This window comes from Streptomyces sp. HUAS TT11, assembly GCF_051553595.1.
Classification (GTDB): Bacteria; Actinomycetota; Actinomycetes; order Streptomycetales; family Streptomycetaceae; genus Streptomyces.
On record NZ_CP196184.1, the window covers coordinates 1,308,463 to 1,422,616 of the forward strand.

Genomic DNA, 114,154 nt, shown 5'->3' on the forward strand with positions numbered 1-114,154 from the left:
GTGAGCGCACCCATGCCTCCGACCGGGACGTCCCAGTCGCCGGTACCGCCGCCGATGACGTGGTAGAGGAAGCAGCGGTTCTGCCGCAGCGAGGCGTCGTGGGCGTCGGCGAAGGTGCCGATGAGCGCATCGGTGAGCACGACACCGCGCACCAGGTCGTCGGCGAAGTTCTCCTCGACGGCCGCGCCGATCGGCTCCTCGAACAGCGCCCGCCACGCCTCCTCGTCGTCGATGCGGCGGCGCAGGTCGTCCCGGGTGGGCAGGGGCTCGGTGAGCGTGGGGAACACCCGTTCGGCGACCTGCCCGGTCATGGCGTAGAAGCGCTGCCAGGACTCGTACTCGCGCTCGGACCCGGTCAGCCGGGCGAACGCCTCCCGGGTCCGCCGTTCACCGCCGCCGACCAGGAGTCCGGTGGCCCGGCCGTCGCGCTCGACGGGCGTGTACGAGGACACGGTCCGCGCCCGCACCCGGAAGTCGAGCTCCAGGTCCCGCACGATCTTCCGGGGCAGCAGGCTGACCAGGTACGAGTAGCGCGACAGCCGTGCGTCCACTCCGGCGAACGGCCGCGTGGAGACCGCGGCTCCCCCGGTGCGGTCCAGCCGCTCCAGGACCAGCACGGACCGCCCGGCCCGCGCCAGATAGGCGGCTGCCACCAGTCCGTTGTGGCCCCCGCCGACGATCACGGCGTCGTATTGCTCGTGTGCAGGCATGCCCCTTCGTAACACGCCATGATCCGGATCGGCCAGAGGCGGGCCGACCGCGCCGCCTCAGTGTCCGGCCGCCGCCCTCTGCTGTCGTGACACCGCCACTCTCCGGTACAGCTCCACCGCTTCCTCACCCCGGCCCAACTGCTCCAGGCAGTGGGCCTCGTCGTTGCGGCTGGCGAGGGTGTCGGCGTGGTCCGGGCCGAGCACCCGCTCGCGGGCTGCCGCCACCCGGCGGTACTCGCTCAGGGCGTCGGCCCAGCGGCCGAGCCAGCCGAGTCCTACGGCCACCTCGCGCCGGCTCACCAGGGCGTCCGGGTGGTCGGGGCCCAGCGCGTGCTCGCGCAGTACGGCCACGTCGCGGGCCTCGGCGAGGGCCTCCTCCCAGCGGCCGAGGCGGCCCAGGTTGACACCCAGGCCGTGCCGCGCGCGGAGGGTCTCCGGGTGGGACGGGCCCTGGACACGGGTGCGGTCGTCGACCAGCTCGCGGTAGAGCGCGAGGGCCTGCACGCTGCGTCCGAGCCGGCCGAGGCTGATGCCGATCTCGTGGCGGGCGGCAAGGGTGTCCGGATGGTCGGGGCCGAGCGCCGCGGCGCGTTCCTCGGCCACGTCCCGGTACGTCTGCAGGGCCTCGCCCCAGCGGCCCAACTGGCCCAGCACATAGGCGACCTCGTACCGCGTGACGAGCGTGTCGGGGTGTGCGGCGCCGAGCACCCGGGCCCGGGCCTCCGCCACCTCGTACGCCGTCCGGTACGAGTCCTCCAGACGCCCCAGCCGGCTGAGGTTGAAGGCGATGTTGTGGCGGCAGCGCAGGGTGTCGGGGTGGTCAGGGCCCATGATGCGCTCCCGGGCGGCCAGCACCGACGTGTACACCTGGTGCGCCTCGAAGGGCCGGCCCAACTGGCCGAGGACGTAGGCCATCTCCTGACGTGCCGCCAGGGTGTCCGGGTGGTCGGGGCCGAGCACCCGCTCCCTGGCCCCGGCGACGTGGGTGTACTCCCGCAGGGCGTCGGCGGGGCGGCCGGTGCGGCCGAGTGTGAAGCCGACCTCGTAGCGGCTCGCCAGGGTGTCGGGATGGTCCGGGCCGAGAAGATGCTCGCGCTCGGCGGCGACCGCGCGGTGCACCTGGCCGGCCTCGGTAAAGCGGCCGAGCCTGCCGAGGCTCAGCCCCGCGTTGTGCCGGCCGGCCAGCGCGCCCACCGTCTCCGGTGGCGGTGTGGGCCGTTCGGTAGGTACCGGCTCGGTTGGGCGGCCCGTGCCGGAACGGGCGACCCACTCGTCGGTGAGACCGGCCGGACCGTCGGGCGGGGTGGCGCGCGGCCCGGTGCCCGCGGCCTTGTGACCGGTGGTCATGCCCCGGGTCCAGGACGGCAGCCGGGGCTCCCGGGAGGAGGACCGGACGACGGGTGCGGGCGAGACGACCGTGGGCACGTAGGCGGACCGGGTACGGCCCGCGCCGATCCGCCGCGCCAGCTCGTGCGCGTCCCGCGGACGCTCGTCCGGGCTCTTGGCGAGCAGGTCGAGGACGATGCGCTCCAAGTACTCCGGGAGATCGGCGCGGTGGCTGCGCGGCGGCTCCGGCACGGTGTCGCGGTGCCCGACGAGAACGGCCCACGCGTCGTCGCGGTCGAACGGCGGTACGCCGGTGGCGATCTCGTACAGCACGCACCCCAGCGAGTACAGGTCGCTGCGCTGGTCCACCGGTTCCCCGCCGATCTGCTCGGGCGACATGTAGTGCGGGGTGCCCATCGCGATGCCCGTACCCGTGAGTCGCGCGGTGAAGCCGATGTCGTGGCCGAGCCGGGCGATGCCGAAATCGCAGATCTTCACCGTGCCGTCGCCCGTCCGCACGATGTTGGCGGGCTTCAGATCACGGTGCACGATGCCCTGGCGATGGGTGTAGGCGAGCGCCGACGCGACCTGTTCGGCGATGTCGACGATGTCGGCCAGCGGCAGCGGACGGTGCTTGTTGTCCACCAGAAGCTGGCTGAGATTGCGCCCCTGAAGCAGTTCCATGACCAGGTACAGCACATCGTCGGACTCGCCGAAGTCGTGCACCACGGTCACCCCGGGATGCTGGAGTCCGGCGGCCACACGCGCCTCGCGCCGGAACCGCTCCCGCAGGACCCCCGTGAAGGAATGGTCGTGGTCCGGGCCGATCGGCTTGAGACACTTCACCGCGACCCTTCTGCCGAGGGACTCGTCCCTCGCACGCCACACCTCGCCCATGCCGCCTCGCCCGATCAACTCGAGCAGCCGATACCGGCCCTGGATCAGCCTGGTCTCCGCCATCGCCTGAGATCGCCCCCGTCCCGGCCCCGCCCCTCCCCTGGCCCGTCCAGTATGGCGAGTTATCCGCCGACTTTGTACGGCGCAGGACGTGCGCCCGGGCCGAGTCTGGCCATCGCGCGCAGGATGTGTTTGGGAGGCAGTTGCCAGCGCAGACGTGCGGGAATGCAGCGGAGCAGGGTGCCGGTGAGGCGCAGGCGCCGGGTCACCGTCGTGGGTCCGGGGGCCGGCCTGCCGTACAACTCGTGGGCGTACGGGGGCAGGGAGGCGTACGCCAGGTCGGCCACACGCCGCCACAGCAGGGCGCGCGCCGGTCGGAGCACGGGGTGGACGGGCGGGCGGCGCAGGAAGTCGTCCACCTCGTGCGCCTCGGGTCCGGCGGCGAGCTCGGGCAGCACCTTCTCGAAGTACGCGGCCAGCTCTCCCTGGTCGGCCGGGGCTTCCGCCGGGTCCAGTCCCACAAGACCGGCGGCGACCCGGTTCTCGCGGATGTAGCGGTCGGCCTGCGCGTCGGTGAGCCGGAAGCCGGAGCGGCGCAGGACGTGCAGATAGGAGTCGATCTCCGCGCAGTGCACCCACAGCAGCAATTCGGGTTCGCCGACCCCGTAGCGCTCGCCCGTGTCCGGATCCGTCGCCCTCAGCATGGTGTGGATCTTCCGCACCCGCGTGGCCGCCCGCTCCGCGGCCTGAGTGGTGCCGTAGGTCGTCGTCCCCACGAAGTCGGCGGTGCGCATCAACCTGCCCCAGGCGTCGCGCCGGAAGTCGGAGTTCTGCATGACGCCGCGCACGGTCGGCGGGTGCAGGGCCTGGAGGTAGAGCGCTCGGACACCCGCCACCCACATCATGGGGTCGCCGTGCATCTGCCAGGTCACCGAGGAGGGCCCGAAGAACCCCGGATCCGCGTCCACGTCGTCAGTGTGAATGCGCCCGGCCGCCTCCTCAACCCTCCGCGACCGCTTCGGGCGGCAGGTTGAACGGGGTGACCACCTGGATGGGCGACGGCAGGTGCGGGCCCTCCTCCGGCAGCGCTCCGTGCGCCCGCATCACCGTCTGGCAGGCGCGGCGCATGTCCTGGCGCAGGTCGTGGTGGAGCACGGCGGAGATACGGCGCTCGCCCAGCAGCCGGGTGTTGTCGCGGTCGAGGTCGTGCGCGATGAAGACGGCCACCTCGCGGCCGAGCGCGTCGAAGGCCTCCACGGTCGCGGCGTTCCCGCCGCCGATGGAGTAGACGGCGTTGATCGCGCGATCCCGCTTCAGCGCGCTCAGCACGAGGTCACGCTGGGTGGCGTCCAGTCCGTCGCTGTCGGTGACCTCGACCAGCGCGCACCCGGGCCGCGACATCCGCAGTGCGCCGCGGAACCCCATCTCGCGCTCCTCCTCGCCGCGGAAGAAGCCCCGGCTGATGGTGACGAGCACATGTCCGGCCCGCTCGCCGAGCCACTGGTCGAGAAGATAGGCGGCGGTGGCACCCGCGGCCCGGTTGTCGATGCCGACATAGGCGTGGCGCGCACTGCCGGGAAGGTCCGTGACCAGGGTGACCACCGGTATCCCGGCCGCGACCAGCCTGCCCACGGCCGCGGTGATCTCCGGCAGGTCCGGGGCCTTCAGGATCACGCCCTGGGTGCCTCGCCGGGCGATGCGCTCCAGGATGCCGACCAGCTCCGCGGGCGGACAGGTCTCCCGGAAGTGGAAGCGGGAGCGGACGAGGGCGGGCTGGAGGGAGGGCAGTTCGGCCTCCAGCGCGTCGCGGATCGCCGACGAGAACCGCGCCGGGGTCTGCATCACGATGTCGATCATGAAGGCACGTCCACCGATGCGGACCTGTGTCCGCTGCCGGTCCAGGTCCTCGATCGCCTGATGCACCTCGCGCACCGTGCTCTCCCGGACCCCGCCCCGGTGGTTGAGGACACGGTCGACGGTGGCCTGGCTCAGTCCGGCCTGACGTGCGATCTCACGGATGGTGTACGGGTGTCCCATGGCTGTGTCCCGGGGGTCGGCGACGGCTGGTGCCGGCGGCTGCCGATGATGGTTTTTTGATGGGTTTCTGCTCATTGAATGACGGGCTCGGGTTCACAAGACTGGCGGAGACGACGGCACGGCGAAAGGACCTTGCGATGTCTCTCACCGCCACGGGGCCGGGAATCTGGTTCGGGGAGCAGGACTGCGACCTCGACGCCTTCCGCGCCCTGGTCGACCAGCGCACCGATCCGGGTGACTATCCGCTTGCCGAGGGGGTCGAGCAGGACGTCCTCCGGTACGACAGCGACCGGCTGAGGGCCGCCGACCCGAGGGGCGTGCAGAGCGAATGGGTGCGTGCCCTCATGGACGGGCCCGGCATCGTGGTGCTCAAGCGGGCGTTCCCCGATCTCACCGTGGTGGACCGGGCGAGTGCCGCGTTCACCGCGGTCATCGAGGAGGAACGGGCGGCGGGCGGCGCCCGCGGCGACCACTTCGCCCGGCCCGGCGCCAACGACCGGGTGTGGAACGCGCTCGACAAGATGGCGGTCCGGGACCCCGAGACGTTCGCCGACTACTACGCCAACGACATGCTGGCGCTGGTCGCCGAGGCCTGGCTGGGTCCCGGCTACCAGATCACGTCGCAGATCAACCAGGTCAACCCGGGCGGCGCCGCACAGAGCGTGCACCGCGACTACCATCTCGGGTTCCTCACCCAGGACCGGGCCGCCCACTACCCGGCCCATGTCCATCGCCTCTCGCCCGTGCTGACCCTCCAGGGCGCGGTGGCGCACTGCGACATGCCCGTGGAGTCCGGCCCGACGCTGTACCTGCCGCACTCCCAGAAATACGGACCGGGCTATCTGGCCTGGCGCAGGCCCGAGTTCGTCGCGTACTTCGCCGAGCACCATGTCCAGCTGCCCCTGGAGAAGGGTGACGCGGCGTTCTTCAACCCCGCCCTGTTCCACGCCGCAGGACACAACCGGTCCACGGACATCAGGCGCATGGCGAACCTGCTGCAGATCTCCTCCGCCTTCGGTCGCGCCATGGAGACGGTCGACCGCGAGACGGTGTCGAACTCGGTGTACCCGGTGCTGCTGCGGCGCAAGGGCGAGGGGGCCGCCGAGGACTGGCTGCGCCGAGTGGTCGCCGCCTGCGCCGAGGGCTACCCCTTCCCCACGAATCTCGACCTCGACCCGCCGGTCGACGGGCTGGCGCCGCCGTCCCAGGCGGACAGCGTGTCGCGGGCCCTGTCGGAGGGCTGGAGCCCCGAACGGCTCGCCGAGGAACTGCGGGCCGGCGCCGAACGCCGCCGGATCTGAAAGGACACAGCGACCATGGGACTTCTGGACGAGAAGGTCGTCCTCGTCAACGGCGGGAGCCAGGGGGTCGGCGCCGGCATCGTCCGGGCCGCCGCACGCGAGGGCGCGAGCGTCGTCCTCAGCGGGCGGCGGGCCGAGGTGGGCGAGAAACTCGCCGCCGAGTCGGGCGCCACCTTCGTGCAGGCGGATCTCGCCGACCCGGTCCAGGCCGGCCGCAGCGTGGCGGAGGCCGTGGCACGTCACGGCCGGATCGACTGCCTCGTGAACGCGGCGGGACTGACCTCGCGCGGCTCTCTGCTGGACACCACGCCGGAGCTGTTCGACGCGCACATCGCGATCAACCTTCGGGCGCCGTTCTTCGCGATGCAGGCGGCCGTGCGGGACATGGTGGCGCGCGAGGCACCCGGCACCGTCGTCAACATCATCACCTCCTCGGCCCACGGCGGGCAGTCCTTCCTCGCCCCCTACGTCGCCGCCAAGGCCGGACTCGCCGGTCTGACCCGCAACGCCGCCCACGCGCACCGCTGGGACCGGATCCGGATCAACGGGCTCAACATCGGCTGGACGGACACCGAGGGCGAGGACGCCGTCCAGCGCGCCTTCCACGGCGCCGGCGACGACTGGCGCCGCAAGGCGGCAAAGTCGCAGCCGATGGGCAAACTGGGCCAGGTCGACGAGATCGCCGACTTCGTCGTCTTCCTGCTGTCCGACCGCAGCGGTGTGGTGACCGGTTCGGTGATCGACTGGGACCAGATCGTCCTCGGCGGACTCGACTGACAGCGCCACCCGCACGAACCGCTTCACGCACCGCTTTCCACGAACGATCGGAGCAACCTCTCATGCGTATCGGCATCCTGGGCCTCGGCCGTATCGGCGCCTTCCACGCGGCCACCCTCGCCGGACTGGACGCGGTGGAGTCGCTGGTCGTCACCGACCCCGCGCCCGCGGCCACCGCCTCGGCGGTGGAGCGTTTCGGGGCGACGGTGGCCGACTCGCCCCAGGCGCTGCTGGCCGCCGGGGTCGACGGTGTCGTGATCGCCGCCGCCACGGACGCGCACCCCTCCCTGATCCTCGCCGCGGTCGAGGCGGGCGTCCCCGTCTTCTGCGAGAAGCCGGTGGCGAAGACCGTCGAGGAGTCCCTGACCGTGCTGCGCGCGGTCAGGGACAGCGGTGTGGAGGTGCACATCGGCTACAACCGGCGCTTCGACGCGGGCTGTGTCGCGGCGCGCAAGGCGGTCCTCGCCGACGAACTCGGCAGACTGCACACCGTGCGCTCCACCACGTTGGACCCGGCGCCGCCGCCGGAGGCGTACGTCGCCGTCTCCGGCGGCATCTTCCGCGACTGCTCCGTGCACGACTTCGACATCGTGCGCTGGGTGACCGGGCGGGAGGTCGCCGAGGTGTACGCGGCCGGCGGCAACCGCGGTGCCGCGTACATCGCGGCCGCCGGCGATGTCGACACCGCCTCGGCGATCCTGACCCTGGACGACGGCACACTGGCCGTCGTCTCCAACTCCCGGCACAACGCGCGCGGTTACGACGTCCGCCTGGAACTGCACGGTATGAAGGACAGCATCGCCGTGGGCCTGGAGGACAAGCTGCCGTTGCGGTCCGTGGAACCCGGCGCGACCTTCCCGGCCGGTACCCCGCACCACTTCTTCATGGACCGCTTCGCGGACGCCTACCGTGCCGAACTCACCGCCTTCACGGAGGTCGTGGCGGGGCGCACCCCCTCGCCGTGTACCGTTGCCGACGCCATCGAGGCGAGCTGGATCGCCGAGGCCTGTGCGCTCTCGCTGGCGGAGCACCGCCCGGTGCGGATGGACGAGGTTCGGCACGGCATGGATGAGGTGGACAAGGGATGAGCGAGCCGCTGCGGATCGGGATCCTGGGCGCGGCCCGGATCAGTGAACGGGCACTCGTCTCCCCGGCCCGCGAGGGCGGCCACCGTCTGGTGGCGGTCGCCGCCCGCGACCGGGACCGGGCGCGGGCCTTCGCCGACGCCCACGGCGTGGAGCGGGTCGTGGGCTCCTACGCCGATCTCGTCTCCGACCCGGAGGTCGAGGTCGTCTACAACCCGCTCCCCAACGGGCTGCACGGCCCGTGGAACCTCGCGGCGCTGCGCGCGGGCAAGCATGTGCTGAGCGAGAAGCCGTCCGCGAGCAACGCCGAGGAGGCGGCCGAGGTACGGGACGCGGCCGCGAAGGCGGGCACCGTCTTCATGGAGGCCTTCCATTACCTCTTCCATCCGGTCAACCAGCGGTTGCACACGCTGCTGGCCTCCGGTGAACTCGGTGAGCTGCGGCATGTGGAGACCGTCGTGGCCATGACCCCTCCGCCGGACGACGACGTGCGCTGGTCGCTGCCCCTGGCGGGCGGCGCCATGATGGACCTGGGGTGTTACGGACTGCACGCGCAGCGGATGTTCGCCCCGTGGGCGGGCGGGGCTCCCCGGCTCGTCTCGGCGCGCGGCGGGGACCGCACCGGCGCTCCCGGGGTCGACGCATGGCTGGACGCGGACCTCGAGTTCCCCGGCGGCGTCACCGGTTCCGCACGCTGTTCCATGGTGGAGGACGCCTGGCGGGCGACCTGCCGGGTGGTCGGCACCCGGGGCGAGGCCGTCGCCGTCGACTTCGTGCTGCCGCACCAGGACGACCGGGTCGTGGTGCGCACGGAGGCCGGCGAGCGCACGGAGGAACTGGGCCGCAGGTCCTCGTACGCCTACGAGATCGACGCCTTCGCCGCCCGCGTCCGGCGCGGGGAGCCGCTGCGGCTCGACGCGGAGGATGCGCTGGCGACGATGCGGCTCATCGACGAGTGCTACGAGAAGGCGGGATTCGCGCCCCGGCCGCGCAGCTGACCGGCGTCACCTGCGCACCCTCGGCATCCCCAGACCGATCCAGGAGATGATCTCGCGCTGGATCTCGTTGTTGCCGCCGCCGAAGGTGAAGATCACGGCCGAACGGTAGCCGCGCTCCAGCTCGCCGTGGAGCACGGCGCCCGCCGAGCCCTCCTTCAGCCCTCCCGCGACCGCCACGATCTCCATGAGCCAGGCGTAGGCGTCGCGGCGCGCCTCGGAGCCGTAGACCTTGACGGCCGAGGCGTCCTGGGGGGTGAGTGTGCCCTCCTGGACGGAGTTCACCATCCGCCAGTTGAGGAGCTTCAGCGCATCCAGCTTCGTGTGCGTCCGGGCGAGGTGGCGCCTGACCCAGGACAGATCGATCACGCGGCGGCCGTCGGCGAGCTTGGTCTCCATGGCCCAGCGCTGCACGTCGTGCAGGGCGCGGATCGCCATGGTGCCGTGCGCGGCGAGGGTGACGCGCTCGTGGTTGAGCTGGTTGGTGATCAGCCGCCAGCCCTCGTTCTCCGCGCCGACGCGGTGGGAGAGCGGGACCCGGACGTTCTCGTAGTAGCTCGCGGTGGTGTCGTGCGAGGCGAGCGTGCGGATGAGCGTGCAGGAGTAGCCGGGGTCCGAGGTCGGCACCAGGAGCATGGTGATGCCCTTGTGCGGAGGTGCCACGGGATCCGTGCGCACGGCGAGCCACACCCAGTCGGCGGTGTCGCCGTTGGTGGTCCAGATCTTCTGCCCGTCGACGACGTAGTGCCCCTCGCCGTCGCGCACCGCGCGCGTCTTCAGGGACGCCAGGTCGGTGCCCGCCTCCGGCTCGCTGTAGCCGATCGCGAAGTCGATCTCACCGGAGAGGATCTTCGGCAGGAAGTACGCCTTCTGCTCGTCCGTACCGAACCGCATGATCGTCGGACCGACGGTGTTCAGGGCCATCAGCGGCAGCGGGACGCCCGCCTGGGCCGCCTCGTCGAAGAAGACGAACTGCTCCATCGGCGTCAGCCCGCGCCCGCCGTACTCCTTGGGCCAGCCCACGCCGAGCCAGCCGTCGGCGCCCAGGCGGCGGACGGTGTCGCGGTAGAAGCGCTTCTGGGTCGCGGGATCGGCGTAGCGGGCGTAGGCGTTGTCCGGCACCAGCCGGGCGAAGTAGCCGCACAGTTCGGTGCGCAAGCGCTGCTGCTCGGGCGTGTAGTCGAGATGCACGGCGCCTCCAGGTTCCGCAAGCCGGTCCTGACGGCGCACACCGTAGAACGTGTTTCAGAAATTGGGAATGGCGGTGAACGGGGAAGACCCCGCCCGTGCGCCGGACGGCCGGGGCAGGGGCCGTCGCCGGGATCCGTCAGCTCAACGTCCGGAGGAAATCGCTGCAGGCCCGGGCGCAGGCGCGGCAGGCCCGGGCGGCCTCCGCGCCGCCGGAGTCCGTATCGAACACGTGCGCGCACTCCAGGCAGGCGAGTCGGCACCACTCCACCTGACCGCGGACCGCGTTCTCGTCCTGCCGTTCCTGCTCGGAGAGCACCCGGCAGGTGGCGTCGCACACCTCCGCGCACATGATGCCCTTGCGCCGCAGAAGTTCCTGGTCGTGGGTCCCGTCCGGTTCCGCGAGGCTCGCTCGCAGGGCGCACACCCGCGCGCACTGGGTACACGACTGCGCGCATGCGAAGCGGTCCTCCAGGAAGCGGTAGACCTCCTGTTGGGATGTCGTCGTCACGGGGTGCGGGTAGCCGGGGCGGAGCATGCCAAACCCGGTGCGGCCGGGGAACGGCCGGACCCGCACCGGACCGCCCGGCACACGAGGCGGCCCACCCGCGGTCCGGGTGATCCGGTTCGTCACCGGCCTCGGGGGTACCCACGCCGGATGACTACTGCATCGCTCGAGATCGCCGCGGACAGCGACCCCCTGCTCCGGATGGGACCGTTCGTGGCGGGCGTGATCGTGGTGGCACTGCTGATCGGCGCCTTCTGGCTGGGTGCACGCATCCGCGGCCGTGAGCCCGCCCCGCCCCGTCCGGAGGAACAGCCGCGGTTGCCCGAGGGCGGCCCGGTCGGCACGGTCCTGGAGAACCGCGAACCCGAGGAGATCCCCAGGAACGGTCGCCGGCTCACCCCCCACCGGCTGAAGGCGCACGGCAACCTCGGCTCGCGTCCGAGCCCCTCGGCACGGCGCCGTCGCTGGGACGGCCCGGTCGGCGGAAGCGGGACGGGCGGCGGCCCACCGATGTGAGGCTCCCGCCCGGGCGCCGCACGGCTGCCACCGTGTCCGGGACGCCGGGAGCCGCATCCCCCGCGGCTCCGTCAGCGCTTCTCCGCGGCGCCCGTCAGCGCTTCCCCGTGTTCATCGTGTGCGAGGCGATCAGATCGGGCGTGAGGTAGGCGTCGGTCCGCTCGAAGTCCTTGAGTGTGGCGGGACGCTCCGCCTGGAAGCCGGTCCGGACGAAGTCGTAGCCCGCCAGTGCGTTGAGGGTCCAGTTGGTCAGGGTGCGCAGGCGGGCCGGGACCGTGCGCAGTGCCGCGAGGTGGTAGCCCCGCGCGACGGCCTGTGCGGGGACGCCGGTGAGATCGACACCGAGGGGCTTGGACACCGCGTCCGCGCTCCCGAGGTCCACGACCAGCCCCAGATCGCGGTGCCGGTAGGGACTCAGCGGCATCCCGTGCAGCGCCGCCGCGACGTTCTTCGCGGCGTTCCACCCCTGACGCATCGCGTGCTGGGCCGTCGGCGGGCAGAGCGCGCCGTGGTCCTTGGCGAGATCGGGCACGGCGGCGGCGTCCCCCAGCGCGAACACGCCGTCGAGGCCGGGCACCCGCAGATCGGGCCGGACCACCAGCCGCCCCCGGTCGGTCTCCGCGTCGAGCGTGGCGATCAGCGGGCTGGGGGCGACCCCGGCCGTCCAGATGAGGGTGTGGCAGGGCAGCTCGCGGCCGTCGGTGAAGGTCACGGTGTGCTCCGTGGCTTTCGCGACCGAGACCCCGAGGGAGATGTTCAGGCCCCGCCGCCGCAGCACGGTGAGGGCCTTGGCGCCGAGCCGGTCGCCCAGTTCGGGCATGAGCTTGGGCGCGATGTCGATCAGGTGCCATTTGATGAGCGCGGGGTCGAGGCCCGGGTAGCGCTTGACGGCGGCCGCGGTGAGGTGGTGCAGATAGGCGGCGGTCTCGGTACCGGCGTAACCACCGCCGACCACCACGAACTGCAGTCGCGTCTCGCGCTCGGCACGGTCGGAACTGGCCGCCGCGAGGTCCAGCTGGGAGATGACGTGGTCGCGCACCCAGGCCGCTTCGGCCAGCGTCTTCATGCCCACCGCGTGCCGGTCCACCCCCGGGATGTCGAACTGGCGGGTCACACTGCCCGGGGTCAGCACCAGATAGTCGTAGCGCTCGACGGTCATCTCGCCGTTGATCTTCCTGACCACCACGGCCTTGGCGCCGGGATCGACGCCTACGGCTCCGCCGGGCACGATGACCGTGCGGCGCAGCAGCCGACGCAGCGAGACCGCGACCGACTGCGGGGTGAGGATCCCGGCGGCGACGTGCGGCAGCAGGGGCAGATAGAGCTGGTGGTCGTAGGGGGTGACGAGCCGCAGCGAAGCCTCCGCGGGCTTGAGGATGTGCTCCAGCTTGCGCGCGGTCTCCATCCCGGCGAATCCACCACCGACGATCAGGATCCGGGGCACGGCCATGGCAGGTCCCTCCAGACGGAGACGTCGACGCCTGCCACGCTAGGGAACACGGCCCACGCCCGCATCCGCACCGGTGGGGCGCCGCGACCGGTGCGGTCCGCCCGCCCCGGTCCGGCCCGGCGGCGGCGCGCGTCCCTGACGGGACCGGACCGTGGTCGGCGGTGCGGGCCCGGTGCCCCGCAGGACGACGTCGTCCGGGTCGCGGCGGTGCTGCGCGACCGCGGCGCCCTGCGGCAGGGGTCGTGCCCATGGTGGCCGCCGGTGGTTCAGCGGTTGGGCTCGTACGCATCCGGAATTGCGAACCCCGCCCGGACCGGCGTCAGTTGTTCCGGCGTGATGCCGAGGAAGCGGGTACCGGGGGCCTCGGCGGGGTCCTCACGACCTTGTCGGGCCGGCCGTGGCGGCCCGGGCAGACAGCCCGGTGGGCCGACGGCACCACGGCCGGTGGGACGTCCTGCACGGTGGTCCTTCTCGACGCGCGTGGGCACGAACGGCCGGAAGCGGGTGCGGTCGGTCGGACCGGTGACGGCGAGGGACCCGTCCCCGCGAGAAGCCTGCGGACGCCCCCGCAGGGCGAAGGGGAGGGTCCGCCCGATCGTCGCGGGGTCCAGCGGCTTGTGGCAGTGGAGCCGGACCCTGCACCGGCGGCAAACCGCCTCGGAGGATTCCGCATCGGAAGATCCCTCCACGAACGGCGCGCCACGGAAGAGGGCGGGCCCGCAGCGTGAAGACGCGTGCGACCAAGAACGTCCACCCACGTGACCATCGCGCCGCGAGCGCCGATACTTCCAACAGTGCACTGTCGACACCGCCCATTCGTATGAAACGCCTGCCAGGCGGCCGGTCGGTGACGTCGGCCGCCGGACCGGCGCCGAACCACCGCGGGCCGCTGCCCGCCGTCAAGGACCACCGCGAACGAAACCGCACCCACCATCGACTCCGGCCGAGGAACCAGCAGGTCGGGGGCCACTGCCAGGCTCACCAGGAGGTACCCGTGAAGATGTTGATCAACGTCCCGGAAACGGTGGTCGCGGACGCGCTACGGGGCATGGCGGCCGCGCATCCCGAGCTGATCGTCGACGTGGAGAACCGGGTGATCGTGCGCCGTGACGCACCCGTCCCCGGTCAGGTGGCCATCGTGTCGGGCGGCGGTTCCGGGCACGAGCCGCTGCACGGTGGCTTCGTCGGCCCGGGAATGCTGTCGGCGGCCTGTCCCGGCGAGGTGTTCACCTCCCCGGTGCCCGACCAGATGGTGCGCGCGGCGGCGGCCGTGGACAGTGGCGCGGGCGTGCTGCTGATCGTCAAGAACTACACCGGTGACGTGCTGAACTTCGACATGGCGGCGGAGCTCGCGGAGGACGAGGGCATCCGGGTGGCGAAAGTCCTGGTGAACGAGGACGTCGCCGTCACCGACAGCCTCTACACGGCGGGACGGCGCGGCACCGGGGGCACTGTCTTCGTCGAGAAGATCGCGGGTGCGGCGGCGGACGAGGGACAGCCCCTGGAGCGTGTGGAGGCCGTCGCTCGGCAGGTCAACGAGAACTCCCGCAGCTTCGGTGTCGCCCTCAGCGCGGGCACCACACCGGCGAAGGGCACCCCCACCTTCGATCTCCCGCCAGGCGAGCTGGAGTTGGGCATCGGCATCCACGGCGAGCCGGGGCGCGAGCGGCGGCCCATGATGACGTCCCGGGAGATCGCCGACTTCTCGGTGCACGCCGTCCTGGACGACCTCCAGCCGCGCAACCCCGTACTGGTGATGGTCAACGGGATGGGCGGAACACCGCTTCTCGAGCTGTACGGGTACAACGCGGAGGTCCAGCGGGTCCTCGCCGAGCGGGGCGTCCCCGTGGCCCGCACACTGGTCGGCAACTACGTCACCTCCCTGGACATGGCCGGCGCGTCGGTCAGCCTGTGCCAGGTCGACGAGGAACTGCTGCGGCTGTGGGACGCTCCGGTCAGCACCGCGGCGCTGCGCTGGGGCAGGTGAGTGAGGTCAACGTCCCTACCACGCAAGGAGATCCAGTGCTCGACGCCGACTTCTTCCGCCGCTGGATGGCGGCGGCCGCCGCATCCGTCGACCGCGAGGCGGAGCGGCTCACCGAGCTCGACTCACCGATCGGCGACGCCGACCACGGCAGCAACCTGCAACGCGGGTTCCGCGTGGTCGCGGCCACCTTGGAGAAGGAGTCGCCGGACACCCCCGGCGAGATCCTCCAACTCGCGGGCCGGCAGCTGATCTCGACGGTCGGAGGCGCGTCCGGTCCGCTCTACGGCACCCTGCTGCGCCGCACCGGCAAGACCCTCGGGGACGCTGCCGAGGTCAGCCGGGAGCAGTTGGCACAGGCGCTGCGAGCGGGTGTGGAGGCGCTCATGGCTCTGGGGGGTGCGGCACCCGGCGACAAGACCATGGTCGACACGCTGGTGCCGGCGGTGGAGGCCCTCGGTACCTCGTTCGAGGCGGCGCGTGCCGCCGCCGAGGAGGGTGCGGTCGCAACGACGCCGCTGCAGGCCCGCAAGGGCCGCGCCAGCTATCTGGGCGAGCGCAGCATCGGGCACCAGGACCCGGGTGCCACCTCGTCGGCCCTGCTGATCGCCGCACTCGTGGAGGCCGCAGGTGAGTGAGGCCCCCACGAAGCTGGTCGGCATCGTGCTCGTCTCGCACAGCGCGGCCGTCGCCGAGTCGGTCGCCGACCTGGCCAGAGGGCTGACCGGCGGCGGCCCGACGGCGCCGGTCGCCCCGGCGGGCGGTACGGCCGACGGCGGGCTCGGGACGAGTGCCGAGCTGGTCTGCGCCGCGGCGGCCGCGGTGGACCGGGGCGCGGGCGTCGCCGTGCTCATGGACCTGGGCAGCGCCGTCCTGACCGTGAAGGCGCTGCTCGCGGAGGGCGACGAACTCCCGGAGAACACCCGGCTGATCGACGCGCCCTTCGTCGAGGGCGCCGTCGCCGCCGTGGTCACGGCGTCTGCGGGCGCGGACCTGGCCGCGGTGGAGGCGGCGGCCACGGAGGCGTACACCTACCGCAAGGAGTGACGGCGCTCCGGTGAACCTCGGCCGTCCAGGACCGCCCGCTCGCCGGGCGGCCGAGCGGCCGGTGCGCCCATCGGGCCCGGTCGCTCGGCCGCATTCGCCGGCACGGGATCAGCGACGACAGCGGTCCGCGCCGTCGGCCCGAACTGCCCTGACAAGAAAGCGAGTTCATGCCGAGTCCGGCACCAGCATACGTAGCCGGCGAGCATCCCGGTGACCATCACCCTCCCTCTTGATGCGACCACGTCATCCATGGCATACAGGTACAGACCAATCCTGTCGAGGGGAGGCAGCCCGTGCGACGCGCTCCCGTGCCGGTGATCTAAGGTTCGGTTCTGCTGCTGGCGTCCTGCGCCTGGGGCGGCGGCCATGAGGACGGCGGAGGTGTTCCCCCGGCTCCCATGGGCGTGACCGCGGTGGCGGGCAGCGCGACCAGCGTGCACGTGATGTGGAACCGGGTGGAGGGCGGTCCGGACATCGCCGCCTACGCGGTGTACCGCGGCGGCGCCAAGGTGCAGGAGGTCCGGGCCGGCGAGCACATGGTGGACGTCGTCCGGCTCGCGCCCTCGACGTCGTACGCCTTCACGGTACGGGCCCGGAGCACCGACGGCGCACTCGGTCCGGCGAGCCGGGAGGTCCGCGCCACCACCCCCGCCGCCGTCGCCGCCGACGAACGGGCGCCGTCCCGCCCGGGGCACCCGACGGGAAGGACCGTGGGGAACCGGGCGGTCCAACTGGCCTGGGCACGCTCGACGGACGACCGGGGCGTGGCGTCGTACGACATCTACCAGGGCGACTCGAAGATCCACAGTGTGAGCGGCGGCCAGACGGCGGCCGTGGTCACCGGTCTGCGGCCCGGAACCCGTTACTCGTTCACCGTCCGGGCCCGGGACGCCGCCGACAACCTCTCGGCGGCGAGCCCTGCGGTGGCGCTGACCACTCCGCGCGGTTCCGGCGACGCGCAGGGGACGGCGCCGGCCCGGTTCCGAGCCACCACCCACCGGGCCGACGGGGCGTACTACCTGGATCTCGCATGGGTGGCGCCGGACGTGGACGGTGTTGTCACCGAGTACCGGATACACCTCGACGGCCAACCCGCCACCTCGCTCGTCTGGGGCGGCACGGTCCCGCGTTCGACCGCCACCTACAGCTTCTATGTGGGCCGGGACGCCGGGGTCACCCACCGGGTGCGGATCCAGGCGAAGCTGCCGGACGGCACCTGGGGCGGTCTCTCCGCGGAACGGACGGTGACGACGGGCCGTTGAGTCCCCGCGCCGGGCTCAGCCGCTCCCCGGCGGTCCCTTCTGGGCGGGCAGCGTGCCGAACTCCTCCAGCGCATGGGTCAGCCAGTGGATCCAGAACGTCTCCAGGTCGATGCCCGCGCGCAGCACAAGGTGCTGAAGACGGTCCTGCACCGAGTCCCTGCCGGTCCCGAAGTCCCGCTCCTCGATCTCCCGGTACTCGGCCAACTGCGCCTGGTGCAAGGTGAGATGGCGGCGCAGGTCCGCCTCGATCCCCTCGGTGCCGACGACGGCAGCGGCCCGCAGCCGCAGCAGCAGCACGTCGCGCTGCGGCTTGGGATCCTGCGACGCCGCGGTCCAGCGGGCGAGCTCGGCGCGGCCCGCGGGCAGGACCTCGTAGGACTTCTTCTGCCCGCGGGCCGGCTGCTCGGCGGGCAGCGCGCGGATGAGGCCCTCGCCCTCCAGCCGTCCCAGCTCACGGTAGATCTGCTGGTGGGTGGCCGACCAGAAGTAGCCGATCGACCGATCGAAGCGCCGGGTCAGGTCAAGTCCCGACGACGGCTTCTCCAGCAGTGCGGTCAGGATCGCGTGCGGGAGTGACATGGACCCATCCTAAGGACGGCGTGCGGCACCTAGAGCGCCGCGGCCAGCTCGGTGCCCTGCTTGATCGCGCGCTTGGCGTCCAGCTCGGCCGCCACGTCGGCCCCGCCGATCAGGTGCGGTGTGCGGCCCGCGGCCACCAGCTCCTCGTACAGGTCCCGGCGCGGCTCCTGTCCGGTGCACAGGACGATCGTGTCGACCTCCAGAAGCCGGCTCTCGCCGTCCACCGTGAGATGCAGCCCGGCGTCGTCGATCCGGTCGTAGGTCACGCCCGGCGTCATGGTCACACCCCGGTGCTTCAGCTCGGTGCGGTGGATCCAGCCGGTGGTCCTGCCGAGTCCCGCGCCGACCTTCGAGGTCTTGCGCTGCAGGAGGTGGACGGTGCGCGGCGGGGAGGGACGCTCTGGTGCGGTCAGGCCGCCGGGGGCGCGGTAGTCCATGTCGACGCCCCAGTGCCGGAAGTACGTCGCCGGGTCCTCGCTCGCCTTCTCACCGCCGTCGGTGAGGTATTCGGCCACGTCGAAGCCGATGCCGCCGGCCCCGAGGACGGCGACCCGATCACCGACGCGGGCGCCGTCGCGCAGCACGTCGAGGTAGCCGAGCACCTTGGGATGGTCGATGCCCGGGATCTCGGGGGTGCGCGGGGTGACGCCGGTCGCGACGACGACCTCGTCGTGGTGGGCGAGGTCGCCCGCAGCGACTCGGGTGCTCAGCCGGACGTCCACGCCGTGCTGTCGTAGCCGGGTGCGGAAGTAGCGGATCGTCTCGTCGAACTCCTGCTTGCCCGGGACCCTGCGGGCGATGTTCAGCTGACCGCCGATGTCGTCCGCCGCGTCGTAGAGCGTGACGTCGTGCCCTCGCTCGGCGGCGGAGACGGCACAGGCGAGCCCGGCGGGACCCGCACCGACCACGGCGACCTTCTTGCGCAGCCGCGTCGGGGAGAGGACCAGTTCGGTCTCGTGGCACGCCCGCGGGTTGACCAGGCAGGACGTGATCTGCCCGCTGAAGGTGTGGTCGAGACAGGCCTGGTTGCAGCCGATGCAGGTGTTGATGGTCTCGGGACGCCCGGCCTCGGCCTTGGCGACGAACTCCGGGTCGGCCAGCATCGGGCGGGCCAGGGACACCATGTCGGCATGGCCCTCGGCGAGCAACTGTTCTGCCAGTTCTGGGGTGTTGATGCGGTTGGTCGTCACGAGCGGTACGGAGACGGCGCCCATGACCTTCCTGGTCACCCAGGTGTACGCGCCGCGCGGCACCGAGGTGGCGATGGTCGGGATGCGCGCCTCGTGCCAGCCGATGCCGGTGTTGATGATGGTCGCTCCCGCGGCCTCCACCGCCTTGGCGAGCGTGACGACCTCGTCGAGCGTCGACCCGCCGGGCACGAGGTCCAGCATGGACAGCCGGTAGACGATGATGAACTCCTCACCGACCGCCGCCCGGACCCGCCGGACGATCTCGACCGGGAAGCGCATCCGGTTCTCGTACGAGCCGCCCCAGCCGTCCTCGCGCCGGTTGGTGTGGGCCGCGATGAACTCGTTGACGAGGTAGCCCTCGGAGCCCATGATCTCGACGCCGTCGTACCCGGCCCGACAGGCCAGGCAGGCGGCCCGCACATAGTCCTCGATCGTCTGCTCCACCTCGGCCCCGGTCAGCGCGTGCGGCACGAACGGGCTGATCGGGGCCTGGAGCGCGCTGGGCGCCACGAGGTCCCGGTGGTAGGCGTACCGGCCGAAGTGCAGGAGCTGCATCGCGATCCGGCCGCCCTCGCGGTGGACGGCCTCGGTGACGACGGTGTGCTGCTCGGCCTCCGCGTCGGTGGTGAGCTTGGCGCCGCCCTCATAGGGACGTCCGGCCTCGTTGGGAGCGATGCCTCCGGTGACGATGAGCCCCACCCCTCCGCGGGCCCTGGCCGCGTAGAACGCGGCCATGCGCTCGAAGCCGCGCTCGGCCTCCTCCAGGCCCACGTGCATCGAGCCCATGAGCACGCGGTTGGGCAGCGTGGTGAAGCCCAGGTCGAGCGGGGTCAGCAGATGCGGGTAGCGGCTCATCGGGGCCCTCCGTACGGCGTGTCGTGAATCCGTTGTAAACGACCGCGCCTCGATTGTGCAACTAGTTGCACAACCTTGGGGGTGTGAGCTTCACCGGTCCGGCCGGGCGCCCGCGCTACCGGCGGGCGCCGATCAGCACGTTGGCGCCCAGCTCCGCCGAGACGGCCACCCGGACGTCGAGCCCGCCGCGCGTGAACGCCTCGCGGGCACCGGGCACTTGGCGTTCGCTCGTCTCCACCAGGACAAGCCCGCCGGGGGCCAGCCACCGCCACGCCCCGGCGGTGACCCGCCGCAGGACGTCCAGACCGTCGAGGCCGCCGTCGAGGGCGGCCAGGGGCTCGTGGTCGCGGGCCTCGGACGGCAGCAGGGCGACCTCGTCCGTCGGCACATACGGGACGTTGGCCGCCAGGATGTCGACACGGCCGCGCAGTTCCTCGGGGAGGGCGGCGAACAGATCGCCCTGGTGCACCCGGCCGCCGTATGCGGCGAGATTGCGGCGGGCGCAGCGCACGGCGGCCGCATCGATGTCGGCGGCGTGCAGTTCGGGTCCGTCGAGCGCCGCGGCGAGGGCGGCGCCCACCGCGCCCGAGCCGCAGCACAGATCCACGACCACGCGGGCGTGCCGCCCGAGGGCCACCGCCTGGGAGACGAGGAACTCGGTGCGCCGGCGGGGCACGAAGACCCCGGGTTCCAGGGTGACGCGCAGACCGTGGAAGTCCGCCCAGCCCAGGACCTGTTCGAGGGGCAGGCCCGCGACGCGCCGCTCGACCATGGCGGCGGCCTCGTCGGGCGTACGGGCGGTGGAGAGGATCAGCTGCGCCTCGTCCTCGGCGAAGACACAGCCGGCGGTACGCAGCGCGGAGACGAGGTCGGAGAGTGAAAGGGGTGGCATGGAGCCGAGAAGCCTTCCGGTTGACCGAAGGGCGCCCTCGTGTGATCTACCGGCGCCGATCCACGCCGTTGTGAGGGGAGAGCACCCGGGCTGACACAGCGGTAATGGGTCTCGCCTCCCTCGGTACGAATGGCCGGGGCGATCCACGGCCGGAGCGCTCACCCTAGCAGGAGGTCCGCACGCCGAAGACCTCGCCGGACGGGCCGGCGCCGACGGCTCCCCCGTCAAGTTGTACAGTGCAACCATACGTGCGAGGAGGTCCAAGTGCCGTGACGACAGCCGAGAGATCCGCCGGGGCCGCGGCGGAACGCGCCCCCGCGGCCCGGGCGGCGGTCGAGACCATCAACCGCGAGTTGACCGCGTTCGCCCGCCGCGCCCGCGCCACGGCCGGGCGCATGCATCCGCAGCTGTCGCTCGTCTCGTACACCCTGCTCGGACATCTGGAGCAGAGCGGCGGCTGCAGCTCGACCGACCTGGCCGCCCACTACGGGCTGGACAAGTCCACGGTGAGCCGGCAGGTGGCGGCCCTGGAGCGGGCCGGGCTGATCGGGCGGCGGCTCGATGCGGACGATCACCGGGTGCAGGTGCTGTATCCGACCGAGGCGGGGAGCGAGATCCTCGCCACGGTCGACGAGAGCCGCCGCAAGGCGTTCCAGGAGCGGCTGGCGGGCTGGTCGGAGGCCGACCTGGAACGCTTCGCGGCGTATCTGCTGCGGTACAACGCGGCTGCGGCCGCGACGCCGGTCACCGACTGACGACCGGCCGGCGCACCATCAGATCCCGACGGTCTGCTCGTCCCCCGCACGCTGCGGAACCCGCGCCGCGAGGAACCTCGTGGTGCGGCGCAGCCGGAAGCCGAGGGACTCGTAGAGCCGGATGGCATCGGTGTTCTCCGCCGCGGTGTGCAGGAACGGGGTCTCGCCCCGTTCGCGGACACCGTGCGCGACCGCCAGGATCAGCCGGGTGGCGAGGCCCTGACCGCGGAAGGCGGGATCGGTGCACACGGCGCTGATCTCGGTCCAGCCCGGCGGGTGCAGCCGCTCGCCCGCCATGGCGATCAGCGCGCCGTCCCGGCGGATGCCCAGATAGGTCCCCAGCTCGATGGTGCGCGGCAGGAACGGTCCGGGCCGGGTGCGCTCGACCAGGTCCAGCATCTCCGGCACGTCGGCGCGGGTGAGCCGTACGGCCTCGGCGTCGGGCGCGGCGGCAAGGCCGTCGTCGACGAGTTGCACCCCGTCGAGGGCGAAGGTGATCTCCCAGCCCTCGGGGACCTGACCGCCGAAGCCGGGGATCGGGGCCTCGGCCCCCGGACCGGCGAGCGCCGCGAGGTCGGCCCAGTCGTCGGCGCCGGGCTCGTCGGGCAGTCCCACCCACGGTGACACGTCCAGGGGGTAGCGCAGGACGCGACCCCGGCGCTCGGCGAAGCGGGCGTGCGGTCCCGTCAGCGAGGTGAGTGCGGGGTTGTCGAGGACGTGCCGACCGGTGCTCATGCGCCCACCTCGATCACGATCTTGCCCCGGGCGTGGCCGCCCTCGACCGCGCGAAGGGCGTCCCCGGCCCGTTCGAGCGGGAAGGTCTCGGTCACCCGGGGATCGAGATCTCCGCGTCCCACCAGGCGGGCGACCTCGTCGAGCACGGCGGCCGTACGGGCGCGGACCACGCGTGAACCGCCGAGCCGCTCGACGTCCTGGGGCGACGCTCCGGCGGTGACCAACTTCGAGCGGTCGGCGAGCAGGGTCGCCGCCTCGGTCAGAACATCGCCGCCGACGAGGTCGTAGACGCCGTCGATGCCGCCCCGCACGGCCGCCCGCACCCGGGCCGCCAGATCCGGTCCCGACGGGACGTGCACGGCGCCGAGGCCTTCGACGAAGTCCTTCTTGCCCTCACCGGCCGTGCCGATGACGCGCAGGCCGAAGTGGCGGGCGAGCTGGACCGCGGCGACGCCGACTCCCCCGCCCGCGCCGGTGATCAGTACGGTCGCGCCCGCGGGCAGGTCCAGACCGCGGATCCCGTCGTAGGCCGTGGCGGCCGCGACGGGCAGCACCGCCGCGTCCGTGAAGGACAGGCCGTCCGGCACATGCGCGGTCACGGCCGCGGGCAGCACGGCGTACTCGGCGTATCCGCCGGCCACGGTGTTGCCGAAGACGGCGTCCCCGACGGCGAAGCCGGTCACGCCCTCGCCGACCTCCTCTACCACGCCCGCGGCCTCACTGCCGAACACGACGGGGAACTCGGGCGTGCCCGTGTCGCCGGGGCGCCGGAAGCCCGAGCGCAGCTTCCAGTCGATCGGGTTGACACCCGCCGCACGCACGGCGACGAGAAGCTCCCCGCGTCCCGGGGCCGGTCGGTCCACGTCGATGAACGCCTCGGTCCCGGGTCCGCCGTACCGCGTGTACGCGTACGCCTTGGGCATGTCCAGCCTCACTCTCCCTCGCTGCTCGCCGGACCCACCGCCGCTGGCGCCACCGGTTCCGGCCACTACACCGCAAGGAAGATCACCCGGCGGCTATTCCCGGGCCGGCGCGGAGTTCATGCACTCGCAATGATCGCGTCCGGTGGGGTGGCGGGGGCGTGCGGGCGAACGCGTACCGTTGCATGCGTACGCATCGATCACGCACGAACCGGCCGTGCCGTACCGGCGGCCTGGAGGCAACACCCCCCATGAACGTCACCCGAGGCTTCACCGGGCGCCCGCGCGTCCCCGATCCCGGGCTGCCACCCGGCCAGTACGACGCGCGCGACGACTGGCCCGTCCTGTCCGCCGAGGTGACGCCGGACCTGGACGCCGCCGAATGGACCCTCCGCATCGACGGTCTGGTGGCCGAGCCCCGCACCTGGAACTGGGAGGAGGCGCACACGCTGCCCGCGTCCGCCTACGAGGGTGACATCCACTGCGTGACCGGCTGGTCGAAGTTCGGGACCCGGTTCCGGGGGGTCTCCCTGGACGTGTTCCTGGACCTCGTCGGGCCCGGGCCCACCGCCACACACGCCGTCGCGTACTCCCGCACCGGCTACACCAGCAGCCTGCCGCTGGCCGATCTGAGCGGCGGGCGCGCCTGGATCGCCTTCGAGTACGAGGGCCGCCCGCTGCCCGCCGCGCACGGTGGTCCCGCCCGGCTGCTCGTACCCCACCTGTACTTCTGGAAGAGCGCCAAATGGATCGCCGGCCTCAGGATCCTCGACCACGACGAGCCGGGTTTCTGGGAGCAGAACGGCTACCACGCACGGGGCAACCCCTGGCAGGAGCAGCGGTACTCCGGTGACTGAGACGACCCCGAACCCCGGGCCGTTCGTGCCGCCCACGCGTTTCGCCGTACCCGGCCGGATCGCCGTGGGCGGCGGCACGGCGTCCGCGTGGCGGACGGCGACGCTGACGGCGATCCGCCGGGAGACACCGCACGCGGCCACCTTCCGCTTCGCGGTGCCCGGGTGGGCGGGGCATCTGCCGGGACAGCATCTGCTGCTGCGACTGACCGCCCGGGACGGCTATGTGGCGCAGCGCCACTATTCGATCGCGTCACCGCCGGACGACGCCGGGCACATCGAGCTGACCCTGGACCGTGTCGAGGGCGGTGAGGTCTCCGGCTGGTTCCACACGGTGGCGAGGCCGGGAGACACCGTCGAGGTGCGGGGCCCGCTGAGCGGCTTCTTCGCCTGGCCGGGCGACCGGCCTGCGCTGCTGGTCGGCGCGGGCTCCGGTGTCGTCCCGCTGATGTCGATGGTGCGCCACCACCGGTCGCACGGTCTTCGGGTGCCCCTGCGGCTTCTCGTCTCGGCGCGCGGACCGCGGGAGTTGATCTACGCGGCCGAGTACGGGGCCGAGACCACGCCCGTCTTCACCCGCGACGCCCCCGCGGGGGTGCCCGTGGGCCGGATGTCGGCCGCCCATGTGGCGCCGCTGGTCGCCGAGGCGCCGCCCGGCGGGTGGGAGGCCTATGTATGCGGCTCGAACGGCTTCGCGGAGCACGCATCCCGGCTGCTCGTCGAGGCGGGGCAGCCGGTGGACCGCATCCGTGTCGAACGCTTCGGCTGACCCCCGGTCCGGGGTTTCGGGGCCGGATGGCCGGGAACCTCGCCCGAGAGGAGAATCGGGGTAAAAGGCCGTTTCATGTCGGAAGCGTCGCGCGCCCCGCGGGCACACGGCCGTGAGCGCTCGCTCCACGGTCGCGGGTGGCGCGGAGGGGTGGTGCGGTGCTTGGCCGAGGGGGTCCCTCTCGTGGCCGGGAAGGCGCGCGGGTTCCATGCTTGTCCCGCGCGGCGGAGGTCCCGGCCCGTACGCGAGCGGGACGTGGCGGCAAGGAGGTCGAGATGCGAACCCGGGTGCGCGGCTGGCGCTGGCGGCGCAATCCGCTGCGCCGCAGGTCGGATGTCGTCGAGGCGTGGACTGCCGCGCTCCTCACCGTTCTGCTGTGCTTCGGCGCCCCGCTCGCCGGCGCGGCCGCGGGTCTGTGGGCCTACGGCACCGCGCACACGACTCAGCTGACCCAGCGCGCCGAGCGCCATCAGGTGTCCGCGGTGCTCCTCGAGGACGCGCCGGCCCAGGTGCCTTCGGCGCAGAGCGGCAAGCAGCCCCAGTACCGGGTGAAGGTGCGCTGGACCGAGCCGGACAAGGGCACACGGACCGCCGTCGCGCGGGTCCCGGCGGGCTCGCTGCGCGGCGACCGGGCGGATGTGTGGCTGGACGCGAGGGACCGGAGCGTCGCCGCGCCACCGAGCGACACCGCGGTGTGGCAGCACGCCCTGACCACGGGAGTGTGGGCCGCGGCCGGAGCGGCCGGGACGGTCCTGCTGGGACGTGCCGTGATCCGCCGGGTCGCCGAGCGCCACCGCATGGCGGAATGGGAGGCCGAGTGGGCCCGCACGGGTCCGGAGTGGGGGCGGCGGACGGCGTGACGGGCGTGCCCTCGTGCGGCGGGGGCGGGCGCCAGGGGGCTGGCGGGTCCGGAACGGCCCCCGTACGGTGTGATCATTCGCATGCCCGATGCCAGAGGGGTCCTTCATGGCCTTGTTCGACCTGCCGATCGACGAACTCCGCACGTACCGCAGCGCCTCCGTCGAGCCCTCGGACTTCGACGCGTTCTGGGCGAAGACGCTGCAGGAGGCCCGTGAGCACGACCTCGACGCACGCTTCGAACCGGTCGACACGGGTCTGCGGACGGTCCAGGTCCACGATGTGACGTTCGCCGGGTTCGGCGGTCATCCCGTCAAGGGCTGGCTGACCGTGCCGTCGTCCGTGGACGGCCCGCTGCCCACGGTCGTGGAGTTCATCGGCTACGGCGGCGGACGCGCCCTTCCGCACACACACCTGCTGTGGGCGTCGGCGGGCTTCGCACACTTCGTCATGGACACCCGGGGCCAGGGCAGCGCATGGGGCGGCGGCGACACCCCGGACCCGGTGGGCAGTGCTCCCGCGTTCCCCGGGTTCATGACGCGTGGGGTCGACGACCCCGAGACGTACTACTACCGGCGGCTGTTCACGGACGGGGTCCGGGCCGTCGAGGCGGCCCGCTCGCACCCCCTGACCGACGCCTCCCGCACGGCGGTCCTCGGTACCAGCCAGGGCGGCGGCATCACGATCGCGGTCGGCGGCCTCGTACCGGATCTGGTGGCGGTGGCACCGGACGTGCCGTTCCTGTGCGACTTCCCGCGCGCCACGAAGCTCACGGACCGCAACCCGTACCGGGAGATCGGCAACTACCTCAAGACGCATCGCGGCCGTACCGAGCGGGTCATGCGCACGCTGTCGTACTTCGACGGCGTGCACTTCGCCGCGCGCGGCCGGGCCCCCGCGCTGTTCTCGGCCGCGCTGGAGGACGAGACGTGTCCCCCGTCCACGGTGTTCGCCGCGTTCAACGCCTGGGCGCACGAGGACAAGAAGATCGAGGTGTACGACTTCAACGACCACGAGGGCGGCGGTCCCTACCAGGAAGCGGTCAAGCTCCGCTGGCTGCCGGCCCGTCTCTGACGAGCCGGGGGGACGGCGGGCACCGGGCAGGCGCCCGCTTCCTGCGTCCGCCGGCCGAGCCGTGCCGTTGACGCGCGCTCCGGTCCGAAGGACTGATCGGGGCGGGCACCTCCCACCCGGCACGCGTCGGGCAGGCGCTCCGGGCCGCGGGCCGGGGTCCTTGCCCGGCCGGGTCGCACCACCGTGCGGGCACCCGCTCGGCTGCCGGGCGGCGCCGGCAGCCTCCGGATGCAGAGCGCACCCGGCTGCCCTAGCGTCTTTGCCATGCCCGAGTCCGAGGCGCACGACACCGGTGGCCACGGAGCCCACGGGCGGCCTCCGACACGGGCCGAGCGCTGGGAGGCGGCCAGGCGCTCCCCGTTCCTGCCCGCGACGGTCCTCGTGTTCATCATCGCGATGGTGGCAGGTCTCTTCGCGTGGTCGTACACCTACGCCTTCTCCGACCCCGTGCCGCACCGGGTGCCGGTCGCGGTCGTGGACCCGCACGGCACGGCGCACGGCGCGGCCTTCCTCGCGGGCATGGAGAAGGCGCTGAACGCCTCGCTCGACGTGCACAGATACCCCGACTACGCGCAGGCCAGGAACGCGGTCGAGGAGCAGACGGTGTTCGCGATCTTCGACGTGCGGCAGGAGCGGAGGGTGACGATGGACGTCTCGTCCGCGTCGGGGGCGTCGGTGGCGCAGGTCCTGGAGCAGGCGGCCCCCGCCGTCGGGGAGAAGGCGGGCACGCACGTCACGGTGCGGGACATCAAACCGAACCAGAGAGGCGATCCGCGCGGTCTGGCGATCTTCTACATCGCGCTGGCGGCGGTGGTGCTCGGCTTCGTGGGCGCGATCCAGATGAACGTGCACGCGAAGGAACTGACCCCCGGCCAGCGCATCGGGTTCACCGTCGCCTACTCCCTGCTCGGGGCGTTCGCGATCGCCGCGGTCGTCGACTGGCTGCTCCACGCGGTCGTTCTGCCCTTCGTGCCGGCCTGGCTGACACTGGCGCTGACGATGTTCGCCGCAGGCATGGTCTTCCTGATGTTCGCGGTCCTGATCGGGCGGTGGGCCATCATCCCCACCTGGGGCCTGATGGTCCTGATCGGCAACCCCTCGTCCGGCGGTGCGGTCTCCTGGCCGCTCCTTCCCCCGCTCCTGGGCGCCGTGGGCCGTTGGCTGCCCACGGGCGCCGCCATCAGCGCCATCCACACGGAGGTCTACTTCACCGGCCGGCTCCACGCCTTCCCCTTCCTGGTCCTCGCCGGCTGGGCCCTGGTCGCATCGACCGTCTTCTGGCTCTTCAAGCACCGTCATCCCGGTTACCGGAGCGCGGTGGAGCGCTCGGAGTGACGGTGCCACGCCCGCCATGACCGTGGTGACGCCGCCGGCGGGACCCGTGCCGGGGCGAGAGGGACCGGCGGCGGCCGCGCTGCGGCGTGCTGTCCCCCGGGCCCGTCCGACGGCTTCCACTCAGTCCGACCAGTCGGTATGTTCAACACGCCCCGCCCGCCCGGCCGGGCGGGCCTGCGACGGATCGGAGGGCCCATGTCCCCGTACGAGCCAGAGATCGACGGACGGTGCGATCCGCGTTTCGCGGCGGTCCGCGAGGCGTTCGAGGAGAACTTCAGCGGGCGGCAGGAGCTCGGTGCGGCCGTCGCCGTGACGCTGAACGGCGAGACAGTGGTCGACCTGTGGGGCGGGTGGGCGGACGCGGGGCGCACCCGCCCCTGGGAACGCGACACGGTGGTCGACGTCTGGTCCACGACCAAGGGCCCGGCCGCCCTGTGTCTGCACATCCTGGCCGACCGCGGTCTGCTGGATCTGGACGCTCCGGTGGCCGAGTACTGGCCCGAGTTCGCGACCGCGGGAAAGGAGTCCGTGCGGGTGCGGCATCTGCTGTCCCACCGCGCCGGCCTCGCGGGGCTGCGGGAACCGCACTCGGTGGACGACCTGTACGACTGGGAACTGACCGTCGCCCGGCTCGCGGCGACCGAACCCTGGTGGGAGCCGGGCACGAGAAGCGGATATCACGCACTGACCTACGGGTTCCTGGTGGGTGAGGTGGTACGGCGGGTCTCGGGGCTGCTGCCGGGTGCGTTCCTGGAGCGCGAGGTGACCGGACCGCTCGGCATCGACTTCACCATCGGGCTGCCCGAGAAGGAGTCCGGCAGGGCGGCGGAGCTGGTCCAGCCACCGGTTGCGGACAGCAGTGAACAGGCCGCGGCCTTCTCCCAGTTGACACCCGTGGCCCTGGCGGCCCTGGCCAATCCGCTGGTCGGTGCCGCAGAGGCCAACAGCCCCGGGTGGCGGGCCGCGGAGCTGCCCGCTCTCAACGGCCACGGCACGGCCCGGGCGGTCGCCGCGCTGTACGGGATCTTCGCCGGGCGGGGGTCATGGGACGGACGGCAGGTGCTGTCGCCCGGGGCCGCCGAACGGGTGCGTGAGGGGCAGGGCAGCTGCCGGGATCTGGTGCTGGGCGCCGGGCTGGGGAGGGACACGGAGATCGCGCTGGGGGTCTGGCTGAGCGGTGCGGAAGGTTCCTACGGACCGAACCCGAGGGCTTTTGGACACGACGGCTTCGGCGGTTCCTGCGGTCTCGCCGACCCCGAGGCGGCCGTCTCCCTCGGCTACGTCATGAACCGGATGGGGCCGCACATCGCCGACGACCCGCGGAAGATGGCACTCCTGGACGCCCTGTACCGCTCGCTCCAGGCGTAGGCGGTGCGGACCGGATCCGGCGGAACTCCCGGGCCGCCCTTCCCTGGTGGTTCGGACCGACGCCGGATCTGGTCGCGCACTGGTCCCGCACGGCGACGTCTGGTCACCAGGAGGCGCGGACATGGCCCGCACCACCCGACCGGAACATCCCCACGCACCCGAGGAGCCGCTCTACCGGCGGATTCGCCGCCGAACTGCTGGGCGAGTTGCGTCAGGGAACCGTCCCGCCCGGCGAACGGCTCCCCGGCGAGCGGCAGTTGGCGCACACTTCGGCGGCAGCCGGGAGACCGTGCGCCAGGCGCTGGAGATGCTGCGCCGCGGAGGTCTTGTCGCCGTCGACCGGCGCGGGAGTCACGCCGTGCTGCCCGGCGCCACTCCCGGCCGTTTCCCCTCGCCGGCCTTCCCCGTCGGGGCGGCGCACGACACGGAGCCCGGCCGGCCACCGTCACCTGGGAGGTGCCCACTCCCGGGCAGGCCCGGGCACTCGGCCTCGCACCCCGGCGGCCGACCCTTGTCCACCGCTGCACATCGGCCGCGGTGGACGGGTCCGGGACGAGGACGGCCGTCACCTCCTTCTCCGCGGTCGCCGTGGCCGAGGTGCCGGAGCCGGCCCGCTACCGCGACCGTGCGGACGCTCGCGCCTCGGCGGAACCCTGGCGCGCAGACGACTGGATGCGCACGGCGGGACTGACCCTGCACCTCCGCGACACGATCAGCCCGCTGCCGACGTCGGTACGGGTGACACGGCGGGTGCACGAGCAGTGGGAGCGGCCGCTGGAGGTCACCGATCTGACGGTGGAGGCCCGACAGGCGGCACTGGTCCACGAGTTCACCCTGCCCGCAGCCGAATGACACCGCGGATGACGTCCGTCACGCGCTCACGGGCGGCCGGTCGCCCCCGGTCGTTCACCGCGCCGGGCCGGCGAGAGGAGGATCCCGGCGCGCGCCGCACCATCCGGTCAGGCCCGCGACGTGCCGCTCCCCTTTGTGGCCACGATCAGCCGGCAGCGCGGGCTGCCGTCGGGCCGGCGCCCGAAGGCGGGCAGCGCCCGGTGCTCGACCGTGAAACCGGCCCGTGACAGCTCACGCCGTACGTCACCGAAGCGGAAGGTCCGGTAGTACATGACGAAGGGCGGCCGCCGGACGGCATTGCGCACGCGCATCGCGGCGTCGAAGCCGAGCGACGCCCAGTACCAGGCGGAGTCCGGGCGCGGCGGGGCCCCGATCGGAAAGACGAACCGTCCGCCCGGCCGCAGCACGCGGTGGGCCCCGGCGAACAGCCCGGGCAGTTCCTCCGGCAGAAAGTGACCGAACGCACCGAAGCTCACGACCAGGTCGAAGGCGGGGCCGAAGGGCAGGGCGCGGGCGTCCGCGCGCACCCAGGCGACGCCGGGCGGACCGCCGGAGCGCACCTGCTCCCGTCCGACGGCCAGCATCCCCGCACTGAAGTCGACGCCGGTCACGCCCCCGCGGCAGACCCTGCGCAGCACATCCACGCCCGCGCCCGTACCGCAGCAGAGGTCCAGCCCGTGTTCGAAGGGCCCCAAGGCCTCGAGTTCCTCCTCGACCGCGTCGAGCACGGAGTCGGGCGTGCGGAACGGGGTGCGGTCGAACTTGGGCGCGAGCAGGTCGTAGCCGCGCTCGACCGAGGACAGCGCCTGAACGGCCAGCTCGCGGAGGGTGGGACCGTGCGGGGAGAACATCATGGTCAGCTTAGGGGCTGCGGAGGACGGACGGGATCCCTTACCCGCGAGGAGCCGGGACCGGGGCGGGCCCTTCCCGGCCATGCACGCCGGAACGTCCTCGATCAAGGGGGACGCGCTCCTCCGGATCCGCGCACGCTGCCGTAGGGTCCCGCCCATGACTTCGTTCCGTCCCGCCCCCGCCTGGCTGGCCGACGCCGTCTTCTACCAGATCTATCCGCAGTCGTTCGCCGACTCCGACGGCGACGGCATCGGCGATTTCAACGGGATCGCCGAGCGTCTGGACCACCTCGAGTGGCTGGGCGTCAACACCGTGTGGCTCAACCCCTGCTTCGTCTCGCCCTTCCGCGACGCGGGGTACGACGTCGCCGACTACCTGACCGTCGCGCCGCGCTACGGCTCCGCCGAAGACCTGGCCGCACTCGTCGGCGAGGCGCGCCGCCGCGGGATCCGCATCCTGCTCGACCTGGTGGCCGGGCACACCTCCGATCGGCATCCCTGGTTCCGGGCCTCGGCCGACGACCCGGACGACCACCGCTACATCTGGGCCCCCGAGGGCCGTCCCGACGGCTTCGTCCCCTCGCCCGGAACCCGTCCCGGTTCGTACCTGCCGAACTTCTTCGACGTCCAGCCCGCGCTCAACTTCGGCTATGCGCGGGAGGATCCGGCCGAACCCTGGCGGCAGCCCGTGGACGCCGAGGGCCCGCGCGCCAATCGCGCCGCGCTCCGCGAGATCATGGACCACTGGCTCCGGCTCGGCCTCGCCGGGTTCCGTGTGGACATGGCCGCCTCACTCGTCAAGGACGACCCGGACCGTTCGGAGACGGCCGGAGTCTGGACCGAACTCCGGCAGTGGCTGGACCGGGCCCATCCGGAGACCGTGCTGCTGTCGGAGTGGGGCGACCCGGAGGTGTCGGTCCCGGCAGGCTTCCACACGGACTTCTTCCTCCACTTCGGCGGCCCCAGCAACGGCCTCCCCCTGCGCTCGCTGTGGAACAACGGCGAGGGCACTCTGGATGCGGCCTGGGACCCGATGGACTGCTTCTTCGACCCCGAGGGCAAAGGCTCCCCACGCCCGTTCGTGGAGGCGTACGACAAGGCGGCGACGGCCGTGCGGGGCTCCGGCTTCATCTCCCTGCCGACCGCCAACCACGACTTCTCCCGCCTGAACTGCGGCCCGCGTACGCCCGAACAACTGCCCGCGGCCTTCGCGTTCCAGCTGACGTGGCCGACGCTGCCGGCGATCTACTACGGCGACGAGATCGGCATGCGCTACGTCCCCGGACTGCCCGACAAGGAGGGCAGCGTCCTCGGTCCGCGCTACAACCGCGCCGGTTCCCGCACCCCGATGCAGTGGGACGACGGTCCGAACGCAGGTTTCTCCACCTCCCCCGGGCACCGGCTCTACCTCCCCCTCGACCCCTCCCCCGATCGCCCCACGGTCGCGGCACAGCGCACCGACGAGACCTCGCTGCTGCACCTCGTCCGCCGGCTGATCGCCCTGCGCTCGATCACGCCGGAACTCGGCCCGCGGGGCTCGCTCGAGGTGCTGCACACGGGATATCCGTTCGTGTACGTACGGGGCGGCCGCTACCTGGTGGTCGTCAACCCCCGCCGGGACGAGTCCGCCCATCCCTTCCCCGGCGCCGCCCGCGCCCTGGAATCCTCCGGCGTGGAGGTCTCCGGCGGGACGATCACGGCCCGCGGGTTCGGCTACGGCGTCTTCGAACTGGACGCATAGAGCGGTCGGGTGCCCGGGACCGCTCCCCGGCACTCGGCCGCTGCACCACACCCGGGCCGATCCCCCATCGGATACGGCCCGGGCGCGGCCGGTTCCACCCGTCTTCCGCGCCCCCCGAGGCGGCCTTCGACTTCTGGGAAGTTGGCCGGGACGACAACGTTGCGACGCTTCACCTCTTGACGCGATTGGTTCAGACCTTTAGGTTCCGGGCCGTCACATCACTTGCGTACGAACGAAGTTCAGGCGCAACGACCACCTGTCGAGCACGGCCACGACGGGCGCCCACGCAGGAGCGGGGCGTCCCCGGCGCCGCTCACATCGTCGTCACCCGGAACGTCCAGAACCGACAAGGAGTGAACTCCGTGATGGCCACCCCCCGCCTCCGACGCTTCTTCCCCAGACGCGTCTCCCTGGGCCGACTCACGGTCGGCGCCGTTCTCGCCGCCGTCCTCATGGCCCTCTCGACCGTGCTGCCCGCTCACGCCGCCGACGGCCGGATCACCGGACTCGCCGGCAAGTGCGTCGACGTGGCCGGAGCGAACAGCGCCAACGGCACCGCCGTACAGCTCTACGACTGCAACGGCACCGGAGCGCAGCTCTGGTCCAACCCGGGTGACGGCACCCTGCGGGCGCTCGGCAAGTGTCTCGACGTCGTCGACCGCAGCACCGCCGACGGCGCGGCGGTCCAGCTGTGGGACTGCTCCGGCAGCGCCAACCAGCAGTGGGTGGTCACGGCGGCCCACGACATCGTCAACCCGGCCGCCAACAAGTGCCTGGACGTGCGGGACAACAACTCCGCCAACGGCACCCGCCTGCAGATCTGGAGCTGCACCGGCGCGGCCAACCAGAAGTGGACCGCCCCCGCGGGCGGCGGCGGCAACCAGAACCCGTCAGGGTTCGTGGTCACCGAGGCCCAGTTCAACCAGATGTTCCCGAACCGGAACTCCTTCTACACCTACAACGGTCTCGTCCAGGCGCTCAGCTCCTACCCCGGGTTCGCCAAGACGGGCAGCGACACCGTGAAGAGGCAGGAGGCCGCGGCCTTCCTCGCCAACGTCAACCACGAGACCGGCGGGCTGGTCTACGTGGTCGAGCAGAACACGGCCAACTACCCCACCTACTGCGACTGGAGCCGGCCCTACGGCTGCCCGGCCGGTCAGGCGGCCTACTACGGACGAGGTCCCATACAGCTCAGCTGGAACTTCAACTACAAGGCCGCGGGGGACGCGCTCGGTATCGACCTCCTCAACAACCCGTGGCTGGTGCAGAACGACTCCGCGGTGGCCTGGCGCACGGGCCTGTGGTACTGGAACACACAGTCCGGCCCCGGCACGATGACCCCGCACAACGCGATGGTCAACCAGGCCGGATTCGGCCAGACGATCCGCAGCATCAACGGCTCCCTGGAGTGCGACGGACGCAACCCCGCACAGGTCCAGAGCCGCGTGGACGCCTACCAGCGCTTCAGTTCCATCCTCGGAGTCAGCCCCGGCTCCAACCTGTACTGCTGAGCACGCCCGAGGGCCGGGGTCCCGTACCCCGGCCCTTCTCCTCGCCCCCTGCCGGCCCGGGAAGGCACCGGGCATCGGCCTCCTGCCCGACCGATGCGAGCGCGGGATCACAGGCGCACGGGCAGGGTGAGCACGCTGTTGCCCACGAAACTCGCGTGCCGGGGCGGCTCGCCCTCGGACTGGACGAGGTCGAGGTCCGGGAAGCGGGTGAACAGGCCCTCCAGCGCGATCCCTGCCTCCAGGCGGGCCAGCGGCGCGCCCAGGCAGTAATGGGCGCCGTGTCCGAGCGAGAGGCTCCGCACGGCCCCCACGCGGCGGGGCCGGGTGACGTCGAACCGGTCGGCGTCGGGCCCGTGGACTGCCGGGTCGCGCCCGGCGGCGGAGTATCCGGCCAGCACGGGCGTGCCCTTGGGCAGGACCGTGCCGCTCACGGTCAGATCCCGCACGGGGTAGCGGAAGGGGAAGTAGCTGACGGGAGCGTCCCAGCGCAGGGTCTCCTCGACGACGTCCTCCCAGGCCGCGTGTCCCGACCGGACGAGTGCAAGCTGGTCGCGGTGGCCGCACAGCGCCCGTACGGCGTTGGTGATCAGATTCAGCGTGGTCTCGTGCCCGGCGATGATCATCAGTACCAGGGTGCCGATCAGCTCCTGATGGCTGAGCCGGTCGCCTTCCTCGTCGCGGGCGGCGATGAGCGCACTGGTGAGGTCGCCTCCCGGGCGCTCGGCCTTGGCCTGCGCGATCTCGCCGAGGACGGCGACGAGTTCGCGGTTCGCGGCGATCACCTGCTGCGGGCCGATGTCGGTGGCCACGACATGCCCGGACAGCTGGTGCAGCCGGTCCCGGTAACGGTCCTCGACACCGAGCAGCTCGCAGATGACGCCCAGTGGCAGAGGCAGCGCGAAGTGCCGCCGCAGATCGGCCACCCCGCCGTCCGACGCGGCCGCGCGGGCGAGGTCGTCGAGCAGCGAGACGGTCAGCTCCTCGATGCGGGGCCGCAGCTCCTCGACGCGCCGCGCCGTGAACGCCCGGCTCACGAGCGAGCGCAGCCGCCGGTGGTCCTCACCGTCCGCGGTCGTCATGCCCTGCACGGTGGCGAAGGTCAGCAGGGGCCAGCCCTCGCTGATCCGGCCCTCGCGCAGAGCGGTGAAGTGCCGCGCGTTCTTCGCGACGTCGGGGTGCGCGAGGAACTCCCTGAGCGCCTCGTGCCCCACTACCGCCATCCCCTCGATCTCCCCCGGCAGCACGACCGGTACGACGGCACCCCGGGCGAGCAACCGCGCGTTGCCGGCGTGGGGGCAGCCGCCCGAAGGGGCCATGCGGTGCGGTGAGGCGGAAGGGTCCACCGGCAACTCCTCGTCGAAGGGGTAGGACCGACGCCGTACGACGGACGATTCTGCCCGCTCCCGGCGTCACGCGCAGCACCTGTGCGCGTGGGTGGTGGCCCGTACTCCCGGAGCCCGGAGCCCGGAATGAACAAGACGGTCGACACGTTGGAAGCTTCGGGTGCCGTGGCGCACCCGTCCGGCCCACTGAGTGCTACAGTGCGATCAGCACCTGTGGACGCCCCTTCTCGGGCGCCGGTGCTTTCACCCCAGTTCGCCGAACCGTCCGTCCTTCTGCGACCGACGTATCGGCTTTCCCGGATCACCTCGTGAGTGGCACGCATCGCCGTGCCCGAGGTACCGATCTCCGCCGCGACGAGGCGTGATCATGCCGCCTCCCGGCCCTTCCCCCTCTTGTCCCGTGCAGTCCGTCCTCGAAAGGACCACGCATGACCATCACTCTGGAACAACCCCCCGCACAGCAGCAGGTCCCGCCTCAGACCGTCACCGGCGTGCTCGACATCGACCAGCACGGCAAGGGGCATCTGCGCGCCGGAAGCTGCCTGTCCTCGCCCGCCGACCTCCAGGTCGGGCCGGCTCTCGTCCGCCGATACGGGCTGCGCAGGGGCGACACCGTCGTCGGCACCCGCGGCGGACGCTCCCTCACCGAGGTCGAGAGCGTCAACGGCCGCTCCCCGCAGGAGCTGCGCCACCGCCCGCACTTCCGCGACCTCACCCCGCTGCACCCGAGCGAGCGGCTGCGGCTCGAACACCCGGCGGCCGGCCTGTCCGGACGCGTGCTCGACCTCGTCTCCCCCGTCGGCAAGGGGCAGCGCGGGCTCATCGTCGCGCCGCCCAAAACGGGCAAGACCGTGCTGCTCCAGCAGATCGCCGCGGCCCTCGCGGGCAACCACCCCGAGTGCCACCTGCTGGTGGTGCTGCTCGACGAGCGGCCGGAAGAAGTCACCGACATGCGGCGCTCGGTGCACGGCGAGGTCCATGCCTCGACGTTCGACCGGACGCCGAAGCAGCACATCGCGCTCGCCGAACTGGTCGTCGAACGCGCCAAGCGACTCGTCGAGCAGGGTGAGGACGTCGTCATCCTGCTCGATTCGCTGACCCGGCTGTGCCGGGCGCACAACAACGTGGCCGCCGCCGGCGGCCGCACCCTGAGCGGAGGCGTGGACGCCGCGGCCCTGCACGGCCCCAAGCGGCTGTTCGGCGCCGCACGCCTCGCCGAGGAAGGCGGTTCGCTCACCATCCTGGCCACCGCTCTGGTGGAGACGGGGTCCCGCGCGGACGCCTACTTCTTCGAAGAGCTCAAGAGCACCGGCAACATGGAGCTCCGCCTGGACGGCGCCCTCGCCTCCCGCCGGGTCTATCCGGCCGTGGACATCACCTCCTCGGGCACCCGCCGCGAAGAGCTCCTCCTTCCGGCACATGAGTTGACGGCCGTACGAGGCCTGCGCCGCGCTCTGCAGTCCCGTGAGGGACAGGCGAACCTGGAGACCCTGCTGGAGCGGATGCGGGCCACCCCCGACAACGCGGCCTTCCTGCGGCTCGTCCAGCCCACGCTGCCCGTCGGCTGAGCCTTCGGCTCCGATCCCCCCGGATGTGCGACATCCGAGTGCACCTCCCCCCACTCGGCCCATCTCCTCGGGGCATACGGACCCTCACCGTTCCTACGGTGTGCGTTATGACCATCCGATTCTCGTTCCGCGCGGCCTCCTCCTGGTGCGCTCTCAGTGCGATCTGGGCGCTGGCCCTGCCGGTGCACCCGGCGGCCGCCGCCACGGGAAGCGGCCCCGGCGCCCCCCGCCCGGCCGCCTCGCTCCTGTACACGTCCGGGACGCAGGTGCAGCCGCGTTCAGGGGCTCCCGCGCTGCCGGATGTGTCGGCACTGTCATGGGTGGTCGGCGACGCCACGACGGGCGAGGTGCTCGCCGCGCACGACGCGCACCGCGCTCTGCCACCCGCGAGCACGCTCAAGACGCTGTTCGCCCTGACGGTCCTGCCGGTGCTGCCCGCCGACGCCCGGCACACCGTCACCGGGCAGGAACTGCAGGGCATCGGGGCGGGCAGCAGCCTCGTCGGCGTCCAGGAGGGCCATACCTACCAGGTGAGCGATCTGTGGCGGGGCGTCTTCCTGAACTCCGGCAACGACGCCGTGCACGTCCTGGCCGCGATCAACGGCGGTGTGCCCTCGACGGTCCGCCAGATGCAGGCCAAGGCGCACGAGCTGGGCGCCCTGGACACGCACGTGGTCTCGCCCGACGGGTACGACGCCGATGGACAGGTGTCGTCGGCCTACGACCTCGCGGTGTTCGGGCGGGCCGGACTCCAGAACGCGGACTTCCGGCGCTACTGCGGCACCGTCGAGTCGCGGTTCCCCGGCAACGGCGGGGCCTCGTTCGAGATCGCGAACACCAACAGACTGCTGACCGGCCGCGACGGGGTGGCCGCCTACCCCGGTCTGATCGGCATCAAGAACGGCTACACCACCAACGCGGGCAACACGCTCGTGGCCGCCGCGCGCCACGGCGGGCGCACCCTCGTCGTGACGGTGATGAACCCTCAGCGGCACCGCGGCCACGACGTCTACGAAGAGGCCCGCTCGCTGCTCGACTGGGGTTTCACCGCCGCGGGACGCGTCACACCGGTCGGCTCCCTCCTGCCCGCGCGGCCGGCCGTGTCACGGTCCGGGCCGACCGCGGTGCCGACCGCGGCTGCGGCGGCCCCCGACTGGCCGGCGAGGGCCGTGCTCGCGGGAACCGTCGGCTTGGCCGTGGGAGCGCTGGTCGCGCTGGCACTCCGGCTCAGAGGCAGGCGGTCGGCACGTGGGTGACCGACCGGCAGCCACAGCAGCAGCCCGAGGGTGATCCACACATAGGTGTTGCTGCCGAGGAAGCCGTCGATCCCCGACGCGTCGTCGAACCACAGCCACACCACGCTGCTGCACAGCACGACGTAGAGGACGGCCGCGAGCCGCAGCCGGCGCGCGTGCACCAGGACGGCGAACGACGGCAGCAGCCAGACGAGATGGTGCACCCAGGTGATCGGGCTGATCAGGCAGGCCGTGAGGCCGGTGAGCGCGAAGGCGGCCCGCCAGTCCCCCGTCCGCAGCGCCCGGTGCGTGCGCCACATCCACACGGCGAGGACGGCGAGGACGGCCAGGGCCCAGGCGACGTGGCTCGGATCGTCCGGCGCCGCGAGCCGGGCGAGGACGCCCTGCAGCGACTGGTTGGACACGTAGTCGAGGCGCCCGACGCGGTTCGTGTCCCACAGGGCGTGCGCCCAGTAGAAGCGGGAGGCGCCCGGTGCCGCCCAGGCCGCGAGCAGGGTGGCCGCCACGGCGACGGCCGTCGCGACGGCGGCGGCCCGCCATCTCCGGGCGAGCAGCAGCAGGCCGATGAAGACCGCGGGTGTGAGCTTCACGGCCGCCGCGAGCCCGATGCCGATGCCGGCGAAACGCCCGCGTCCGCTGGACAGCAGCCAGGCGTCGGTGAGCACGAGGCCCAGCAGCAGCAGGTTGACCTGCCCGAAACTGAAGGTGTCGCGCACGGGTTCGAGCATCGCCAGGGCACATGCGGCCAGGGCCCAGCCGAACCAGCCGTAGCGGCGCAGTTCCGGACCGATCAGGATCCACAGCACGAAGGAGACGGCGGCGAGGTTGAGCAGCAGCGCGCAGACGATGGCCGCGTCCAGGCCGACGAACGCCATCGGCAGCATGCTCAGGGCGGCGAACGGCGGATAGGTGAAGCCGTACGTCGTCCCGGGCACCCGATAGTCGTAGATGTGGCCGCCGTGGTGCATCCAGGCGTCCACCGTCCCGTAGTAGACGCGCAGGTCGAACCAGCCGCGCAGCAGTGGCACCGTCGCGGTGAAGAGGGTCACGGCGGCGGCGAGACAAAGGACCAGGACGAGCCGTCCGCGCTCGGTGTGCGGCGCTCTCACGCGGTCCGTTCCAACATCGGGGTCTGGGCAGCCTGGTGCGCCTGCCACAGCACGACCACGGCGAGCACGCCGCCGGAGACGGCGAGGACCACCTGGGGCAGGTCGGGCGGTCCGCCGCTCGGCAGCACGGCGAGGGCGAGGACGGCGGTGGCGGCGGCCACCCGGTGGCGTACGGAGGCGCTGGGCGCCGCGGCGGCGATGAGGAACAGCCCCCACAGGGCGTACCAGGGCCGGATCGCCGGGCCGAGGACGGCCACGACGGCGAGGCTCAGACCGAGTGCGTAGATCGGTCCGGGCCGCAGCTTGAGCCATATGAAGAGCACCGCGAGCATGGTGGCGAGAAGTCCGGCCGCATGCCACACCGGGATCGCGAGGGGCGCGAAGCCGCTGCCGAAGCCGTCCAGCAGACGACCGGTGATCCGGCCCAGAACACTCGTGGGCGACCAGTTGTGCGGCGAGATGGGCGTCTTGAGCGCCGCGACCCAGCCGTATCCCGTGCCGGCGAGCAGGGTGACCCCCACCGTGGTGAGGACCGCCGCGACCGTGGTCGTCGCCACCGCTCTCGCGAGGCCCACATGCCGGCGCAGTGCGATGACGGCCAGCAGGCCGAGCGCGGCCGGTGCCTTGACCAGCGCGGCAAGTGTCACGAGGACGACTCCGAGGAGGTGCAGGCGGCCGCGGGCGGCCAGCAGGCCCACGCCCAGCAGCCCCAGCATCATGGCGTCGTTGTGGGCACCGGCGACCAGGTGCAGCAGCACCAGCGGGTTGAGCGCGCCCAGCCACAGCGCGGCGGCCGGGTCGGCACCGCACTGCCGGGCGAGGCGCGGCAGCGCCGCCGCCATCAGGGCCACGCCGACGAGGGCGACCAGCCGCATGCCGATCAGACCGGCGGGCAGTTCACCGCGGGTCAGCCCGGAGAGCGCCGAGGCCACACCGAGGAAGACGGGACCGTAGGGGGCCGCGGTGTCCCGCCACACCGGCGCGACCTCGTCCGCCAGCGGGCCGCCGAGTTGTGCGGGCCCGTGCGCGTACACGTCGATGTGCGCATCGACCATGGCACCCTGGGCGAGGTAGCTGTACACGTCACGGCTGAACAGCGGCGGTGCGAGCAGCAGCGGTGCCGCCCAGACCGCGAGAACGAGCAACAGCGCGCGCGGCGTGGGCGGCTCGGGACCGCGGATCACCCTGCCGAGCAGCGCCCAGGCGGCGATCAGCAGGACGACCCCGAAGTAGACACCCACGAGTCCGAGGGCGGCGCGCCCGGACTCGGGGGAGACCAGATCCGCGACCGGCAGTGCTCCGGCGGTCTCACCGCCCAACGCGAGAAAGGCGGTACCGGCCAGACCGAGCGCCTGGCAGCGGCGGAGATCGACAGGGAATGCCATGGCCAACACTCGGAAAGCGTGTCAACGACGGGTGGCGAGAAAGCGACGTCCGCCCCTCGTCGGGGCGGCCTCCACATGACCTCCGCGTGGTCGGTGGTTCACCTGGGCTTCGCAGAGCCCGGTCAGAGCCTCGCACTCAGAAGACGGACAACCCCGTGAGGGTCGTGAAGCGGTCGAGTGCCGCAACACCCGCGACCGAGTTGCCGCGTTCGTCGAGCCCCGGGCTCCACACGCACAGGGTGCACCGGCCGGGGACGACCGCGACGATGCCGCCGCCCACGCCGCTCTTGCCGGGGAGGCCGACCCGGTAGGCGAAGTCGCCCGCCGCGTCGTACGTGCCGCAGGTCAGCATCACCGCGTTCACCTGCTTGGCCTGGCTGCGCGTCAGAAGCCGGGTACCGTCGGCACGGAGACCGTGCCGGGCCAGGAATCCGGTGGCCAGGGCCAGGTCCGCGCAGGACGCCTCGATGGAGCACTGCCGGAAGTACTCCTCGAGGAGGACCGGCACCGGGTTGTCGATATTGCCGTAGGACGCCATGAGATGGGCCAGGGCGGCGTTGCGGTCACCGTGCACGGTCTCGGAGGCGGCCACGTCCAGGTCGAAGGCGAGCGCCGGGTTGCCGCTCTCCGCTCTGAGGAAGTCGAGCAGGGTCTCCGCCGCGTGGCCCGTACGGGTGTGCAGCCGGTCGGTGACGACAAGGGCGCCCGCGTTGATGAACGGATTGCGCGGGATGCCGTTCTCGTACTCCAGCTGGACCAGCGAGTTGAAAGGGTTGCCGGACGGCTCCCGGCCCACGTGCTCCCACAGTGCGTCGCCCTCACCCGCCAGATCGAGGGCGAGCGTGAAGACCTTGGTGACGGACTGGGCGGAGAACGGCTGCCGCCATTCCCCCACGCCGTACACGGTTCCGTCCGGTTCACCCACCGCCATGCCGAAGCGGCGCGGGTCGAGGGCGGCGAGCGCGGGGATGTAGTCCGCGGCGCGGCCGCGCCCGGGCGTCCTCTCGATCTCTTCGGCGATGCGTTCCAGTACGTGCTGGAACGCCGGCGACGACGGCATGGACTCCATCGTGCCGCCTCGCGGGCCGGATCGCTCGCCTGCTCCGCCCCCGGCTCAGGGGCCGGGCGTGAAGCCGCTCACCGGCCCCACGCCCCGTGTCCGGTGCACGGCCGCCCGGCGGCCCGCGGGCGGCCGGAGATCAGTTGAGCGTGCCGGTCGCCAGCAACCCCAGGAGACCCACACCGACGACGATCCGGTAGATCACGAAGGCGTTGAAGGAGTGCTTGGCGACGAACTTCAGCAGCCAGGCGATCGAGGCGTACGCGACCACGAAGGAGACGATCGTGCCGACGGCCAGCGGCGCGACACCCACCCCCGCGCCGAGCGCGTCCTTCAACTCGTAGATACCGGCGCCCGTGAGGGCGGGGATGCCGAGGAAGAACGACAGACGCGTGGCGGCGACCCGGTCGAGGTCGAGGATGAGCGCGGTCGACATCGTGGCGCCGGAGCGGGAGAAGCCCGGGAAGAGCAGCGCGAGGATCTGCGAGCCGCCCACCAGCATCGCGTCCTTGAACGAGGTGTCGTCCTCACCGCGCTTGTGCCGGCCCATCTGGTCCGCGCACCACATCACCCCACTGCCGACGATCAGCGAGCCCGCCACCACCCACAGCGAGGCGAGCGGACCGTCGATGAGCGGCTTGGCGGCCAGGCCGACCAGGACGATCGGAACGGTCGCGGCGATGACCCACCAGGCGAACTTGTAGTCGTGGTGATACCGCTCCTCCCGGTGCACCAGACCCCTGAACCAGGCCGAGACGATCCGCACGATGTCCTTGAAGAAGTACAGGAGCACGGCGGCGATCGCGCCCACCTGGATGACGGCCGAGAAGCCGACGACGGCCTGGTTGTCGACGGGGATGTCCATCAGGCCTTCAGTGATCTTGAGATGGCCGGTCGAGGACACGGGAAGGAATTCGGTCACCCCCTCGACGACTCCGAGGACTACGGCCTGACCGACGTTGATGACGCTCATGGGATCCAGTTCTGAGAAGTTGGTCGACAGTGCTGTAGACGGTAGTGCAAGAAGGTTTTACTACGCGCGGGCCGCGTCCGCCGAGCGGGGCCACCGCGCCCCGGCGGCCGGAGCGGCGGCGGCGACGCCCCCGGACCCGCAGCCGCGCCCGCCAAGACGTCGGCGGCAGCGTAGGACCCGGCCCCGCCCCGGTCGGCCGCAGGGCCCCCCACAGGAACGCCGGGCGGCGGGCCGGCGCCTCGCACAGCCGCCTGCCGACCGGAAAGCGCAGGTGGGACAAGCAGGGGACGGCCGTGACCGCGGCGGCCGGCAGGCCCCGCACCGCACAGCCCGTGGCATGGTTCACGGAGGCGCCCCCGCCGAGGACCGCGAGGCGGCCCGGAGCCCGTCCGGTTCGACCCGGCGACCACCCGCAGCCGATTCACAACGAGTTCTCACCTTCCCCGTCCGGGAATCGGGACGCTCCGCCAGGCTTCTCATGGGGAGACTTCTCCTACTCGCCGGGGCCCTGTCGAACGGGCACGCTCGATCGCAAGCAGGAACCCTCGGCGGTACCGCCGCGAGCCGGGCAGGGCGGCCCCCACCGTCGCGCCCCGATACATGATCGCGGCCGGGTAACAGGGTAACGGCTCCCGGGCACGCGGGGATGCCGCCAGGGGTTCGCCCGCAGCCTGCGCGGCTGCCGCCGCCCGTTCCCCGCGGACGCGCGCCCGCGTACCGGGACCTGGACTACCACCCCTTCTCGAACATGCGCGCTATCTCGGCGATGCGTACCTCGTCACGGCGGTAGTACGTACGCAGCCGGATCCTTCTGGTGCGCAGCAGACCGACGGCGGCGAGGAGGCGCAGATCGGCCTCGGCGACGGAGCGGGGGACGGCGAGCTTCTCGGCCACGGCCGCCGCCGTCACCCCGTCCTCGGCCCGATCGCCGTGCCGTTGCGGCGGGAAGTGGGTCACCGGATCCCGCAGCCACTCGAGAATGCGCATCCGCCGCCCGCTCACGGGTCTCCTCGGCATCCCGCCCCCTCGTACCGCCCTCCCACCCACTCTCGCGTGCGGTGCGGGACGGAGCCGAGGCCCGAATGCGCCGAAGTGACGGGGTGCGCCGTCCCCGCCGCGGGTCGGGCGCGGCTGCGGACGAGGGTCCGCGGACGACCGCGCAACCGGTCAGTTTCGGAGAAGCCTGCGGGCGGTCCGCGGCCCTAGCGTGACATCGACGACGGGCCGCATCGGCCCGCCCCTCACGGAGGAGCACCCATGACCACCGGCCTGACGACCATCATCTATCCCGTGAAGGACCTAGAGGCGGCGAAGGCCGTCTTCCGCGCGCTCCTGGATGTGGAGCCCTACGCGGACCAGCCGTACTACGTCGGTTTCAGGGCCGCCGGGCAGGAACTGGGACTCGACCCGAACGGCCATGCCAAGGGCATGACGGGTCCTGTGCCCTACTGGCAGGTGCCCGACCTCAGGGCGCGTCTCGCGGCGCTGCTGGACGCCGGGGCCGAGCTGCTCCAGGACGTCCAGGACGTCGGCGGGGGCAAGCTGATCGCCTCGGTCAGGGACGCGGACGGCAACCTGGTCGGGCTGCTCCAGGAGCCGGTCGCCTAGACGGCAGGCCGGGCACCGCCGCGCCGCCCCGGCACCGGCCGGTTTTGCTTGCAGACACACTAGTTGCACGGTAAACAAAGGGCCCCGTTTCTGTTACCGTGCGGGTATGGCAGCGAACACGGCCGGTGCCCGGCTCGAGGAGCAGTGGCGGGACATCCTGTCGGTCCACGCCCGCACCATGTGCGAGATCGACCGCGTGCTGCATCCGCACGGCCTCGGCGCGAGCGACTTCGAGGTGCTCGACATACTCGCCGCCGAGACTCCCGAGCACGGCTCCCAGTGCCGGGTGCAGAACATCGCCGGACGCGTCCACCTGAGCCAGAGCGCCCTGTCGCGGCTGATCGCGCGGCTGGAGAAGGACGGTCTTGTGCTGCGCTCGGTGTGCGAGGAGGACCGGCGCGGAGTGTGGGTCGCGCTGACCGAGCGGGGCCGCGAACTGCACGCCCGGGTGCTGCCGTTGCAGCGCGAGGTCCTGACCCGCACGCTGACCGGGGTGTGACCGCTCAGACGCTGAACTCCGCGCCGTCCGGGAGGACTTCGGCCCCGGTCTCGATCACCGGACGGCGGGGCGCCGAGACCCTGGCAGGCAACGGGTCCGTACCGCCGCGGGGGCTGTGGATCCGGCCCGGACGCCGGACCAGGGCGACCAGGCTGCCGTACTCGCCCGTGCCGGCCGGCTGCCCCGTGGCCGCCGGCCCGTACTCGTCCGGTACCGCGGTACCCATCTCCTCCGCGGCGTAGAACGTGCCGTCCAGCAGTGCGCAGTCGGCCGTCGGCAGCAGTTCGTCCAGGGGCTGGGACCGGGCGCCCACGCGCGGCGCGTACCCGAGGACACCGCCCGTGGCCAGATCCTCGATGCGATAGGCGATCACCCAGGGGGCGGACCCGCGGGCGTCGCGTGGATATCCGGGCGCCCTGTCGCCGACCGGGTGAGCCGTGACGACCAGCCCACCGGACAGGACGAATCCGCCCTCGGTCAGGGCGTCCGCCCACTGCCACACGGCGTAGCGGTCGAGGGCCGCACGCAGCGGGGCCAGTGCGTGCAGGACCGGTGGCGCCGCGTACACCTTGAGCTCCGCAGCCCCGCGCAGCACGCCCAGGCCCGTGACGTGGTCGGCCTCCGCGTCCGTCAGGAGCACGCCCCTGACCGGGGTGTCCCGCGGGCCGGGCCCCGGACGCAGCGGGGCGGCCGCCGTCAGCTGGGTACGGATGTCGGGTGAGGCGTGGAGCAGCCACCAGTCCCGCGAGTTGCCCGAGACGGCCACGCATTCCTGGCTGCGGCTGGGCAGTTCGCCGTCGCGCGCCGCATGGCACAGCGGGCATGCGCAGTTCCACTGCGGGAAGCCGCCACCGGTCGCCGTGCCCAGCAGTACGACCCTCACGACCATCCCCCCAGCGCGTCGGCCGCCTCCCGTGGGATCTTCCCTCCGTACGGGCCCGGCTACCCTGCCGCGGGGGGCAGTTCCGGCCGATCTCCGGCCGGCTGCCGGTCGACGGGGCGCCGGGGCGGGATCGGGGTGAAGGCGAAGTCGCGCGGACCGCTCCAAAGCCCCGGGACGGCGTCGAAGCGGCGGCACAGTTCGTACGCGATCGCCTCGTAGTTGACCCGCCAGCCGTGGAAGTGGGGCCAGGCCTGCTCGGCCGACCGCTCGGCCGGGAACCCCGCCGTCGACACCGTCGCAACGGCCGCCTCGAACTCCGCGAAAGTGAGCTGGATCGGTGCGTCCGGGTCCGGGTCGGCGTCGAACGGGATACGCAGGGCACGCGCGATGTCACGCAGGGCGGAGAAGCCGGCCCGCAGCACCAGACGGGCCTCCGGAGGGGCGCTGCCGGGGGTCAGCGAGAGCTGCATCGCCGCCGCGTCCATGACGGAGAGCAGGCCGACCAGCCAGTGGCGGTGGGCCCGCGGCGAGCGGAACGAGAGCAGTACCGGATACGTGGAGTGGCTCTCGCCGATGTCCGACGCCTGTCGCTCCCAGGCCCGGTAGAGCTCGGGCAGCGCGGTCTCGGTGTCGACGAGCCACTGCCGGGCCAGGATCTCGGGCCCCCAGGCCGGTTCGCCGGCCCTGGACTGGAGCAGCGTCACCTCGAGTTCGCGGCGGTTGTAGGCGGCGTACAGGGTGGGCAGGTAGGCGATCTGCAGGGCGATGAGCACCGGCCCGGTGGCCGCCGCGAGGAAGTCGAGCGCCGACAGGTGCAGCCGTCGGCCGCTGGCGAAGCCGAGCGTGAACAGGCTGGAGCCCGCCTCGCGGAGTGAGTCGGCCCAGCCCAGCGCGGACAGCGAGTACAGCAGCAGGCCGAATGCGATGAGCGCCCCGCCGAGCCAGGTCGCGAGCATGCCCATCAGGATCAGCGATCCGAGCCAGGTCTGTGCGCGGTCGATGGCCGGGTAGCCACCGCGCAGGGCGCCGAGCCGCAGCACGCCGCGCAGAACCCACCACAGTCGGTACATGAGCGCCGAGTACAGGCCGCGCGGAACCACCAGCGTACGCAGGATGCTGGCGATGACGGCCACGAGCAGCAGCGCGCCGACCGCACCGGAGATCCATCTCATGCGGTCATTGTGACCTCGGTCGGACGCGTCCCGGCACGGTGGTTCCCGCGCACGGCCGCGGGCCCCGACGCGCCCGCGGCCGAGCGGGCGCGTGGCGCGGACGCACCGGGCGGGTGGAACGCCTCCGGGTCCTGATCCGAACGGCAGGACCTAATGGCGGGCCAGCAGGGTGCGCACCCCGTCGGAGTTCAGGGTCAGCCCGTGCGGCGAGGCGGCGTCTATGGAGAGCGTGAGCTCGTCCGTGGGCCACTGGGAGGCGAGCGCCCCGAGCGGCACGAGCCGGTATCGGGAGACGAACGGCAGCAGACCGGCCATTTCCGTCTCCGAGGTGAACACCGGGACCGTCTGCTCGCCGTCGGGCTGCTCCAGGACCGGCAGGGCCACGGCGTAGGGGTCGACGGCTTCCTCCTCGGCGACGTCGTCCGGCACGGGGACGAGCACGTCGCTCCCGGCCAGCGTGTCCAGCGCGTCCGAGTCCTCGGCGTGCACCGCGAGAGTGTCGAGTGCGGCCTGAGCTGCGGTCGGTCGGTGGTTCTTGTCGGGCGTGTTCATGGCGGATCCCCAGATAGTGGCGGGCGGGCACAGCCCGGAACCGCCGGCTCCGGGCGGGTCCCGGTCGCGTACCCATCCGGCGTCGGGCCATGCGTCATCCGTGCCTGCGATCGGCAGGTGCCTCACCGGCCGCCGAGGTCCCTGCCGACCGCGGGCACGGTGACACGCGACGGAGAGCGGGCGGTGGCCCCGGGATTTCCCGGGGCCACCGCCCGCTCAGGTCCGCGCGGCGTCAGGCGGCCGCGCGATCCCTGCGGCGCATGGTGAGGTACGTGCCGGTCGCACCGACCGCCACGAGGGCGCCCACCGCGACGCCCAGCGGGAGCGCGGGGAACGACGACGCGTCCGTGGTCGCCGCCGTGTTCTGCATGGCGGGACCGGGGGTGATGCTGGTGGCGACGGCCTTCACCGGGTGGATCGGGCCGACCGACTTCACCGAGCCGTCGGTGTTCAGGAGCACCTGCTTGTTGTTCGGGTGCCGGAAGTCGAACATGCTCCCGAGGGAGCCGGCAGCGGCGTCGAAGGAGTGGTCACCGATCCGGCCCGTGTGCCAGTTGTCCTCGATGAAGCGGATGATCGACGACTGGTCGGTCCGGGTGTGGTCGACCTTGTTGACCTTGCTGTACGGGGAGACCACGAGCAGCGGCTGGCGCGTGCCCGGCCCGCAGCGGTCCGCGTAGCCGCCCGTCGCCGCCGGTCCGGCCTGGCAGGCCGGGCTGTCGGTGGTCTTGCCGTTGGAGCCGACCGAGGTGTCCTTGGAGCCGTTGCCCGGCTTGGCGTAGGCGTGGTCGTACCAGCCGTCGGAGTCGTCGTAGGCGATGACCACGGCGGTCGACTTCCACTGCGGCGACTTCTGGATCGCGTTGATCTCGTCGACCAGGAAGTGCTGCTCGTCGATCGGGTCGGAGTAGGCCGCGTGGCCGTCCTGGTACTCGGCGGCCTTGAGGAAGCTGACCGCCGGGAGCTTGCCCGCCTTGAGGGCGGCGCTGAAGTCCGTCAGGTCGTAGTTGTGGTTCGCCTGTCCCTGGTGGCCGATCTCGTCGACGTTGCGGGGCGGCAGGTGGTGCGGGTTGGACGTCGACTTGTAGTACTCGAACGGCGAGTGGTGCGGGCTGTAGTCGATGGCCGCGGCACCGCCGACATTGGTGTGAGTGGTGTCGCACTTGGCGTAGTGGCCCTGCTGGCCGTCCCACGGGGTGGACGGCCGGAAGCCGCCCTGGAACCAACCCCAGCTGACGTTCTTGGAGTTGAGCACGTCACCGATGTTGCGGCCCTGCATCGCGGCGAGCGCGTTCGTGCTGGTGTGGTCCTTGCCGGAGCAGTCGTCGTACGCCGGGTCGGGGTCGTTGACGACCGTGCCGACACCCTTGGCGTCGGGCGACTGGACCGTGTAGGAGTCCGGCGTCGTGGTCTGCTTGGGGTGCTCGGTGCCGGACGCGGGGTCCATGGAGACGACACCGTGGGTCTGGCCGGAGACCAGGTTGAGCGCGCCGGGCGTGGACGGGCCGTAGACGGAGCTGTAGGAGCGGTCGCCCAGAGAGTAGTTCTGGGCGTAGTTCCACAGCGCGGTGACGGTGTTGCCGTCGTAGTAGTCCATCACCAGGCCCGGCTCGCCGAACAGGTTGCCGGAGCACTTGCCCGAGTCCGTGTTCTGGACGAACTGGTCGTTCTTTCCACCGTTGTTGGCGTACTGCTCGGGCCCGTAACCGTGGTTCTGGTCGCAGGTCACCGCCTGGGACGGGGTGAGCCGCTTGGGCGCGTACTGGTTGGGGTTCTTCGTCAGCAGCCCGGCGGTGCGCAGGTTGTCGACGTCCTTGGGAGTCTTCTTGGACGCCGTGAACTTGGTGCCGTCGCTGTTGGCGGCCTGCGGGTAGGTCGCGAAGTAGTGGTCGAAGGAGACGTTCTCGTCGAAGAGCACGACCACATGCTGAATGGGCGTGGCCGTCGAGGAGTGGCTCTGCCCGTGGCCGTGCCCGGCCGGCGGGGCGGCCCACGCCGGCACATTCGCGCCGAGGGCCGTGAGCGCGGCCGCGCCCAGGAGCGCGCCAAGGCCCCTCATCGTTGCTCTTCTTCCCCTGCTGGCCATGCTGATTCACCTTCCGGACACGAACGTCGTTGCGCCGTACGGTCAGGGATGCTCCGCCGGACGGGCGGCACGGCGCTGGAGCGGCGATGTCGCACACATGAACAGCGGGTCAGGGAAGCAGGGGAAAACCTTGACCGTGTATTGACCAACAAACCCGGAAGTTGTCTGAACAGGTTCAGGCCATCAAGGCGCGCCCGTACCAGTCCGCATCGTCCCGCACACCCGGCAGCGCGAAGAAGTAGCCGCCGCCGAACGGCTTGATGTAGTCGGTGAGCGGCTCACCCGCGAGGCGCTTCTGGATGGTCTCGAACTGACGGGTGAGGTCCTGCTGGTAGCAGCAGAACAGCAGTCCCATGTCGAGATTGCCGTTGCTGTCCACGCCCCGGTCGTAGTTGTACGCACGGCGCAGGATCCGCTGGCCGGTGGTCCCCGGTGTGCGCGGATTGGCGAGGCGTATGTGGCTGTCGAGCGGGATGACATCACCCTTGGGGTCGCTCGGGTAGTCGGGGGTGTCGTGCTCGGCGTTCCCGTCGAGCGGCGCACCCGATTCCCGGGCCCTGCCGAACATCCGCTCCTGTTCGCTCAGGGAGACCCGGTCCCAGAACTCCACGAGCATGCGGATCAGCCGTACGACCTGGTAGCTGCCGCCCTCCGCCCAGTCCGGCTCGCCCATGCCGCGGTCCACCCAGATCAGGCGGTCCATCTCGCGTGCGTCGGAGGGGTCCGGGTTGGCGGTGCCGTCCTTGAAACCCATCAGGTTGCGCGGGGTTCCGCTGGGCCGGGGCGGGCTGGAGAACCCGTCGAGGCGCCAACGGACCTGCATGCCGCCGCGGGTGTGCCGCGCGATGTCCCGCAGGGCGTGCAGCACGGTGTCGGTGTCGTCCGCGTGCAGTTGGAGGCTGAGGTCGCCGTGGCACCATTCGGCGCGGAGGTCGTCGTCGGGGAAGGCGGGCATCGTCGCGAGTCTGCGCGGGCGGCGCGGGGCCAGACCGAAGCGGTCGTCGAAGAGCGAGGCGCCGACGCCGACGGTCACCGCGAGCGCGCCGGACGGCAGACGGTCGCCGAGTACACCGGAGTCGGCGGGCGGCCCGGTGATACCGAGGGCCGGGGGCGTTCCGCCCGCGGTCAGGAAGCGCGCACGGTCGGTCAGGGTGCGCAGCAGCTCACCGAGTTCCGCGCGGTTCTCGGCGGTGACGTCGAGTGCGGTGAACGCGGTGACCCGGCGGGGGGCCGCGATCACCGACTGCTGGTGGGTGCCGTGAAACGGCACGACGGGCGGTGCGCCCGTGGCGTCGGCGGTGGGCGGGGCCGCCGCACCCCCGGCGGCGAGGCCCGCACCGGCGAGGGCGGCCCCACGCAGAAAGCCGCGCCGTCCGAAACCACCCGTTGCGGGCCCGCCGTTCACACGGTCCTCCGGGGGTCGCAGAGCGTCGCCACCGAGGCCAGCCGCTCGACCAGGTCGTCGAGAACGGCGTCGACCTGCTCCCGCTGGGTGCGGTCGAGCCCGGCGAGCGGGGTCCACCGGTCGCCGTGGTGGAAGCCGTCCAGGGTGCGTTGCGCGCGGTCCAGGTCCCCCTCGAGAACGGGCAGGTCCGCATAGCGCGAGGCGAGCAGGGGGTGCAGCCGGGACAGTACGGCCCGGGTGCCGTCGACGCTGGCGCGGGCGGTGGCGAGGCTGGTGCCGCTGCCGTAGTCCGTCCGCCCGGTCAGCTCGAACTGCACGGTGTTCTCCAGGATCTCGTGCGCCCGCAGACCCAGTTGCGCCGGGTCCATACGGGCCTGCGCCCACTCGTCGCGCAGATCGCGGACGGCCTTGGTGAGGGCGGCCGCCGGGGCGCGGAGCTGCTGCGCGGACCCGCCGTGCCACAGCCCGTACTCGACGCGGTGGAAGCCCACGAAGGACGGGTCCTTCACACCGCCGGGCAGCCCCGCGTCCGTTCCGTTGATCTGTGCGTCGGCGTCGCCGAAGGCGTCGTACGCGGCACCGAGCCGCTCGTACTCGAGGTGCGCCGGCAGCCAGGCCTTGCGGGCCGCGCCGAGGTCGCCGCGGTCGATGGCGTCCTGCAGCCGCCCGGTCAGCCGCACCACGTCGTCCAGGCCCCCGCCGACCCACTTCTGGTAGTCGATGGCCAGGGGGATCAGATCGTGCTCGGTGACGGGGACAGCGGCGGGGCCGGGCCTGCCGCCGGTGGTGACGCGGACCGTGGGGCCGGTGACCGCGTCGGCGTCGTCGGGCAGGCAGGTGAAGGCGTACGAGCCCTTGCCGAGCCGGACGGTCAGCGAACGGGTCGTGCCCGCGGCGAGGCCCTCCAGCTCTCCGTACACGGCCCGGCTGCGGGGATCCTCGAGGTACACCTCCGCCGGACCGCTCGAGGTGTTGTGCAGATCGAAGACCTGCAGCCCGGGAACCGGACTCGTCCAGCCGCGGCCGCAGCCGCTCGGCGACACCTCTACGGCCGTGTGCCGGAGCCCGTCGCCGGCGGCCCGCGCGTGCCGGGCTCCGCCGAGCGTGGTGATCAGCAACGCCGCCACCAGGACGAGGGTGAGCAGGAGCCCGCCCCCGGCCCAGACGCGGCCCCTCCGTGAGGTGAGGCCGGGCACCGGCATTCCTCCGCGCCTCCCCGAACGACGTGCGAACGTACCCGCGCGCCTTCGTACGGCGCGACCACCTCATGCTAGGCAGCGCTTCCCGTCCGGAAAGCCCCCGGCAGGGACTGACACCAAGAGTTCCCTCGCGGTTCACCGGAGGCTCGCCCGCCGAAGGGTCCGGCACAGCGACCCGGACCCGTGCCGATGACCCCGTGCCGCGGTCATCCCCGCGGACCACTCCGCCGTGCCGTGCACCCGAGCGCTTCGTAGGCTGGTGGCCCGGCGGCACGTCATGGAGGTCTGCGATGCCCCGCAGCATCTGGTCGGGAGCGATCAGCTTCGGCCTGGTCACCATCCCGGTCGACGTGGTGCCCGCGACCGAGGACCACAGCGTCCGCTTCCACCAGTACCACCTGCAGGACATGGGCCGGGTGCGGGTCCGGAAGTACTGCGAGATCGAGGACCGCGAGGTCCCGCAGCAGGAGATCGGCAAGGGCTACGCGCTCACCAAGGACCAGGTCGTCCCGGTGCTCGACGAGGAGTTGCGGGAGCTGCCCCTGCCGACGGCGAGGGCCATCGAGATCGTGGCGTTCGTGCCCGCCGGGTCCATCGACCCGCTCCGCATCGGCGAGGGCTACTACCTCCAGGCCTCCGGCACGGTGGCCGCGAAGCCGTACGCCCTGCTGCGCAAGGCGCTGGCGAGGACGGCGAAGGTCGCCGTGGCGAAGTTCGCCTGGCACGGCAGGGAGAGGCTGGGTCTGCTGCGGGTGCGGGACGAGGCGCTGGTGCTGCACTCGATGCGCTGGCCGGACGAGATCCGGGACCCGGCCGAGTTGGCACCGCCGGACATCCGGCTCTCCGACGGCGAGATCACCGAGGCACAGCATCTGATCGACCGGATGACCCGCGACGACCTCGAAGGGCCCGACTTCGCCGACCACTACACCGAGGCGCTCGAGCAGGTGATCGAGGCCAAGCGTGAGGGGCACGCACCGCCCGAGGCTCCCGAGTCCGCGGGCGAACCCGGCAGGGTGCTCGACCTGATGGCCGCACTGCAGGCGTCGGTGGCCCGGGCGAAGGCGTCCCGCGGTGAGGCTCCCGAGGCCGAGGTGCACGAACTCCCGAAGGAGACCACCGCCGGCGCCAAGGCGAAGAAGGCACCTGCCAAGAAGACAGCCGCGAAGAAGAGCACCGCCAAGAAGACAGCCGCGAAGACCACGGCGACGAAGGAGACGGCGAAGAAGACAGCCGCGAAACAGCCGGCCCGCCGACGGCGCAGCGCATAGCCCTACCGGGACGGGCCGGTGCGTACCACCGCCCGGCTCCCTCACCGCCCCCCGGCCTTGCGGCCACGGGCGGCGGGGTGAGGACCGTGACGGCCGTACGGACTGCCGCCTGCCAAACCGCCCGTCAGGGGCGGTGGGCCGCAGTGGCGGAGCGGGTGTCCGCCGCGGTCGCCGTCCGCCCCGACGCGCCGTGATCGGACAGGACCAGGTCCTTCGCCCTGCGGAACTCCTCGTCCGTGATGTCGCCGCGGGTGCGCATCTCGGACAGCCGGACGAGTTCGTCGGTGCTGCCGAGGCGCCCGCCTTCCGCCACGGTCCGACGGATATAGGAGTCGAAGGCCTGCTGCTGGGCGCGCGCCTGCGCCACCTCCCGGCGGCCCATGTCCTTCCCACGCGCGATGAGGTAGACGAGAACGCCCAGGAAGGGGAGCACGACCACGAACACGAGCCAGCCGGCCTTGCCCCAACCGCTCATGGAGTCGTCGCGGAAAACGTCGAGGACGACCCTGAACAGCAGGACGAACCACATGACCAGCAGGAAGAACCACAGCATCGTCCAGAAGGCGCTCAGCAGTGGATAGTCGTAGGCGAGGTATGTCTGCGCGACCATGTCTCTCCTCCGTTCCGGGCTTTCGCCCGCCTGTGCCGTCTTCAGGGTGCGCGCGGCGGAGACGGCGCGGCCTCACCCGGCAGGGGTGAGCGTGGGCGCCGCGAGCGCTCTTCGCGGCCGGCCCGCAGCGGTTGCGCTCATCGGCCGCGCCCAGCGCAGACGGTGTCCCGGCCCTCGGCCGGCACCAGGGGCCGGACGCGACCGTCTCGCCGGGGCTGCACCGGCCGCGGTGTGAACGCGGCCGCCACATCAGCAGCGGGAGCGCGGTGCGGAAGGCCCCGGCTGCCGACCGGACGGAGCCCGCCAGGATCTCGGGCGCCATCGGGCGGGACAGCAGCCGGGCGGCCGTGCGCTTCGGCGTCCGCTCGCGTGCCTGCGGTCCCCGATCCGGTTCCGCGGTCATGGCTCAGGGAGCCACCGTCGGCGGCGGGCCGCGACCCCGGCGCCCGCCCGCACGTCCCACGCGCGGGCGGACGCGGGCGGCCGAGGTCGGCGGACGTCGTGGGGGCCCTGAAGCGGATCACACCGCCGTCGCGCCACCGGACCGCCGGCCGGAGCCCGCCCTGCGCAGTGCCGCCGACCACGCGAAGGCGACCACCAGCTCCGCCACCCCGAGCAGTACCAGCCACAGGCCGAGCAGCCGCGCCAGGACGACCGCGGACCCGATCGGCAGGGCGAGCACCACGATCCCGGCGACGATGCCGAGTGCCGCCGTGCCGAGGACGAACCCCCGGTGCGGCAGGTTCCGGTCGCTGAAGGCCGTGCAGGCGCTCAGCATGCCGGTCACGAGCCAGGCGACCCCGACGATGAGGGACAGCGCCGCGACGGTCTGCAACGGGTGCCGCAGACACAGCACCCCGGCAAGGACGAGCAGCACCGCGACCAGCAGGCGCGGCACCCGTTCGTCGCGCTCCTCCAGCGGGAAGGCCGCGACGAACCGCAGCGCCCCGGCCACGAGAAGGGACAGCCCGACGAGGACCGCCAGCACGTGCAGGGTCCCCCTCGGCCAGGCCAGCACCATGATGCCCGGTATCAGTGCCGCGAGCGCCGAGCCCAGGACCAGGGTCCACGAGGCGGCGAGACCCACCCGCAGGACCCCGCGGTCGTCGTCCGCGCGGTGCGCGGTGCCGTCGGACACGTGCTCCGGCCCGGTGCGCGACGCGGGACCACGGGGTACGGTCATGGCTCCTCCTGGCGCGATCGATACGGGTCAGGGCCGGTTCGCCGGGGGCGGTGTGCGGACCCGTGCGGACCAGGGTCACGCTCGTCCGGCGCATGCCGGGTCACCCATGGCGGGTGAGGTGGTCGTCCGGCCGCTCGCGGCGGTGCTCACTCCGGCAGCCGGTGCATCTCCACGACGCGCAGTCCGAGCGACCGGCACCGGGCCAGCAACCCGTACAGGTGTGCCTCGTCGACGACGGGCCCGACCAGCACGGACTGTCCGGAGAGAACGAGGTGGTCCATTTCCGGGAAGGCCTCGGTGAGGGTGTCCGACAGCTGCCCGTCGACGCGGATCTCATAGCGCATGAGCTGCTCTCCCTCGGCTGGACTCGGGCGGCCGCAGCGCGCCCCGTCCGCAATGCTCCGGCCCGGCCCACGGCTCGGCCTCACCTGGGGAAGGTGAACCGTGAGGGGACGGCCCGCCCCGGTCTCAGTCCTTCAGGACGATCTTGCAGACGATGATCAGCAGCCCGAGCAGGAGATTGACCGCCGCGCTGACGATCACCAGTCGCCAGGAGGCGCCCGCGGTGCGTGCCGCGGCCGCCGACCAGCCCACCTGCCCGGCCACGGCGACGGCGAGCGCGAGCCAGGCCCCGCCGAGGAGGTCAAGACCCAGGAGCGGACTGACGATCACAGCGGCGGCGGGCGGGACCGCGGCCTTGACGATCGGCCATTCCGCACGGCAGACCTGCAGCACGACCCGGCGGTTCAGGGCCTGCTGCGCCAGGCGGGCGCCGAACAGCTGGGCGTGCACATGCGCGATCCAGAACACCACGGCGGTGCTCACCAGCAGCACCACCAGCTCGACGCGCGAGAACACGCCGGCCGCACCGGCGCCCACCACCACGGAGGCGGCGAGCAGCGATCCGTAGACGCCACCGGTGAAGTCACCACGGGCGCGCGGCTCGGTGGGGCCTGCCGTGGGCTCGGAGTGTTCCGCCTCGGACATCACAGCCTTCCTGGGGGACCGGCTGAAAGTCTGCGTGCACCGCGACGCCTCGACCAGGACCCGGCGGGCCCCGGGCCGGGTCTTCACCTCACCGGACGATCCCGCCGTCGTTCGGCGCGAACCGGCCGAACCCTTCCCCCGGCGGCCCTGCGAACGGCCGCCGCCCCCGCGGACCCACGCATACGCCGCGCCACGGCAACGGAACCCTGACGACCTGCCCGCACAACCCTGCGTTTACCATATGAGCGCCGCCTAGCTCGAAAGATAAATCTGTGACTGTCAACGACGACTCGTTCACCAACTGGAAGAACCGCGAGGAGATCGCGGAGTCGATGATCCCGATCATCGGGAAGCTGCACCGGGAGCGGGACGTCACGGTCCTGCTGCACAGCCGTTCCCTGGTGAACAAGTCGGTGGTCAGCATTCTCAAGACCCACCGATTCGCACGGCAGATCGCCGGGGAGGAGCTCTCGGTCACCGAGACCTTCCCGTTCCTCAAGGCGCTCGGCACCCTCGATCTCGGCCCGTCCCAGATCGACATCGGCATGCTCGCCGCGATGTACAGGACCGACGACCAGGGCCTGTCGGTCGGGGACTTCACCGCCCGGGCGGTGGCCGGGGCCACGGGTGCCGACAAGATCGAGCACGGCGAGGGACGCGACGTCGTCCTGTACGGTTTCGGCCGCATCGGCCGGCTCGTCGCCCGTCTGCTGATCGAGAAGGCCGGCTCCGGCAACGGTCTGCGGCTGCGCGCCGTCGTCGTGCGCGGCGGCGGTGACCGGGCCGCCGAGGACCTCGTCAAGCGGGCGTCCCTGCTCCGCCGCGACTCCATCCACGGCCAGTTCCAGGGCACGATCACCGTCGACGAGGCGAACGGCTCGATCATCGCCAACGGCAACACCATCAGGGTGATCCACGCCGACGACCCGGCCGAGGTCGACTACACGGCGTACGGCATCAAGGACGCCGTCCTCATCGACAACACCGGCAAGTGGCGTGACCGCGAGGGTCTGTCGAAACACCTGCGTCCCGGCATCGACAAGGTCGTGCTGACCGCGCCCGGCAAGGGCGATGTGCCCAACATCGTGCACGGCGTCAACCACGACATGGTGAAGCCCGACGAGCGGATCCTGTCCTGCGCGTCCTGCACCACCAACGCGATCGTGCCGCCGCTGAAGGCGATGGACGACGAGTACGGCGTCCTGCGCGGCCATGTGGAGACCGTCCACTCGTTCACCAACGACCAGAACCTGCTGGACAATTACCACAAGTCCGAGCGTCGCGGCCGCTCCGCACCGCTCAACATGGTGATCACCGAGACCGGTGCCGCCTCCGCCGTCGCCAAGGCGCTGCCCGACCTCAAGGCGCGGATCACCGGCAGCTCGATCCGCGTGCCCGTGCCCGACGTCTCGATCGCGATCCTCAATCTCCAACTCGCCCGTGAGGTCACCCGCGAGGAGGTCCTCGAGTACCTCCGTGACGTCTCGCTGACGTCGCCGATGCGCCGTCAGCTCGACTTCATCAGCGCTCCCGACGCCGTCTCCAGCGATTTCATCGGCTCGCGCCACGCTTCGATCGTGGACGCGGGCGCCCTCAAGGCCGAGGGCGACAACGCGATCCTCTACCTCTGGTACGACAACGAGTTCGGCTACTCCTGCCAGGTCATCCGCGTCGTGCAGCACGTCTCCGGGGTGGAGTACCCGACCTACCCGGCCCCCGCGGCCTGATCCCGGCGCTCGACTCCCGGTCCGGTCCACCGTCGTACGGGGCCCGCGGCCGGGACCGGCGCACCGAAGGCGGGGGACGGCGGCTGCCGCCGAGGCTCCCCCTCACCGGCACAAGACGGCTGAACTCGCCTCTTCACCAGGGGAGTTCAGCGATGTTTGCGCCAATGTTCAGTCACGCGGCTCGTCCTGCGCACCGACTCCTTGCGAGAATCACGGCGCCCGGGTCACTCCCTCCCCAGGAGACCCCGGGATGTACCCCGTCCTCAGACGCCCGCAGGGAGTTGACGTGCGCGATCAGGTACCCCCCACAGCACGGCGCAGAAGAACTCCGTCCGTCCCCAGGCTCTCGCGGCGGCTGCGCCGCTCCGCGTTCGCGAGCGCCCTTGCCGCCATCGCACTGGTCGTGGCGCTGCCCGCCAGCGCCCAGGCCAACGTTCTGCAACTCCTGCCCCAGAACGCCGACGGTCTGGAGCAGTCCTTCTCCCCCGCCTACGACTACGACGGTGACGGCTGCTACGCCACCGCGGCCATCGGTGTCGACGGCACCATCAACCCGGGTCTGAAGCTCGGCGGCGACGTCAACGGGCACTGCCACGACTACGCCCAACTGGCCAACGCCAACACCTACTCGCGCGAGAAGTGCAACAACGGCTGGTGCGCCGTGGTGTACGCCAGCTACTTCGAGAAGGACCAGGCCACGCTGGGTCCCGCGGCCATCGGCCACACCCACGACTGGGAGCACGTCGTGGTGTGGATCAACAACAACGAGGTCCAGTACGTGTCGGTGTCGCAGCACTCCGGCTACCAGGTGGCCGGGCGTTCGTCGGTGCGCTTCGACGGGACCCACCCGAAGATCGTGTACCACAAGGACGGCGTCTCCACCCACTGCTTCCGGTTCGCCAACACCAACGACGAGCCGCCGGAGAACGCCACGGGCGGCTGGTTCTACCCGCGTCTGGTGGGCTGGAACGGCTACCCGGCGGGCTTCCGCGACAAGCTCATGAGCGCGAACTTCGGCGAGGCCACCATCAAGATCAAGGACGGCGACTTCGAGTACGCCCTCGCGCACTCCATGCCGTCCGGGATCCCGTTCGACCCGAACGCCTGACGAGCACACATCGAGGGGCCCGGTCGCAGCCACCGCGGCCGGGCCCCGCGACGTGCACCACGCGGCGAGCACGGCAGGCGTCCCGAGGAGACGGCGGGTCAGGAGGCCGGTTCGCGGGCCGTCCGGGCCGCCGCCGGATCCAGGTCTGTGGTCTCGGGCCAGGAACTGCGCGCCAGAACCGCCCACCGCGAGCACCCCGGCGCCGACGAACAGAACGAACCGGCGCCGAAGTTCCTGCCATCGCGGCGGGCGCGGTCGCCGACGCCGCGACCAGGAATGCGCCGTGGCTGCCGGAGGAGTCCGGGGTGGTGGAGATCCTCGAGCGGACCTGCGAGCGGCCGTGACGCACCGGCCCCCGCACGATGGCCGTCCGGGTCCGGTCGCGGTGACGGGCCTGGACGCCGGGGACCGACCGGCCCAGGGGGCGCACCCGCCGGCCGGTCCCGCGTCCGTGTCACGTGCTGCGTCGCCCTCGGCTCACGGTGGCCGCCGCTCGCCGAGTCAGGCGGTGTCCGCCCGTGAACACGTTCATGGAGTACCGCCGACATCGGTGCGAGCCCGCCTCGGGGCCGGCCGCGGGGCCGACGGTCGGCGCCATCTCCCCAGTCGGCAAAGCCTCGTGAGGTCGTCGACCCCGCTTTGTCTACAGTATTTCGTATGCGGCTGACAAGGGAAGAGGCGGGACGCGGGCCGAGGAAGCCGCGGCCTGTGCGGGCTTCCGGCCGACGTGGGCGGCGTGATGGCCGACGCCCGCACCCCCTGCCGGAGTAGACTGTAGACGAAATCCAATATCGGGCGGCTCGGGCGAGCCGCTACCGAGGGGTGGAGTCATGGCCTTGCCGACCGGCGCGGTGCCGAAGGTGGAACGGCCCGGCCCGCTGCGCGAGCGGGTCTACGCGGCTCTCCTGGAGCTCATCGTCACCAGGTCACTCGAACCCGGGCAGCATCTGGTCGAGGCGGAACTCGCCGGTCACCTGGGCGTCTCACGCCAACCGGTCCGGGAAGCGCTGCAGCGCCTCGACACGGAGGGCTGGGTGGATCTGCGCCCCGCTCAGGGCGCGTTCGTGCACGACCCCACGGAGGAAGAGGCCGACCAACTGCTCGCCGTGCGCGGCCTGCTGGAAGCCGAGGCGGCGAGACTGGCGGCGGCCAACGTCACCCCGCGAGCCATCACACGGCTGCGCGAATTGTGCGCGTCGGGCGAACAAGCCCGGGAGTCCGACGATGTCGACGTCGTGGTCGCCGCCAACGCCGCCTTTCACGCCCAGGTGATGCAACTGGCCGCGAACTCGGTGCTCGCCGAGCTGTCAGCCCAGGTGGACCGCCGCGTCCGGTGGCTCTACGCACCCGTCGCCCGCACCCGCGGCGCACTCTCCTGGATCGAGCACCGCGCCATGATCGACGCCATCGAGGCAGGCGACGAACAGCGGGCTCAGCAGCTGATGCGCGCCCACACCGAGCACACCCGCGCCAGCTACCACGGGCGCGCGACATCGCAACAGTGACGGCCTCGCCACCCACCCACCGGCGTTCGCACAAGCCCGCCCGGATCTGACGCAACATTCACCCGCGCAGACATGGATACCCGTCGAGCGAGAGCGGTATACAGTATGCAATCACCCGCGAGAGGGGGGCTTCGCAGAGTCCGCCCCGCCGGCCCATGAGGCATCACCCCTCCAAGACCGCAGGGAGCCGCTCCATGCCGTTCCGCTCCGCTCTCTCCCACGTCTTGAGCAGCGCCGTCGAGCCGTCCGCCGAGGAGACCGGCGCACGCGGGAGGTTTCCCCGCGCGTCGGTCACCGCCCTCGGAGAAGCGGGGCTGCTCGGGCTCACCTCCGCCACCGATCTCGGCGGCGGAGGGCTGGGCCTCGCCGAGGCCGGCGAGGTCGTGACCGACGTGTCCCGCGCCTGCCCCGCCACCGGCGCGGTGCTCCGGTCCCACTACGCCGCCGTCGCCTTCATCGAGGCGTACGGCTCGCACTGGATCCGCCGCAAGGTCGCCGTCGGCCTGCACCTCGGCACGCTCGCCCTCACCGATGCCACCGGCACGCCGGGGGCCGCACCTTCACCGACGGCGTCGACCGCGACGCGCACCGGGGACGTGGTGACCCTGCGCGGCCGCAAACGCGATGTCGTCGGGGCGGGCGAGGCCGACAGCTACATCTGGTCCTCCCGGCCGGCACACGGTGGTGAGGGACCGGCCCTGTGGCTGGTGCCGGCGGACGCGCCCGGCCTGTTCGTGCCCGCCCGCCCCAGCGGCGACGGCCCGCGCGGCAGCGCGACGTCGACGGTCTGCGCGGATCCCGTACTGCTCCCCGCCGGCGCGCTGCTCGAACGGGACGGCGAGGCGGACGGCCTGCTGAGCACCGTCCACGCATGGCTGGCCACGATGTCCGTCCCGGGGGCTGGATCGCCCACCGGGGCACCCGGGGTCCGCGCACTCACCTGACCGTCCGCCCCGGTCCCGCACGACCGCGGTTGTCCCGTGCCGGACGGTGGACGCAGCCGAGGATAACTGCATACAGTATCCGATGAGCCTTCAGAGTCGCCAGGGGGCCACACAGGGTGAAGCTTGTATACAAAGTTCCGTATGCATTGAGAGGCGTCATGCACGCTACGAGCAGCGCGGCGAGGTGTCCGGGCTCGTCGATCACCACCCCCGTAGGGAGGAACCATGACGACGAGCGTCGGTGATGTGACGACGGAGGCCGCCATAAGTGCGATCGCGGCCGCCCATCGTGGGCAGCGCGGTCCACTCCTGCCGATCCTGCACGCCATCCAGGCCGAACTCGGCCATGTTCCGCAGGAGGCCGTCGCGATACTCGCCCGCGAGCTCAATCTGTCCCGGGCGGACGTACACGGGGTGGTCTCCTTCTACCACGACTTCCGCCCGGAGCCGGCCGGCCGCACGACCGTGCGCATCTGCCGCGCGGAGGCCTGCCAGGCCCTCGGCGCCGACGCCCTGGTGAACTCCGCCAGGGACCGGGCGGGCCTCGCACTCGGGGAGACGCGTGCCGACGGTTCGCTGACGGTGGAGCAGGTCTTCTGCCTCGGCAACTGCGCGCTGGGCCCCTCCGTCGAGGTGAACGGCGAGGTGCTCGGACGCATGAGCGCGGACCGTCTGCGCTCGATCCTGGACAAGGCGGTCTCGTCATGACACAGACGCCGAACTCCCCGGTGACGGTGTATGTCCCCCGCGACTCTGCCGCGCGGTCGGTCGGGGCGGACGCGGTGGCGGAGGCGATCCGGCGGGCGGCCGACGCCCGGAACCTGCCGATCACCCTGGTGCGCAACGGGTCGCGCGGCATGCTCTGGCTGGAACCACTGGTCGAGGTGGCCACCCCTGAGGGCCGGATCGGCTACGGTCCGGTGGCGCCCTCGGACGTGGAGGACCTGCTGGCCGCGGGCTTCCTGGACGGCGCGGACCACCCGCTGCGGCTCGGTGCCGTGGACGAACTTCCGTGGCTGGCCCGCCAGAACCGGGTCACGTTCACCCGGGTCGGGATCACCGACCCGATCTCCCCGGAGGACTACGAACGCCACGGCGGCCTCGTCGGACTGCGCAGAGCCCTGGACCTGCCGCCCTCCGACGTGGTCGCCGCCGTCACCGAGTCCGGTCTGCGCGGCCGGGGCGGCGCGGGATTCCCGGCCGGCATCAAGTGGAAGACCGTGCTCGACTGCGCCGACGCGCTGAAGTTCGTCTGCTGCAACGCCGACGAGGGCGACAGCGGCACGTTCGCCGACCGCATGGTCATGGAGGGCGACCCGTTCATGCTCATCGAGGGCATGACGATCGCCGCACACGCGGTCGGCGCACGCGAGGGCTATGTCTACATCCGCTCGGAGTACCCGGACGCGGTGGCCACGATGCGCGCCGCGATCGCGATCGCGCGCGATCGCCAGTGGCTCGGGGAGCGCATCCTCGGCTCGGACCTCACCTTCGATCTGCAGGTGCGCGTCGGCGCCGGCGCGTACATCTGCGGTGAGGAGACCTCCATGCTGGAGAGCCTGGAGGGCAAGCGCGGCGTCGTCCGCGCCAAGCCGCCCATCCCCGCCATCGAGGGGCTGTTCGGCAAGCCGACCGTCGTCAACAACGTCCTCACCCTGGCCACGGTTCCGGTGATCCTCGCCGACGGGGCGAAGGCGTACCAGGAACTCGGCGTGGAACGCTCGCGCGGCACACAGGTCTTCCAGCTCGGCGGCAACATCGCGCACGGCGGCATCGTCGAGACGGCGTTCGGCGTCACCCTCCGCGAACTGATCGAGGACTACGGCGGCGGGACGCTCAGCGGACGGCCGGTGCGCACGGTGCAGGTGGGTGGTCCGCTGGGCGCCTACCTGCCGACGTCCCAGTTCGATCTGCCCATGGACTACGAGGCGTTCGCCGCGGCGGGCGCCATGCTCGGCCACGGCGGTGTCGTGGTCTTCGACGACACCGTCGACATGGCGGCGCAGGCCCGCTTCGCGATGGAGTTCTGTGCCGCGGAGTCGTGCGGCAAGTGCACACCGTGCCGGGTCGGTTCGGTACGCGGCGTCGAAGTGATCGACCGGATCGTGGCCGGCGAGCAGCGCGACGAGAACCTCGCTCTGCTCGAGGACCTCTGTGAGCTGATGACCGACGGATCGCTGTGCGCCATGGGCGGGTTGACCCCCATGCCGGTGCGCAGCGCCGTCACACACTTCTCCGACGACTTCCTCGCGAGGGGGGAGGGCACGGCATGACCCTGCTCAAGGAGCCCGACTTCGGAACCCCGGAACGGCCCGGCGAGGCCACCGTCACGGTCGAGGTCGACGGGCTGCCCGTCACGGTGCCCGAGGGCACCTCGGTGATGCGCGCGGCGGCGCAGGCCGGGATCGACATACCCAAGCTCTGTGCCACCGACAGCCTGGAGCCGTTCGGCTCCTGCCGGCTGTGCGTGGTGGAGATCGACGGCCGCCGCGGCACCCCGGCGTCCTGCACCACACCGGTCGCGGACGGGATGTGTGTACGCACCCAGACGCCGAAGGTGGAGAAGCTCCGCCAGGGCGTCATGGAGCTGTACATCTCCGACCATCCGCTCGACTGCCTCACCTGCTCGGCCAACGGCGACTGCGAACTGCAGGACATGGCGGGCGTGGTGGGGCTGCGCCAGGTCCGTTACGGGTACGAGGGCGAGAACCACCTCGACGCCGCACCGGACCTGAGCAACCCGTACTTCGACTTCAACCCGGCCAAGTGCATCGTCTGTTCGCGGTGCGTGCGCGCCTGCGGAGAGGTCCAGGGCACCTTCGCGCTGACCATCGAAGGCCGCGGCTTCGACTCCAAGGTCTCCCCCGGTGCCGGTGAGTCCTTCCTGGACTCCGAGTGCGTCTCCTGCGGCGCCTGTGTCCAGGCCTGTCCGACCGCGACGCTTCAGGAGCGGTCGGTCGTCGAACTCGGCATGCCCTCCCGCTCGGTGGTCACCACCTGCGCGTACTGCGGAGTGGGCTGCTCGTTCAAGGCCGAGCTGCGCGGCGACGAACTGGTCCGGATGGTGCCCTACAAGGACGGCGGGGCGAACGAGGGCCACTCCTGTGTCAAGGGCCGTTTCGCCTTCGGCTACGCGACCCATCCCGACCGCAAGCTCAAGCCCATGGTCCGCGAGAGGACCACAGACCCGTGGCGCGAGGTCGAGTGGGACGAGGCGATCCGGACGGTCGCCGAGAAGATGCGCGCCATCCAGGACGCCTACGGCCCGAGCTCGATCGGCGCCATCAGCTCCTCGCGGTGCACCAACGAAGAGGTCTACGTCGTCCAGAAGATGGTGCGCGCGGCGTTCGGCAACAACAACGTCGACACCTGCGCCCGGGTCTGCCACTCCCCCACCGGTTACGGGTTGAAGCAGACCTTCGGGGAGTCGGCCGGCACACAGGACTTCCGCTCGGTGGCGAAGGCCGACCTCATCATGGTCATCGGCGCCAATCCGACCGACGGTCACCCCGTGTTCGCCTCGCGCATGAAGAAGCGGCTGCGCGAGGGCGCCCAGCTCGTCGTGGTCGACCCGCGACGTATCGACCTGGTGCGCTCGCCGCACATCCAGGCGGCCCATCATCTGCAGCTCAAGCCCAGCACGAACGTCGCCGTCATCAACGCCATGGCGCACGTGGTGGTGACCGAGGACCTGGTCGACCGCTCCTTCGTCGATGCGCGGTGCGAAGGGTTCGACGACTGGGCCCGGTTCGTCGCCCTCCCGGAGAACAGCCCGGAGGCCACCGAACCCGTCACCGGCGTCCCCGCGGACGAACTGCGGGCCGCCGCCCGGCTGTACGCGCAGGCGTCCAATGCGGCCATCTACTACGGTCTCGGTGTGACCGAGCACAGCCAGGGCTCCACGATGGTCATGGGGATGGCGAACCTCGCGATGGCCTGCGGCAACATCGGCCGGGACGGCGTGGGCGTCAACCCGCTGCGCGGTCAGAACAACGTGCAGGGCTCCTGTGACATGGGCTCCTTCCCGCACGAGTTCACGGGCTACCGCCATGTCTCCGACGACGCGGTGCGCACCGTGTTCGAGGAGCTGTGGGGCCGTTCCCTGCTGCCCGAGCCGGGGCTGCGGATCCCGAACATGTTCGACGCGGCGATCGACGGGTCCTTCCGGGGCCTGTTCGTCCACGGCGAGGACATCGCGCAGTCCGACCCGAACCTCCAGCACGTCAGCGCGGCGCTGGCGGCGATGGACCTGGTCGTGGTGCAGGACCTGTTCCTCAATGAGACGGCCAAATTCGCGCACGTCTTCCTGCCGGGCGCCTCGTTCCTGGAGAAGGACGGCACGTTCACCAACGCCGAGCGCCGGATCAACCGGGTGCGGGCGGTGATGAAGCCCAAGACGGGCAAGCACGAGTGGCAGATCGTCAGCGAGATCGCCACCGCCATGGGCTACCCCATGGCGTACGACCACCCGAGTCAGATCATGGACGAGATCGCGCAGGTCACACCCACCTTCAAGGGGGTCTCCTTCGAGCTGCTCGACAAGCTCGGCAGCGTCCAGTGGCCGTGCAACGACGAGGCCCCCCAGGGCACTCCGACGATGCACGTCGATGCCTTCGTCCGCGGCAAGGGCAAGTTCGTCGTCACGGCCTATGTGCCGACGGACGAGCGGACCACCTCGCGCTTCCCGCTGGTGCTGACCACGGGCCGCATCCTCAGCCAGTACAACGTGGGAGCGCAGACGCGGCGTACGGGCAACGTGGCATGGCACCCCGAGGACCTGCTGGAGCTGCACCCGCTGGACGCCGAGAACCGGGGCATCACCGACGGCGATCTGGTGACGCTGGCCAGCCGGGTCGGCAGTACGACACTTCGGGCCCGGATCTCCGACCGGATGCCGCCGGGCGTCGTCTACACGACGTTCCACCACCCGGTGACCGGCGCCAACGTGGTCACCACCGAGAACTCGGACTGGGCGACCAACTGCCCCGAGTACAAGGTGACCGCGGTGCAGGTGGGCCTCGCCCACCCGCTCGAGCGGCACGCCGGCGAGTCCCTCGGAACCGAGCGGCTCGCGGCGGTGGACTGAGATGGCCGCCGCCGTGCCGTCCGAGCAGCGGATGGCGAACCAGATCGCCGCGAACTTGCGGCATGTACCCGGTGACGAGGCCGCGGAGGCGATCGCGGGCCACATCCGCCGGTTCTGGGACCCCCGGATGCGTGCCCGGCTGCTGGAGCTGGTGGAGACCGGGGCGGACGGCCTGGATCCCGTGGTCGTCGTCGCCGCGCGGCGGCTGACCCCCTCGCAGGAGACCCCCACGGGCTGACCGGCGAGCCTCTCCGGCATACGACACCGCCTCACCCCCCTTCCTGCCGAAGGGGGGTGAGGCGGTGTCGTATGCCGGGAGCCCGAACGCTCAGGCGGCCGCGACGCCGTCCAGGCCACGGCTGGTGACCAGCCGGACCCGTCCGTCGCCGAGGTGGTAGGAGAGGCCCACGACGGCTGCCCGCCCGCCGACGAGGGCGGGTGAGCGGTTCTGCAGCAGATCCACGGTGTGCCGTATGTGCTCGTCCACGATGTCGGCCTCCTCGCTCAGCCCCGCGGCGCGCGCGGTCAGCACGCTGGGCGTGACGCGCTCGACGACGTCGCGGACGTATCCGGACGGGGCCAGGCCCTCCGCGAGAGCCGTGCGTGCCGCGCGGATCGCACCGCACGCGTCGTGACCGAGCACAACGACGAGCGGGCAGCCCAGCTGTCCCGCTCCGTACTCGATGCTGCCGAGCACCTCGGGACCGAGCACATGTCCCGCGGTACGCACGACGAAGAGGTCGCCGAGCCCGCGGTCGAAGATGATCTCCGCGGCCAGTCGTGAGTCGGAGCATCCGAAGACCACGGCGAACGGATGCTGACCGGGTGCCAGGGCGGCGCGGCGTGCGGCGTCCTGGTTGGGGTGCTGCGGATCTCCGGCGACGAAGCGCTGATTGCCCGTCAACAGGATGTCGAGGGCCTGGGCGGCGGAGGGTGTCTGGTTGTGGGCCATGGAATCAGGATGCGTAGACTCCATACAGTATGCAATACCTGTGCAGCGGTGGTTCACATCAAGCCGGCGACCGTCCTGCCGCACACCGGCGCACGCCGACCGGGCAGATACCGAGGAGCGGATACGTCCGGGCGGAGCCGACGGCGCACCGCGGCACCCCTACGCCCCGGACGCCCTTCTCCGGCACTCCGGACACCCGGACACCCCTGCGGCATCCCGACCGCCCCGGACGCCCTCCTGCGGCGGGAGGACGCCGCTCACGGGAACGCAGGCGAAGGGCGGGGCCGCCGCCCCGCCCTCAGTCCAGCGGCCGGGCACCGTCGCGTCCGGCCGCTTCGGGCGTTCCGCACACCCGCGTCATCCCGGGCCCATGACGCGTCACGGGGAGCTCCACCGCGACACACCACCCTGCGGCGTCGCGTCGTATCTCCATCCGCGCCGCGAGCGCGTCGATGATCGCCAGGCCGCGGCCGTGCTCGTCGGGGTCGGTGTCCTGGCCGGGACGAGCGGGGCGACGTCCCCCTCCGTGATCACGCGCCCGCACCCGCAGGACCTCCGGCCCGAGGTCCAGGCGCAGCGTCAGCCGCCGGTGGCCGTGCTCGGCGGCATTGGCCGCCAGCTCGTCGACGACGAGGACGGCCGTGTACCTGTCGTCCGCGCAGAGGTCCCAGCGGCGGAGCAGCGCCTCGGCGATGTGCCGCGCACTGCGCACCGACGCCGGCCGGGCGGGCATGACGAGCAACGCATGCCGGGCGGGGTCCGGCTGAGCGGCGGCCGCCGGGCCGTGCGCCACCGCCGCCTCGCGGGCCGGAGTCCCGCTCTGGACGTGATCCCACATGTTGCCACCAGAAAGATTGAATACCGTATACAGTATTCTACTCCCCTGTTCGGGCTCGCGGGAACCCACAACGGAAAGCCGGCCCTGGCCGATGGCCGGGGCCGGCTTCCTGACGCGGACGGCACGTCCGCTCTTGTGTCCACCCTGTCCGCGGATGGACGGACCGGTTCAGATGACGATCTGCTTGTCGCGCATCGCGGCGATGGCACCGGCGTCGTAGCCCAGCGCACCGAGGACGTCGTCCGTGTGCTCACCGAGCAGCGGCGCGCCCTTGATGTCCGGCTTGAAGCCGGAGAACTTGATCGGGCTGCCGACGGTCAGATACGTCCCTCGGCCCTTCTGCTCGACCTCCACCACGGTGCCGCTCCGGCGCAGCGCCTCGTCCTCGGCGAGCTCCTTCATGCTCATCACCGGGGCGCAGGGCACCTCCCACTTGCGCAGGATGTCGACCGCCTCGTACTTCGTCTTGTCGGCGAGCCACTTCTCGATCTCCTCGAAGATCTCGAAGATGCGGGACTGCCGGGCCTTGGCGGTCGAGTAGTCCGGGTCCTCGGCCCACTCGGGGCGGCCGATGGCCTCCGCGGTCCGCTTCCAGTTCTGCTCCTGGACCGTGAAGTAGATGTACGCGTTGGGGTCGGTCTCCCAGCCCTTGCACTTGAGCACCCAGCCGGGCTGGCCACCGCCGCCGGCGTTGCCGCCCCGGGGCACGGCCTGTCCGAACTCGCCGTTCGGGTACTGGGGGTACTCCTCCAGGTAGCCGACCCGGTCCAGACGCTGCTGGTCACGCAGCTTGACCCGGGACAGGTTGAGCACGGCGTCCTGCATGGACACCGCCACCTTCTGGCCCCTGCCGGTCCTGTCGCGGTCGATCAGCGCCGTCAGAAGACCGATCAGCAGGTGCATGCCCGTGTTGCTGTCGCCGAGGGCGGCTCCGCTGACGGTCGGCGGGCCGTCCCAGAAGCCGGTCGTCGAGGCGGCACCGCCGGCACACTGGGCCACGTTCTCGTAGACCTTCAGGTCGTTCCACGGCGAGTCCTCGTTGAACCCCTTGACGGAGCCGAAGATCAGCCGCGGATTCCACTCCTGGAGGGTCTCCCAGTCCAGGCCCATGCGGTCCATGGCTCCGGGCGCGAAGTTCTCCACCAGGATGTCGGCCTCGCGGATCAGCTTCTCCATCACCTCCCGTCCCTCGGGGGACTTGGTGTTGATGGCCAGGGAGCGCTTGTTGCTGTTCAGCATGGTGAAGTACAGCGCGTCAGCGTCGGGGATGTCGCGCAACTGGTTGCGCGTCACATCGCCGCCGGTGGTGCGCTCGACCTTGAGGACGTCGGCTCCGAACCAGGCGAGCATCTGCGTGCAGGCCGGTCCGGCCTGTACTCCGGTGAAGTCGATGACCTTAATCCCGGAGAGCGGCAGTTCAGTCATATTGGTTTCTCTCTCGTGAATCGTCTCGGTGCGGAATGTGCGGGGGCCGGGACGTGGTTCAGCGTGGAACGCTGATGCCCTTGGGGTTGAGGTGCGCGATGTTGCCGCTCTCCGTGCCGTCCGTCGGATCGATCACGCAGTCGATCAGTGCCGGACCGCCCGCGGCCAGCGCCTCGCGAAGGGTGGTGGCGACCTCGTCGGGCGTCGTCGCCTGGTAGCCCGCGCCACCGAACGCCTTGATCATGAGGTCGTGGCGGGCCTTCAGCGCGGTCGGTGCCGGATCGTCGGAGGGGGAGGCGTCGTCGCCCCGGTAGACGCCGCTGTTGTTCAGGACGACGGTGACGATGGGCAGGTTGTAGCGGCAGACCGTCTCGATCTCCATGCCGCTGAACCCGAACGCGCTGTCGCCCTCGATGGCGACGACGGGGCAGCCGGTCTCGACGGCGGCGGCGATGGCGTAGCCCATGCCGATGCCCATGACGCCCCAGGTACCGCTGTCCAGGCGGTGTCGGGGCACCTGCATGCCGATCGTGTTGCGGGCCAGGTCGAGCGCGTTGGCGCCCTCGTTGACGACGTAGGCCTCGGGATTGTCCTGCAGCACGTCGCGGATGGCCTGGAGCGCGCCGAGGAACTTCATCGGGTGCGCCGTCGCGGCCGCCTTCAGACGACCGGACATCTTGGCGACGTTCTGCGCGGAGCGGGCGGTGAGTTCCTCGCGCCATGGTGCCGGGGCCGTGATCCGGCCCGGCTTGCTGCGCTCGACCAGGGCCTCCATCACGGAGGAGACGTCCCCGACCAGCGGAGCGGCGATGGGCTGGTTGCTGTCCATCTCCGTGGCGGCGATGTCGACCTGGACGAACTTGGCGTCCGGGTTCCACTGGGGCGCGTCACCGTGGCCGAGCAGCCAGTTCAGACGGGCGCCGACCAGCATGACGACGTCCGCCCGGCGCAGCGCGAGCGACCTGGCCGTCGACGCGGACTGCGGATGGTCGTCGGGCAGCAGGCCCTTCGCCATCGACATCGGGAGGTAGGGAATGCCGGTGGACTCGACGAACTCCCGGATCAGGTCGTCCGCCCGGGCGTACGCGGCGCCCTTTCCGAGCACCAGCAGGGGCCTCTCGGCGCCGGCGAGGAGTTCGATCGCACGGTCCACGGCCTCCGGCTGCGGCAGTTGGCGCGGCGCCGGGTCGACGAGCCGCCACAGCGACGCGGCGCCCTTCTCGGCGTCGAGGACCTCGCCCAGCACGGCGGCCGGGATGTCCAGGTAGACCCCGCCGGGGCGGCCGGAGATGGCGGTGCGGATCGCGCGGGCGAGGCCACGGCCGATGTCCTCGGCCCGGTGCACTCGGTAGGCCGCCTTGACGAACGGCTTGGCGGCCGCGAGCTGGTCCATCTCCTCGTAGTCGCCCCGCTGGAGGTCGACGAGGTGCCGCTCGCTCGACCCGGAGATCTGCACCATCGGGAAGCAGTTGGTGGTGGCGTTGGCGAGCGCCACGAGTCCGTTGAGGAAGCCCGGCGCCGACACCGTGAGGCAGATGCCCGGCTTCTGCGTGAGGAAGCCGGCCGCCGCCGCCGCGTGGCCGGCGTCGCTCTCGTGCCGGAAACCGATGTAGCGGATGCCCGAGGCCTGCGCGAGACGGGCCAGGTCGGTGATCGGGATACCGACGACCCCGTAGATGGTCTCGACGCCGTTGAGTTTGAGTGCGTCGACGACCAGATGGATCCCGTCGGTCAGGGCGGCCGGTTGATCGGCGCCCTCCACGCCCGTGTCCTGTACGACAGCGTCCGTCATGGTCCGGATCCTCCCTAGCGGGTCGCCCAGTTCGTCTTCCGTGTTTCACCATCCGCGCCATGGGGCCGGCGCGTCCAAGATCTTTTGCCAACCAGCTGATTTACCGCGTTTATCGAAGGGGGCGGCGTCCGCCGCCTGCGCCGGGTGCGCTCGCGGACCCCGGCCGGAGCACCTCGTAAGAGGCCTTTCCGCCCCGGGGCGGGCCCCGTCAGCCCGCGCCCCCGACGTCCACGAGCCGCTTGTCGCGGGGGCCTTCGGCCGCGTCCGGTCCGGCGCCGAGGTCGGGGCGCTCGGACACGAAGACCTCGTCGAGCGACAGCCCCGCGACCACGTTGAGGAACGCCCGGGCCACCACCGATCCCGGCGTGGCCGCGTGGATCGCCACCGAGATCTGCGCTCTGGCGTCCGGCTCGACCAGCCGGACGGCCCGGGTCCCCCCGGTCACCGGCATGGCGCTGAGCCAGGTGTGCGGGACGACGCTCGCCCATGCCCCCGTGGAGACATGGGCACACAGGGAGGCGACCGAGTCCGTCTCGACCTGCGGGGTCGCCGTGACGCCCGAGCTTTCGAAGGCGTTGTCGATGAACTGGCGGAACCGCATGTCCGGGGTCAGCAGCGCCAGCGGAAGCTGGGCGGCCTCCGCCCAGGTGATGGTGGGGGCCGGGGGCACCAGCTGCTCGCCGGACACCAGCAGCACGTACTGCTCCTCGTACAGCGGCAGCATCTCCAGGCCCTCCCGGTCATCGGGGCCGAAGTGGGCGATGGCGGCGTCCAGTTCGAAATCGCGCAGCTGGCGGACCAGCTCGGCGGAGGACAGCCGCGAGCACACCTTCACCCTGGCCAGCGGATGCATCGCGCAGAAGGCGGCCACCGGGAGCCCCGTGGTGGTCGACACGGTGGGGCCCGTGCCCAGCCGGAGCGTGCCGGTGACGCCGGACTGCATGACCGCCACCTCGGACTTGAACGCGTCGTGCTCGGCGAGGATCCGCTTGGCCCAGACGACGAGTCGTTCGCCCTCGGGGGTGAGTCCCTCGAAGGTGCGCCCCCGGTTGATCAGCGTGACGTTCAGCTCCCGCTCCAGCTTCGCGACGGCGATCGACAGCGCCGGCTGCGAGACGTAGCAGGCATCGGCCGCCCGCGCGAAGTGCTTCTCCCTGGCGACCGCCACGAAGTACTCGAGCTGCCGGAACAACATGAGCGGCTCTCCTCTACCTCGAGCGATATTGTATGCAGTATTCCTTATTCAGGATGCGGACGCCATACTGACGACGACGTCGATCCGGAGAGGGTGGGCGCGCCCGCCGCACGCACAGCGGAGCGGTCCCCGGGGCGTGCCCCATAAGGAGGAAACCGCCGTGGACGAGAACAACGCGGCCGTCGGGAACGGAGCCCCGCCCCCGCAGGGCGGCCAGGGCACCGGGCGCGTCGGCGAGCCGGAGGGCTGGCTGGCCCAGGCGATCGTGCGTGAGTCCTCCGAGGCCATCGTGGTGGCCGATCCGGAGGGGATCATCCAGGTCTGGAACAGCGGAGCGGAACGGATGTTCGGCCACACGGCGGACGAGGCGGTGGGCCGCAGCCTGGACCTGATCATCCCGGAGAAGCTCCGGGAACGGCACGGCAAGGGCTATCGGCACACGATGGCCACCGGCCTGACCCGGTACGGGGACACACTCCTCGGCGTGCCCGCCACCCACCGGGACGGCCACCGCCTGTCGATCGAGTTCTCGGTGGCGCTGCTGCGCGACGCGACCGGCCGGATCGCCGGGATCTCCGCGATCATGCGTGAGGTCACGGAGCGGCGCGCCACGGAGAAGGAGCTGCGTACGCGGCTGGCCCACCTCGAGCGGCAGCTCTCCCAGACGTCCCCCGCCTGAGCGCACGCCCGACGCGCTGCATCCGGCGCATCACGCCCCTCGGCCGTTCGCGGCCGGGCACAACGGGGCCGTCCGTACGCGGACGACTCCGTCCGGGCGGCCGCCCGCCCGCGGCACCGGCCGCACGGTGCGGTGCCGTATCAGCCGGATCCGGCGTTGCTCGGCGGATAGGACGGACGCCTCGGCGCCGGCGGCGCGAGGGACGGAAGCGGCGGCAGCGCGGCCTCCTGCACCCACGCCGTGAACACGTCGTCCAGCGGCCGGCTCGCGAACCGAGCGACGTGCGCGGTGAGGGCGCCGGTCGTCACGACCCCGCCCCGGTGCACGCCCGCCCAGCCGCGCAGCATCCGGTGGAACGCCTCCTCGCCCATCGCGCAGCGCAGTGCGTGCAGCACGAGCCCACCGCGTTCGTAGAGACGGTCGTCGAACATCCGCTTGCGGCCCGGGTCGGACAGCCGCAGATCCTGCGGCAGCAGGGACAGCTTCCGGTGCGACACCGCGGCCAGCTGGGCGGCCGTGGAACCCCCGGACCGCTCCGACCACAGCCATTCCGCGTACTTCGCGAAGCCCTCGTTGAGCCATATGTGCCGCCAGTCGGCGACGGACACGCTGTTGCCGAACCACTGGTGCGCCAGCTCGTGCGCCACCAGCCGCTCCGAGCCCCTGGCCCCGTCCACATGGTTGGCGCCGAACAGCGACAGACCCTGCGCCTCGACGGGTACGTCGAGCTCCTCCTCCGTCACCACGACCGCGTACTCGCCGAACGGATACGGGCCGAACAGCTCCTGGAACAGCTCCATCATGGCGGGCTGGCGCGCGAAGTCCCTGGAGAACTGGGGCAGCAGCCGCGCGGGGACGTGGCCGTACTGCGGCACGCCCGCATCACCCGCATCGCCGAGAAGCACCGTCTGGTACCTGCCGATCGACAGCCCGACCAGATAGCTGGAGGTGGGGGCCGGCTGTTCGTACACCCACGTGGTCGTCGACGCCTTCGTCGTACGGGTCAGCAGACGGCCGCCCGCGACCACCGAGTACGTCGACGGGGTGGTGACCGATATGTGGTACGACGCCTTGTCCGCCGGGCGGTCGTTGCACGGATACCACGAGGGCGCCCCGACGGGCTGGCTCGCCACCAGCGCCCCGTCCTCCAGCTCCTCCCAGCCGATCTCGCCCCAGGGGCTGCTGACCGGCTTCGGATTGCCCGACCAGTGCACCTCGACGGTGAACGCGGCACCCGCCCGGATCGGCTTCTGCGGACGGATCCGCAGTCTGCCGCCGCGGTGCACATAGTGCGGCGCCCGCCCGTCGACCCTGATCCGGCCGATGCGGAAGTCGGCCAGGTTGAGCTGGAACTCGCTGAGCGGAGCCCGGCCCGCTATGGCGTTGAGGCGGGCCGTCCCGGAGAGCCGGTTGGGGCCGGGCCGGTAGTCCAGGGTGAGCTCGTAGCGGTGCACCCGGTACCGGGGATCGCCGTTGTCGGGGAAGTACGGGTCCGCTTCCACCTTCTGCTGACCGCTCACTGCTGCGTCTGCTCCCTGCGCCGTGCTCGTACCTCGTGCCGGTGTCCCGACTTCCGGCCCCTGACGAGTCACTCCGCGCGCTTCCGGGGACGCCATGCCTCGATCGGGTTGCCCAGCCAGCGGGTGTCGTCGGGCACCGACTCCGCCGCCATCACGAGCGAGGCGGGGCCCAGTGTCGAGCGGGCACCGACCGTGCTGCCGGGCAGGACGATTCCGCCAGGACCCAACGTCGCGCCCTCACGGAGAACCACAGTATCCGTCCTCAAGATCCGGTCGTGGAAGAGGTGGGTCTGCAGTACGCAGCCCCGATTGACCGTCGCCCCGTCCTCCAGCGTCACGAGGTCCGTCTCCGGAAGCCAGTAGCTCTCCACCCACACGCCCCGGCCGATCCGGGCGCCGAGTGCACGCAGCCAGAGGGTCATCAGCGGTGTACCCGGAACGGAACCCGCCAGCCACGGTACGGCCACCACCTCGACGAAGGTGTCCGCCAGCTCGTTGCGCCACACGAACGAGCTCCACAGCGGGTGCTCCCCGGTACGGTGCCGGCCCACGAGCAGCCACTTCGCCACCACGGACACCGCACCGGCCGCCGCTCCTGCGCCCAGGAGCACCAGCCCGCACAGCGGCCACGCCCACCCGCCGAGCGCGCTGAGCGCCGCCACGGTCAGCACCGCGAGCCCCGCCGAGCAGAACACGGGCACGATGCGGCACAGCTCCACCAGCCCGCGCGCCCAGAGCAGCCGGGCCGGCGGGTCGTAGGTGCGGCTCTGGTCGCCGCCGGACACCGCGCGCGGAAGCTTCACCGGGGGCAGTCCCAGGTAGGAGGTGCCCTTCTTCGCCTTCTTCGGCGTCGCCGACAGCACACCGACCAATCCGCCGTCGGGCACGCTCCGGCCCGGCGCGGTCATCCCGGAGTTCCCCAGGAACGCCCGCCGCCCGATCTCCGCACGCCCGATGTGAATCCAGCCCCCGCCCAGCTCGTACGGCGCGGTCAGCGTGTCGTCGGCCAGGAACGCACCCTCACCGACCGTCGTCAGACTCGGCAGGGCGAGCACGGTCGACACCTCGGCGCCCCGGCCGATCCGCATTCCGAGCAGCCGCAGCCACACGGGGGTGACCAGACCGGCGTAGAGCGGGAACAGGGTCTCGCGCGAGCGATCCATCAGCTGGGTGACCGTCCAGGCCTGCCAGCCGATCCGGCTGTGCGTCGGGTGTGTGCCCTCGCGCAGACCGAGGCTCATCAGCCGTACGGCGATCAGGAGCAGCAGCGCGTACATCAGCCCGAACGCGAGCGTGGCGGGGACCAGCGCCTCGGCCGCCCCCCGCAGCGCCCGACCGAGGCCGGCGGCCGGATCGACGAACATGTGCGCCACCAGGAGAGCGGCCGCGGCGGACGGCACCGGCAGCAGCGTCAGCGCGAAGCCGGTGACGCCGTACATCGCCCGCCACCACCGGCCGCGCTGCGGTCGTTCCTCGGGCCAGTTGCGCTTGGCCCTGCCGAGTTTGACGGCGGGGGCGCCCGCCCAGCGCTGACCGGTCGGGACCTGCCCGGCGACGGCCGATCCGGGCGCGACCTCGGCCCGCTTGCCGACCCGCGCTCCCGGGAAGAGCAAGCTGCGGGTGCCTACCACGGCGTGCGCACCCACCTTCACCGGACCGATCTCCAGCCGGTCGCCGTCCAGCCAGTAGCCCGAGAGGTCCACCTCGGACTCCACGGCCGCGGACCGGCCCAGTTTGAGCATGCCGGTCACCGGCGGCAGCGAGTGCAGGTCCACATCGGCGCCGACCTTGGCCCCGAGCGCCCGGGCGTACCGCTCCAGCCACGAGCCCGTCAGCGACGACGCCCCGCTGAACTCAGCGAGCCGCTCCGCCGTCCACAACCGCAGATGGACACTGCCGCCTCGCGGGTACTGCCCGGGCTTGACGCCCCGCAGCAGCAGCCGTGCCCCGCCCGCGGCGACGGCGAGCCGCCCCGGCGGGGTGAAGAACAGCACCGCCCCCGCGGCCACGGCCCACCAGGAGGTGCTCGGCGCCCACGGATACGGACCGAACCGGTGCAGGGCGTTGCCGAGCGCGGCCAGTGCCACGGTCCAGCGCAGCCCGAGGACCGTGAACAGGGGAACCAGCAGGAGGAGTTGCAGAGCCCGGGTCCGCGCCGGGACCGGCACGACCACGCGCTGCGCCCCGTCGTCATGCGCCGACTCCTCCAGATGGCGGGCCAGCTTGCGCAGCGTCGGCTGCTGGTAGATGTCGAGGACGGCCGCGCTGGGATAGCGGGTGCGCAGCCGGGTGGTGAGCTGAGCGGCGGACAGGCTGCCACCGCCGATCGCGAAGAAGTCGTCCGAGGCGTCCGCCACCGGGATGCCGAGGACCTCGGTCCACTGCTCGGCGAGCCAGGCCTCGGTGCCGTACAGCTCGGCCGCGGGCTGCTCCAGGCCCTCCAGCGGCCAGGGCAGGGCGTTGCGGTCCACCTTGCCGGATGTGCGGGTGGGCAGATCGTCGATCGGTGCGAGCAGCGGTACCAGGGCGGCGGGCAGTTCGGCGCGCAGCTTCTCGACGGCGACCGTGCGGTCCCATCCCTCCTGGGTGACGACGTAGCCGACCAGGAGCTGATTCCCGCTGCGGGCCGTCCGCACGGCCGCGGCCGCGCCGGCCACACCCGGCAGGGCCTGCAGCGCGGCGTCCACCTCGCCGAGTTCGATGCGCCGCCCGCCGAGCTTGATCTGCTCGTCGGCCCGCCCCAGGAAGATCAGCCCTTCGGGCTCCGCGCGGACGAGGTCACCGCTGCGGTAGGCACGCTCCCAGCCGAGGGCCTCGAGGGGCGCGTACTTCTCCGCGTCCTTCTCGGCGTCGAGATACCGGGCGAGCCCGACCCCGCCGATCACCAGCTGCCCGCTGTCGCCCATCGCCACCGGCTGCCCGGCGTCGTCCACGACGGCCAGTTCCCAGCCGTTCAGCGGCAGCCCGATCCGGATCGGCTCCTCGCCGGTGAGCAGCGACGCACAGGCGACAACGGTCGCCTCGGTCGGCCCGTAGGTGTTCCAGACCTCGCGGCCCTCGGTGACGAGACGCTGCGCGAGCTCGGGCGGGCAGGCCTCGCCGCCGAAGATCAGCAGACGGACGTCGTTCAGCGTCTCGGGCTCCCAGAGCGCGGCCAGGGTCGGCACGGTGGAGACGACGGTGATCTCCTGCTCGACCAGCCAGGGGCCGAGATCGGCGCCGCTGCGCACCTGCGAGCGCGGCACGGGCACCAGGCAGGCCCCGTACCGCCAGGCCAGCCACATCTCCTCGCAGGAGGCGTCGAAGGCCACGGAGAGACCGGCCATCACCCGGTCGCCGGGCCCGATCGGCTCCTCCTTCAGGAAGAGGGACGCCTCCGCGTCCACGAACGCGGCGGCGCTGCGGTGGCTGACGGCGACGCCCTTGGGCTTCCCGGTGGAGCCGGAGGTGAAGATGATCCAGGCGTCGTCCCCGACGCCCGGCCGGGCGTCGGGGACGTCGGAGCGTCCCTCGACGGTCAGGCGGTGCCCGGCGCCGATCACGGCGCGCACCTGTGCCTCGCCGAACACCAGCTCGGCCCGCTCGTCCGGGTCCTCCGCGTCCACGGGGACGTAGGCGGCTCCCGCCGCGAGAACGGCGAGGATCGCCACGTACAGGTCGTTGGTCCCGGACGGAACACGGACGCCGACCCGGTCGCCGCGGCCGACTCCGGCGTGGGCGAGGCGCCGTCTGAGGGACTCGACCTCGAGGGCGAGGTCGCGGTAGGTCAGGCAGCGATCGCCGTCGTCGAGGGCCGGCTCGTCGGGATGCGCCCGTACCGAGGCGTCGAGGATGTCCACGAGAGTCCGCGGCGAGGCTGCGGGAGCGGCGGAGAAGAGCGCACGGTCACCGAACTCGGCGCGCATCCGCTCCTCGGACGGCGCGAGCGCAGGGCCTTGCTGGAGGGCTGCCATCGGGTCCTCACGTCTCGTTCCCGGAGCGTTCCGGGGCGCTGGTGGGCCCGCAGGGATGCCTGGGGATCTTCCGGTCCAGCTCCGAACAAGCGGACAATCCTAGTACGGCGCCGGACACGGACCGTACCGACCGGCCACCGGAACGGAGCTCAGGGGTGTTTCGAACCCGTGATTCCGGCACGCTGACATGCGGATGCGTCACCGTGACGAGATATGCCCCACACCCGGGCGCAACACGGCACAGGGGCCCATCCGGACCGCGCGACGGGGCACTTGACGTCTCCGTCGCGGGCGCGGAACGGGGCGGAGCTGCGGTCGGTCACCATGGGAAGCCTGGCCTCGCTACGTCCGACGGGGCTCCCATCGTTCCGTATCCTTCCTCTTCGCGCCTCTTGTGACGGCGGGACCGGTATGCGCTCCAAGCGTGATTCGAACCCTTCAGCGGCAGCGAACCGTAAATGCCCCATTCACGACCTCGACCGACATTCCGCGAGTCAGTGATATCCGTCACGTCGGTCCGGGAACTAACCGGCCTGAATAGTAGACGCCGCTCCGATGACATACGGGATTTGTCCGTCTTGACAGCGGTGCATCGCATCCGGAACTCAAGGACTTCTTCTTTCTCGGCGATGCCGCCTGTTCGCACATGCGTAAGGCTTCTGACTGGGTGACAGGCACGCCACAGGCCCCCGTAGCAGGGCCGGCGCGGCCGCACTCCCCTTCGCAAGGGCCGTCCGCGCCTACGAAGCAAAGTAGTACGAAGGCTCTTTGCGCGCTCTGCGAGCCCGTCCTCAGAATGACGGCCGCAGGGCATCGCCGTGGTTCAGGGGTGGGGTCCGCAAAAAGCCAGCCGCACAGGGAGCGCTCGGCGATTACCGGGTGAGGTCACGCATGGGGAAGCACCGCAAGAAGAGCCGTCGGAACATAGTCGTCGCCGCCGTCGCCGTGGGGGCCGTGGGCGTGCCGTCCGTCGCCGTGGCCTGTGCGAACTGGAGGGACAGCGCAGGGCACCCGTCGTACGCCGCCGCGAAGCTGGAGACCAAGCATCGGCGGAACGACGCCGACCGGTACTACGGCTGGAACGCGGACGGGCACAGCACACCCACGGCCGCGGCGTCGAGCACTCCCAGCCCCGCCCCGAGCACGCGGAAGGCCACCTCGCCGTCCCGTCCCGCGAAGACCACCGCCCCCCGGCCAAGGACCGCCGCACCGCGGCTCACCCCGAAGACCCCCGCTTCCGCCTCCGCCTCCGCGCCCGCCACACCGAGGAGCACGCCGAGCACACCGGCGGCCACCGCCTCGGCGCCCGCGACCGGCGCTCCTGCGTCCGCAGACGTCGCACGCGTGGTGGAGCTGGTCAACGCCGAGCGGGCCAAGGTGGGTTGCTCGCCGCTGACCGTCAACGCGAAGCTGACGAAGGCCGCGCAGGCGCACAGCGAGGACATGGCGGCCCACCGGAACATGTCGCACACCGGGTCGGACGGGTCCGCCCCGGGCGACCGCATCACCCGTGCCGGCTACGACTGGAGCGCCTACGGGGAGAACGTCGCCTACGGCTACGCCACCCCCGAGGCGGTCATGGCCGGCTGGATGTCCAGCCCCGGCCACAAGGCCAACATCCTCGACTGCGGGTTCAAGGAGATCGGCGTCGGTCTCGCGCAGCCCAACGACTACTGGACCCAGGACTTCGGGGCAGCCCAGTAGCGCACTGCGGGCAGCTGCCGTTGCCCCGCGGGCGGCCATGCAGACCGGCGTGACCGCCCGCCGGGCGCTCCGGTCCATGCGTCTGCTCCGCGACCGCGGAGCGGACCACCGGCGGGCGGTTACGGTGCGGTGCGCCAGGCCCTCGCCGTGGGACCGGCCGTGCCCGTGTTCCAGTCCAGGCGCAGCACGGCGAGGTCGTCGGTGTGCCGGTCCGCGTTCAGCGTGCGGGTGCGGGTGATGAGCTCGTCGAGATGGGTGCCGGGATCGGGCGCGTGGAGCGTGTCGATGATGCGCAGCAGACCCTCCACCCCGAGGCGGGCGCCCGTGCCGTCCGCGAAGCCCTCGATGAGGCCGTCGGTGTAGGCGACCAGCGCGCCGCTCGCGGGCAGTGCCAGCGTGGTGGCGGGCCACTGGCCCAGCCCGGGTGCGATGCCCAGCGCGACTCCGTGGGCGGCCGCCACCTCATGGGTGCCGTCGGGGGTGACGAGCAGCGGTTCGTGGTGGCCGGCGAGGTGCAGGGTGAGGGAGGCCGCGTGCGGATCCAGGGTGATCAGGGTGCACGTGGTGAAGAGGTCGCTGCCGGCGCGTTCGGCTATGTGGATCTGTTCGAGGAGGTGGAGCAGCTGCCGGTCGCGGTGGCCGCCGAGGGTCAGGGCGCGCCACGCTATGCGGAGGCAGACGCCGAGCGCCGCCGCGTCGGGTCCATGGCCGCTGACGTCTCCGATGATGGCGTGGACCTGTCCGTCCTGCGTCTGGACGACGTCGAGGAAGTCCCCACCCAGCAACGCCTGCGCCCGTCCGGGGTAGTAGCGGCTGGAGGCGCTGACCGTGCCGGAGGACAACAGGGGTTCCGGCAGCAGCCCGCGTTCCAGACGTGCGTTCTCCTCGGCACGCAGACGTCCGATCTGGAGGGCGGCGTTGGCGCGTTCGGCCTGCTTTCGCTGGACGGCGTAGCGGACGGCGCGCTGCATCAGGTCGGGATCGACCTTGCCCTTGACGAGGTAGTCCTGGGCCCCGGCGGCAAGGGCGTCGACCCCCGCGCGGGGCTCGTCCAGGCCGGTCAGGACGATGATGGCGGCGTCGGTGGCCGCCTGGATCGCCTGGACGGTCTCCACGCCGGACGCGTCGGGCAGATGCAGATCGAGCAGGACGCAGTCGACGGGTCCCGAGGCAAGTGCCGCACGCGCGTCGGCAGCCGTGCGGCAGCGCGTCAGCGCAAGCGGCAGATCGGTGTCATGAAGGAGTTCCTCGACCAGGAGGGCGTCTCCGTCGTCGTCCTCCACCAGCAGCACGTCATATTGCTCGTCGCGGCCTGCGGCGGGAGCGGTCACGGCTGTGTCTCTCTGTCCGGGGCCGCCGTCGCGGCAGTGACGGCGGGGAGGGTGAAGACAACGCGGGTGCCGAGCTCGGCGTCGGGGTCGATCCTGATCGTGCCGTCGTGGAACTCCACGACCTTCTTGCACATCGCCAGACCGATGCCGGTGCCCGGATAGGCGTCCTTGGTGTGAAGACGCTGGAAGATGATGAAGACCTTCTCCCGGAACTCCGGTGCGATGCCGATGCCGTTGTCGGTCACCGCGAACTCCCACGCATCGCCGTGGGGCACGACACCGATGTGGATACGCGGCGGCCGGTCGGGACTGCGGAACTTGATCGCGTTCGACAGCAGGTTCTGCCAGAGGATGCTCAGCTGGGTCGAGTCCCCGACGACGGTGGGCAGCACATCGTGGGTGATCTCGGCGCCGCTCTCCTCCACGGCCACGCTCAACGTGTCCAGGGTGCGGCTCAGCACCTCTTCGAGGTCCACGGTCTGGTGGTCGTTGTGGACCCGGCCGACCCTCGAGAAGGCCAGAAGGTCGTTGATGAGGGTCTGCATACGGTTGGCGCCGTCGACGGCGAAGGCGATGTACTGGTCGGCCTTGTCGTCCAGTTGGCCGCCGTAGCGGCGCTGAAGGAGCTGGGTGAAGCTGGACACCTTGCGCAGGGGTTCCTGCAGATCGTGCGAGGCCACGTAGGCGAACTGCTCCAGCTCGGTGTTCGAGCGCTTCAGGTCCTCCGTCTGCTCGTCCAGCAGCCGGCGGGTCCCCTCGCTGGACCGCAGTTCCTCCACCAGGCGCAGGCGCATGGAATCCACGTCGGAGGCGAGCCGGCGCAGGTCGGCGGGACCGGTACCGGCGAGGGAACGGTCGAAGCGGCCCCGTGCGACCTCGCGGGCAGCCGTGCCGAGCGTGCTCAGCGGGCCGGTGATGCCGCGGCGCAGTCCCTCGAAGACGAGCACGGCCACCAGGGCGATGACGAGTCCGATGACGGCGAACATCCAGTTCCGCAGCGCCGTCGCACGACGCAGGTCGCGGGTGGCCACCACCCGTTCGTCCTGCAGATGGGACTGCTGACGTGCCATCGCACGGCGCAGCGAGTCGAATGTGGTCTTGCCCTCGTCGGCCCGTGCCGTGGTGATCTTCGAAGCCTCCGCGGGGGCGGCCGCCGAGACGGGCCGGGCTATGCGCTCACGCCAGGTGCCGGCCAGCTTCTCCACGTCGGCCAGGTCGTCGAGAGCCCGGCCGTCGTTGCCGAGCAGGGACCGCAGGCGCTTCAGTGCCGCCTTCTCGTCGGCCACGCCCTGTGCGTACGGCTGCAGGAAGTCCTTCCGGCCGGACAGGCCGTAGCCGCGGATGCCGGTCTCCTGGTTGACCAGGGCCTCCTCCACCCGCATCGACTCGATCAGGGCCGGGGAGCGCCGGTCGACCAACGAGGAGGTGATCTGCGAGGTGCGCCACATGGCCCAGCCTCCCAACGACCCCAGCACCGCAAGGAGGATCAGGGTGGTGGCCACCCCTGCCCGCAGCCAGCGACGGGTGGTCCAGCCGGCGAACACACCCGCGGTGTCCGTCCGCTTGCTCGTCATCGCGCCCTGCATCTCTCCCCCGGCCGACCGGTCACAGCGCCCCGTGGCGCGAGAGGCACACTGTACCCGCGGGCCGACAACGCCTGTTGTCCCATCCGAGATCAACGCCCTAGGGTGGTGCCATGCCTGGTCCACCTTCCGCTTTTCGTCCGACGGACGGGGAGACGGCCGCTCTGGTGACCCGGCTGGTGGACGAACTCGCCCGGCGACTCGCGCAGGAGACCGCCCACCCGCCCACGGAGCCCCTCGACATGACCGAGGAGTCGCGCCGGCGGGCCCTCGTACGCCTGCGTGTCCTCGCCGACGTCAAACAGGCGGTCCGGCATCTCGAGGACGAGGCCGCCCACACCGCGGCCGCGAGCGGAGCCGGTTACCCGGAGATCGGCCAGGCCGTCGGCATGAGCCGTCAAGGAGCCCGGCGCCGCTGGCCCGGGCTGATCAGCAACAGCACCCCTCACCCAACCCCCCGGAGCTCGTGAATCATGGCTGCCGCCGCAATCCGCCCCTATGACGTGCTGCTGGTCGAGGACGACGTCGCCGACGCGATGCTCATCCAGGACGCACTCGCCGAGCGCGGTACCCGAAACCTCACCCAGGTCTCCGACGGCATCGCCGCCCTCGACTACCTCCGCGACCCGTCCACGGAGCGGCCCGATCTGATCGTGCTCGATCTCAACATGCCCCGCATGAACGGCCGGGAGTTCCTCGCCGTGGTGAAGGAGGACGCCGACCTGCGCACCATCCCGGTCGTCGTACTGACCACGTCCGCCGCCCCCGACGACGTCACCGGCGCATACCACCACCATGCCAACGCCTACGTCACCAAGCCGGTCAACCTCGAGGAGTTCGAGGCGGCGGTGCACAGCATCGACGCCTTCTACCTCGACGTCGCGGTCAAGCCCCCCAAGAACTAGCGCCCGGCGGCGGCTGGCGGAGAGCCCCGGCGGATCCGGCTGCCGCCGGGGCGGAGTACGGCCCGCGCAGGAACGACGGCAAGGCGGCACCTGCCGGGCGTTCGCCGTGCCCGTGGATGCCCGGCCGTCAGCCGCCGCAGAGCATTCCTTCGCGCAGCCGGGCCAGCAGGCGGGAGATCAGGCGTGAGACGTGCATCTGGGAGACGCCCAGGCGTTCGCCGATCTGGGCCTGGGTGAGTTCTTCGACGAACCGCCAGTGAATGATCCGCCGCTCGCGTTCGTCGAGTTCGGCGATCATCGGTGCAAGGGCGTGGAAGTCCTCGACCAGTTCCAGGGCCGCGTCCTCGTCGCCGATGAAGTCGGCCAGCACGGACTCCCCGTCCTCACTCCCGCCGATCGCCGCGTCCAGGGAGGCCGACGTGTAGCCGTTGGAGGCCAGTCGGGCCTCGACGACCTCGTCCTCGGGCAGGCTCATCAGGTCCGACAGTTCCCTGGTGGTCGGCGTCCGGCCCAGCCGGCTGCGCAGCTCCTCGTTCGCGCGCGCCAGTTGCACCCGGGCCTCCTGCAACCGTCGGGGCACATGCACCGCCCAGGACGTGTCGCGGAAGAACCGCTTGATCTCCCCCACGATGTAGGGGACGGCGAAGGAGGTGAACTCGACCTCGCGGGAGATCTCGAACCGGTCGATGGCCTTGATCAGCCCGATCACACCGACCTGGACGATGTCCTCCATCTCCTCCGGCCCACGGCTGCGGAACCGGCCGGCCGCGAAGCGGACCAGGGAGATGTTCATCTCGATCAGTGTGTTGCGGACGTGCTGGTACTCGGACGTGCCCTCCTCCAGCACCGCCAGCTGCTCGAAGAACAGCTTCGACAACTCCCGGGCGTCCCTGGGTGCGACCTTGGACGGGTCGGCGATCTCCGGCACGTCCACCGTCTGCTCGGCCCTCTGCACGGTCGTCGTCGCCACGATGCGCCCTCCCTGTCGATCGGCCTGGTCCCGCCGGTCCGCCGTCCGGCAAGCAGGCGCATACCCCGGCTGCCGGCCGGCATTCCTGCGGCCGCGCCCTCCACCCCGGCGGCCCACGGTGTTCACCCGTACTTCCGACGGGCCCGCGATGGCCACGACTGCGGTCGGCGGACGCGGCGAAGCGCTCCGGCCGCGGTCGTCCCCCGCGAGGTCCGGAACGGATTCCGTACGACCCCCGACGGACGTCCTACGCAGGTCCGGAGTCCAGCGGTAGCCACGCGGTGATGCGCTTGCCGACCGCCTCCGCCCGCATGCTGAGGTGGGCGGCGACGGCCTTCACGATCTCCAGTCCGTGCTGGCCCACCCGTTCCGGGTCGGCGGCTCGTGCCGTCGGCAGAACGGGATCGCTGTCCCACACCTCGACCTGCACCGTCGATCCGGCCACACGCAACCGCAGCAGAATGGGGCCGGGAGCGTACTTGCGCGCATTGGTGACCAGCTCGCTGACCACCAACTGGGTGAGGTCCACGACCCGTTCGGGGATGCCGCGACCGTGCCCGGTGGAGTCCTGGGTGAGAAAGGCGGCAGCCAGGCGGCGCGCTTCGGCGATGCACCCACCGTCACCCGACAATGCGATCGTCGTCTCCGGCCCGTCGGCGTCCTGACTCCCGGGACGCCGGCCCTCGTACTCCTCGTCCAGCCGGTCTGCCATACCCGCCTCTCCCCGCATGCTCAGTACCCGGGCGGGTACCACGCCCACGCTGCACGGCCTGTTGCTGCACCGTCCGGGTGCACAACCAGTACCACGCGCGAGCCGTCCTTCGACCAGGAATTCCGCTCGGAGGCATCTACGACCGCTTCGCCGGGGAAAGCCCTCCCGAAACACCGAACGCGATGGAATCCGTGGCCGACCGAACGCAGCGGCCGCACCCGGACCGGTGTCGGCGCCGTACGTCACACGGCCGGACGACGGCAGAAGCGGCGTGGTCAGACGCGCCGGGTCCCCTGCCCCACGCCCGAGGACCCACCGGCCGAAGAACTCCGATCGTCCAGGTCTGCCATGGTCGAACCGGGGCAACCGTGCTGGTGCAGACGACGCACACTCTGTCGAAACCGAGGTGAGCCATGACGCAGGATCTGACCCCCGAGTACACGGTCCCCGGCATCGAGCGCGAGGCGGCCGGCCGGCTGATAGGTCTGCTGCGGCTGCGCCTGCACGCACTCAACGATCTGCATCTGACACTCAAGCATGTGCACTGGAACGTGGTCGGCCCGCATTTCATCGCCGTCCACGAGATGATCGACCCCCAGGTCGACCGGGTGCGGGAGATGGCCGACGACGTGGCGGAACGCATCGCCGCGCTCGGTGGCGTCGCGCAGGGGACACCGGGAGTGCTGGTCGCCGAGCGGACCTGGGACGACTACTCCATCGGCCGGGCCGACGCGATCGCCCACCTCGGCGCGCTCGACCTCGTCTACACGGGCGTGATCGAGGCGGTCCGCGACGCCGTCAAGCAGGCGTCCGACATCGACACGGCGACCGAGGACCTGCTGATCGAGCAGCTGCGCGACCTGGAGCAGTTCCAGTGGTTCGTGCGCGCACATCTGGAGAGTGCGGGTGGCACGCTCGCCACCGGCCGGGCGCGGACGGAGGAGGAGGCGGCGGCCAAGGGGGCCGAGCTGGGCTGAGCCGCCCTCGAGCGCCGCCCGGGGAGGGGTGGTTCGCACACGGTCATGCTCGCTCCCCTTCCCCGGACCGGCCGTCTCGGTCCGGCTCGCGGATCGGGCCGGTGCACTTGGCCCCACCGACACCGATACGGGGCCTCGACACACCCTTCATGGTGGACGCACGCACTTCAGCCCCCAGAACTGTGGGGTCCCACCACATACGCCTCCCACTTGCCCGTTCCTACGGTGTGGCGACACACAATCGTCCCCGTCGAACGCCAGGAAGTGGTTCCGATGTCCTCCTCCGCGACCGCTCCACCAGCGCCGTCCCGTCTCCCCCGTATCGTCGCCGCCAGCCTCATCGGCACCACCATCGAGTGGTACGACTTCTTCCTCTACGGGTCCGCCGCCGCGCTCGTCTTCAACAAGCTGTTCTTCCCCGACTCCGACCCGCTGGTCGGCACGCTGCTGTCCTTCCTGACGTATGCCGTCGGCTTCGCCGCCCGTCCGCTCGGCGCCCTGGTCTTCGGCCACTACGGCGACCGGCTCGGCCGCAAGAAGCTGCTGGTGCTGAGCCTGCTGCTGATGGGCGGCGCGACCTTCGCCATCGGTCTGCTGCCCACGCACGCCACGGTCGGCGCCGCCGCGCCCGTCCTGCTCACGGTGCTGCGTCTGGTGCAGGGCTTCGCGCTCGGCGGTGAGTGGGGCGGCGCCGTCCTGCTCGTGTCGGAGCACGGTGACGCACGGCGGCGCGGCTTCTGGGCCTCCTGGCCACAGACCGGCGCACCGGCCGGGCAACTCCTCGCCACGGGCGTGCTGTCGCTGCTGACCGCCGTCCTCTCCGACAGCGCCTTCGGCTCCTGGGGATGGCGCATCCCGTTCCTCCTGTCCGGAGTGCTGGTGATCGTCGGTTTGTGGATTCGTCTGTCTGTCGATGAATCGCCTGTGTTCCAGCAGGCGTTGGCGCAGGCCGAGGCCCGCAGCTCGGCACCGGGAGCCTCCTCCGAGAAGCTGCCGCTGGTGTCCGTTCTGCGCCACCACTGGCGGGACGTGCTGATCGCCATGGGCGCCCGTATGGCGGAGAACATCAGCTACTACGTGATCACCGCCTTCATCCTCGTCTACGCCACCACGTCGGCCGGAGTCTCCAAGCAGACCGCGCTGAACGCCGTACTCATCGCCTCCGCCGTGCACTTCGCCGTCATCCCGGCCTGGGGCGCGCTCTCGGACCGGATCGGCCGTCGGCCGGTCTATCTGCTAGGCGCGGCCGGGGTGGGGCTGTGGATGTTCCCGTTCTTCGCGCTCACCGACACGGGCGGGTTCGGCAACCTCGTGCTCGCCGTGACCGTCGGACTGGTGCTGCACGGGGCCATGTACGCACCTCAGGCAGCCTTCTTCTCGGAGATGTTCGCGACCCGGATGCGCTACTCGGGTGCGTCCATCGGCGCCCAGTTCGCCTCGGTGGCGGCGGGTGCCCCGGCTCCGCTCATCGCGACCGCGCTGCTCTCCGAGTACGACAGCTCCACCCCGATCACCCTGTACGTCATCGGGGCGTCCGTCCTGACCCTCATCGCGGTGGGCGTCGCGAAGGAGACGCGCCACCGCGACCTGGCCCGGGTCGACTCGGCCGTGGAGACCGAGCCCGCCGGGACGCGCACGGCGGACGCACCCATCGCCTGACGGCCCGGCACCGAGCGGCCCCGTGCGCCACCGCGTGCGGGGCCGCTCGCCGTTCCCTTCGAGGAAACGCCGCCACGGTGCGGAGGCTGCCCCGAGGTCAACGGGAGACGGGTGAGGAGGACAACCTGTGCAGTCGCAGCGCCAGTTGTATCTCCAGAGTGCGGGCCGGGCTCTGCCAGTCGTCGCCGAGGAGCCTGCCCACCCGCTCCAGACGCTGCGCCACCGTGTTCACATGCACATGCAGTTCGTCCTTGGTGCGTGCCGGGCTCATCCCGCAGTCGAAGTACGCGTCGAGAGTGCGGACGAGGTCGGTGCCGCGGCGTTCGTCGTAGGTGACGACCTCGCCGATCGTGCGCTCGACATAGCCGGCGATGTCCCGGTCCCCGGCGAGCAGCAGCCCCAGGAATCCGAAGTCGTCGGCGGCGGCGCCGTCCCCGGCCCTGCCCAGCAGGCGCAGCGCGTCGAGGCAGCGCTGTCCCTCCGCATGGGCCGCCGCCACCGCGTCGGGACGGGCGGCGAGGTCGGAGACGGGCCCGGACGCTCCGACGGTGACGCGTTCATGGACGGCGGTGCCCAGCTCTCCGGCGGTACGGCGGGCGAGGTCCGTCGCGCTGTCACCCGGCTCGAGGGGCAGCAGCAGGACCGTACCGCCGGCGCGGGTGGCGGCCAGCCCCCGGCGGGTGGACGCGAGATGGGACGCGGCGGACCACAGACGACGGCGAGCGGCCGCCTCCTGGTCGGCGTCGCCCGACGTGCCCTCGAGACGGGCGGCGAGCACCACATGGGTGGAGTCGAGGTCGGCGCGCAGCCGCGCGGCACGCTCGCGCAGCACCCGCGGGTCGCGATCACGGCCGTCGAGCAGATCGTCCAGCAGCTCGCCCCGGACGCGCCGCTCCGCCTCGACCGCCGAGCGGCGGGCCAGCAGAAGCAGCGAGGTGACCATGGCCGCCCGCTCCAGGGTGCGCTGGTCGACGGGGTCGAGCCCCGGGTGCCCCCGCAGCACCAGCGCGCCGAACAACTCGTCGCCGGCCGACACCGCGGCGATCCAGTCCTGCCCATGGCGTACGGCATGGCCCTCCGCGCGGGACGCCTCCAGGGCCGCGGTGCGGGCGGTGGACGCCTCGGCGAACTCGACCGTGCCGTCGAGGACCTGTGAGACCGCCGCCGCCACATCATGGACGCCACCACCGCGCAGGACGAGTTCGGCGAGGCGGTCGTGGACGTCGGAGGCCCGCTCGACGGCCCCGCTGCGGTCACGGATGATCTCGTTGGCGCGCGCGAGCCGGTCCAGGGCCGAACGCGTCTCGGTGAGCAGGTTCGCGGTGTCGATGGCGGCGGCGGCCAGCGCGGCGAACGAACCCAGGAGCGCGATCTCCTCCCGCTCGAAGACCCGGGCCCGCCGGTCGGCGGCGAACAGCACCCCGATCACCTGGGGGCCGATCATCAGCGGTACGCCGAGGATCGCCACGAGACCCTCGTCGCTCACCCCCGTGTCGATCGTGCGGGTGTGCTGGAAGCGGTCGTCCTCGAAGTAGTCCGGCGTGACATAGGGCCGGGCGGTCTGGGCGACGAGTCCGCCGAGCCCCTCCCCCATGCCGAGCCGCAGTTGCTGGAAGCGGGCCGCGACCGAGCCCTCGGTGACCCTCATATAGGTGTCCCCGGCCGCCTCGTCGTGCAGGGTCAGATAGGCGACGTCCGTGCTCAGCAGCGATCTGGCGCGCTGCACGATCGCCTGCAGGACGGCGTCGACGTCACGCAGCCCGGCCAGGTCGTGGGCGGTCTCGAACAGGGCGGACAGCTCGGCCTCGCGCCGCCGCCGGCCCTCCATCTCCGCGCGCACGCGCAAGGCGAGCACCTTGGCCCGCTCCAGCGCGTCGACGCGCTCCGCCGACAGGCCTTCGGCACGGGCGAGCAGCACCGGCTGTTCGTACGCGTCGGCCGACGCGCGCCGGGCCAGGAGCTCCAGGAACGGCGCCTCGGCTCCGGTGCCGAGACGCTCCGCGGACTGTACGTGATCGCGAGCCATGCCCCCAGAATGGCCCACGGCGGGGCCGGGTCCACCCGACCTGTGGACAACCTTTGACATGCGCGGCTCAGTGCGCCGTCCAGCCGCCGTCGAGCACCAGCGACGTACCGGTGATGAAGGACGCCTGTGGGCTGCACAGATAGGCCACCGCCTCGGCGACCTCCTCGGGTTCGATCAACCGCTTGACGGCACTGTCCTGGAGAAGCACCTCCGACAGCACGCGCTCCTCGGGGATCCCGTGCACCCGCGCCTGGTCCGCGAGTTGCTTCTCGACGAGGGGCGTGCGCACATAGGCCGGGTTCACGCAGTTGGAGGTGACGCCGTGGGGGGCGCCCTCCAGCGCGGCGGCCTTCGAGAGCCCTTCGAGTCCGTGTTTGGCGCTGACGTACGCCGCCTTGAACGCCGAGGCACGCAGTCCGTGCACCGAAGAGATGTTGACGATGCGGCCCCAGCCCTGTCCGTACATATGGGGCAGCGCCCCGCGGACGAGCCGGAACGGTGCCTCGAGCATCACCGTCAGTACGGTGTGGAAGACGTCGGGCGGGAACTCGTGCAGCGGGCTGACCAGTTGCAGCCCCGCGTTGTTGACGAGGACGTCGGTGCCCGCGGCGATCTCCTCGGCCGCGTCGAGGTCGGTGAGGTCGAGGACGTGCGGCTCGAGGGTGCCCGCGAGACCGCGGGCGGCGTCGACGAGGTCGTCGAGCCCCGTGGCGTCCCGGTCGACCGCTCTCACCTTGGCCCCGGCGGCGGCGAGCCGCAGCGAGCAGGCGCGGCCGATGCCGCCGGCGGCACCGGTGACGAGGGCGGTGCGTCCACCGAGGTCGGGTGAGGTGTGCGGGGCAGGCGTCATGGCTCGACCCTAGGGAGTGGCCCAGCCCCACCCCATATGTTCATCGCACATACTTCAGAGCGGGTTGGTGGGGTCGAACCATGTGGGTGCGTCGGACAGTGCCTGCTTGATCCGGAGCAGGCCGAACTCGTTCAGTTCGGGCAGGGCGTCCACCGTGAACCAGCCGACCTCGAGCGACTCGTCGTCGTTCACGCGTGCCTCACCGCCGACGGCCCGGCAGCGGAACGTGATGTCCATGTACTGGCAGATGTCGCCGTTCATGTAGGTCACCTTTTCCAGTGCCTGCACGAGGACGACCCGTTCGGGGACGCATCGCACCGCCGTCTCCTCGTACACCTCGCGCACCGCACAGGCCGCGGGCTGCTCCCCCGGGTCGGGGATGCCTCCGATCACCGACCACCTGTGGTTGTCGGCACGGCGCCCCAGCAGCACTCTGCCGTCGTCGTCGAAGACGACGGCCGTGACACCGGGGAGCCACAGCAGCTGATGTCCGGCCGTGGCGCGGATGGTCCGGATGAAGTCGGGAGTGGCCATGGCCAGAGCCTAACGGGCCGACTCCGGCACCCCCGGCTCATCGACACGTGCGTCCTGCGCGGCGCGCCCGCGGCGGCCGCGGATCACCGACACCGCCGCCCAGCCGAGCCCGGCGGCCGCGACCAGCACCAGCAGCGTCTCCGGCAGGGTGCCGAGCCGGGTGGCGGGCGTCTGCGAGGAGCGCAGCGGTACCTTCTGGACGAGCGAGGCGGCGACGAACATCCCGGTCCGCTGGGTGATCTTCCCGTCCGGCATGATCACGGCGCTGACACCGCTGGTCACCGGCACGGTGACGGTGCGGCTGTGCTCCACCGCCCGCACCCGGGACATGGCGAGCTGCTGGTAGGTCATCTCGCTGCGGTCGAAGGTCGCGTTGTTGCTCGGCACCGAGATCAGTTGCGCCCCGTCGAGGACGGTGCTGCGCACGGTCCAGTCGAAGGCCGCCTCGTAGCAGGTCACCAGGCCGACCTTGGCGTCCGCCATGGTGAAGACGCCCGGCTTGTGCCCCCGGCTGAAGTCCTGGCGCACCATCGACGTCCAGTTCTTGTTGATGACACCGAGCAGCGAGCGCAGCGGCAGATACTCGCCGAAGGGCTGCACCTGCCGCTTGTCGTAGGTGTCCACCGGGCCCTTGTCGGGATCCCACAGGATCTGCTCGTTGTAGAGCTTGCCGCCGCGCTCGACCACTCCGCCCACGGAGATGGGCACGCCGATCGCCTTCGCGGCGCCTTCGATGACGGCGGCGGCGTCGGGATTGGCGAAGGGGTCGACGTCCGAGGAGTTCTCCGGCCACAGCACGAGGTCGGGCTTCGGGACCTTGCCCGCTCTGACCCGCTCGGCCAGCCGCTCGGTCTCCCGCACGTGGTAGTCGAGGACGGCACGCCGCTGCGCGTTGAACTCGAGCCCTGAGCGCGGCACGTTGCCCTGGACGACGGCGACGGTGGCCGTTCCGTTCTCGGCCTTGTCACTGACCAGGGAGCGCGCGGCCACGGCACCGAGCACGGGAGCGGCGACACTGATCAGGGCGATGAGCGCCGCCCCGCGCCAGGGCCCTGCGCCGCGGCGCCGGTCCACGACGACCCGCACGATCTCGTAGAGGCCGAACCCGCACAGCACGACCGCGAAGCCCAGCACCGGAGTGCCGCCGACGGCGGCGAGGGGCAGAAAGACGCCGTCGGCCTGACCGAAGGCGATCTTCCCCCAGGGAAAGCCGCCGAACGGCGCACGGGCCCGTGCCGCCTCTCCCGCGATCCACACCGCGGCCGCCCACACCGGCCAGGCGGGCAGCCGCGAGACCAGCACGACGCCCGCGCCGACGAGCGCGACGAACAGGGCCTCCACCGCGACCAGCGCGAGCCATGGACCGGAACCGACCTCGACACCGGTCCAGACGAGCAGCGGAAGCAGGAAACCGAGGCCGAAGAGATAACCGAGGCCGAGGCCCGCCTTCCAGGTGCGGCCGCGCAGACTCCAGCCGAACACGGCGAAGGCCGGCAGCGCCAGCCACCACAGCGTCCGGGGCGGAAAGCTGACGTACAGCAGCACTCCGGAGAGCGCTGCGGCTGCGGCAGGAACGAGGCGCCGAACCCGGCGCGCGGCACGGGGTGCCCCTGCGGACCGGGGTTCGAGCCGCTCCGGCTCGCCCACGGAAGTAGCGGTGACGGTCACCCGGGGAGTCTACGGCGCGTGACCGAACCCCCGACAGCTCGGTTCGGCCGCATCCGGGACACCCTGTGCCCGTTCGGGGCGTTGTCTCCCCTCTCTCCGCTGCATCGTTCCTGCGCAACTCATCCACAAACCGGCGCATCACCCGTTACCGTGTGCCCGAGCCTGTGAGGTGCGGCCGGATACGGCCGGACGGTCGGGCCCGGCACAGGGGGGTGGCGGGGTGGAATCCATGGGGACGGAGTCCGCGACCGGGGCCGCGGACGCGGAAGACGACAGACGAAACGTTTCTGATACGGCGGGCGTCCTGGTGCTCGGCGCCTGCGCCGCATGGTCGCTGATCACCGCGGCCGCACACGGCGGCCGGCCCGAGGGTTTTCTGCTCGCCGTGCTCGCCGTCGCCGCGGGTTATGCGGCCGGCCGGATACTGGGAGCTCTTCTTCCGGTCGCCGCGCCTGCCGCGGGGGCCCTGGCCGGCCTCGGGCTGGCCCTCGCCGCACCGCATGCCACCGCGGGACCACAGGTCGTGACACCACCCGGGGACACCGGTGCGATCGCGGCGCTGCTCGCGCTCTCCACGGGAGCGGCCTGCTGCGCCGCCTGGGCGGCCCGCTTCCCGGCGCAGCGGCTGGCGCTCCGGTCGGCGGCCCTGGGAATCGCGGTGGTGGCGGCGGCGCTCGGCTCGACGACGGGCCTGGTCGCCGCCGCCGGAATCCTGCTGTGCTCGCTCGCCGCCGACCGGATGCGGCATCGTGCCCTGGCGCTGGCCGGTCTCGCACTCGTGGCGGTCCTGGTGACCGCCACGACCTGGGCGGTCGCCGGGAACGTACTGCCGAACGGGCTCGGCTCCTATCTCGAGGACCAGCTCGGCCCGCACCGGGTCCTGCTCTGGCGGGACGCGCTCACGCTCGCTCATCGCGACCCCGCGCTCGGCGCGGGTCCCGGGCGCTTCGGTGAGCTGAGTCCCACGGCCGCGCAGTCCCTCCTGCCGGACGGCAAGCCCCACTCCGCGCCGCTGCAACTGGCCGCCGAACAGGGAGTGACCGGAGTGGCACTGCTCGCGGCGGTCTTCTGCTGGGTGCTGTACGCGCTGTGGCGCACCGGGCGCCCCACTCCCGTCGCGCTGACGGGGGGCGCCACGCTGACCGCGCTCGCCGTGATCGCGTCGGTGGGCAACGCGTTGAGCTTCACCACGGTGACGGCGGGAACGGGCCTGCTCGCCGGCATCGCGACGGCACGGCCCCTGACGGACGAGGGACGCAGGCGGACGGAGCCGTGAGGAGGCTCCGCCCGGGTGGACTCACCGGACGATCGACAGGAAGAAGAAACGCAGGGCCGTCCGGCCGCACGGGTCAGTGCGTGGCGCCGGGCAGGCTCGGGTGCAGCCGGGCGCGGATGACCCGTACCGCCGTCTCGGCGTTGTCGACGGTGATCGTGAACGTGTGACCGTCCCACAGGCGCAGGATGACACCCTCACCGCGCCGGACGACGACGGCCGTGCCCTTCTCGGGGCGCCAGCGGTAGCCCCAACCGCCCCATTGCCGGGGAGTGACCCGGGGAGCGAACTCGGCCCCGGCCACGAGCGAGAGGGGGATGCGGCGGCGGGGGACACCGATATGGCCGCACCTGACCTCGAGGCAGTCCTTGTCGACCTTCACCGCCACGTGCACGAACGCGAGCGTTCCGAACAGGACCAGCAGCCCGGCCGCGATACAGCCCACGACGGACATCACCAGGGGCACGATGCCGGACGTCCACGCCGATTCGACCGCCAGCGCGATGCCGAGCGCCATGCAGGCGGCACCGCCGAGCGCCAGCAGCCACTGGGCGCGATTGGTCGCACGCCCCGTCCAGATCTCGGATTCGCCCTGGGGATGGTCCCTCATGCATCGAGAGTACCCAGCTTCCGGAACGCGGGCACCAGGTTGCGCAGAGTCACTGAGTCCGGCGCCGGTTGTGCACAGCGGGCAGTGCGCCCCTCACCGCGCGGGGCTGACCGCCTGGAGCAGCCTGCCTTCGGGATACGTCAGCGCCTCGGCGGGCAGCACGCCCTCACGACCGCTCAGCAGCACCGTGAGACCGCCCACGGCGGGGGCGTCCGGCGCCGCGGTCTCCCCGAGGCGGCGCAGCGCCTGCGCGGCCACCGCTCCGGCGGTCCCGTGCAGGATCAGCGGGGCGTGGCCCGGCCTCTGGAGGGCCGTACGGATGGGTTCGGCCACCAGTTCGTAATTGGTGCAGCCGAGGACGACGGTCGTGACGTCCTCGGGGGTCAGTGCGGCGGCCGCCGCAACAGCGGCGTCGACCGCGGGGCCGTCGGCATGGTGCACGGCGTCGGCGAGCCCGGGGCACGGCACCTCGGCCACCGTCACCCCGTCGGCGAAGTCCCGGATGAGTCCGCGCTGGTAGGCACTCCCCGTGGTGGCGGGCGTGGCCCAGATCGCCACGGGTCCGCCGCCCGCCGCGGCCGGTTTGATCGCCGGCACCGTACCGATGACGGGGAGATCGGGCTCGAAGCGGGCGCGCAGCGCGGGCAGGGAGTGCACGGAGGCGGTGTTGCAGGCGACGATCAGCACATCGGGACGGTGGGCGGCGGCCGCCTCGGCCACGGCAAGGGCGCGGGCGGTGATGTCCTCGGGGGTGCGCGGGCCCCAGGGCATCCCGTCGGGGTCCCAGGAGAGGACGAGATCCGCGTCGGGCCGCAACCTGCGTACGGCTGCGGCGGCCGGGAGGAGGCCGAGTCCGGAGTCCATGAGCGCGATCTTCACCCGGTCACGATAGACGATGTGCCCCGGTCGGCCCCCGCGGTGGGGCAGACTGCGCGGGTGAGCGCCATCGTGTGGACTGCCGCGGTATCACTCGCGGCCTGGTTGTGGTTGCTGCTGTGCCAGGGCTTCTTCTGGCGTACGGACGTACGACTGCCGGCCCGCCGGGATCCCGGCGACTGGCCGTCCGTCTGCATCGTCGTTCCCGCACGCGACGAGGCAGCGGTGCTGGAGCGGAGCCTGCCGTCGCTGCTCGCGCAGGACTACCCCGGACGGGCCGAGGTCTTCCTGATCGACGACGGCAGTTCGGACGGCACCGGGGAACTGGCCCGCGACCTCGCCGGGCGGCACGGCGGGCTGCCGCTGACCGTCGACTCGCCCGGTGAGCCGCCGGCCGGCTGGACCGGGAAACTGTGGGCCGTACGCCATGGGATCGCTCTCGCACGCGTGCGTGAACCCGAGTATCTGCTGCTCACGGATGCCGACATCGCCCATGCACCCGACAGTCTGCGGGAGCTGGTGGCGTCGGCGCGCACCGGCGGCTTCGACCTCGTCTCGCAGATGGCCCGGCTCCGGGTGGAGAGCGTGTGGGAGCGGCTGGTCGTCCCCGCCTTCGTGTACTTCTTCGCCCAGTTGTATCCCTTCCGCAGGATCGCGGTGCCCGGGGGCCGGACGGCGGCCGCGGCGGGCGGCTGTGTGCTGCTGCGCACCGACGCGGCCGGGCGTGCGGGCATCCCCGATGCCATCCGGCAGGCGGTCATCGACGACGTGGCGCTCGCGCGAGCGGTCAAGAACAGCGGCGGCCGGATCTGGCTGGGGCTCGCCGACCGCGTCGAGAGCGTGCGGCCGTATCCGCGGCTGCACGACCTGTGGCGGATGGTCTCCCGCAGCGCCTACGCCCAACTGCGCCACAATCCGCTGCTCCTGGTCGGCACGGTGCTCGGACTGGCCCTCGTCTACCTGGTGCCGTCGGGCGCCCTGATCGCCGGGATCGTCACCGGGAACCTTGCGGCGGTGGTGATCGGCGGGCTGGCGAAACTGGTGATGACGGCGACGTACGTCCCGATGCTGCGCTACTACCGCCAGCCGCCGCTGCTCGCTCTGTCGCTGCCGGTCACGGCGTTGCTCTACCTGTTCATGACGGTCGACTCGGCGGTGCAGCACTACCGGGGGCGAGGTGCGGCCTGGAAGGGCCGCACCTACGCACGCCCGGACGCTGCCCTCGAGGAGCGGTGAGCGGGCCGGTCGCGGGGGCGACCGGCCGCGTCATTTTCTGCCGGGGGTCCAGTTCATGCCCCACCCGTAGGCGCGGTCGATCGTGCGCTGCGGGCTGACCCCGCGCTCCGGAACCAGGTAGCGGGCCTCACGCTGGACGATCAGGTCGCCGCCGGAGTTGGTGATGAGGGCGAGGGCGCACACGGTCGAGGGCACCGTGCACTCGTCGAGGGAGAACTCGACGGGTGCGCCGTGCTGCGGCTGGAGCGTGACCGTGGCGTGCAGGTCGGCGAAGGAGCGGGCGCCTTCGTAGATGGTCACAAAGATGAGAATGCGCCTGAAGCTCTGCGTGCGGTCGAGGTTGACGGTGAGGTTCTCACCGGTCTCCACCGCTCCCGTGCGGTCGTCGCCGTCGAGGTGGATGTACGGCGGATGGTGCAGCGAGCCGAAGGCGTTGCCGAGCGCCTGGACGACTCCCTTGCTGCCGTCGGACAGTTCGAACAGTGCGCACAGGTCCAGGTCGAGGTCCGAGTGCCGGGCCACCGCCCGGCCGCGCTTGCTGCCCCAGCCGGAAAACTGCTTACGCACCTGCCAGTTGAGGTTCACGCGCAGGAAACCGGACGTTCCGCCCTGTTTGCTCAGCGAGACCGAGGGGGCCTGCTTGGTGAGCGTGACCTTGGTGAGGCGGACCGGGGCAGGGGGCACCGGGGCAGGGGCGGCGGGCATGGGCATGGGCGCACCGTACGGCGCCGTCGGAGCGGGTGGCGGCGGCCCGTACGGGGAAGCGGGCGGCACCGCGGTCACCGGGGGCGGAGGCACCACCGCGGGCGGCATCGGCGGCGGGGCCACCGTGACCGGCGGGGCCGGCCGGTCGATACGCGGGGCGGGCGGAGAGGGCGGCGCCGCGCGCTGCGGCTCGTCCACCGTGATGCCGTAGTCCGTGGCCAGCCCCTGGAGCCCACTGCTGTAGCCCTGCCCGACGGCACGGAACTTCCAGGCGCCCTGGCGACGGTAGAACTCCCCCAGCACGAAGGCGGTCTCGACGCTCGCGGCGGGGTCGAAGCGCGCGATCTCCGTGCCCTGCTGCGCGTCCAGCACCCGAACGGCGAGCCCGGGCACCTGCCCGAACGTGCCCCCGTCGGCGGAGGCGGCGAGCACCACGGTCTCGATCGCGGGCTCCACGCCGCCGAGATCGACCAGAAGCGTGTCCGTCGTCCGGCCGCCGGCGTCCCGCTTGCCTTCGTGTCGCACCGCACCCGAGGTGTGCGTGGGCTGGTTGTAGAAGACGAAGTCCCCGTCGGTCCTGACCTTCCCGGAGATCAGCAGCAGTGCCGAGGCGTCCACGTCGGGCACGCCGGGTCCTGGGCGCCAGCCCAGTTCGACGCGCAGTGCCGCCGTCGGCACTTGAAGGTTGGATCCTTTCGACATTGACATGTCGGCCCCCATCACGTGGTGCCGCACCGGGACCGAGGCCCAGGGCGGTCCGTTGCAACCGTTGCGGTCAACCTATTCCCCCGGAGCCCGAACTCCCATGACCCCGACCGCAGGACCACTGGCCAACCCCCGGTAACCCACCGGGAACTCGGCCTTTACACGATCCCAACCCCGCTCGTTGCCCCTTTTTGCCAAGTTCGCTCGCATTGGGGATCCCGCGTCACTCAGGGCACGGAAAACAACCCTCTTATCGGTCTCCCCAACCAGCACATCGTGGGCTTAACTTATGTGCCATGACCTCCCCCCGCTCCACCTATGGCGGCGGCTACTACTCCGCGTCGCCCTTCCCGGACACTCCGATCTACGACAGGCTCGTAGCCGAGCGGGGCACCCCGCAGATCGCCCCGATCCGGGTCCCCTCCGCGTACGACATCCCGGGCAGCAATCTGCCCGCGCTGCCGTCGGCGCTTCCCGCGCTGCCGGCCGCCCCCTCCCCCCAGGTCCCCTCCTACGGCTACCCGCAGTCGGCCCCGCATCCCGCGCCCCTGCAGCAGGCCCCCACCGCGTACATCCCGCAGCAGGCGGCCGGCCCCCGTGGCTACCCCGCCCAGCAGCAGATGCAGCCGCCGCGCCCCATGGGCACGGGTTACGAGGCGATGCGCCCCGCCGCACCCCGCCCCGCCGCACCCCGACCGGCCCCGGCGCCGTACCAGGACCCGTACAACAACGGGCAGTACCGCGGATACTGATCCATTCCACGGGATGAGGCCGTCGGCCCTCGATGGGACGATGGCCTCATGTCGAATCCAGTGCTGCACTCCCTTCATGTCCACCCGGTCAAGGCACTGCGGGGCCAGGCGCCCCACGAGGCCGTGGTGGAGCCTTGGGGGCTGGCCGGGGACCGGCGCTGGGCACTGATCGACGAGTCCGGCCGGGTCGTCACACAACGCGAACACCCGCACCTGGCGTTGGCCGCCGCCGAGCTGCTGCCCGGCGGCGGAATCCGTGTGTTCGCCCCGGGCCTGGACCGGCTGACCGTAGCCGTCCCCGACCCGTCCGGCGGTACGACGACGGCCAAGTGGGCGGGAGAAAAGATCGAGACGGTCCCCGCCGGCCGCGCTGCGGACGACTGGTTCAGCACATACGTCGGCGAGGACGTGAGCCTCGTCCACCTGGACGATCCGGCCGTCCGCCGGCCCATCGACGACCCGCCCTTCGGGCGCCCCGGTGAGAGCGTCAGCCTGGCGGACGGCTACCCGCTGCTGCTCACGACAATCTCGTCCCTGGACGCCCTGAACTCCCTGATCGCGCAGGGCGACCACGCTGCAGAGGGCCCGCTGCCCATGAACCGTTTCCGGCCCAACGTCGTGGTGGCCGGAACGCAGCCCTGGGCCGAGGACGACTGGACGCGGATCGCCGTCGGAGAGGTCGTCTTCCGGGTCGCCAAGGTGTGCGGGCGCTGCATCGTGACCACCACGGACCAGGCCACCGCCGAACGGGGCAGGGAACCGCTGCGCACCCTCGCCCGCCATCGCCGGGTCGGCGGGAAGCCGGCCTTCGGGCAGAACCTGGTGCCGCAGTCACCGGGCACGATCCGCCTCGGCGATCCCGTCACGATCCTCGACTGAGAGGGACCGGGGCGGGCTCGGCCGGCTGCCCCGGCGTGGAGCGCCGCCCACCGCCCCTTCCGGTTGTCGCCGCCCGCCCGTCGGCGTCCGGTCCTGCACACCCGGTACGGAATCAAGCCCTCCACATCCTGCCCCGGGTAACACCTCGATCGGGTGTCCGTCGGGGGAACCGCGGAACCCGGCACGGTCGTTGAGCCGACGTGAGAAATTCGTGAACGGCGCGTCGGTCGCAGAGAGGTGATGTGGCTCTCTCTTCTCCGGCTCGGCGGTGGACGTCCGGGTTCCGGGGTCATCACGGATGCGGAAGGGGGTGCGGGACGGTGCGAGCAATCAGCGGTCTGTGGCGCTGGCGGGGCAATCCTCTGTGCCGTGGAACCGATCTGGCCGAGGCCTGGACGGCGCTGGCCGCCCTGCTCCTGGTCCTCGTCGCGGCGCCCCTGGCCGGAGCCGCGATCGGTTCGGTCGCCCAGGAGTCCCTGCAGAAGGCCGTGCGGGACCAGCAGCACAGCCGCCACCTGGTGGTGGCGACCGTCGCCAGGAAGCTCAACCGCGTCGCGCCGGACCCGGACCCGGAGTCGTCGACGACCGGGAACGCGCACAGCCGTGTGGTCGCCGACTGGACCGCGCCGGACGGCACCAGACGCCACGCGGCGGTCCTCACCGAGCTCGAGTCCCCGCACCCGGGCGACCACTTCAGCGTCTGGACCGACACCCACGGCGGCCTCGTGACCCGCCCGCTGGACCGGGCCACCGCGACGACACACGCGGTGCTCGCGGGCGCCACCACGGCCGGGCTGACCGGAGTGCTCATAGAAGGCGGCCGCCGGCTGATCGTCTGGCGCATGGTCCGCCGCCGTTACACACGGTGGGACCAGGCATGGGACAAGGCGGGCCCGGACTGGGGCCGTACCGGAACGGGCAGTTGACCGCCTTCGGCCTCCGGTCAACCGGGCACGTCCGCGCACGCTACGGTGGACCGGTCGGCTGGTCCGCTGTCCGGCATCTTCGCGAGAACCCGCGTGAGTACGAGGTGGGGGCACAGCAGCGCCATGGCACAGGGCACGGTCCAGGTGACGCACACCGGCACATCGCGGTGGCGGCGCCGCACAGGTGAGTACGCGTCGCTCGCCGCCGCCCTGGAGGCCGCGGGCGACGGAGACGTGCTCACCGTCGCACCCGGCACCTATCGGGAGAACCTCGTCCTGCAGCGGGCGGTGACGCTGCGCGGGCCCGAGGGCTCACCCGGTTCCGTGCGCATCGCCCCGGTGGACGGGGTGCCGCTCACCGTGCGGGCCTCCGCCGTGGTGCAGGACCTCCACATCGAAGGGCAGGACGCGGCCGCGCCCGCACTGCTCGTCGAGGAGGGCGCCCCGGAGCTGGTGGACGTACGGATCACCACGCGCTCGGCGGCCGGCATCGAGGTCCGCGGCGGCGCCCGCCCCACCGTCCGGCGGTGCACCGTCGACAATCCGGCGGGCGTCGGCATCGCCGTCGTGGACGGTGGCGGCGGCGTGTTCGAGGAGTGCGAGGTGGTGGCCGCGGCCCAGTCCGGTGTCGCGGTCCGCGGCGGTGGCCGCCCGCGTCTCGAACACTGCCGCGTGCACCACGCCTCGGGCGCCGGTCTGTCGGTGACGGGTGAGAACTCCTCGCTGGAGGCGGTCGGTTGCGAGGTGTACGAGATCCGGGGCTCCGGGGTGCAGGTGACCGCCCGCGCCGCGGCGCATCTGACGGACTGCGATGTGCACCGCACGACCGCCGACGGCGTCACGCTCGACACCGACGCCGTGCTCACGCTGGCCGACTGCCGCATCCACGACATCCCCGAGAACGCGGTCGACCTGCGCTCCCGTTCGGTGCTCACACTGACCCGCACGTCGGTGCGCCAGTTCGGCCGCAACGGCCTCTCGGTGTGGGATCCGGGCACCCGGGTGGACGCCAACCAGTGCGAGATCTTCGACAGCACGGGCGACTATCCCGCGGTGTGGGTCAGCGACGGCGCCACCGTGGTCCTCGAGTCCTGCCGGGTGCACGACGTACCGGACGCCCTTTTCGTCCTCGACCGCGGCTCGCGCGCGGACGTCGTGGACAGCGATCTGACGCAGGTGCGCAACACGGCCGTGTCGGTGAGCGACGGCGCCACCGCGCAACTCGACGACTGCCGGATCCGGGACGCCGCGACGGGCGCCTGGTTCCGGGACCACGGCAGCGGCGGCACACTGTCCGGCTGCACCGTCGACGGCACCCAGACCGGCGTGATCGTCACCAAGGGCGCCGATCCCACCATCGACCGGTGCACGGTGACCTCACCGGCGGAGGCCGGCTTCTACGTCTCGGCGGACGGCCGGGGCAGCTTCCTGAACTGCCGGGTCACGGGCAGCGGTGGCTACGGCTTCCATGTGATAGACGGCTGCCGGGCGACCTTGAGGAAGTGCCGGACCGAGCGGTGCGCGCGCGGGGGCTACGAGTTCGCTGACGGCGGCCCGGGCACCTCCGGCGACGGTCCGGTGGTGGAGGACTGCACCAGCGACGAGAGTGCCGGGCTCCGGCTGCCCGACCCGCCCCAGGAGACCGCCGTACAGACGACGGCCATGTCCTCCGGGCTGCTGGGCGCCATCCCCGGCCAGCGCACCACCGAGCAGGACCATCTCGTCACGGCGGTCCCCGATCCCGGGAAGCCCGCCCGCACCTCGACGGCCGTGCTCGGCGAACTCGACACGCTGGTCGGTCTGGAGAGCGTCAAGCGCGAGGTGCGGGCCCTGACCGACATGATCGAGGTCGGACGCCGCAGGCAGCAGGCGGGCCTCAAGGCGGCCTCCGTGCGGCGGCACTTGGTGTTCACGGGCTCCCCCGGCACCGGCAAGACGACGGTCGCCCGGCTGTACGGCGAGATCCTGGCCTCGCTCGGCGTCCTGGAGAAGGGCCACCTCGTGGAGGTGTCCCGGGTCGACCTGGTCGGCGAGCACATCGGCTCCACCGCCATCCGCACCCAGGAGGCCTTCGAACGGGCACGCGGCGGGGTGCTGTTCATCGACGAGGCGTACGCCCTGTCCCCGGAGGACTCCGGGCGCGACTTCGGCCGTGAGGCCATCGACACGCTCGTGAAGCTGATGGAGGACCACCGTGACGCGGTCGTGGTCATCGTCGCGGGCTACACAGCCGAGATGGAGCGCTTCCTTTCGGTCAATCCCGGTGTGGCGTCGCGCTTCTCACGGACCATCAGGTTCGGCGACTACGGCCCCGACGAGCTGTTGCGGATCGTGGAGCAGCAGGCCGAGGAGCACGAGTACCGGCTCGGCCCCGGTACGGGCGAAGCGCTCCTGAAGTACTTCACGGCGATTCCGAAGGGACCGGCGTTCGGCAACGGGCGCACCGCACGCCAGACCTTCGAGGCGATGGTGGAACGGCACGCGGGCCGGGTCGCCCAGTTGGCCGAGCCGAGCACGGACGAACTGACCCTGCTCTACCCGGAGGACTTGCCGGAGCTCCCCTGACCGGTGCTCCCCGTCTCCGTGCCCGGCCCCGCGGGACGGGGTGCCGGCAGCCCCGGCCGCAGCCGGTTCAGCAATCGCTCGCGCTCCTCGGCGAACGCCGGGTCCGCCTGGTAGTCGCCGTGCCCGAGGATCGGCGCGGGCAGCGGGTGCTCAGCGGTGCGGCCGTAGGCGAGCGGATCCCCGAGAGGGGCGCGGTCCACCTGCGGGCCGCAGTCGCCGGGCAGCCGGATCGGTCCGCCGATCGGGTCCGTGAGGCGGTAGAGATTGCGCCAGCAGGCGACCTCGCGGTGCAGGGAACTGAGGGCGGCGGGCCCGAAACAGGCCGGGAACCAGCGTCCGTAGAGCCGCTCGAGTGGCGAGCCGTAGGTCAGGAGGGCCACCTTGCGGCGCACCGAGGGTTCGAGCTGCCAGGCCGCGGCCGCGGCGAGCACACTGCCCTGGGAGTGACCGGAGAGCACGAGCCGTCCGCCGGTGGCCTCGGTCCAGGTGGCCATGCGCCAGGAGAGGTCGGGCACGGCACGCTCGGCGTAGCAGGGTGGGGCGAAGGGATGCGCGGCACGCGGCCAGAAGGTGCCGACGTCCCACAGGATGCCGATGGTGCGCCGTGCCGAGGCGTCTTTGTAGGCACGGCGTCCCCAGGTCACGAAGAGGAGGAAGCCGATGCCGATCAGCCAGGAGCCGAGCGCCTGAGCGGTCTCGGCGGCTCCGCGTACGAAGGCGTGACTGCCCCGGGCGGCCCCTTCCGGGGTGTCATGGCCGGCGAAGGCTCCCACCAGTGCCAGCGCGCCCAGGAGCAGAGTGGCGGCGGACATGACGGCGACGACGAACGGCGCCCGGTCGGTGAGGGCGGCCATGGCACGGGTGCCCGCGATACGGCGGGTACGGGCCTCGTCCTCGGGCTCGCCTTGATGGGCGAGTTCCACCGCGGCGGTCCCGGCGCGGCGCAGCACCGCGGTGCGCCGGGCCAGCCGGCCCACGACGACGAGCAGAACGAGCAGCAGCGGCGGGATCGTGGACGCCTGCCAGGTGAGCAGGACGGGCGGACCGGCCATGATGTGGCGGGTCCCGTCCAGCCAGTCGGCGACCCGCTGGGCCACCCCGCCGGACATCACCCCGCCGAGCGCGCAGGCCAGCATCGCGACCGCGGGTCCGGCCAGTCCGCACATCGCGGTGCGCGTGTCGGGGTGGGTGCGGTGGAGGACATGGGCGACGACGCCCAGCACGATGACGAGCACCCCCTGTGCCAGGGCGAGCGCGCCGAACGTGGTGTCACCCGGCAACCGGTCCGCGGACCGCCAACCCGGGCGCGACCAGCCGGCGTACACCGCGCTCACGGCGAGCAGCGTCAGCGCACCCGCGGGAAGTCGGCGCACCAGTGCCCGGTCGAGCGTCCTGTCCAGCCGGTTCTCGGTGCGGCCCCGTCGGCACACCACCCCGACCACAACGAGCCCGCCGGCGAGGAGAGTCGCGCACAGGAGCCGGCCCAGGACTTCGAGTTCGACGGAGCCGTGCCGGCTGTCGTACCGGGCGGCGGCGGTGGCCAGCGCCGCGGCGACCGTCAGAAGGCCCGCGGCGGTGTGGGCGGCACGCAACCGGGCCACCAGGCGCCGTCCGTACCAGAACCCGGGGCTGCCGAGTGCGGTGCGGTGCGGCTCCCCGTCGGGTTCGTCCGGGCGGGAGATCGGCTGCTGGGACTCGTACGCGCTCCAGGTGCGGTGCGACAGGTACCAGAGCAGCCCGGTCAGCGCCGTGGGCACCAGCGACGCCAGGGCCAGACGCCGTCCCGGCTCGCTCCACCAGCCCCGGTCGGAGGCCTCGGGCGAGAGGAAGCCGAGCCAGGAGTGGCGCTCGGCGCACGCGCGTGTACCCGCGCACTGCCAGGCACCCAGGTCGAGGGCGACCTCGCAGGCGGCGGCGACCAGCAGCACGGTCAGGGTGAGCCCGACGAGACGGACGATCAGCCCGTACAGGCGGACGGTCCGCGGCCGCCCGGTCGCCGTGGGGCGCATCCAGTGCGCGAGATTGACCACCATGAAGGGCAGCAGCAACAGCCACAGGGCACGGGCGGCGTTCCCGGAGGTGAGGTTGCACCAGACGTACGCCTCGGGCACCGGGCCTCTTCTGCGGTCCCCCGGGGGCCGCTCCGCGTCGGCGTCCGCGTCGGCCTCGCGGCGGTGGACGGCGGCCGTCTCGTCACCGGAGACACGCACCGTGCGCGGATCGCCCAGCATCTCCTCGGGTGTGGTGCCACCGACACCGTGGACCAGAAGTTCCAGGTCCGGCCCGCTTCCCGGCGGCCGCTGCCCGGCGTCGTCGTGTTCGCCGTCGTGTTCCCGTGCACGCTCCACTGCTCAGCACCTCCCCCGAGTTGCGTACCGTGTGCCATGCGCAGGCAGATGATCTCCGGTGCCCCAGGTGTGCACACCCGTTCTCACGGAATCTCCCCGATACGGGTGACGTGATGAACTGCGGAAGGTGATTCACGGGGCACGGGGGGTGGCTCCATCCACGGCAAGCCGTGCGAGGATGGGGCGGCCTCGGCTTTGACGGCACGCGAGAATGGCCTTGTCGGAGCCGGTATGGATGCCATGCCGTGATGGATCAGGCGAAAGGGAGCAAAGCGGACGTGAGCGAGAATCAGAACCTCCTCGCGGAGCAGCGCCGCGCCCTGATCGTCGACGAGGTACGACGGCGCGGCGGTGTCCGGGTGAACGAGCTCACCCGGAAGCTGGGCGTCTCCGACATGACGGTCCGCCGCGACCTCGACGCGCTCGCCCGCCTGGGCGTGCTGGAGAAGGTCCACGGCGGCGCGGTCCCGGTGGTGGAGGCGAGCACCCACGAGCCGGGGTTCGAGGCCAAGTCCGGCCTGGAGCTGACGGCCAAGGAGGACATCGCCCGGGCCGCCGCCGAACTGGTCGCGCCGGGTACCGCGATCGCACTGTCCGGCGGGACGACGACCTACGCGCTCGCCCACCACCTGCTCGATGTACCGGAGTTGACCGTCGTCACCAACTCGGTGCGGGTGGCGGACGTCTTCCACTCCGCACAGCGCACCTCCGGCCAGCGCCAGGGCGGCGCCACGGTCGTGCTGACCGGCGGGGTGCGGACCCCGTCCGACTCGCTCGTGGGCCCCGTCGCCGACCAGGCCATCGCGTCCCTCCACTTCGATGTGCTGTTCCTCGGCGTGCACGGAATATCGGTGGAGGCGGGACTGTCGACGCCGAATCTGGCGGAGGCGGAGACCAACCGGCGGCTCGTGCAGTCCGCGCGACGTGTCGTGGTGGTCGCCGACCACACCAAGTGGGGCACGGTGGGCCTGAGTTCGTTCGCCGCGCTGGAGCAGGTCGACACCCTCGTCACGGACGCGGGACTGCCCGCCGAGGCGAGGGAGGAGATCTCGGAGCACCTCAGGCGGCTCGTGGTGGCAGGGAAGACCGAAGAGGATACTGACATCTGACGGACCGCCAGTTATGGTGGCGCCGACCCGCACCACCGCTTCCGTTCGGGAACGCCGGTGTTCCCGCGAGGAGGTTCCGTCCATGGCACGCCTGTTGCGCCCGGTGGGACTCGACTTCACGAAAACCGCACCCGTGCGGCTGGTCTTCGCCCGGGAGATCACGGCCTCCCCGGCCGCGGTCTTCCAGGCTCTGGCCCACGATGTCCCGGGCTGGAGCGAGTGGTTCCCCGGCGTGACCTACGCCCGCCCCCTCGACGACGGCACTCGTCGCGAGGTGCATCTGGCGGGCGGCACCCGCTACCGGGAGTCCGTGGTGGCGGCCGAGCCGAACGAGGTCTACGCGTACCGCGTCGACGAGACGGGTGTGCCCGGAATGCGTGCCCTCCTGGAGGAGTGGCGGCTCACCCCTGCCGGTACGGGCACCCGGGTGCAGTGGACCTTCGCGGCTGACGGGTCGACAGTCTTCCGCCTCGCTCTGAAGTGTGGGCGCGGGGGCCTGGGACACGCCTTCCGCGGCGCGGTGCGGGCGCTGGACCGCAGGCTGGCGGCACACGGCGCCGGGCCGGAGTCAGTCCGGCCACACCCCGGTCTCCAGGAGTGACTCGATCGCCGCGGTGCAGGGGGCGATGTCGAGCCCCTGCTCCTCGAGCCACGCGTCCGAGTAGTACTTGTCCAGATAGCGGTCTCCCGGGTCGCACAGCAAGGTCACCACGCTGCCCGTGCGTCCCTCGGCCACCATCTCCGCGACGATCTTCAGCGCGCTCCACAGGCCGGTGCCGGTGGAGCCGCCCGCCCTGCGGCCGATGGCCGCCTCCAGGGCCCGTACGGCTGCGACCGTCGCCGCATCCGGGACCTTCATCATCCGGTCGATGGCGCCGGGTACAAAACTGGGCTCCATCCGCGGCCGGCCGATGCCCTCGATCCGCGAGCCCCGGTCACAGGTGACGTCCGGGTCTCCCGTCGTCCACCCGTCGAAGAAGCAGGAGTTCTCCGGGTCGGCCACACAGATGCGGGTGTCGTACTGCATGTAGTGCACATACCGGGCGAGGGTCGCCGAGGTGCCTCCGGTACCGGCCGTGGCGACGATCCACGCGGGCTCCGGGAACCGCTCCAACTCCAGCTGCCGGAAGATGGATTCGGCGATGTTGTTGTTGCCCCGCCAGTCCGTCGCCCGTTCCGCGTAGGTGAACTGGTCCATGTAGTGGCCGCCGGTCTCCGCCGCCAGGGCGGCCGATGCCTCGTACATCTTGCGCGAGTCGTCCACGAAGTGGCAGCGCCCGCCGTGGAATTCGATGAGACGGCACTTCTCGGGGCTCGTTGTGCGCGGCATCACCGCGATGAAGGGCACACCGACGAGCTTGGCGAAGTACGCCTCGGAGACCGCGGTCGAACCGCTGGACGCCTCGATCACCGGGCGGCCGGGCCTGATCCAGCCGTTGCACAGCCCGTACAGGAACAGGGACCGGGCGAGGCGGTGCTTGAGGCTGCCGGTGGGGTGGGTCGACTCGTCCTTCAGATAGAGGTCGATGCCCCACTGCTCCGGCAGCGGGAAGCGCAGCAGATGCGTGTCGGCCGAGCGGTTGGCATCCGCCTGGACCTTGCGGACGGCCTCTTTGAGCCAGGAGCGGTACTCCGCGTCGCTGCGGTCGACGTCGTACGTCCCGCCGGGGCGGGTGATCTGCGGGGTGCTCACCACAGGACTCCTTACCGGGGTGTTCCGACGCCGGGTTCACACGGTCGGACGCCTCGATCATAGACACCTTTGACAGCGCTTCCCACCTGCATAAACGTCCCTTTGAGCTGCTCAAAGGCACGGCTGGGGCAGACGGCGGAAAACGGTGGGGGCGCATCCGCGCGAGTGCGCCGGATACCCCGTGCGGCCCTGCCGTGCACACTGGTGGAAGGCGCCGGGTGCGGGCAGACTGCACGGCGTGGGAGGCCGACCGGTGCGGCCGGACCGTGCGCGCCGCGCCCGTACGGACAGCACGCGGGACCACGAGCGGACTCGACAGGACCACCCCGGATCGCGGCCCGTGGGCGATCCGGACCGGACGCAGCCGAGCGCACAAGGGGGCAGGGCAGCATGGCGGAACCGGACTTCACGGCCACAGGTGTGCAGATCGGAAGGGGACTGCGCTCGCTCACGCGGGCCGGAGAGGTCCGGATCAGCGACGGCAGGCTGCGGCTGCTGACCAGCTACGGCAGTGAGATCGACAGCGCACCGGTGCAGGCGGTACGCGCGTCGAAGCCCTGGTTCGCGCCGGAGGACCGGGCGTCGGCGGATGTCAACGGCACCCGCTACTCACTGATCCTCGGCGAGCAGGACCCCTCTCCGGGCCGGCCGGGGCCGCCGTCCGCGCGCCGGTTCATCGAGGCTGTCCGCAGGGCCGGCGGCGGCTGAGCGCGGCGCGAGTTGCAGGACGCCACCCCTTGCGTCACGCTGGTCTCACCTCACTCTGGGTTTACCGGCGATAACGCTGAAGAACCAGCCCGCCGGTCACGTCAGCGGGCGGCCCCCGTACGAAGCCGTTCGCACCAAGCGGCCGGAGTACTCAGCCGCACAGCAGGCGGCGGGTACGCCCAGCCCTCCTGCTGGATCCGATCTCCGTCTTCTTCCGGACCTCAATTCGGGGAGTCGCAGCCGTGATCAGCCAGCCAAGCAGGCACTGCACGGTGGAGCTCCAAGCCCTGCCGTCGCGGATCGGACAAGTCCGCAGAATCGTATCGGCGCAGTTGCGCTACTGGCATCTCGATCCCTTGATAGACCGGGCGGCGCTCGGTGTGACGGAGCTGTTGACCAACGTCCACCTGCACGCCCGGCCCGACAAGACCTGCACCGTGGAGATGGAACTGCTGCTCGACCGGCTCACCGTCTCGGTGCACGACCACGATCCGCGACTGCCGCAGGTGTGCCACGCGGACGTCTCCGCCACCAGCGGGCGCGGACTCGCGATGGTCGCGGCGGTGGCCGACAGCTGGGGTGCGCGCCCGGACGGCGACTCGGGCAAAGTCGTCTGGTTCACGCTGCCCGCCCCGTCCTCGACACCGTCCCGTCCGGTGCGCACCCTCACGCCGTACGAGGCCGCGCTCGAGACCTCGGCGCGCTCGCTCGCGGTCGACGAGCGCAGGACGGAACACGTTTCTCCCGCCCGGTCCGCCGTTGCCGGCTGACCGGGCGGTGAGCCCGCCTCCGGGTGCGTCCCCGGAGCGGGCTCGCGCGGATCACTCCGCGGCGATGGCGCGCAGGACGTCCAGACGGGCGGCTCGCCGGGCCGGGCGGAGGCCCGCGAGCGCACCGGCCGCGAGGCCCACCAGCGCCACCACCGCGAGCCGCACGGGAGGCAGCGCGAAGGCGAACGCGGTGTCGGACGCGCCGCCGGAGGCCTCCACCAGGACCCAGCCGAGGAAGGCACCGAGGACCAGTCCGCCGGTCGTACCGAAGGCGGCCACGAGGACCGACTCCCAGCGGACCATCGCCCGCAGTTGGGACCGTGTCTGCCCCACGGCCCTGAGCAGCCCGAGCTCGCGGGTACGCTCGTGGATCGCCAGCGTGAGGGTGTTGGCGATGCCGAGCAGGGCGATGAACACCGCCAGGGCCAGGAGCGCGTAGACGAGACTGAGCATCATGTCGATACCGCCCGCCGACGACTGCGCGTACTCGTCCCGGGTCTGCACCGACGGGTTGCCGTACCGCTCCGCCACCTGCTGCACCGCCGCCTTCCCCTCGGCCGGGTCCACACCGGGCCTGAAGGCGACGGCGACGAGCGTGTCGGAGTCCTGGGTGCGGTGCGGGGCCCAGGCGGCACGGGTGATGACGTAGTCACCCGCGAGTTCCGACCGGCCGTAGACCGCACGGACCGTGAACGGCCGCGTGGTTCCGTCGGTGAAGGTGAGCCGAGCCGTGCCGCCGACGGTCAGATGCTGCCGGCCCGCCTCCTCCTCGGTGATCGCGATGCCCTGGGTGCCGAGGTGGTCCAGGGAGCCGCGTACGGTGCCGAGGTCGAAGACCCGTCCCAGTGCGGCGGGGTCGGTCACGGTCAGGGCCCGGCCGCTGCCGTCCACCTTCGCCACCCCGCGACCGAGGCCGACGGCCTCCGCGACCGCGGGCTGCCGTGCGATCGCGGGGGCCAGTTTCGGGCTGAGCCCGCTGCCGCCCGCGCCGAACGAGGGATTGCTGACGGCGACGTCGCCGGCGAACGAGCGCGACACGGTCCGGTCCATCGTCGCCTTCAGGGACGCGCCGAACACGGTGAACAGCGACACCACGGCGACACCGATCATCAGGGCGCTCGCGGTCGCCGCGGTCCGCTTGGGACTGCGCAGGGCGTTGCGGCGGGCGAGGCCACCGGTGACCCCGCGCAGCCGGTCGACCGGGGCACCGAGCGCCCGCACCGCGAACCGCGACGCGGCCGGGCCGAGCACCACGAACGCGACGAGGGCGAGGACGCCGCCGAGACCCGCCGACCACAGGGAGGGGCTCACCAGTACTCCGACGAGGGTGCTCGCGAGGGCCGCCGCCGCGCATGCGCCGCCCACGACCGTGCGCGTGCGGCTGCCCGCGGACCGGTCGACGGCGCTCTCCCGCAGCGCGGCCAGCGGTGCGGTGCGTCCGGCCCGTACGGCGGGCAGCAGGGCGGAGCCGAGGCAGACCAGGATGCCGACCGCGAGCGGCAGCAGCAGGGACAGGGTCCCGATCACCAGACCGCCCTCGGGGAAGGGGAATCCGATGGCCGGGAAGAGGGCCTGGAGCCCGGCCGCGATACCGAGGCCGCCCACCAGCCCGGCGGCCGACGCCACGACGGCGACGGCACCGGCCTCGACGAGCGTCGCGCCGGCCACCTGCCGGCGCGAGGCGCCGAGCGCGCGCAACAGGGCGTTGTCCCGCGTGCGCTGGGCGACGACGATCGCGAACGTGTTGTGGATGGAGAAGGTCGCCACGAGCAGCGCGACCCCGGAGAACACCAGGAGGAAGGTGGTGAACAGGGTGAGGAACTGGCTGGAGATCATGTCCGTGTTCTCCCGCGCCGACTCCTGGCCGGTGATGGCCTCGACCCCGTCGGGCAGCACGGAGGTCAGCTCGGAGACGAGCCGCGCCTGGCTCACCCCGGGACCGGCCCGCACCTGGATGCTCGCCGCCTGACCGGGCCGGGCGGTGAGGTACTTCTCGGCATCGGCACGGGTCATGCCGGTGAAGGTCACCTGCGCCATGCCGTCCTGGCCGCCGAAGGTCGCGAGCCCGACGACGGTCACCTCGACGGGATCGGGTGTGCGCAGGGTCGTCGTGTCCCCGATCCGCAGACCGCCCTTGTCGGCGGCGCCCCGGTTGACGACGACCTCACCGCTCCTCGCCGGGGCCCTGCCCTCCGCGATCCGGTACGGGTTGAGGCGGGAGTCGGTGATCCAGTTGCCCGCGAGGGTGGGCGGGCCCTGGCCGCCGACGGGCTTGCCGTCGGTGCCCACCAGCTGGCCCCGGCCCTGGATCTGGGGCGCCGCGGCGGCGACGCCGGGGACCTTCTCGATCGTGCGGACGAGCGAGGTGTCGACGGGCTGCCGCACGCCCTGGCTCTCGCCGGGCGTGGTGATGGTGTCGGCGCTGCGCACGACGGCGTCGGTGCCGGCGGTCGCGTCGCCGAACATGCTGCTGAAGCTTGCGCGCAGCGTGTCGCCCATGACGAGCGTGCCCGCCAGGAAGGCCACGCCGAGGAACACCGCGAGGAAGGTACCGGCGAAGCGCCTCTTGTGGGCGCGCAGCGAGGACACGCTCAGGCGCAGGGAGGCGTTCACGACCTCACCTCGAAGGCCTTCATGCGGTCGAGGACCTTGTCGGGTGTCGGCGCTTCCATACGGTCCACGAGGCGTCCGTCGGCGAGGAAGACGACCTCGTCGGCGTGGGCGGCGGCGACGGGATCGTGGGTGACCATGACGACCGTGCACTCGGTGTCGCGCACGGCGCGGCCGAGCAGTCCGAGCACCTCATCGCCGGAGCGGGAGTCGAGGTTGCCGGTGGGTTCGTCGGCAAAGACCACGTCGGGCCGCCCGGCGAACGCCCGTGCCACGGCGACGCGTTGCTGCTGGCCGCCGGAGAGTTCGGCCGGACGGTGGTGCAACCGGTCACGCAGTCCGACGACATCGACGAGGGCGTCGATCCACTCCGGG

General features: G+C 71.8%; 98 protein-coding genes and 2 pseudogenes (2 of these 100 running past the window's edge). 48 read left to right on the plus strand and 52 right to left on the minus strand.

The features are described from left to right. From ACSHXN_RS06105 to ACSHXN_RS06120, 4 genes are all read right to left on the minus strand, one after another. A protein-coding gene (locus tag ACSHXN_RS06105) for a phytoene desaturase family protein (RefSeq protein ID WP_355129967.1) crosses the window boundary here: on the minus strand, positions 1–710 show its 5' end (the start). It extends 862 nt beyond the left edge of the window; the window shows 710 of its 1,572 coding nt (coding positions 1–710); its start codon is at positions 708–710; its stop codon lies beyond the left edge, outside the window. A 57-nt stretch (positions 711–767) separates the two neighbouring features. Next, a complete protein-coding gene (locus tag ACSHXN_RS06110) occupies positions 768–2,996 on the minus strand; it encodes a serine/threonine-protein kinase (protein ID WP_355129965.1) in 2,229 nt (742 codons plus the stop codon). 59 nt (positions 2,997–3,055) lie between these two features. After that, entirely contained in the window at positions 3,056–3,853 is a 798-nt protein-coding gene (locus ACSHXN_RS06115; protein ID WP_356113181.1) for an oxygenase MpaB family protein, read from the minus strand. A 79-nt stretch (positions 3,854–3,932) separates the two neighbouring features. Next, entirely contained in the window at positions 3,933–4,970 is a 1,038-nt protein-coding gene (locus ACSHXN_RS06120) for a LacI family DNA-binding transcriptional regulator (protein ID WP_438302775.1), read from the minus strand. Positions 4,971–5,107: 137 nt separating this feature from the next. On the opposite strand from ACSHXN_RS06120, the gene ACSHXN_RS06125 reads away from it, so the two are divergent. The 4 genes from ACSHXN_RS06125 (at position 5,108) to ACSHXN_RS06140 (ending at position 9,131) form a co-directional block, all read left to right on the plus strand. Continuing rightward, positions 5,108–6,271: a phytanoyl-CoA dioxygenase family protein gene (locus ACSHXN_RS06125; protein ID WP_355129961.1), complete on the plus strand. Its 1,164-nt coding sequence runs from the start codon at positions 5,108–5,110 to the stop codon at positions 6,269–6,271. 15 nt (positions 6,272–6,286) lie between these two features. Then, positions 6,287–7,048: an SDR family oxidoreductase gene (locus ACSHXN_RS06130; protein ID WP_355129959.1), complete on the plus strand. Its 762-nt coding sequence runs from the start codon at positions 6,287–6,289 to the stop codon at positions 7,046–7,048. Between the two features lie 62 nt (positions 7,049–7,110). Beyond that, entirely contained in the window at positions 7,111–8,136 is a 1,026-nt protein-coding gene (locus tag ACSHXN_RS06135; protein ID WP_355796884.1) for a Gfo/Idh/MocA family protein, read from the plus strand. Further along, a complete protein-coding gene (locus ACSHXN_RS06140; protein WP_355129955.1) occupies positions 8,133–9,131 on the plus strand; it encodes a Gfo/Idh/MocA family protein in 999 nt (332 codons plus the stop codon). Before ACSHXN_RS06135 ends, ACSHXN_RS06140 begins: the two co-directional genes overlap by 4 nt. A 6-nt stretch (positions 9,132–9,137) precedes the next feature. Here ACSHXN_RS06140 and ACSHXN_RS06145 read toward each other — a convergent pair whose 3' ends face one another. Together ACSHXN_RS06145 and ACSHXN_RS06150 are read right to left on the minus strand one after the other, a co-directional pair. Beyond that, positions 9,138–10,319 carry an acyl-CoA dehydrogenase family protein gene (locus ACSHXN_RS06145; RefSeq protein ID WP_438302776.1) on the minus strand — a complete coding sequence of 394 codons (1,182 nt, stop codon included), beginning with the start codon at positions 10,317–10,319 and terminating at the stop codon, positions 9,138–9,140. Positions 10,320–10,455: 136 nt separating this feature from the next. Beyond that, positions 10,456–10,854 carry a ferredoxin gene (locus tag ACSHXN_RS06150; RefSeq protein WP_355129951.1) on the minus strand — a complete coding sequence of 133 codons (399 nt, stop codon included), beginning with the start codon at positions 10,852–10,854 and terminating at the stop codon, positions 10,456–10,458. 120 nt (positions 10,855–10,974) lie between these two features. On the opposite strand from ACSHXN_RS06150, the gene ACSHXN_RS06155 reads away from it, so the two are divergent. Further along, positions 10,975–11,340, plus strand: coding sequence for a DUF6479 family protein (locus ACSHXN_RS06155; protein ID WP_356291456.1), 366 nt, complete (start codon positions 10,975–10,977; stop codon positions 11,338–11,340). Between the two features lie 94 nt (positions 11,341–11,434). Here the strand turns inward: ACSHXN_RS06155 and ACSHXN_RS06160 are convergent, their stop codons facing one another. Further along, positions 11,435–12,790, minus strand: coding sequence for an NAD(P)/FAD-dependent oxidoreductase (locus ACSHXN_RS06160; RefSeq protein WP_355129947.1), 1,356 nt, complete (start codon positions 12,788–12,790; stop codon positions 11,435–11,437). Between the two features lie 994 nt (positions 12,791–13,784). On the opposite strand from ACSHXN_RS06160, the gene dhaK reads away from it, so the two are divergent. The 4 genes from dhaK to ACSHXN_RS06180 all read left to right on the plus strand — a co-directional run bounded on the left by dhaK (position 13,785) and on the right by ACSHXN_RS06180 (position 17,083). Beyond that, the gene (dhaK, locus tag ACSHXN_RS06165; protein WP_355129946.1) at positions 13,785–14,777 is read left to right on the plus strand and encodes a dihydroxyacetone kinase subunit DhaK; all 993 of its coding nucleotides are present in this window, start codon (positions 13,785–13,787) and stop codon (positions 14,775–14,777) included. Between the two features lie 35 nt (positions 14,778–14,812). Further along, complete coding sequence (gene dhaL / locus ACSHXN_RS06170; protein ID WP_355129944.1) at positions 14,813–15,412, plus strand: dihydroxyacetone kinase subunit DhaL; 600 nt, start codon at positions 14,813–14,815, stop codon at positions 15,410–15,412. Continuing rightward, positions 15,405–15,821 carry a PTS-dependent dihydroxyacetone kinase phosphotransferase subunit DhaM gene (locus ACSHXN_RS06175; protein ID WP_355129942.1) on the plus strand — a complete coding sequence of 139 codons (417 nt, stop codon included), beginning with the start codon at positions 15,405–15,407 and terminating at the stop codon, positions 15,819–15,821. Before dhaL ends, ACSHXN_RS06175 begins: the two co-directional genes overlap by 8 nt. A gap of 332 nt (positions 15,822–16,153) precedes the next feature. Then, entirely contained in the window at positions 16,154–17,083 is a 930-nt protein-coding gene (locus ACSHXN_RS06180) for a fibronectin type III domain-containing protein (protein ID WP_438306434.1), read from the plus strand. A 15-nt stretch (positions 17,084–17,098) separates the two neighbouring features. Here the strand turns inward: ACSHXN_RS06180 and ACSHXN_RS06185 are convergent, their stop codons facing one another. The 3 genes from ACSHXN_RS06185 to ACSHXN_RS06195 form a co-directional block, all read right to left on the minus strand. Continuing rightward, the gene (locus ACSHXN_RS06185) at positions 17,099–17,662 is read right to left on the minus strand and encodes a PadR family transcriptional regulator (RefSeq protein WP_355129938.1); all 564 of its coding nucleotides are present in this window, start codon (positions 17,660–17,662) and stop codon (positions 17,099–17,101) included. Positions 17,663–17,691: 29 nt separating this feature from the next. Next, positions 17,692–19,707 carry an FAD-dependent oxidoreductase gene (locus ACSHXN_RS06190; RefSeq protein WP_438302777.1) on the minus strand — a complete coding sequence of 672 codons (2,016 nt, stop codon included), beginning with the start codon at positions 19,705–19,707 and terminating at the stop codon, positions 17,692–17,694. Positions 19,708–19,822: 115 nt separating this feature from the next. Then, on the minus strand, positions 19,823–20,599 hold the full coding sequence (locus ACSHXN_RS06195; protein ID WP_355129934.1) for a putative protein N(5)-glutamine methyltransferase: 777 nt from the start codon (positions 20,597–20,599) through the stop codon (positions 19,823–19,825). Positions 20,600–20,868: 269 nt separating this feature from the next. Here ACSHXN_RS06195 and ACSHXN_RS06200 point away from each other — a divergent pair, with 269 nt between their 5' ends. Continuing rightward, positions 20,869–21,354, plus strand: a complete 486-nt coding sequence (locus tag ACSHXN_RS06200) for a MarR family winged helix-turn-helix transcriptional regulator (protein ID WP_356113157.1) — start codon at positions 20,869–20,871, stop codon at positions 21,352–21,354. Positions 21,355–21,372: 18 nt separating this feature from the next. On the opposite strand, the gene ACSHXN_RS06205 is transcribed toward ACSHXN_RS06200, so the two are convergent. Together ACSHXN_RS06205 and ACSHXN_RS06210 are read right to left on the minus strand one after the other, a co-directional pair. Further along, on the minus strand, positions 21,373–22,089 hold the full coding sequence (locus ACSHXN_RS06205) for a GNAT family N-acetyltransferase (protein WP_355129931.1): 717 nt from the start codon (positions 22,087–22,089) through the stop codon (positions 21,373–21,375). After that, entirely contained in the window at positions 22,086–23,012 is a 927-nt protein-coding gene (locus ACSHXN_RS06210; RefSeq protein ID WP_438302778.1) for an NADP-dependent oxidoreductase, read from the minus strand. The genes ACSHXN_RS06205 and ACSHXN_RS06210 overlap by 4 nt, the downstream gene beginning before the upstream one ends. A 248-nt stretch (positions 23,013–23,260) precedes the next feature. Between ACSHXN_RS06210 and ACSHXN_RS06215 the strand changes: the two genes are divergently transcribed. The 7 genes and pseudogenes from ACSHXN_RS06215 (at position 23,261) to ACSHXN_RS06245 (ending at position 30,119) form a co-directional block, all read left to right on the plus strand. Then, the gene (locus ACSHXN_RS06215; protein WP_438302779.1) at positions 23,261–23,866 is read left to right on the plus strand and encodes a sulfite oxidase-like oxidoreductase; all 606 of its coding nucleotides are present in this window, start codon (positions 23,261–23,263) and stop codon (positions 23,864–23,866) included. After that, a complete protein-coding gene (locus ACSHXN_RS06220; protein ID WP_438302780.1) occupies positions 23,859–24,632 on the plus strand; it encodes a ferredoxin reductase in 774 nt (257 codons plus the stop codon). Before ACSHXN_RS06215 ends, ACSHXN_RS06220 begins: the two co-directional genes overlap by 8 nt. 275 nt (positions 24,633–24,907) lie before the next feature. Next, positions 24,908–25,492: an Rv1733c family protein gene (locus ACSHXN_RS06225; protein ID WP_355796867.1), complete on the plus strand. Its 585-nt coding sequence runs from the start codon at positions 24,908–24,910 to the stop codon at positions 25,490–25,492. 106 nt (positions 25,493–25,598) lie between these two features. Beyond that, positions 25,599–26,564 carry an acetylxylan esterase gene (locus ACSHXN_RS06230; protein WP_355129921.1) on the plus strand — a complete coding sequence of 322 codons (966 nt, stop codon included), beginning with the start codon at positions 25,599–25,601 and terminating at the stop codon, positions 26,562–26,564. A 264-nt stretch (positions 26,565–26,828) separates the two neighbouring features. After that, positions 26,829–27,899, plus strand: a complete 1,071-nt coding sequence (locus ACSHXN_RS06235) for an ABC transporter permease (protein WP_355129919.1) — start codon at positions 26,829–26,831, stop codon at positions 27,897–27,899. 195 nt (positions 27,900–28,094) lie between these two features. After that, positions 28,095–29,267, plus strand: a complete 1,173-nt coding sequence (locus tag ACSHXN_RS06240) for a serine hydrolase domain-containing protein (RefSeq protein ID WP_355129917.1) — start codon at positions 28,095–28,097, stop codon at positions 29,265–29,267. 121 nt (positions 29,268–29,388) lie between these two features. Next, positions 29,389–30,119 (plus strand): annotated as a pseudogene (locus ACSHXN_RS06245) (winged helix-turn-helix domain-containing protein). Between the two features lie 107 nt (positions 30,120–30,226). Here the strand turns inward: ACSHXN_RS06245 and ACSHXN_RS06250 are convergent. Then, entirely contained in the window at positions 30,227–30,970 is a 744-nt protein-coding gene (locus ACSHXN_RS06250) for a class I SAM-dependent methyltransferase (protein ID WP_355130152.1), read from the minus strand. Between the two features lie 157 nt (positions 30,971–31,127). On the opposite strand from ACSHXN_RS06250, the gene ACSHXN_RS06255 reads away from it, so the two are divergent. Beyond that, the gene (locus ACSHXN_RS06255) at positions 31,128–32,711 is read left to right on the plus strand and encodes an alpha-amylase family glycosyl hydrolase (RefSeq protein ID WP_355129915.1); all 1,584 of its coding nucleotides are present in this window, start codon (positions 31,128–31,130) and stop codon (positions 32,709–32,711) included. Positions 32,712–33,076: 365 nt separating this feature from the next. Further along, positions 33,077–34,222 (plus strand): glycoside hydrolase family 19 protein, encoded by a 1,146-nt coding sequence (locus ACSHXN_RS06260; RefSeq protein ID WP_355129913.1) that lies wholly within the window; start codon positions 33,077–33,079, stop codon positions 34,220–34,222. A gap of 107 nt (positions 34,223–34,329) precedes the next feature. Here ACSHXN_RS06260 and ACSHXN_RS06265 read toward each other — a convergent pair whose 3' ends face one another. Continuing rightward, complete coding sequence (locus ACSHXN_RS06265) at positions 34,330–35,538, minus strand: cytochrome P450 family protein (protein ID WP_383354517.1); 1,209 nt, start codon at positions 35,536–35,538, stop codon at positions 34,330–34,332. Positions 35,539–35,993: 455 nt separating this feature from the next. On the opposite strand from ACSHXN_RS06265, the gene rho reads away from it, so the two are divergent. Both rho and ACSHXN_RS06275 read left to right on the plus strand, forming a co-directional pair. After that, positions 35,994–37,133, plus strand: coding sequence for a transcription termination factor Rho (gene rho, locus ACSHXN_RS06270; protein WP_355796857.1), 1,140 nt, complete (start codon positions 35,994–35,996; stop codon positions 37,131–37,133). 107 nt (positions 37,134–37,240) lie between these two features. After that, a pseudogene (locus ACSHXN_RS06275) lies at positions 37,241–38,059 on the plus strand (D-alanyl-D-alanine carboxypeptidase family protein); the annotation flags it as partial. A gap of 83 nt (positions 38,060–38,142) precedes the next feature. Here ACSHXN_RS06275 and ACSHXN_RS06280 read toward each other — a convergent pair. The 5 genes from ACSHXN_RS06280 to ACSHXN_RS06300 all read right to left on the minus strand — a co-directional run bounded on the left by ACSHXN_RS06280 (position 38,143) and on the right by ACSHXN_RS06300 (position 43,933). Continuing rightward, positions 38,143–39,498 carry a glycosyltransferase 87 family protein gene (locus tag ACSHXN_RS06280; RefSeq protein ID WP_355129909.1) on the minus strand — a complete coding sequence of 452 codons (1,356 nt, stop codon included), beginning with the start codon at positions 39,496–39,498 and terminating at the stop codon, positions 38,143–38,145. Then, positions 39,495–40,883: a polyprenol phosphomannose-dependent alpha 1,6 mannosyltransferase MptB gene (gene mptB, locus ACSHXN_RS06285; protein ID WP_356113168.1), complete on the minus strand. Its 1,389-nt coding sequence runs from the start codon at positions 40,881–40,883 to the stop codon at positions 39,495–39,497. Before mptB ends, ACSHXN_RS06280 begins: the two co-directional genes overlap by 4 nt. Before the next feature lie 136 nt (positions 40,884–41,019). After that, a complete protein-coding gene (locus ACSHXN_RS06290) occupies positions 41,020–41,943 on the minus strand; it encodes a glutaminase (protein WP_438302781.1) in 924 nt (307 codons plus the stop codon). A 139-nt stretch (positions 41,944–42,082) separates the two neighbouring features. Further along, positions 42,083–42,916, minus strand: coding sequence for an undecaprenyl-diphosphate phosphatase (locus tag ACSHXN_RS06295; RefSeq protein ID WP_355129903.1), 834 nt, complete (start codon positions 42,914–42,916; stop codon positions 42,083–42,085). A 729-nt stretch (positions 42,917–43,645) separates the two neighbouring features. Further along, positions 43,646–43,933, minus strand: coding sequence for a helix-turn-helix domain-containing protein (locus tag ACSHXN_RS06300; RefSeq protein WP_355129901.1), 288 nt, complete (start codon positions 43,931–43,933; stop codon positions 43,646–43,648). Positions 43,934–44,173: 240 nt separating this feature from the next. On the opposite strand from ACSHXN_RS06300, the gene ACSHXN_RS06305 reads away from it, so the two are divergent. Together ACSHXN_RS06305 and ACSHXN_RS06310 are read left to right on the plus strand one after the other, a co-directional pair. Then, on the plus strand, positions 44,174–44,524 hold the full coding sequence (locus tag ACSHXN_RS06305) for a VOC family protein (RefSeq protein ID WP_355129899.1): 351 nt from the start codon (positions 44,174–44,176) through the stop codon (positions 44,522–44,524). 106 nt (positions 44,525–44,630) lie between these two features. Further along, positions 44,631–45,023 (plus strand): MarR family winged helix-turn-helix transcriptional regulator, encoded by a 393-nt coding sequence (locus tag ACSHXN_RS06310; protein WP_355129897.1) that lies wholly within the window; start codon positions 44,631–44,633, stop codon positions 45,021–45,023. A 4-nt stretch (positions 45,024–45,027) separates the two neighbouring features. On the opposite strand, the gene pqqB is transcribed toward ACSHXN_RS06310, so the two are convergent. From pqqB to ACSHXN_RS06340, 6 genes are all read right to left on the minus strand, one after another. Then, the gene (gene pqqB, locus ACSHXN_RS06315; RefSeq protein ID WP_438302782.1) at positions 45,028–45,906 is read right to left on the minus strand and encodes a pyrroloquinoline quinone biosynthesis protein PqqB; all 879 of its coding nucleotides are present in this window, start codon (positions 45,904–45,906) and stop codon (positions 45,028–45,030) included. Between the two features lie 59 nt (positions 45,907–45,965). Continuing rightward, positions 45,966–47,078: a hypothetical protein gene (locus ACSHXN_RS06320; protein WP_356113177.1), complete on the minus strand. Its 1,113-nt coding sequence runs from the start codon at positions 47,076–47,078 to the stop codon at positions 45,966–45,968. 150 nt (positions 47,079–47,228) lie between these two features. Continuing rightward, positions 47,229–47,630, minus strand: a complete 402-nt coding sequence (locus ACSHXN_RS06325; RefSeq protein WP_355129891.1) for an SseB family protein — start codon at positions 47,628–47,630, stop codon at positions 47,229–47,231. Positions 47,631–47,862: 232 nt separating this feature from the next. Next, positions 47,863–49,689 (minus strand): phospholipase C, encoded by a 1,827-nt coding sequence (locus tag ACSHXN_RS06330; RefSeq protein WP_355129889.1) that lies wholly within the window; start codon positions 49,687–49,689, stop codon positions 47,863–47,865. Between the two features lie 202 nt (positions 49,690–49,891). Further along, positions 49,892–51,121, minus strand: coding sequence for an iron uptake transporter deferrochelatase/peroxidase subunit (efeB, locus tag ACSHXN_RS06335; RefSeq protein WP_355129887.1), 1,230 nt, complete (start codon positions 51,119–51,121; stop codon positions 49,892–49,894). Then, on the minus strand, positions 51,118–52,323 hold the full coding sequence (locus ACSHXN_RS06340) for an EfeM/EfeO family lipoprotein (protein ID WP_438302783.1): 1,206 nt from the start codon (positions 52,321–52,323) through the stop codon (positions 51,118–51,120). The genes efeB and ACSHXN_RS06340 overlap by 4 nt, the downstream gene beginning before the upstream one ends. A gap of 287 nt (positions 52,324–52,610) precedes the next feature. On the opposite strand from ACSHXN_RS06340, the gene ACSHXN_RS06345 reads away from it, so the two are divergent. Next, positions 52,611–53,591, plus strand: coding sequence for a Ku protein (locus ACSHXN_RS06345; protein WP_438302784.1), 981 nt, complete (start codon positions 52,611–52,613; stop codon positions 53,589–53,591). A 124-nt stretch (positions 53,592–53,715) separates the two neighbouring features. Here ACSHXN_RS06345 and ACSHXN_RS06350 read toward each other — a convergent pair whose 3' ends face one another. The 4 genes from ACSHXN_RS06350 to ACSHXN_RS06365 form a co-directional block, all read right to left on the minus strand. Next, positions 53,716–54,201: an SHOCT domain-containing protein gene (locus ACSHXN_RS06350; RefSeq protein WP_355129881.1), complete on the minus strand. Its 486-nt coding sequence runs from the start codon at positions 54,199–54,201 to the stop codon at positions 53,716–53,718. Between the two features lie 520 nt (positions 54,202–54,721). Further along, a complete protein-coding gene (locus ACSHXN_RS06355) occupies positions 54,722–55,384 on the minus strand; it encodes an HdeD family acid-resistance protein (protein WP_355129877.1) in 663 nt (220 codons plus the stop codon). A gap of 146 nt (positions 55,385–55,530) precedes the next feature. Next, complete coding sequence (locus ACSHXN_RS06360) at positions 55,531–55,728, minus strand: hypothetical protein (RefSeq protein WP_059127895.1); 198 nt, start codon at positions 55,726–55,728, stop codon at positions 55,531–55,533. 124 nt (positions 55,729–55,852) lie between these two features. Next, complete coding sequence (locus tag ACSHXN_RS06365) at positions 55,853–56,371, minus strand: hypothetical protein (protein WP_355129874.1); 519 nt, start codon at positions 56,369–56,371, stop codon at positions 55,853–55,855. Positions 56,372–56,643: 272 nt separating this feature from the next. Here ACSHXN_RS06365 and ACSHXN_RS06370 point away from each other — a divergent pair, with 272 nt between their 5' ends. From ACSHXN_RS06370 to ACSHXN_RS06405, 8 genes are all read left to right on the plus strand, one after another. After that, positions 56,644–58,098 carry a glyceraldehyde-3-phosphate dehydrogenase gene (locus ACSHXN_RS06370; RefSeq protein WP_438302785.1) on the plus strand — a complete coding sequence of 485 codons (1,455 nt, stop codon included), beginning with the start codon at positions 56,644–56,646 and terminating at the stop codon, positions 58,096–58,098. A 286-nt stretch (positions 58,099–58,384) separates the two neighbouring features. Continuing rightward, positions 58,385–59,206 carry an NPP1 family protein gene (locus ACSHXN_RS06375; protein ID WP_403851228.1) on the plus strand — a complete coding sequence of 274 codons (822 nt, stop codon included), beginning with the start codon at positions 58,385–58,387 and terminating at the stop codon, positions 59,204–59,206. An 830-nt stretch (positions 59,207–60,036) separates the two neighbouring features. Next, a complete protein-coding gene (locus tag ACSHXN_RS06380) occupies positions 60,037–60,711 on the plus strand; it encodes a GntR family transcriptional regulator (protein ID WP_355129870.1) in 675 nt (224 codons plus the stop codon). Positions 60,712–60,905: 194 nt separating this feature from the next. Next, positions 60,906–61,655 carry an acyl-CoA dehydrogenase family protein gene (locus ACSHXN_RS06385; RefSeq protein WP_438302786.1) on the plus strand — a complete coding sequence of 250 codons (750 nt, stop codon included), beginning with the start codon at positions 60,906–60,908 and terminating at the stop codon, positions 61,653–61,655. A 225-nt stretch (positions 61,656–61,880) separates the two neighbouring features. Next, a complete protein-coding gene (locus ACSHXN_RS06390) occupies positions 61,881–62,363 on the plus strand; it encodes a formate dehydrogenase subunit gamma (RefSeq protein ID WP_383354337.1) in 483 nt (160 codons plus the stop codon). Then, the gene (locus tag ACSHXN_RS06395) at positions 62,360–63,928 is read left to right on the plus strand and encodes a formate dehydrogenase beta subunit (protein ID WP_383354339.1); all 1,569 of its coding nucleotides are present in this window, start codon (positions 62,360–62,362) and stop codon (positions 63,926–63,928) included. The genes ACSHXN_RS06390 and ACSHXN_RS06395 overlap by 4 nt, the downstream gene beginning before the upstream one ends. Continuing rightward, entirely contained in the window at positions 63,925–66,741 is a 2,817-nt protein-coding gene (fdhF, locus tag ACSHXN_RS06400) for a formate dehydrogenase subunit alpha (protein WP_355796825.1), read from the plus strand. Before ACSHXN_RS06395 ends, fdhF begins: the two co-directional genes overlap by 4 nt. A gap of 1 nt (position 66,742) precedes the next feature. After that, complete coding sequence (locus ACSHXN_RS06405) at positions 66,743–66,979, plus strand: formate dehydrogenase subunit delta (protein ID WP_356114076.1); 237 nt, start codon at positions 66,743–66,745, stop codon at positions 66,977–66,979. A gap of 90 nt (positions 66,980–67,069) precedes the next feature. Here ACSHXN_RS06405 and ACSHXN_RS06410 read toward each other — a convergent pair whose 3' ends face one another. The 5 genes from ACSHXN_RS06410 to ACSHXN_RS06430 form a co-directional block, all read right to left on the minus strand. After that, entirely contained in the window at positions 67,070–67,693 is a 624-nt protein-coding gene (locus ACSHXN_RS06410; RefSeq protein ID WP_355129858.1) for a carbonic anhydrase, read from the minus strand. Positions 67,694–67,991: 298 nt separating this feature from the next. Next, a complete protein-coding gene (locus ACSHXN_RS06415) occupies positions 67,992–68,531 on the minus strand; it encodes an ATP-binding protein (RefSeq protein ID WP_355129856.1) in 540 nt (179 codons plus the stop codon). 168 nt (positions 68,532–68,699) lie between these two features. Next, the gene (frc, locus tag ACSHXN_RS06420) at positions 68,700–69,956 is read right to left on the minus strand and encodes a formyl-CoA transferase (RefSeq protein WP_355129854.1); all 1,257 of its coding nucleotides are present in this window, start codon (positions 69,954–69,956) and stop codon (positions 68,700–68,702) included. 58 nt (positions 69,957–70,014) lie between these two features. After that, the gene (gene oxc / locus ACSHXN_RS06425) at positions 70,015–71,748 is read right to left on the minus strand and encodes an oxalyl-CoA decarboxylase (protein ID WP_355129852.1); all 1,734 of its coding nucleotides are present in this window, start codon (positions 71,746–71,748) and stop codon (positions 70,015–70,017) included. Between the two features lie 208 nt (positions 71,749–71,956). Next, on the minus strand, positions 71,957–72,943 hold the full coding sequence (locus ACSHXN_RS06430; protein WP_355129850.1) for a LysR family transcriptional regulator: 987 nt from the start codon (positions 72,941–72,943) through the stop codon (positions 71,957–71,959). Positions 72,944–73,103: 160 nt separating this feature from the next. Between ACSHXN_RS06430 and ACSHXN_RS06435 the strand changes: the two genes are divergently transcribed. Beyond that, the gene (locus tag ACSHXN_RS06435) at positions 73,104–73,622 is read left to right on the plus strand and encodes a PAS domain-containing protein (RefSeq protein WP_355796820.1); all 519 of its coding nucleotides are present in this window, start codon (positions 73,104–73,106) and stop codon (positions 73,620–73,622) included. Positions 73,623–73,762: 140 nt separating this feature from the next. Here the strand turns inward: ACSHXN_RS06435 and ACSHXN_RS06440 are convergent, their stop codons facing one another. The 3 genes from ACSHXN_RS06440 to ACSHXN_RS06450 all read right to left on the minus strand — a co-directional run bounded on the left by ACSHXN_RS06440 (position 73,763) and on the right by ACSHXN_RS06450 (position 80,456). Further along, a complete protein-coding gene (locus ACSHXN_RS06440) occupies positions 73,763–75,142 on the minus strand; it encodes a M1 family metallopeptidase (RefSeq protein ID WP_356114078.1) in 1,380 nt (459 codons plus the stop codon). A 68-nt stretch (positions 75,143–75,210) separates the two neighbouring features. Then, on the minus strand, positions 75,211–79,095 hold the full coding sequence (locus ACSHXN_RS06445; RefSeq protein ID WP_438302787.1) for a Pls/PosA family non-ribosomal peptide synthetase: 3,885 nt from the start codon (positions 79,093–79,095) through the stop codon (positions 75,211–75,213). Positions 79,096–80,165: 1,070 nt separating this feature from the next. After that, positions 80,166–80,456, minus strand: coding sequence for a hypothetical protein (locus ACSHXN_RS06450; protein WP_356291423.1), 291 nt, complete (start codon positions 80,454–80,456; stop codon positions 80,166–80,168). Here ACSHXN_RS06450 and ACSHXN_RS06455 point away from each other — a divergent pair. Continuing rightward, a complete protein-coding gene (locus ACSHXN_RS06455; protein ID WP_356291421.1) occupies positions 80,440–80,799 on the plus strand; it encodes a CAP domain-containing protein in 360 nt (119 codons plus the stop codon). The genes ACSHXN_RS06450 and ACSHXN_RS06455 overlap by 17 nt on opposite strands. A 119-nt stretch (positions 80,800–80,918) precedes the next feature. Here the strand turns inward: ACSHXN_RS06455 and ACSHXN_RS06460 are convergent, their stop codons facing one another. Then, entirely contained in the window at positions 80,919–82,130 is a 1,212-nt protein-coding gene (locus ACSHXN_RS06460) for a PP2C family protein-serine/threonine phosphatase (protein WP_355129840.1), read from the minus strand. Next, on the minus strand, positions 82,127–83,704 hold the full coding sequence (locus ACSHXN_RS06465; RefSeq protein WP_355796815.1) for a sensor histidine kinase: 1,578 nt from the start codon (positions 83,702–83,704) through the stop codon (positions 82,127–82,129). The genes ACSHXN_RS06460 and ACSHXN_RS06465 overlap by 4 nt, the downstream gene beginning before the upstream one ends. 122 nt (positions 83,705–83,826) lie before the next feature. Between ACSHXN_RS06465 and ACSHXN_RS06470 the strand changes: the two genes are divergently transcribed. Then, positions 83,827–84,183, plus strand: a complete 357-nt coding sequence (locus ACSHXN_RS06470; RefSeq protein WP_438302788.1) for a hypothetical protein — start codon at positions 83,827–83,829, stop codon at positions 84,181–84,183. 3 nt (positions 84,184–84,186) lie between these two features. Further along, complete coding sequence (locus ACSHXN_RS06475) at positions 84,187–84,618, plus strand: response regulator (protein WP_355129834.1); 432 nt, start codon at positions 84,187–84,189, stop codon at positions 84,616–84,618. Positions 84,619–84,745: 127 nt separating this feature from the next. On the opposite strand, the gene ACSHXN_RS06480 is transcribed toward ACSHXN_RS06475, so the two are convergent. Next, entirely contained in the window at positions 84,746–85,588 is an 843-nt protein-coding gene (locus ACSHXN_RS06480) for an RNA polymerase sigma factor SigF (RefSeq protein ID WP_355129832.1), read from the minus strand. 247 nt (positions 85,589–85,835) lie between these two features. Further along, positions 85,836–86,300 carry an ATP-binding protein gene (locus tag ACSHXN_RS06485; protein WP_355129830.1) on the minus strand — a complete coding sequence of 155 codons (465 nt, stop codon included), beginning with the start codon at positions 86,298–86,300 and terminating at the stop codon, positions 85,836–85,838. Between the two features lie 413 nt (positions 86,301–86,713). Here ACSHXN_RS06485 and dps point away from each other — a divergent pair, with 413 nt between their 5' ends. Together dps and ACSHXN_RS06495 are read left to right on the plus strand one after the other, a co-directional pair. Continuing rightward, the gene (dps, locus tag ACSHXN_RS06490) at positions 86,714–87,277 is read left to right on the plus strand and encodes a DNA starvation/stationary phase protection protein Dps (protein ID WP_355129828.1); all 564 of its coding nucleotides are present in this window, start codon (positions 86,714–86,716) and stop codon (positions 87,275–87,277) included. Positions 87,278–87,550: 273 nt separating this feature from the next. Next, entirely contained in the window at positions 87,551–88,936 is a 1,386-nt protein-coding gene (locus ACSHXN_RS06495) for an MFS transporter (protein ID WP_355129826.1), read from the plus strand. Positions 88,937–89,033: 97 nt separating this feature from the next. On the opposite strand, the gene ACSHXN_RS06500 is transcribed toward ACSHXN_RS06495, so the two are convergent. The 4 genes from ACSHXN_RS06500 to lnt form a co-directional block, all read right to left on the minus strand. Beyond that, positions 89,034–90,962, minus strand: a complete 1,929-nt coding sequence (locus tag ACSHXN_RS06500) for a helix-turn-helix domain-containing protein (RefSeq protein WP_356114092.1) — start codon at positions 90,960–90,962, stop codon at positions 89,034–89,036. A gap of 67 nt (positions 90,963–91,029) precedes the next feature. Further along, positions 91,030–91,812: a 3-hydroxybutyrate dehydrogenase gene (locus tag ACSHXN_RS06505; protein ID WP_355129822.1), complete on the minus strand. Its 783-nt coding sequence runs from the start codon at positions 91,810–91,812 to the stop codon at positions 91,030–91,032. Between the two features lie 54 nt (positions 91,813–91,866). Then, on the minus strand, positions 91,867–92,346 hold the full coding sequence (locus ACSHXN_RS06510; RefSeq protein WP_355129820.1) for an NUDIX hydrolase: 480 nt from the start codon (positions 92,344–92,346) through the stop codon (positions 91,867–91,869). Between the two features lie 9 nt (positions 92,347–92,355). After that, the gene (gene lnt / locus ACSHXN_RS06515; protein ID WP_356114095.1) at positions 92,356–94,014 is read right to left on the minus strand and encodes an apolipoprotein N-acyltransferase; all 1,659 of its coding nucleotides are present in this window, start codon (positions 94,012–94,014) and stop codon (positions 92,356–92,358) included. Between the two features lie 229 nt (positions 94,015–94,243). Between lnt and ACSHXN_RS06520 the strand changes: the two genes are divergently transcribed. Next, positions 94,244–95,290, plus strand: coding sequence for an O-antigen ligase family protein (locus tag ACSHXN_RS06520; RefSeq protein WP_356114097.1), 1,047 nt, complete (start codon positions 94,244–94,246; stop codon positions 95,288–95,290). 73 nt (positions 95,291–95,363) lie between these two features. Here ACSHXN_RS06520 and ACSHXN_RS06525 read toward each other — a convergent pair whose 3' ends face one another. Both ACSHXN_RS06525 and ACSHXN_RS06530 read right to left on the minus strand, forming a co-directional pair. Then, positions 95,364–95,897 (minus strand): hypothetical protein, encoded by a 534-nt coding sequence (locus ACSHXN_RS06525; RefSeq protein WP_355129814.1) that lies wholly within the window; start codon positions 95,895–95,897, stop codon positions 95,364–95,366. A 93-nt stretch (positions 95,898–95,990) separates the two neighbouring features. Then, positions 95,991–96,776, minus strand: coding sequence for a glutamate racemase (locus tag ACSHXN_RS06530; protein ID WP_355129812.1), 786 nt, complete (start codon positions 96,774–96,776; stop codon positions 95,991–95,993). 57 nt (positions 96,777–96,833) lie between these two features. Between ACSHXN_RS06530 and ACSHXN_RS06535 the strand changes: the two genes are divergently transcribed. Continuing rightward, the gene (locus ACSHXN_RS06535) at positions 96,834–98,009 is read left to right on the plus strand and encodes a glycosyltransferase (RefSeq protein WP_355129810.1); all 1,176 of its coding nucleotides are present in this window, start codon (positions 96,834–96,836) and stop codon (positions 98,007–98,009) included. 30 nt (positions 98,010–98,039) lie between these two features. On the opposite strand, the gene ACSHXN_RS06540 is transcribed toward ACSHXN_RS06535, so the two are convergent. After that, the gene (locus tag ACSHXN_RS06540) at positions 98,040–99,422 is read right to left on the minus strand and encodes a TerD family protein (protein ID WP_355129808.1); all 1,383 of its coding nucleotides are present in this window, start codon (positions 99,420–99,422) and stop codon (positions 98,040–98,042) included. 293 nt (positions 99,423–99,715) lie between these two features. Between ACSHXN_RS06540 and ACSHXN_RS06545 the strand changes: the two genes are divergently transcribed. From ACSHXN_RS06545 to ACSHXN_RS06560, 4 genes are all read left to right on the plus strand, one after another. Continuing rightward, entirely contained in the window at positions 99,716–100,171 is a 456-nt protein-coding gene (locus ACSHXN_RS06545) for a DUF6643 family protein (protein WP_355129806.1), read from the plus strand. Between the two features lie 48 nt (positions 100,172–100,219). Continuing rightward, positions 100,220–101,050, plus strand: coding sequence for an MOSC domain-containing protein (locus tag ACSHXN_RS06550; RefSeq protein ID WP_356291411.1), 831 nt, complete (start codon positions 100,220–100,222; stop codon positions 101,048–101,050). 320 nt (positions 101,051–101,370) lie between these two features. Further along, positions 101,371–101,976, plus strand: a complete 606-nt coding sequence (locus ACSHXN_RS06555) for an Rv1733c family protein (protein WP_355129802.1) — start codon at positions 101,371–101,373, stop codon at positions 101,974–101,976. Positions 101,977–102,099: 123 nt separating this feature from the next. Continuing rightward, entirely contained in the window at positions 102,100–104,541 is a 2,442-nt protein-coding gene (locus ACSHXN_RS06560; RefSeq protein WP_355129800.1) for a right-handed parallel beta-helix repeat-containing protein, read from the plus strand. On the opposite strand, the gene ACSHXN_RS06565 is transcribed toward ACSHXN_RS06560, so the two are convergent. Then, positions 104,511–106,889 (minus strand): hypothetical protein, encoded by a 2,379-nt coding sequence (locus ACSHXN_RS06565; protein ID WP_438302789.1) that lies wholly within the window; start codon positions 106,887–106,889, stop codon positions 104,511–104,513. The two genes, ACSHXN_RS06560 and ACSHXN_RS06565, sit on opposite strands and share 31 nt — an antisense overlap. A 278-nt stretch (positions 106,890–107,167) precedes the next feature. Between ACSHXN_RS06565 and ACSHXN_RS06570 the strand changes: the two genes are divergently transcribed. After that, positions 107,168–107,998 (plus strand): DeoR/GlpR family DNA-binding transcription regulator, encoded by an 831-nt coding sequence (locus ACSHXN_RS06570; protein WP_355129798.1) that lies wholly within the window; start codon positions 107,168–107,170, stop codon positions 107,996–107,998. Between the two features lie 82 nt (positions 107,999–108,080). Next, positions 108,081–108,599: an SRPBCC family protein gene (locus ACSHXN_RS06575; RefSeq protein ID WP_355129796.1), complete on the plus strand. Its 519-nt coding sequence runs from the start codon at positions 108,081–108,083 to the stop codon at positions 108,597–108,599. Here the strand turns inward: ACSHXN_RS06575 and ACSHXN_RS06580 are convergent. Continuing rightward, positions 108,567–109,691 carry a PLP-dependent cysteine synthase family protein gene (locus ACSHXN_RS06580; RefSeq protein WP_356114105.1) on the minus strand — a complete coding sequence of 375 codons (1,125 nt, stop codon included), beginning with the start codon at positions 109,689–109,691 and terminating at the stop codon, positions 108,567–108,569. The genes ACSHXN_RS06575 and ACSHXN_RS06580 overlap by 33 nt on opposite strands. Before the next feature lie 390 nt (positions 109,692–110,081). On the opposite strand from ACSHXN_RS06580, the gene ACSHXN_RS06585 reads away from it, so the two are divergent. After that, positions 110,082–110,399 carry a hypothetical protein gene (locus ACSHXN_RS06585; protein ID WP_438302790.1) on the plus strand — a complete coding sequence of 106 codons (318 nt, stop codon included), beginning with the start codon at positions 110,082–110,084 and terminating at the stop codon, positions 110,397–110,399. Between the two features lie 242 nt (positions 110,400–110,641). Beyond that, positions 110,642–111,169 carry an ATP-binding protein gene (locus ACSHXN_RS06590; RefSeq protein ID WP_355129790.1) on the plus strand — a complete coding sequence of 176 codons (528 nt, stop codon included), beginning with the start codon at positions 110,642–110,644 and terminating at the stop codon, positions 111,167–111,169. Positions 111,170–111,220: 51 nt separating this feature from the next. On the opposite strand, the gene ACSHXN_RS06595 is transcribed toward ACSHXN_RS06590, so the two are convergent. Further along, complete coding sequence (locus tag ACSHXN_RS06595) at positions 111,221–113,782, minus strand: ABC transporter permease (protein WP_438302791.1); 2,562 nt, start codon at positions 113,780–113,782, stop codon at positions 111,221–111,223. Then, a protein-coding gene (locus tag ACSHXN_RS06600) for an ABC transporter ATP-binding protein (RefSeq protein ID WP_356114110.1) crosses the window boundary here: on the minus strand, positions 113,779–114,154 show its 3' end. The gene runs 455 nt beyond the window's last position; 376 of the gene's 831 nt are visible here — the last part of the coding sequence; its start codon lies off the right edge, out of view — the gene reads right to left on this strand; it ends in the stop codon at positions 113,779–113,781. Before ACSHXN_RS06600 ends, ACSHXN_RS06595 begins: the two co-directional genes overlap by 4 nt.

Bases quoted from the DNA above. Each gene is read 5' to 3' on its own strand.
- ACSHXN_RS06110 (WP_355129965.1), bottom strand. From the start codon at position 2,996: ATGGCGGAGACCAGGCTGATCCAGGGCCGGTATCGGCTGCTCGAGTTG.
- ACSHXN_RS06115 (WP_356113181.1), bottom strand. From the start codon at position 3,853: ATGCACGGCGACCCCATGATGTGGGTGGCGGGTGTCCGAGCGCTCTAC.
- ACSHXN_RS06120 (WP_438302775.1), bottom strand. From the start codon at position 4,970: ATGGGACACCCGTACACCATCCGTGAGATCGCACGTCAGGCCGGACTG.
- ACSHXN_RS06125 (WP_355129961.1), top strand. From the start codon at position 5,108: ATGTCTCTCACCGCCACGGGGCCGGGAATCTGGTTCGGGGAGCAGGAC.
- ACSHXN_RS06130 (WP_355129959.1), top strand. From the start codon at position 6,287: ATGGGACTTCTGGACGAGAAGGTCGTCCTCGTCAACGGCGGGAGCCAG.
- ACSHXN_RS06135 (WP_355796884.1), top strand. From the start codon at position 7,111: ATGCGTATCGGCATCCTGGGCCTCGGCCGTATCGGCGCCTTCCACGCG.
- ACSHXN_RS06140 (WP_355129955.1), top strand. From the start codon at position 8,133: ATGAGCGAGCCGCTGCGGATCGGGATCCTGGGCGCGGCCCGGATCAGT.
- ACSHXN_RS06150 (WP_355129951.1), bottom strand. From the start codon at position 10,854: ATGCTCCGCCCCGGCTACCCGCACCCCGTGACGACGACATCCCAACAG.
- ACSHXN_RS06155 (WP_356291456.1), top strand. From the start codon at position 10,975: ATGACTACTGCATCGCTCGAGATCGCCGCGGACAGCGACCCCCTGCTC.
- ACSHXN_RS06160 (WP_355129947.1), bottom strand. From the start codon at position 12,790: ATGGCCGTGCCCCGGATCCTGATCGTCGGTGGTGGATTCGCCGGGATG.
- ACSHXN_RS06185 (WP_355129938.1), bottom strand. From the start codon at position 17,662: ATGTCACTCCCGCACGCGATCCTGACCGCACTGCTGGAGAAGCCGTCG.
- ACSHXN_RS06190 (WP_438302777.1), bottom strand. From the start codon at position 19,707: ATGAGCCGCTACCCGCATCTGCTGACCCCGCTCGACCTGGGCTTCACC.
- ACSHXN_RS06195 (WP_355129934.1), bottom strand. From the start codon at position 20,599: ATGCCACCCCTTTCACTCTCCGACCTCGTCTCCGCGCTGCGTACCGCC.
- ACSHXN_RS06205 (WP_355129931.1), bottom strand. From the start codon at position 22,089: ATGAGCACCGGTCGGCACGTCCTCGACAACCCCGCACTCACCTCGCTG.
- ACSHXN_RS06210 (WP_438302778.1), bottom strand. From the start codon at position 23,012: ATGCCCAAGGCGTACGCGTACACGCGGTACGGCGGACCCGGGACCGAG.
- ACSHXN_RS06215 (WP_438302779.1), top strand. From the start codon at position 23,261: ATGAACGTCACCCGAGGCTTCACCGGGCGCCCGCGCGTCCCCGATCCC.
- ACSHXN_RS06225 (WP_355796867.1), top strand. From the start codon at position 24,908: ATGCGAACCCGGGTGCGCGGCTGGCGCTGGCGGCGCAATCCGCTGCGC.
- ACSHXN_RS06230 (WP_355129921.1), top strand. From the start codon at position 25,599: ATGGCCTTGTTCGACCTGCCGATCGACGAACTCCGCACGTACCGCAGC.
- ACSHXN_RS06235 (WP_355129919.1), top strand. From the start codon at position 26,829: ATGCCCGAGTCCGAGGCGCACGACACCGGTGGCCACGGAGCCCACGGG.
- ACSHXN_RS06240 (WP_355129917.1), top strand. From the start codon at position 28,095: ATGTCCCCGTACGAGCCAGAGATCGACGGACGGTGCGATCCGCGTTTC.
- ACSHXN_RS06250 (WP_355130152.1), bottom strand. From the start codon at position 30,970: ATGTTCTCCCCGCACGGTCCCACCCTCCGCGAGCTGGCCGTTCAGGCG.
- ACSHXN_RS06255 (WP_355129915.1), top strand. From the start codon at position 31,128: ATGACTTCGTTCCGTCCCGCCCCCGCCTGGCTGGCCGACGCCGTCTTC.
- ACSHXN_RS06260 (WP_355129913.1), top strand. From the start codon at position 33,077: ATGGCCACCCCCCGCCTCCGACGCTTCTTCCCCAGACGCGTCTCCCTG.
- ACSHXN_RS06265 (WP_383354517.1), bottom strand. From the start codon at position 35,538: ATGGCCCCTTCGGGCGGCTGCCCCCACGCCGGCAACGCGCGGTTGCTC.
- rho (WP_355796857.1), top strand. From the start codon at position 35,994: ATGACCATCACTCTGGAACAACCCCCCGCACAGCAGCAGGTCCCGCCT.
- mptB (WP_356113168.1), bottom strand. From the start codon at position 40,883: ATGGCATTCCCTGTCGATCTCCGCCGCTGCCAGGCGCTCGGTCTGGCC.
- ACSHXN_RS06290 (WP_438302781.1), bottom strand. From the start codon at position 41,943: ATGCCGTCGTCGCCGGCGTTCCAGCACGTACTGGAACGCATCGCCGAA.
- ACSHXN_RS06295 (WP_355129903.1), bottom strand. From the start codon at position 42,916: ATGAGCGTCATCAACGTCGGTCAGGCCGTAGTCCTCGGAGTCGTCGAG.
- ACSHXN_RS06300 (WP_355129901.1), bottom strand. From the start codon at position 43,933: ATGCCGAGGAGACCCGTGAGCGGGCGGCGGATGCGCATTCTCGAGTGG.
- ACSHXN_RS06305 (WP_355129899.1), top strand. From the start codon at position 44,174: ATGACCACCGGCCTGACGACCATCATCTATCCCGTGAAGGACCTAGAG.
- ACSHXN_RS06310 (WP_355129897.1), top strand. From the start codon at position 44,631: ATGGCAGCGAACACGGCCGGTGCCCGGCTCGAGGAGCAGTGGCGGGAC.
- ACSHXN_RS06320 (WP_356113177.1), bottom strand. From the start codon at position 47,078: ATGAGATGGATCTCCGGTGCGGTCGGCGCGCTGCTGCTCGTGGCCGTC.
- ACSHXN_RS06325 (WP_355129891.1), bottom strand. From the start codon at position 47,630: ATGAACACGCCCGACAAGAACCACCGACCGACCGCAGCTCAGGCCGCA.
- ACSHXN_RS06330 (WP_355129889.1), bottom strand. From the start codon at position 49,689: ATGAGGGGCCTTGGCGCGCTCCTGGGCGCGGCCGCGCTCACGGCCCTC.
- ACSHXN_RS06340 (WP_438302783.1), bottom strand. From the start codon at position 52,323: ATGCCGGTGCCCGGCCTCACCTCACGGAGGGGCCGCGTCTGGGCCGGG.
- ACSHXN_RS06345 (WP_438302784.1), top strand. From the start codon at position 52,611: ATGCCCCGCAGCATCTGGTCGGGAGCGATCAGCTTCGGCCTGGTCACC.
- ACSHXN_RS06350 (WP_355129881.1), bottom strand. From the start codon at position 54,201: ATGGTCGCGCAGACATACCTCGCCTACGACTATCCACTGCTGAGCGCC.
- ACSHXN_RS06355 (WP_355129877.1), bottom strand. From the start codon at position 55,384: ATGACCGTACCCCGTGGTCCCGCGTCGCGCACCGGGCCGGAGCACGTG.
- ACSHXN_RS06360 (WP_059127895.1), bottom strand. From the start codon at position 55,728: ATGCGCTATGAGATCCGCGTCGACGGGCAGCTGTCGGACACCCTCACC.
- ACSHXN_RS06365 (WP_355129874.1), bottom strand. From the start codon at position 56,371: ATGTCCGAGGCGGAACACTCCGAGCCCACGGCAGGCCCCACCGAGCCG.
- ACSHXN_RS06380 (WP_355129870.1), top strand. From the start codon at position 60,037: ATGGCCTTGCCGACCGGCGCGGTGCCGAAGGTGGAACGGCCCGGCCCG.
- ACSHXN_RS06385 (WP_438302786.1), top strand. From the start codon at position 60,906: ATGCCGTTCCGCTCCGCTCTCTCCCACGTCTTGAGCAGCGCCGTCGAG.
- ACSHXN_RS06390 (WP_383354337.1), top strand. From the start codon at position 61,881: ATGACGACGAGCGTCGGTGATGTGACGACGGAGGCCGCCATAAGTGCG.
- ACSHXN_RS06395 (WP_383354339.1), top strand. From the start codon at position 62,360: ATGACACAGACGCCGAACTCCCCGGTGACGGTGTATGTCCCCCGCGAC.
- fdhF (WP_355796825.1), top strand. From the start codon at position 63,925: ATGACCCTGCTCAAGGAGCCCGACTTCGGAACCCCGGAACGGCCCGGC.
- ACSHXN_RS06405 (WP_356114076.1), top strand. From the start codon at position 66,743: ATGGCCGCCGCCGTGCCGTCCGAGCAGCGGATGGCGAACCAGATCGCC.
- ACSHXN_RS06410 (WP_355129858.1), bottom strand. From the start codon at position 67,693: ATGGCCCACAACCAGACACCCTCCGCCGCCCAGGCCCTCGACATCCTG.
- ACSHXN_RS06415 (WP_355129856.1), bottom strand. From the start codon at position 68,531: ATGTGGGATCACGTCCAGAGCGGGACTCCGGCCCGCGAGGCGGCGGTG.
- frc (WP_355129854.1), bottom strand. From the start codon at position 69,956: ATGACTGAACTGCCGCTCTCCGGGATTAAGGTCATCGACTTCACCGGA.
- oxc (WP_355129852.1), bottom strand. From the start codon at position 71,748: ATGACGGACGCTGTCGTACAGGACACGGGCGTGGAGGGCGCCGATCAA.
- ACSHXN_RS06430 (WP_355129850.1), bottom strand. From the start codon at position 72,943: ATGTTGTTCCGGCAGCTCGAGTACTTCGTGGCGGTCGCCAGGGAGAAG.
- ACSHXN_RS06445 (WP_438302787.1), bottom strand. From the start codon at position 79,095: ATGGCAGCCCTCCAGCAAGGCCCTGCGCTCGCGCCGTCCGAGGAGCGG.
- ACSHXN_RS06465 (WP_355796815.1), bottom strand. From the start codon at position 83,704: ATGACGAGCAAGCGGACGGACACCGCGGGTGTGTTCGCCGGCTGGACC.
- ACSHXN_RS06470 (WP_438302788.1), top strand. From the start codon at position 83,827: ATGCCTGGTCCACCTTCCGCTTTTCGTCCGACGGACGGGGAGACGGCC.
- ACSHXN_RS06475 (WP_355129834.1), top strand. From the start codon at position 84,187: ATGGCTGCCGCCGCAATCCGCCCCTATGACGTGCTGCTGGTCGAGGAC.
- ACSHXN_RS06485 (WP_355129830.1), bottom strand. From the start codon at position 86,300: ATGGCAGACCGGCTGGACGAGGAGTACGAGGGCCGGCGTCCCGGGAGT.
- dps (WP_355129828.1), top strand. From the start codon at position 86,714: ATGACGCAGGATCTGACCCCCGAGTACACGGTCCCCGGCATCGAGCGC.
- ACSHXN_RS06495 (WP_355129826.1), top strand. From the start codon at position 87,551: ATGTCCTCCTCCGCGACCGCTCCACCAGCGCCGTCCCGTCTCCCCCGT.
- ACSHXN_RS06500 (WP_356114092.1), bottom strand. From the start codon at position 90,962: ATGGCTCGCGATCACGTACAGTCCGCGGAGCGTCTCGGCACCGGAGCC.
- ACSHXN_RS06505 (WP_355129822.1), bottom strand. From the start codon at position 91,812: ATGACGCCTGCCCCGCACACCTCACCCGACCTCGGTGGACGCACCGCC.
- ACSHXN_RS06510 (WP_355129820.1), bottom strand. From the start codon at position 92,346: ATGGCCACTCCCGACTTCATCCGGACCATCCGCGCCACGGCCGGACAT.
- ACSHXN_RS06520 (WP_356114097.1), top strand. From the start codon at position 94,244: ATGGGGACGGAGTCCGCGACCGGGGCCGCGGACGCGGAAGACGACAGA.
- ACSHXN_RS06525 (WP_355129814.1), bottom strand. From the start codon at position 95,897: ATGAGGGACCATCCCCAGGGCGAATCCGAGATCTGGACGGGGCGTGCG.
- ACSHXN_RS06540 (WP_355129808.1), bottom strand. From the start codon at position 99,422: ATGTCAATGTCGAAAGGATCCAACCTTCAAGTGCCGACGGCGGCACTG.
- ACSHXN_RS06545 (WP_355129806.1), top strand. From the start codon at position 99,716: ATGACCTCCCCCCGCTCCACCTATGGCGGCGGCTACTACTCCGCGTCG.
- ACSHXN_RS06550 (WP_356291411.1), top strand. From the start codon at position 100,220: ATGTCGAATCCAGTGCTGCACTCCCTTCATGTCCACCCGGTCAAGGCA.
- ACSHXN_RS06560 (WP_355129800.1), top strand. From the start codon at position 102,100: ATGGCACAGGGCACGGTCCAGGTGACGCACACCGGCACATCGCGGTGG.
- ACSHXN_RS06575 (WP_355129796.1), top strand. From the start codon at position 108,081: ATGGCACGCCTGTTGCGCCCGGTGGGACTCGACTTCACGAAAACCGCA.
- ACSHXN_RS06585 (WP_438302790.1), top strand. From the start codon at position 110,082: ATGGCGGAACCGGACTTCACGGCCACAGGTGTGCAGATCGGAAGGGGA.